Origin of the sequence: uncultured Microbacterium sp. (assembly GCF_947489255.1) — a bacterium.
Taxonomy (GTDB): Bacteria; Actinomycetota; Actinomycetes; order Actinomycetales; family Microbacteriaceae; genus Microbacterium; species Microbacterium phycohabitans.
Genome location: NZ_CANLCY010000002.1, coordinates 55,599 through 170,941, shown reverse-complemented (window position 1 = coordinate 170,941; position 115,343 = coordinate 55,599). Strand labels below are relative to the sequence as shown.

Annotated in this window: 100 protein-coding genes, 1 tRNA gene and 1 riboswitch (1 of these 102 only partly in view); of the genes, 45 read left to right on the top strand and 56 right to left on the bottom strand. The window is 70.8% G+C overall.

The window, feature by feature from the left end:
• On the top strand, positions 1 to 167 hold the final stretch of the coding sequence (locus Q0818_RS04720; RefSeq protein ID WP_298872070.1) for a hypothetical protein. It extends 787 nt beyond the left edge of the window; the window shows 167 of its 954 coding nt (coding positions 788–954); the start codon falls outside the window, past its left edge; the stop codon is at positions 165 to 167.
• A 120-nt stretch (positions 168 to 287) separates the two neighbouring features.
• Entirely contained in the window at positions 288 to 1,640 is a 1,353-nt protein-coding gene (locus Q0818_RS04715; protein ID WP_298872067.1) for an aminoglycoside phosphotransferase, read from the top strand.
• Positions 1,641 to 1,729: 89 nt separating this feature from the next.
• On the opposite strand, the gene Q0818_RS04710 is transcribed toward Q0818_RS04715, so the two are convergent.
• Positions 1,730 to 2,959 carry a CDP-glycerol glycerophosphotransferase family protein gene (locus Q0818_RS04710; RefSeq protein WP_298872065.1) on the bottom strand — a complete coding sequence of 410 codons (1,230 nt, stop codon included), beginning with the start codon at positions 2,957 to 2,959 and terminating at the stop codon, positions 1,730 to 1,732.
• Positions 2,960 to 3,001: 42 nt separating this feature from the next.
• Here Q0818_RS04710 and Q0818_RS04705 point away from each other — a divergent pair, with 42 nt between their 5' ends.
• The gene (locus Q0818_RS04705; protein ID WP_298872063.1) at positions 3,002 to 4,084 is read left to right on the top strand and encodes a glycosyltransferase family 2 protein; all 1,083 of its coding nucleotides are present in this window, start codon (positions 3,002 to 3,004) and stop codon (positions 4,082 to 4,084) included.
• A gap of 177 nt (positions 4,085 to 4,261) precedes the next feature.
• The gene (locus Q0818_RS04700) at positions 4,262 to 4,612 is read left to right on the top strand and encodes a hypothetical protein (protein WP_298872061.1); all 351 of its coding nucleotides are present in this window, start codon (positions 4,262 to 4,264) and stop codon (positions 4,610 to 4,612) included.
• A 6-nt stretch (positions 4,613 to 4,618) separates the two neighbouring features.
• Here the strand turns inward: Q0818_RS04700 and Q0818_RS04695 are convergent, their stop codons facing one another.
• Positions 4,619 to 5,128 (bottom strand): MarR family transcriptional regulator, encoded by a 510-nt coding sequence (locus tag Q0818_RS04695; protein WP_298872058.1) that lies wholly within the window; start codon positions 5,126 to 5,128, stop codon positions 4,619 to 4,621.
• Positions 5,129 to 5,277: 149 nt separating this feature from the next.
• Between Q0818_RS04695 and Q0818_RS04690 the strand changes: the two genes are divergently transcribed.
• Positions 5,278 to 5,445: a hypothetical protein gene (locus Q0818_RS04690; protein ID WP_298872053.1), complete on the top strand. Its 168-nt coding sequence runs from the start codon at positions 5,278 to 5,280 to the stop codon at positions 5,443 to 5,445.
• A gap of 25 nt (positions 5,446 to 5,470) precedes the next feature.
• On the top strand, positions 5,471 to 5,812 hold the full coding sequence (locus Q0818_RS04685; protein ID WP_298872051.1) for a hypothetical protein: 342 nt from the start codon (positions 5,471 to 5,473) through the stop codon (positions 5,810 to 5,812).
• A gap of 16 nt (positions 5,813 to 5,828) precedes the next feature.
• On the opposite strand, the gene Q0818_RS04680 is transcribed toward Q0818_RS04685, so the two are convergent.
• From Q0818_RS04680 to Q0818_RS04670, 3 genes are read right to left on the bottom strand one after another with little or no spacing between them, the layout of a single operon-like run.
• Positions 5,829 to 7,289, bottom strand: a complete 1,461-nt coding sequence (locus tag Q0818_RS04680; protein ID WP_298872050.1) for a CDP-glycerol glycerophosphotransferase family protein — start codon at positions 7,287 to 7,289, stop codon at positions 5,829 to 5,831.
• Positions 7,286 to 8,731: a CDP-glycerol glycerophosphotransferase family protein gene (locus Q0818_RS04675; RefSeq protein WP_298872048.1), complete on the bottom strand. Its 1,446-nt coding sequence runs from the start codon at positions 8,729 to 8,731 to the stop codon at positions 7,286 to 7,288. Before Q0818_RS04675 ends, Q0818_RS04680 begins: the two co-directional genes overlap by 4 nt.
• A gap of 50 nt (positions 8,732 to 8,781) precedes the next feature.
• Positions 8,782 to 10,395, bottom strand: coding sequence for a trypsin-like peptidase domain-containing protein (locus Q0818_RS04670; protein WP_298872046.1), 1,614 nt, complete (start codon positions 10,393 to 10,395; stop codon positions 8,782 to 8,784).
• Between the two features lie 201 nt (positions 10,396 to 10,596).
• Between Q0818_RS04670 and Q0818_RS04665 the strand changes: the two genes are divergently transcribed.
• Entirely contained in the window at positions 10,597 to 11,802 is a 1,206-nt protein-coding gene (locus Q0818_RS04665; protein WP_298872044.1) for an aminotransferase class I/II-fold pyridoxal phosphate-dependent enzyme, read from the top strand.
• A gap of 6 nt (positions 11,803 to 11,808) precedes the next feature.
• Here Q0818_RS04665 and Q0818_RS04660 read toward each other — a convergent pair whose 3' ends face one another.
• The 3 genes from Q0818_RS04660 to Q0818_RS04650 all read right to left on the bottom strand — a co-directional run bounded on the left by Q0818_RS04660 (position 11,809) and on the right by Q0818_RS04650 (position 13,636).
• On the bottom strand, positions 11,809 to 12,231 hold the full coding sequence (locus Q0818_RS04660) for a nuclear transport factor 2 family protein (RefSeq protein ID WP_298872042.1): 423 nt from the start codon (positions 12,229 to 12,231) through the stop codon (positions 11,809 to 11,811).
• 104 nt (positions 12,232 to 12,335) lie between these two features.
• Positions 12,336 to 13,142 (bottom strand): carbon-nitrogen hydrolase family protein, encoded by an 807-nt coding sequence (locus Q0818_RS04655; protein WP_298872040.1) that lies wholly within the window; start codon positions 13,140 to 13,142, stop codon positions 12,336 to 12,338.
• The gene (locus Q0818_RS04650) at positions 13,139 to 13,636 is read right to left on the bottom strand and encodes a DUF6328 family protein (RefSeq protein WP_298872038.1); all 498 of its coding nucleotides are present in this window, start codon (positions 13,634 to 13,636) and stop codon (positions 13,139 to 13,141) included. The genes Q0818_RS04655 and Q0818_RS04650 overlap by 4 nt, the downstream gene beginning before the upstream one ends.
• A gap of 83 nt (positions 13,637 to 13,719) precedes the next feature.
• Between Q0818_RS04650 and Q0818_RS04645 the strand changes: the two genes are divergently transcribed.
• The 5 genes from Q0818_RS04645 (at position 13,720) to Q0818_RS04625 (ending at position 16,560) form a co-directional block, all read left to right on the top strand.
• Positions 13,720 to 13,793 (top strand) — tRNA-Met (locus Q0818_RS04645).
• A 229-nt stretch (positions 13,794 to 14,022) separates the two neighbouring features.
• On the top strand, positions 14,023 to 14,379 hold the full coding sequence (locus Q0818_RS04640; protein WP_298872035.1) for a hypothetical protein: 357 nt from the start codon (positions 14,023 to 14,025) through the stop codon (positions 14,377 to 14,379).
• Between the two features lie 65 nt (positions 14,380 to 14,444).
• Complete coding sequence (locus Q0818_RS04635; RefSeq protein WP_298872032.1) at positions 14,445 to 14,933, top strand: hypothetical protein; 489 nt, start codon at positions 14,445 to 14,447, stop codon at positions 14,931 to 14,933.
• Positions 14,934 to 14,983: 50 nt separating this feature from the next.
• The gene (locus tag Q0818_RS04630) at positions 14,984 to 15,904 is read left to right on the top strand and encodes an SMP-30/gluconolactonase/LRE family protein (protein ID WP_298872029.1); all 921 of its coding nucleotides are present in this window, start codon (positions 14,984 to 14,986) and stop codon (positions 15,902 to 15,904) included.
• Positions 15,901 to 16,560 carry an SUMF1/EgtB/PvdO family nonheme iron enzyme gene (locus Q0818_RS04625; RefSeq protein ID WP_298872025.1) on the top strand — a complete coding sequence of 220 codons (660 nt, stop codon included), beginning with the start codon at positions 15,901 to 15,903 and terminating at the stop codon, positions 16,558 to 16,560. The genes Q0818_RS04630 and Q0818_RS04625 overlap by 4 nt, the downstream gene beginning before the upstream one ends.
• 227 nt (positions 16,561 to 16,787) lie before the next feature.
• Here the strand turns inward: Q0818_RS04625 and Q0818_RS04620 are convergent, their stop codons facing one another.
• Positions 16,788 to 17,267 carry a MarR family transcriptional regulator gene (locus Q0818_RS04620; RefSeq protein ID WP_366943110.1) on the bottom strand — a complete coding sequence of 160 codons (480 nt, stop codon included), beginning with the start codon at positions 17,265 to 17,267 and terminating at the stop codon, positions 16,788 to 16,790.
• A 63-nt stretch (positions 17,268 to 17,330) separates the two neighbouring features.
• On the opposite strand from Q0818_RS04620, the gene idi reads away from it, so the two are divergent.
• From idi to Q0818_RS04585, 7 genes are read left to right on the top strand one after another with little or no spacing between them, the layout of a single operon-like run.
• Entirely contained in the window at positions 17,331 to 17,882 is a 552-nt protein-coding gene (idi, locus tag Q0818_RS04615) for an isopentenyl-diphosphate Delta-isomerase (protein WP_298872022.1), read from the top strand.
• The gene (locus Q0818_RS04610) at positions 17,879 to 18,946 is read left to right on the top strand and encodes a polyprenyl synthetase family protein (RefSeq protein WP_298872020.1); all 1,068 of its coding nucleotides are present in this window, start codon (positions 17,879 to 17,881) and stop codon (positions 18,944 to 18,946) included. The genes idi and Q0818_RS04610 overlap by 4 nt, the downstream gene beginning before the upstream one ends.
• On the top strand, positions 18,943 to 19,812 hold the full coding sequence (locus tag Q0818_RS04605; protein WP_298872017.1) for a squalene/phytoene synthase family protein: 870 nt from the start codon (positions 18,943 to 18,945) through the stop codon (positions 19,810 to 19,812). The genes Q0818_RS04610 and Q0818_RS04605 overlap by 4 nt, the downstream gene beginning before the upstream one ends.
• Positions 19,809 to 21,365, top strand: coding sequence for a phytoene desaturase family protein (gene crtI / locus Q0818_RS04600; protein WP_298872015.1), 1,557 nt, complete (start codon positions 19,809 to 19,811; stop codon positions 21,363 to 21,365). The genes Q0818_RS04605 and crtI overlap by 4 nt, the downstream gene beginning before the upstream one ends.
• Position 21,366: 1 nt before the next feature.
• The gene (locus tag Q0818_RS04595) at positions 21,367 to 21,738 is read left to right on the top strand and encodes a lycopene cyclase domain-containing protein (RefSeq protein WP_298872011.1); all 372 of its coding nucleotides are present in this window, start codon (positions 21,367 to 21,369) and stop codon (positions 21,736 to 21,738) included.
• On the top strand, positions 21,735 to 22,070 hold the full coding sequence (locus Q0818_RS04590; RefSeq protein WP_298872008.1) for a lycopene cyclase domain-containing protein: 336 nt from the start codon (positions 21,735 to 21,737) through the stop codon (positions 22,068 to 22,070). Before Q0818_RS04595 ends, Q0818_RS04590 begins: the two co-directional genes overlap by 4 nt.
• Positions 22,067 to 22,957, top strand: a complete 891-nt coding sequence (locus Q0818_RS04585; RefSeq protein ID WP_298872005.1) for a prenyltransferase — start codon at positions 22,067 to 22,069, stop codon at positions 22,955 to 22,957. The genes Q0818_RS04590 and Q0818_RS04585 overlap by 4 nt, the downstream gene beginning before the upstream one ends.
• Positions 22,958 to 23,151: 194 nt before the next feature.
• Here Q0818_RS04585 and Q0818_RS04580 read toward each other — a convergent pair whose 3' ends face one another.
• Together Q0818_RS04580 and Q0818_RS04575 are read right to left on the bottom strand one after the other, a co-directional pair.
• Positions 23,152 to 26,103, bottom strand: a complete 2,952-nt coding sequence (locus tag Q0818_RS04580) for a UPF0182 family protein (RefSeq protein WP_298872003.1) — start codon at positions 26,101 to 26,103, stop codon at positions 23,152 to 23,154.
• 43 nt (positions 26,104 to 26,146) lie between these two features.
• The gene (locus tag Q0818_RS04575) at positions 26,147 to 27,274 is read right to left on the bottom strand and encodes a S16 family serine protease (RefSeq protein WP_298872000.1); all 1,128 of its coding nucleotides are present in this window, start codon (positions 27,272 to 27,274) and stop codon (positions 26,147 to 26,149) included.
• 128 nt (positions 27,275 to 27,402) lie between these two features.
• On the opposite strand from Q0818_RS04575, the gene Q0818_RS04570 reads away from it, so the two are divergent.
• Positions 27,403 to 28,866, top strand: coding sequence for a zinc-dependent metalloprotease (locus Q0818_RS04570; RefSeq protein WP_298871998.1), 1,464 nt, complete (start codon positions 27,403 to 27,405; stop codon positions 28,864 to 28,866).
• A gap of 991 nt (positions 28,867 to 29,857) precedes the next feature.
• Here Q0818_RS04570 and Q0818_RS04565 read toward each other — a convergent pair.
• Together Q0818_RS04565 and nudC are read right to left on the bottom strand one after the other, a co-directional pair.
• Positions 29,858 to 31,609 (bottom strand): ATP-dependent helicase, encoded by a 1,752-nt coding sequence (locus tag Q0818_RS04565; RefSeq protein WP_298871995.1) that lies wholly within the window; start codon positions 31,607 to 31,609, stop codon positions 29,858 to 29,860.
• A complete protein-coding gene (gene nudC / locus Q0818_RS04560; protein ID WP_298871992.1) occupies positions 31,606 to 32,529 on the bottom strand; it encodes an NAD(+) diphosphatase in 924 nt (307 codons plus the stop codon). Before nudC ends, Q0818_RS04565 begins: the two co-directional genes overlap by 4 nt.
• A gap of 109 nt (positions 32,530 to 32,638) precedes the next feature.
• Between nudC and Q0818_RS04555 the strand changes: the two genes are divergently transcribed.
• Complete coding sequence (locus Q0818_RS04555; protein ID WP_298871990.1) at positions 32,639 to 34,213, top strand: phosphotransferase; 1,575 nt, start codon at positions 32,639 to 32,641, stop codon at positions 34,211 to 34,213.
• A gap of 370 nt (positions 34,214 to 34,583) precedes the next feature.
• Here Q0818_RS04555 and Q0818_RS04550 read toward each other — a convergent pair whose 3' ends face one another.
• Positions 34,584 to 37,871, bottom strand: a complete 3,288-nt coding sequence (locus tag Q0818_RS04550) for an ATP-dependent DNA helicase (protein ID WP_298871987.1) — start codon at positions 37,869 to 37,871, stop codon at positions 34,584 to 34,586.
• On the bottom strand, positions 37,868 to 41,011 hold the full coding sequence (locus tag Q0818_RS04545) for an ATP-dependent DNA helicase (protein WP_298871985.1): 3,144 nt from the start codon (positions 41,009 to 41,011) through the stop codon (positions 37,868 to 37,870). Before Q0818_RS04545 ends, Q0818_RS04550 begins: the two co-directional genes overlap by 4 nt.
• Positions 41,012 to 41,223: 212 nt before the next feature.
• Here Q0818_RS04545 and Q0818_RS04540 point away from each other — a divergent pair, with 212 nt between their 5' ends.
• Complete coding sequence (locus Q0818_RS04540; protein ID WP_298871982.1) at positions 41,224 to 41,448, top strand: DUF3107 domain-containing protein; 225 nt, start codon at positions 41,224 to 41,226, stop codon at positions 41,446 to 41,448.
• Positions 41,449 to 41,457: 9 nt separating this feature from the next.
• The gene (locus Q0818_RS04535) at positions 41,458 to 41,742 is read left to right on the top strand and encodes a hypothetical protein (RefSeq protein ID WP_298871980.1); all 285 of its coding nucleotides are present in this window, start codon (positions 41,458 to 41,460) and stop codon (positions 41,740 to 41,742) included.
• Between the two features lie 81 nt (positions 41,743 to 41,823).
• Here the strand turns inward: Q0818_RS04535 and Q0818_RS04530 are convergent, their stop codons facing one another.
• Positions 41,824 to 42,540 (bottom strand): ferritin-like fold-containing protein, encoded by a 717-nt coding sequence (locus Q0818_RS04530; protein ID WP_298871977.1) that lies wholly within the window; start codon positions 42,538 to 42,540, stop codon positions 41,824 to 41,826.
• A gap of 149 nt (positions 42,541 to 42,689) precedes the next feature.
• Here Q0818_RS04530 and Q0818_RS04525 point away from each other — a divergent pair, with 149 nt between their 5' ends.
• Entirely contained in the window at positions 42,690 to 44,144 is a 1,455-nt protein-coding gene (locus Q0818_RS04525) for a DEAD/DEAH box helicase (RefSeq protein WP_298871975.1), read from the top strand.
• Positions 44,145 to 44,218: 74 nt separating this feature from the next.
• Here the strand turns inward: Q0818_RS04525 and Q0818_RS04520 are convergent, their stop codons facing one another.
• Positions 44,219 to 45,079: a PHP domain-containing protein gene (locus Q0818_RS04520; protein WP_298871973.1), complete on the bottom strand. Its 861-nt coding sequence runs from the start codon at positions 45,077 to 45,079 to the stop codon at positions 44,219 to 44,221.
• Positions 45,080 to 45,220: 141 nt separating this feature from the next.
• Here Q0818_RS04520 and Q0818_RS04515 point away from each other — a divergent pair, with 141 nt between their 5' ends.
• From Q0818_RS04515 to Q0818_RS04505, 3 genes are all read left to right on the top strand, one after another.
• Positions 45,221 to 46,252, top strand: coding sequence for an endonuclease/exonuclease/phosphatase family protein (locus Q0818_RS04515; RefSeq protein WP_298871971.1), 1,032 nt, complete (start codon positions 45,221 to 45,223; stop codon positions 46,250 to 46,252).
• An 82-nt stretch (positions 46,253 to 46,334) separates the two neighbouring features.
• Entirely contained in the window at positions 46,335 to 47,780 is a 1,446-nt protein-coding gene (locus Q0818_RS04510) for an aminopeptidase P family protein (protein WP_298871970.1), read from the top strand.
• Entirely contained in the window at positions 47,777 to 49,558 is a 1,782-nt protein-coding gene (locus Q0818_RS04505; protein WP_298871967.1) for a gamma-glutamyltransferase, read from the top strand. Before Q0818_RS04510 ends, Q0818_RS04505 begins: the two co-directional genes overlap by 4 nt.
• 123 nt (positions 49,559 to 49,681) lie before the next feature.
• Here the strand turns inward: Q0818_RS04505 and Q0818_RS04500 are convergent, their stop codons facing one another.
• Positions 49,682 to 50,287: an alpha/beta family hydrolase gene (locus tag Q0818_RS04500; protein WP_298873128.1), complete on the bottom strand. Its 606-nt coding sequence runs from the start codon at positions 50,285 to 50,287 to the stop codon at positions 49,682 to 49,684.
• A 77-nt stretch (positions 50,288 to 50,364) separates the two neighbouring features.
• Positions 50,365 to 51,147 carry a general stress protein gene (locus Q0818_RS04495; RefSeq protein WP_298871965.1) on the bottom strand — a complete coding sequence of 261 codons (783 nt, stop codon included), beginning with the start codon at positions 51,145 to 51,147 and terminating at the stop codon, positions 50,365 to 50,367.
• A 71-nt stretch (positions 51,148 to 51,218) separates the two neighbouring features.
• On the opposite strand from Q0818_RS04495, the gene Q0818_RS04490 reads away from it, so the two are divergent.
• From Q0818_RS04490 to Q0818_RS04480, 3 genes are read left to right on the top strand one after another with little or no spacing between them, the layout of a single operon-like run.
• A complete protein-coding gene (locus Q0818_RS04490; RefSeq protein ID WP_298871962.1) occupies positions 51,219 to 52,538 on the top strand; it encodes a CBS domain-containing protein in 1,320 nt (439 codons plus the stop codon).
• Positions 52,538 to 53,083, top strand: a complete 546-nt coding sequence (locus tag Q0818_RS04485) for a DUF1003 domain-containing protein (RefSeq protein WP_298871959.1) — start codon at positions 52,538 to 52,540, stop codon at positions 53,081 to 53,083. Before Q0818_RS04490 ends, Q0818_RS04485 begins: the two co-directional genes overlap by 1 nt.
• Positions 53,080 to 54,228 (top strand): Mrp/NBP35 family ATP-binding protein, encoded by a 1,149-nt coding sequence (locus tag Q0818_RS04480; RefSeq protein ID WP_298871956.1) that lies wholly within the window; start codon positions 53,080 to 53,082, stop codon positions 54,226 to 54,228. Before Q0818_RS04485 ends, Q0818_RS04480 begins: the two co-directional genes overlap by 4 nt.
• Before the next feature lie 184 nt (positions 54,229 to 54,412).
• Here the strand turns inward: Q0818_RS04480 and Q0818_RS04475 are convergent, their stop codons facing one another.
• Positions 54,413 to 54,784 (bottom strand): Sec-independent protein translocase TatB, encoded by a 372-nt coding sequence (locus Q0818_RS04475; protein ID WP_298871954.1) that lies wholly within the window; start codon positions 54,782 to 54,784, stop codon positions 54,413 to 54,415.
• A 72-nt stretch (positions 54,785 to 54,856) separates the two neighbouring features.
• On the opposite strand from Q0818_RS04475, the gene Q0818_RS04470 reads away from it, so the two are divergent.
• Positions 54,857 to 55,495, top strand: a complete 639-nt coding sequence (locus Q0818_RS04470) for a class I SAM-dependent methyltransferase (RefSeq protein WP_298871952.1) — start codon at positions 54,857 to 54,859, stop codon at positions 55,493 to 55,495.
• Between the two features lie 160 nt (positions 55,496 to 55,655).
• On the opposite strand, the gene Q0818_RS04465 is transcribed toward Q0818_RS04470, so the two are convergent.
• A complete protein-coding gene (locus Q0818_RS04465; RefSeq protein ID WP_076490128.1) occupies positions 55,656 to 55,829 on the bottom strand; it encodes a DUF3117 domain-containing protein in 174 nt (57 codons plus the stop codon).
• A gap of 792 nt (positions 55,830 to 56,621) precedes the next feature.
• Here Q0818_RS04465 and Q0818_RS04460 point away from each other — a divergent pair.
• Positions 56,622 to 56,750 (top strand): hypothetical protein, encoded by a 129-nt coding sequence (locus tag Q0818_RS04460; RefSeq protein ID WP_261742770.1) that lies wholly within the window; start codon positions 56,622 to 56,624, stop codon positions 56,748 to 56,750.
• A gap of 80 nt (positions 56,751 to 56,830) precedes the next feature.
• Here the strand turns inward: Q0818_RS04460 and Q0818_RS04455 are convergent, their stop codons facing one another.
• Entirely contained in the window at positions 56,831 to 57,661 is an 831-nt protein-coding gene (locus Q0818_RS04455; protein WP_298871943.1) for a hypothetical protein, read from the bottom strand.
• Positions 57,658 to 59,076, bottom strand: coding sequence for a hypothetical protein (locus tag Q0818_RS04450; protein ID WP_298871941.1), 1,419 nt, complete (start codon positions 59,074 to 59,076; stop codon positions 57,658 to 57,660). The genes Q0818_RS04455 and Q0818_RS04450 overlap by 4 nt, the downstream gene beginning before the upstream one ends.
• A 509-nt stretch (positions 59,077 to 59,585) precedes the next feature.
• Here Q0818_RS04450 and Q0818_RS04445 point away from each other — a divergent pair.
• The gene (locus tag Q0818_RS04445) at positions 59,586 to 60,449 is read left to right on the top strand and encodes an AbiJ-NTD4 domain-containing protein (RefSeq protein ID WP_298871939.1); all 864 of its coding nucleotides are present in this window, start codon (positions 59,586 to 59,588) and stop codon (positions 60,447 to 60,449) included.
• 141 nt (positions 60,450 to 60,590) lie between these two features.
• Here Q0818_RS04445 and Q0818_RS04440 read toward each other — a convergent pair whose 3' ends face one another.
• Positions 60,591 to 61,814 carry a hypothetical protein gene (locus Q0818_RS04440; protein WP_298871936.1) on the bottom strand — a complete coding sequence of 408 codons (1,224 nt, stop codon included), beginning with the start codon at positions 61,812 to 61,814 and terminating at the stop codon, positions 60,591 to 60,593.
• On the bottom strand, positions 61,811 to 62,887 hold the full coding sequence (gene dapE, locus Q0818_RS04435; RefSeq protein ID WP_298871933.1) for a succinyl-diaminopimelate desuccinylase: 1,077 nt from the start codon (positions 62,885 to 62,887) through the stop codon (positions 61,811 to 61,813). Before dapE ends, Q0818_RS04440 begins: the two co-directional genes overlap by 4 nt.
• A 44-nt stretch (positions 62,888 to 62,931) precedes the next feature.
• Between dapE and dapD the strand changes: the two genes are divergently transcribed.
• Entirely contained in the window at positions 62,932 to 63,852 is a 921-nt protein-coding gene (gene dapD / locus Q0818_RS04430) for a 2,3,4,5-tetrahydropyridine-2,6-dicarboxylate N-succinyltransferase (RefSeq protein WP_298871931.1), read from the top strand.
• 361 nt (positions 63,853 to 64,213) lie between these two features.
• Here dapD and Q0818_RS04425 read toward each other — a convergent pair whose 3' ends face one another.
• The 6 genes from Q0818_RS04425 to Q0818_RS04400 all read right to left on the bottom strand — a co-directional run bounded on the left by Q0818_RS04425 (position 64,214) and on the right by Q0818_RS04400 (position 68,816).
• Positions 64,214 to 65,509, bottom strand: a complete 1,296-nt coding sequence (locus tag Q0818_RS04425) for a citrate synthase (protein WP_298871930.1) — start codon at positions 65,507 to 65,509, stop codon at positions 64,214 to 64,216.
• A gap of 350 nt (positions 65,510 to 65,859) precedes the next feature.
• Positions 65,860 to 66,963: a succinyldiaminopimelate transaminase gene (dapC, locus tag Q0818_RS04420; protein ID WP_298871927.1), complete on the bottom strand. Its 1,104-nt coding sequence runs from the start codon at positions 66,961 to 66,963 to the stop codon at positions 65,860 to 65,862.
• Between the two features lie 3 nt (positions 66,964 to 66,966).
• Positions 66,967 to 67,287: a ferredoxin gene (gene fdxA, locus Q0818_RS04415; protein ID WP_134127594.1), complete on the bottom strand. Its 321-nt coding sequence runs from the start codon at positions 67,285 to 67,287 to the stop codon at positions 66,967 to 66,969.
• A gap of 52 nt (positions 67,288 to 67,339) precedes the next feature.
• On the bottom strand, positions 67,340 to 67,738 hold the full coding sequence (locus Q0818_RS04410) for a DUF6113 family protein (protein WP_298871924.1): 399 nt from the start codon (positions 67,736 to 67,738) through the stop codon (positions 67,340 to 67,342).
• Between the two features lie 35 nt (positions 67,739 to 67,773).
• A complete protein-coding gene (locus tag Q0818_RS04405) occupies positions 67,774 to 68,088 on the bottom strand; it encodes an AzlD domain-containing protein (protein ID WP_298871922.1) in 315 nt (104 codons plus the stop codon).
• Entirely contained in the window at positions 68,085 to 68,816 is a 732-nt protein-coding gene (locus tag Q0818_RS04400; RefSeq protein ID WP_298871920.1) for an AzlC family ABC transporter permease, read from the bottom strand. Before Q0818_RS04400 ends, Q0818_RS04405 begins: the two co-directional genes overlap by 4 nt.
• Positions 68,817 to 68,881: 65 nt before the next feature.
• Between Q0818_RS04400 and Q0818_RS04395 the strand changes: the two genes are divergently transcribed.
• On the top strand, positions 68,882 to 69,433 hold the full coding sequence (locus Q0818_RS04395; protein ID WP_298871918.1) for a helix-turn-helix domain-containing protein: 552 nt from the start codon (positions 68,882 to 68,884) through the stop codon (positions 69,431 to 69,433).
• 43 nt (positions 69,434 to 69,476) lie between these two features.
• On the opposite strand, the gene Q0818_RS04390 is transcribed toward Q0818_RS04395, so the two are convergent.
• From Q0818_RS04390 to Q0818_RS04370, 5 genes are read right to left on the bottom strand one after another with little or no spacing between them, the layout of a single operon-like run.
• The gene (locus Q0818_RS04390; RefSeq protein WP_298871916.1) at positions 69,477 to 70,685 is read right to left on the bottom strand and encodes an amidohydrolase family protein; all 1,209 of its coding nucleotides are present in this window, start codon (positions 70,683 to 70,685) and stop codon (positions 69,477 to 69,479) included.
• Positions 70,682 to 71,956, bottom strand: coding sequence for an ABC transporter permease (locus Q0818_RS04385; protein ID WP_298871914.1), 1,275 nt, complete (start codon positions 71,954 to 71,956; stop codon positions 70,682 to 70,684). Before Q0818_RS04385 ends, Q0818_RS04390 begins: the two co-directional genes overlap by 4 nt.
• Entirely contained in the window at positions 71,953 to 73,041 is a 1,089-nt protein-coding gene (locus tag Q0818_RS04380) for an ABC transporter permease (RefSeq protein ID WP_298871912.1), read from the bottom strand. Before Q0818_RS04380 ends, Q0818_RS04385 begins: the two co-directional genes overlap by 4 nt.
• Complete coding sequence (locus tag Q0818_RS04375; protein ID WP_298871910.1) at positions 73,038 to 74,570, bottom strand: ABC transporter ATP-binding protein; 1,533 nt, start codon at positions 74,568 to 74,570, stop codon at positions 73,038 to 73,040. Before Q0818_RS04375 ends, Q0818_RS04380 begins: the two co-directional genes overlap by 4 nt.
• Positions 74,570 to 75,616, bottom strand: a complete 1,047-nt coding sequence (locus tag Q0818_RS04370; protein WP_298871907.1) for a BMP family ABC transporter substrate-binding protein — start codon at positions 75,614 to 75,616, stop codon at positions 74,570 to 74,572. The genes Q0818_RS04375 and Q0818_RS04370 overlap by 1 nt, the downstream gene beginning before the upstream one ends.
• Before the next feature lie 181 nt (positions 75,617 to 75,797).
• On the opposite strand from Q0818_RS04370, the gene Q0818_RS04365 reads away from it, so the two are divergent.
• Positions 75,798 to 76,826, top strand: a complete 1,029-nt coding sequence (locus Q0818_RS04365) for a LacI family DNA-binding transcriptional regulator (RefSeq protein ID WP_298871904.1) — start codon at positions 75,798 to 75,800, stop codon at positions 76,824 to 76,826.
• Entirely contained in the window at positions 76,823 to 78,226 is a 1,404-nt protein-coding gene (locus Q0818_RS04360; RefSeq protein ID WP_298871902.1) for an amidohydrolase, read from the top strand. Before Q0818_RS04365 ends, Q0818_RS04360 begins: the two co-directional genes overlap by 4 nt.
• Positions 78,227 to 78,239: 13 nt before the next feature.
• Here Q0818_RS04360 and Q0818_RS04355 read toward each other — a convergent pair whose 3' ends face one another.
• From Q0818_RS04355 to Q0818_RS04305, 11 genes are all read right to left on the bottom strand, one after another.
• Positions 78,240 to 78,965 carry a creatininase family protein gene (locus tag Q0818_RS04355; RefSeq protein WP_298871900.1) on the bottom strand — a complete coding sequence of 242 codons (726 nt, stop codon included), beginning with the start codon at positions 78,963 to 78,965 and terminating at the stop codon, positions 78,240 to 78,242.
• A complete protein-coding gene (typA, locus tag Q0818_RS04350) occupies positions 78,965 to 80,878 on the bottom strand; it encodes a translational GTPase TypA (RefSeq protein ID WP_298871898.1) in 1,914 nt (637 codons plus the stop codon). The genes Q0818_RS04355 and typA overlap by 1 nt, the downstream gene beginning before the upstream one ends.
• Before the next feature lie 160 nt (positions 80,879 to 81,038).
• The gene (locus tag Q0818_RS04345; RefSeq protein ID WP_298871895.1) at positions 81,039 to 82,718 is read right to left on the bottom strand and encodes an ABC transporter family substrate-binding protein; all 1,680 of its coding nucleotides are present in this window, start codon (positions 82,716 to 82,718) and stop codon (positions 81,039 to 81,041) included.
• Positions 82,719 to 82,722: 4 nt separating this feature from the next.
• On the bottom strand, positions 82,723 to 84,915 hold the full coding sequence (locus Q0818_RS04340) for a dipeptide ABC transporter ATP-binding protein (RefSeq protein WP_298871891.1): 2,193 nt from the start codon (positions 84,913 to 84,915) through the stop codon (positions 82,723 to 82,725).
• Complete coding sequence (locus Q0818_RS04335) at positions 84,908 to 85,831, bottom strand: ABC transporter permease (RefSeq protein WP_298871888.1); 924 nt, start codon at positions 85,829 to 85,831, stop codon at positions 84,908 to 84,910. Before Q0818_RS04335 ends, Q0818_RS04340 begins: the two co-directional genes overlap by 8 nt.
• A gap of 1 nt (position 85,832) precedes the next feature.
• Positions 85,833 to 86,813 carry an ABC transporter permease gene (locus Q0818_RS04330; RefSeq protein WP_298871886.1) on the bottom strand — a complete coding sequence of 327 codons (981 nt, stop codon included), beginning with the start codon at positions 86,811 to 86,813 and terminating at the stop codon, positions 85,833 to 85,835.
• Between the two features lie 221 nt (positions 86,814 to 87,034).
• Positions 87,035 to 87,625: a PH domain-containing protein gene (locus Q0818_RS04325; RefSeq protein ID WP_298871884.1), complete on the bottom strand. Its 591-nt coding sequence runs from the start codon at positions 87,623 to 87,625 to the stop codon at positions 87,035 to 87,037.
• On the bottom strand, positions 87,622 to 89,286 hold the full coding sequence (locus tag Q0818_RS04320; protein ID WP_298871883.1) for an ABC transporter ATP-binding protein: 1,665 nt from the start codon (positions 89,284 to 89,286) through the stop codon (positions 87,622 to 87,624). Before Q0818_RS04320 ends, Q0818_RS04325 begins: the two co-directional genes overlap by 4 nt.
• Positions 89,283 to 90,230 (bottom strand): ABC transporter permease, encoded by a 948-nt coding sequence (locus Q0818_RS04315; protein ID WP_298871880.1) that lies wholly within the window; start codon positions 90,228 to 90,230, stop codon positions 89,283 to 89,285. The genes Q0818_RS04320 and Q0818_RS04315 overlap by 4 nt, the downstream gene beginning before the upstream one ends.
• Positions 90,220 to 91,149, bottom strand: coding sequence for an ABC transporter permease (locus Q0818_RS04310; protein ID WP_298871878.1), 930 nt, complete (start codon positions 91,147 to 91,149; stop codon positions 90,220 to 90,222). The genes Q0818_RS04315 and Q0818_RS04310 overlap by 11 nt, the downstream gene beginning before the upstream one ends.
• Before the next feature lie 163 nt (positions 91,150 to 91,312).
• The gene (locus Q0818_RS04305) at positions 91,313 to 92,932 is read right to left on the bottom strand and encodes an ABC transporter substrate-binding protein (protein WP_298871876.1); all 1,620 of its coding nucleotides are present in this window, start codon (positions 92,930 to 92,932) and stop codon (positions 91,313 to 91,315) included.
• A 164-nt stretch (positions 92,933 to 93,096) separates the two neighbouring features.
• On the opposite strand from Q0818_RS04305, the gene Q0818_RS04300 reads away from it, so the two are divergent.
• Positions 93,097 to 93,972, top strand: coding sequence for a CPBP family intramembrane glutamic endopeptidase (locus Q0818_RS04300; RefSeq protein ID WP_298873126.1), 876 nt, complete (start codon positions 93,097 to 93,099; stop codon positions 93,970 to 93,972).
• Positions 93,973 to 94,030: 58 nt separating this feature from the next.
• On the opposite strand, the gene Q0818_RS04295 is transcribed toward Q0818_RS04300, so the two are convergent.
• From Q0818_RS04295 to Q0818_RS04260, 8 genes are all read right to left on the bottom strand, one after another.
• The gene (locus Q0818_RS04295; RefSeq protein WP_298871874.1) at positions 94,031 to 95,803 is read right to left on the bottom strand and encodes an ABC transporter substrate-binding protein; all 1,773 of its coding nucleotides are present in this window, start codon (positions 95,801 to 95,803) and stop codon (positions 94,031 to 94,033) included.
• Positions 95,804 to 95,939: 136 nt separating this feature from the next.
• The gene (gene gcvP, locus Q0818_RS04290; protein WP_298871872.1) at positions 95,940 to 98,819 is read right to left on the bottom strand and encodes an aminomethyl-transferring glycine dehydrogenase; all 2,880 of its coding nucleotides are present in this window, start codon (positions 98,817 to 98,819) and stop codon (positions 95,940 to 95,942) included.
• Complete coding sequence (gene gcvH / locus Q0818_RS04285; RefSeq protein WP_298871868.1) at positions 98,816 to 99,190, bottom strand: glycine cleavage system protein GcvH; 375 nt, start codon at positions 99,188 to 99,190, stop codon at positions 98,816 to 98,818. The genes gcvP and gcvH overlap by 4 nt, the downstream gene beginning before the upstream one ends.
• Positions 99,187 to 100,473 (bottom strand): glycine cleavage system aminomethyltransferase GcvT, encoded by a 1,287-nt coding sequence (locus Q0818_RS04280; protein ID WP_298871866.1) that lies wholly within the window; start codon positions 100,471 to 100,473, stop codon positions 99,187 to 99,189. The genes gcvH and Q0818_RS04280 overlap by 4 nt, the downstream gene beginning before the upstream one ends.
• A 157-nt stretch (positions 100,474 to 100,630) precedes the next feature.
• Positions 100,631 to 100,725, bottom strand: a riboswitch (glycine riboswitch).
• Positions 100,726 to 100,785: 60 nt separating this feature from the next.
• A complete protein-coding gene (locus tag Q0818_RS04275) occupies positions 100,786 to 101,175 on the bottom strand; it encodes a hypothetical protein (RefSeq protein WP_298871864.1) in 390 nt (129 codons plus the stop codon).
• 88 nt (positions 101,176 to 101,263) lie between these two features.
• Entirely contained in the window at positions 101,264 to 103,081 is a 1,818-nt protein-coding gene (locus tag Q0818_RS04270) for an alpha/beta hydrolase (RefSeq protein WP_298871862.1), read from the bottom strand.
• Positions 103,078 to 103,374: a hypothetical protein gene (locus Q0818_RS04265; protein WP_298871859.1), complete on the bottom strand. Its 297-nt coding sequence runs from the start codon at positions 103,372 to 103,374 to the stop codon at positions 103,078 to 103,080. Before Q0818_RS04265 ends, Q0818_RS04270 begins: the two co-directional genes overlap by 4 nt.
• Before the next feature lie 153 nt (positions 103,375 to 103,527).
• Entirely contained in the window at positions 103,528 to 104,703 is a 1,176-nt protein-coding gene (locus Q0818_RS04260) for a MarP family serine protease (protein WP_298871856.1), read from the bottom strand.
• Positions 104,704 to 104,923: 220 nt separating this feature from the next.
• Here Q0818_RS04260 and Q0818_RS04255 point away from each other — a divergent pair, with 220 nt between their 5' ends.
• The 6 genes from Q0818_RS04255 to Q0818_RS04230 are packed head-to-tail and all read left to right on the top strand — an operon-like array spanning position 104,924 to position 111,363.
• Entirely contained in the window at positions 104,924 to 105,658 is a 735-nt protein-coding gene (locus Q0818_RS04255) for an NUDIX domain-containing protein (RefSeq protein ID WP_298871853.1), read from the top strand.
• Between the two features lie 12 nt (positions 105,659 to 105,670).
• Complete coding sequence (gene nadA / locus Q0818_RS04250; RefSeq protein WP_298871850.1) at positions 105,671 to 107,002, top strand: quinolinate synthase NadA; 1,332 nt, start codon at positions 105,671 to 105,673, stop codon at positions 107,000 to 107,002.
• Positions 106,999 to 108,492, top strand: coding sequence for an L-aspartate oxidase (gene nadB, locus Q0818_RS04245; RefSeq protein WP_298871848.1), 1,494 nt, complete (start codon positions 106,999 to 107,001; stop codon positions 108,490 to 108,492). The genes nadA and nadB overlap by 4 nt, the downstream gene beginning before the upstream one ends.
• A complete protein-coding gene (gene nadC / locus Q0818_RS04240; RefSeq protein ID WP_298871845.1) occupies positions 108,486 to 109,343 on the top strand; it encodes a carboxylating nicotinate-nucleotide diphosphorylase in 858 nt (285 codons plus the stop codon). The genes nadB and nadC overlap by 7 nt, the downstream gene beginning before the upstream one ends.
• Positions 109,340 to 110,470 (top strand): cysteine desulfurase family protein, encoded by a 1,131-nt coding sequence (locus tag Q0818_RS04235; RefSeq protein WP_298871844.1) that lies wholly within the window; start codon positions 109,340 to 109,342, stop codon positions 110,468 to 110,470. Before nadC ends, Q0818_RS04235 begins: the two co-directional genes overlap by 4 nt.
• A complete protein-coding gene (locus Q0818_RS04230; RefSeq protein WP_298871843.1) occupies positions 110,467 to 111,363 on the top strand; it encodes a glycosyltransferase family 2 protein in 897 nt (298 codons plus the stop codon). Before Q0818_RS04235 ends, Q0818_RS04230 begins: the two co-directional genes overlap by 4 nt.
• A gap of 334 nt (positions 111,364 to 111,697) precedes the next feature.
• Here Q0818_RS04230 and Q0818_RS04225 read toward each other — a convergent pair whose 3' ends face one another.
• The gene (locus Q0818_RS04225; protein ID WP_298871842.1) at positions 111,698 to 113,641 is read right to left on the bottom strand and encodes an ABC transporter ATP-binding protein; all 1,944 of its coding nucleotides are present in this window, start codon (positions 113,639 to 113,641) and stop codon (positions 111,698 to 111,700) included.
• 195 nt (positions 113,642 to 113,836) lie between these two features.
• Between Q0818_RS04225 and Q0818_RS04220 the strand changes: the two genes are divergently transcribed.
• A complete protein-coding gene (locus Q0818_RS04220) occupies positions 113,837 to 115,321 on the top strand; it encodes an MDR family MFS transporter (RefSeq protein WP_298871840.1) in 1,485 nt (494 codons plus the stop codon).
• Positions 115,322 to 115,343 lie beyond the last annotated feature (22 nt).

The window sequence follows — 115,343 nt, the reverse complement described above, 5'->3', positions numbered from 1 at the left end:
CGGTCGGCGGGGTCCGCCGTGCGGGCGACTCGGTTGCCGCCGCGGTCGGTGCCGCCGGACGCCGGACCGCGTCCGTCGCGCGCAAGGCGCTCCCCCGGCGCCGCAAGGACACCGACGCCGACCCCGAGGCCGACGCCGACCTCGACCCCTACGCGGTTCGCGACTGAGAGCGCCTGCGCACTCGCGGTCGCTGTCGCGCCGACTTCCGGGTCGACGTCCCTTCTCATCGACACCCGTACCGGCGCAAGGCCCGCGTGTCGCGCAGCCGGGCGCGTTAGCCTCACCGCATGGGCGACCTCCTCGATCTCCTCGCGGTCTGGATGCCGCGGCAGCGCTGGTACGGCACGAAGGGCCGCGACCCACGCCTCACCGTGGTCGCCGACTGGACCCTCGACGCCGGCGCACGACTCCTCCTGGTCCGCGACGAGGCCGTCCAGCCCGCCATCGTCTATCAGGTGCCCATCGCGCGTCGTCCCGAGGGATCGGTGCCGCCGGGCAGCCTCATCGGCCCCGCTTCCGACGACGAGGTCTGGGCGGATGCCACGACCGACCCCGGCTTCACCGCCCAGCTGTACTCGTGGGTCACGGTCGGCGGCGAGGTCGGAACGCCCGAGAACGGGTTCCTCGGCATCGCTCTCGCTTCCCCCGGTGGCCGGACCCCCGCTTCGACGGCGACGGCCAAGGTGCTCAGCGGCGAGCAGTCGAACACGTCGCTCATCTTCCGTCCCGACGCCGCCGACGATGCGCAGGATGCCGGCATCCCGGTCATCTGCAAGCTCTTCCGCCAGGTGAACCCCGGCATCAACCCCGATGTCGAGTTGCAGTCGGCGCTCGCCGCCGGCGGGGCGGCGTTCGTGCCCGCCGCGATCGGAGAGGTGCGCGGGTCGTGGGTGACGCCCGAGGGCGTGCCCGTCAGCGGGTCGCTGGCGTTCGCGCAGGAGTTCTTCGCGGGGGTCGAGGACGCGTGGCGCGTGGCACTGGACGCCGCCGCGGCCGATGAGGACTTCGCCGCGCGGGCGCACGCGCTCGGCGCGAGCGTCGCCGGGATGCACGTTGCCCTCGCGGCGCAGTTCCCCACGCGCGAGCCCGATGAGAGCGACCGCGCCGCGGTGGCCGGAGCCTGGGAGCGGCGCCTGTCGATCGCCCTCGCCGAGGTGCCCGCGCTGGCCCCGTACGCCGACCGCATCCGCGAGGTCTACGCGACCGCTGCCGCCGCCCCGTGGCCCGCGCTGCAGCGCGTGCACGGCGATCTGCACCTCGGGCAGGTGCTCGACACGGCGGCGAACGGATGGGTGCTGCTCGACTTCGAGGGCGAGCCGTTGCGGCCGATCGCCGAGCGTCTGCAGCCCGATGTCGCCGTCCGCGACGTGGCGGGCATGCTGCGCTCGTTCGACTACGTGTCGGGAGCGGTCGCCGACGACGACGGCGCCGCGGTACGCGCATGGGTCATCGCCGCCCAGCAGGCGTTCCTCGCCGGATACGCCGAGACCGCGGGAGCCGATCGTCTGGTCGACGACAAGCTGCTCGACGCGTTCGAACTCGACAAGGCCGTGTACGAGGCGATCTACGAAACGCGCAACCGCCCCGACTGGGTCGGCATCCCCCTCGCCGCGATCAGCCGGTTGGCTCCCCTGGCCTGAGGGTCACGCCAGGTGGCTGAGCCCGTCGAAGCCACCGGGATCCGCGCAAGACCCCGGGCCGCACGCTCGGCGACCTCGGCGCGGCGCGGTCAGCTCGCCGAGTCGGCGTTCCACCGCTCCCAGCGCTGCATCAGCTCGCCGATCGCGGCCTCGAAGCGCGCGGTGGCGGCACCGGGAGCGGTGTCGCCGAAGTACCGCTGCACCCAGTGCTCGAGTCGCCCGACCGCGTCGGGATCGCCCAGCACCCGGTCGGCTTCGGCCACGATCGCCCCGGATGCCGTGGCATCCAGCCACTCGCAGGCCGACAGGTATCCGCTGTCGTCGACGAGGGCCTCGGGGTCGACGGGCCGCGTGATCATGAGGGGCTTGCCGACGGCGAGACGGTCGTAGACCATCGCCGAGATGTCGACGATCGCCAGGTCGGCCGCGGCGAGCTGCCACCCCAGGTCGGGGCCGGTGTCGTGCACGTGGTGGGCGGCGGGGTCGGCCGCGTTGGCCGCCGCGATCGCCGCGACGATCCGCGCGTTCGCCGCGCCGTAGGCGGCATCCACCACCCCCGAGCGCGGGTGCGGGCGGTAGATGACGCGGTGGCGTCCCGTGGCGAGCAGCGCCTTCACGAGGGTCTCGCCGTGCGTGACGATCGAGCCGTAGTGGGCGGAGGGGCGGTCGCCCTCCCATGTGGGCGCGTACAGCACGACGGTGCGCTCGTCGGGCTCGTACGGCAGATCGCCGGAGTAGTGATCGGCCTGCGGGCGACCGATCGAGAACGTGCGGCGGTCGAGGTCGTAGTCCCAGAGCACGCGCGAGAGGCGGGCGCGAGCCGCCTCGCCGGCGACGAGGGCGTAGTCGTACGCCTTGAACTGGTTCGTCGACATGTACATCTTGTCGCTCTCACCGTGGTTGATGAACACGTGCCACCGGTGCCCGTAGCGGAACATCTGGAAGTTTCGCGTGTTCTGGTTGACGTACAGGACGATGCGGATGTCCTGCTCGGCGAGCACCTGCTCGACGGCCGCGATCGTCGGAGCGTAGGCGATCGGGAGCGCATCGTCTTTGAGCAGTGCGTCGGCGCCGCGGATCGCGCGGGAGATGACCACGACGGGCCAGGTCTTCGCCAGCTCTTGCAGCGGGGCGTACCACTGCCGCATCTGGTACATGTTGACCGCACCGTCGGCGAAGTACACCGCGATCCGGAACGTCCCGGTGGGCAGCGGCCCCCGCGCCTCGAGGGCGCGGTGCAGGTCACGGCGGGCGGTGCGGGTGGCGAGGGCTTTGCGCAGCAGGCCCACGGCGAGCTGGACGTCGCGGGCGAGAGGCATCGTTCCAGGGTACCGGCCAGGCTCGCGTGGAAAGATCGAGGGATGCCCCTCCCGACCCCCGGCGGAAGAGACGCGCCCGTTCCCCCCGACGACGCCGGCGTGAGCTTCGTCATGCCCGTGCTGAACGAGCACCGGTATCTGCGCCGGGCCGTCGCATCCACCCTCTCCCAAGACGTCCCGGGGCCGGTGGAGCTCGTGCTCGCCCTCGGCCCCTCGAGCGATGGCACCGACGCGATCGCGCGCGAGCTGGCGGATGCCGATGAGCGCATCGTCCTGGTGGCGAACCCGGCCGCCGACATCCCGGTGGGGCTCAACCTCGCCATCCGCGCGAGCCGGTATCCGACGATCGTGCGGGTCGATGCGCATTCCGAGCTGTCTCCCGGATACACCCGTCGCGCCCTGGACACCCTGCGCCGCGTGCGCGCCGCCAACGTCGGCGGAGTCATGCGCGCCGACGGCCGGTCACCGTTCCAGCGGGCGGTCGCGCGCGCCTACAACTCCCGCGTGGGGCTCGGCGGAGGGGCGTACCACGGCGGCGGCACCGAGGGTCCGGCCGAGTCGGCGTACCTCGGCGTCATGCGCCGAAGCGTGCTCGAGGAGGTCGGGCTCTTCGACGAGAGCATCCGCCGCGGCGAGGACTGGGAGCTGAACCTCCGCATCCGGCGCGCGGGCTATCGCGTGTGGTTCGATCCGGGGCTGTCGGTCGTGTACTGGCCGCGGGAGAGCTGGACCCGACTCGTCCGGCAGTTCCGCGCGACCGGCGCCTGGCGCGGCGAGCTCGTGCGGCGTTACCCGCGGGGCACGCCGCTGCGCTTCTTCGCTCCCCCGGCGCTGCTGGTGTCGGCGGCTGTCTCGCTGGCGGTGGCGGCGGGCCAGGTCACCCGCCGTCGCGGAGGGCTGGTGTCGGTGCTGCACCTTCCGCTGGCGGCGTACGCGACGCTCGTCGCCATCGGCGCCCTCGGTCGGGGCGGGGGCCGGGGCTGGCGCGACAAGGCGTGGACCGCGGCCGTACTGCCGTCGATGCACGTGTCCTGGGGCGCGGGCTTCCTGTGGGCGCTCGTGCGCGGCGCCCGCGACACGGTCGACACCTCGCGCCTCGACGGACGCAACACCCCGCTGCCCTGACGCACGGGAGGACGGCACCGAAGATGCCCGCGCGCCTCGCGCGGGCACGGGGCGCCGCCCGACGGTATTGAGGATGCCGGGCGCACCTCGCGTGGCACCGAATTGTTGGACTCGGGCCAGCGTGACGTAATATCAGGCGACGGCGAGTGTCCGTCGCGAAGAGTCGGAGGTCGCGCGGTGCCGTTCCGCAGCAAGGAGGTGCTCGACGCCTGGCTCGACGAGTACGCGTCGAGCGGGTCCGGAGGCGCGGGCGTCGCGTATGTTGCCGACCAGGAGACCGTGGACGGGCTCGACGGCGGACTCGTGATCTACCCGCTCGCCAATGCGACGACATCGGTGTACCTGCAGCCGATCGCCGTGGGGGCGCCGGACTGGCGCGTGACGTTCGAGGCGCAGCCCGAGGTGACGGAGCTGTCACCCGAGGGTGTCTACGACCTGTGCCGGGAGCTCACGAACGCGGCCGACCTGTGCGCTTTCCTGCAGCGCAAATCCGTCGCGCACGTCGCCGGCCTCACCGACGACGGCTGAGCGGACTCAGGCCGCAGCCGACGCTTTCGCCGCCGCGACGTCGGCACGCGCGACCTGTTCGGTGGCCGCCGCCGTCGTCTTCGCGAGGAAGTCGGCCAGGTCGGCCTCGATCCGCGGGTCGAGGCTGCCGATGATGCGTCGGCACGCGTCGTCGAACCGCGCGAGCTGAGACCACGGCTCCTTCTCGAGGTCTATCGCGAGGTGGATGTGGTTCACACGGCGGTCGCTGTCGTCCGCCTCGCGGCGGAGGATCCCCCGCCGCACGAGGCGTTCGACCATCGTGGTGATTCCAGCCGACGTGACGCCGAGGGTGGTGGCGAGCTCCGACGGTCGCATACCGGGATTCACCCCGACGATCGCAAGGGCCTTGGCATCGAGCTCGTTCACGCCGAGCTGCTTGCGAGCCTTGGCCGCGGCCGCTTCACGCTCGCGGGAGTACTGGGTGAGCGCCTCCATCAGGGGTGAGGAATCGTCCGATAGCGGTGTCATCGACTCCCCCTCCTGCACGCGGCGCATCCCGCCACTATAGCCAACACGGGAAGATTCCTCGCCTGACTGTCATTTTTGATGAATGTTCGGCGTCATGATGTTTAACACGCTTAATTAGCTGCTAGGCTACTGATCACCGGGGTTGACCACCCCACCCCCACGAAGAAGGGAACGCCATGATGACCACGACCGCCCTCGCCTCCGCCGCTCCGCTGCGCCACCGTTCCACCTTCGTGCCCGCCGCGAGCGCCCTGTCGACCGCACGGCTGACGACCATCGTGGTGTGGGCGAGCATCGCGACCTCCGGTCTCGGTGCCGCCGTCGTCCTCTCGCTCTTCCTCTGACGAACCCCTCCACGGAAGCTTTCCCATGGGCACGCTCTTCTACAGCGCCGACACGCAGCCGATCCAGATCGACGACCGCCTGCTCCAGTACCTGCAGGTCGTCCTCTCGACCAAACTGCGTCGCGGCGAATCCTTCACCATCACGTGGACCGACACCGCAGCCGGTCACGCACGCACCACCCTCTGGATCCAGCCCTCGATCTCGATGCGCTTCCAGTTCGCGACAGCCGAGTCCGCCCGCCTCTCGGGTGGCTACCTCCGGCAGCTCGCCGACCAGGCGTCGATGTCGTCGGGTCTGCTCCTGAACGCCGACACGTGGCAGCAGCAGGAAGACGCGCACCGGGTGCAGCTGCTCGCGGCCGCCTGACGCAGCGGCGCGCCCGTCACCCGCGGTCGACGAACCCCTGGTCGAGGATCCGCGCCACGACGCGCTCGGCGGCACGGCCGTCGTCGCGGGGCACGAACAGGTGCCGCCACCGGTCGTACCGCTCCGCGAAGATCGACGGATCCACCTCGGCCAGCGCGCGCTCGAGTTCGTGCTGGGTACGGACGACGGGTCCGGGAGCGAGATCGAGCAGATCGAAGTAGAACCCCCGCATCTCGCCCCGGTACCGCTCGAGGTCGGGCACGAGGAAGTACATCGGCTTGCCCGTGATGGCGAAATCGAACATCACCGATGAGTAGTCCGTGATGAGGGCGTCCGCGGCGGCGAGCAGACGCGACGTGTCGGGATAGCCCGTCACATCGATCACCCGCGGACCGTCGAGGTCGGAGCCGGGGTGCAGCGTGCGTGTGTGACCGCGCACGAGCACGACCGCATCGGCCGAGCGCGCGAGAGCAGACGCATCGACGAAGTCGACGATCTGCTCGCGATCGTCGCGCCAGGTCGGGGCGTACAGCAGCACGCGTTCGTCGGGCTGGATGCCGAGGCGTCGCCGCGTCTCGCGCCCATCGTCGTCGCGCAGTCCGTCGTCGCGGGGATAGCCCTCCACCCACACGGGCCGGCGCAGGAACGCGTAGGCCTTGCCCAGCACGCGCGCGGCGTACGGGCTCTGCGCGAGCAGCACGTCCCACCGCCGACTCTCGCGCACCACGGCGAGCGCGCGACGCGGATCGAAACCCGGGCGATGCAGTGCCAGGCGCTTGAGCGGTGTTCCGTGCCAGGTCTGCAGCACCCGCTGCCCGCGGCGGCGCACGAACCGCCTGCGGAGCCAGTCGTTGACCACGAGCAGACGCGCGACGCCGCGGGCCCGCCACCATTCGGGGCTGCCCTCGACGACGGCGACCGCCCCGTCGGGCACCTCGACCGACAGATCGACGACGCTCCAGTACCGGGTCACCCCCGGTGCGACTCGGGCGAGCTCGCGGTCGATCGCGAGCGGGTTGCACCCGGCGGTCCGGCCGTAGAAGCTCTCGAAGAACACGGCGTTCTCGAGGGGTTCGCGCTGCCCGGTGGCGTAACGGCGTTCGATCGCGGCGCGACCCTCGCCCGAGCGGTAGACCGGGTCGACGGGGGCGGTGATCGTCACCGTCGCGCCGTCGAGCGCGGCGCGCAGGCCTGTGAGGGCGGTCTCGATCACCGCGAGCGCCGCGGGGTCGGCATCCGTCGCCTCACCGGCGTCGATGCGGAGTCGGTAGCGCCCGGAGGGCAGCGGCAGATCGACACCGCCCCACCGTGCGGCGTGCAGGGGGACGACGGCGCGCCAGGTGCGTCCGCGACCGTGCAGGCGGGCGTGCGAGCGGGCTCGCGCCCCTTCGAGCACGACGGATGCCGGGCGGGCGCCCTCTCCGCTGATCTCGAGCGCGGGCATCCCGGCGTCGTCGAACAGGCGAGCGTCGGTCATGGGCGTTCGTCCTTCTGTGAGAGGTCGTCCGGCGCGGGCGGAGGCGCGTCACCCCGTCGGGGCCCCTGGCCCCACCGAGGTCCCTGACCCCACCGAGGTCCCTGACCCCACCGAGGTCCCTGGCCCCACCGGGGCCCCTGACCCCACCGAGGCCCCTGACCCCGCCGAGGTCCCTGAGCCTGTCGAAGGGACCGGGACTCCTCCCGACGCCGCGGCCCCCGCCGCTCGAGCCGCGACCGCACCGCCGCGTACACCCGCTCCGCGTTGCGTCCGTCGCGGTGGGCGTGCACGCGTGCGCTGCGGTCGCGCGAGGCGGCGAGCGCGGCAGCCGGTTCGGCGAGCACCGCGCCGAGCTGTGCGAGGGCGTCCTCCCACGACCGGGCCGGGTCCGCACCAGCCACGTCGGCGTAGCGACCGTACAGGCCGCGTCGCGCGGCGTAGGCCTCGAGGTCGGGGGCGAAGAACACCACCGGCAGGGGGACGAGCGAGGCGTCGAACGCGAGAGACGAGTAGTCGGTGATCAGGGCGTCGAGGCCGGGCAGCAGGGGGGTGACGTCGGCGACGAGGTCGCTGCCGAGGACGGCGACGCGGTCCGTGCCGTGAGGAGGGTGGTAGTCGCCCGCGCCGAGGGGGTGCGAGCGCACGAGCAGCACGGCGTCGGCCGCATCGAGCGCCGCGGCGATGCGTTCCCACTCCCCCGCGTCGGGGATCGCCGGGTCGGGCTCCCCGTCGCGCCAGGTCGGCGCGTAGAGCACGACGCGGCGATCGTTCAGCGGCATCCCGAGCGCGCTCTCGAGCCCGTCGCGAGCCGTCGCGCGCCGCGAGGCGGCGTCGCCGGACGACAGCACGTCGACGCGGGGCTCACCCGTCACCGGCACCCGCTCATCGGTGAGCGAGAAGGCGCTCTCGAGGCGTCCGCGCACGAGGTGCGAGGCCGCCGGCAGCAGGGAGATGCGTCGGGTGGTGCGCCGGTACAGCATCCGGAGCACCGGGGAGAGCACCCTCGGCAGCACGGGGCTGCGCGTGGTCTCGGCGGAGTCGAGCCCGATGCGCTTGAGCGGGATCCCGTGCCACAGCTGCACGATCACCGCCCCGGTCGTCGCGTAGCGCTGCACGTCGCCGAAGCCGTGCGTCACCACGATCACGCGGGCCCGCGCCGTGCGCCAGAACCCCGCCGCGCTGTCGCGCCGCACCCACCGGATGCCGAGACGTTCGGCATCCCGGGCCTGATCGGCGTCGGCGACGAGCCAGGTGGTGCGCTCGTCGTGCGCCGCCGCCACGGTGTGCAGGGCGAGGGCACCGTCGGCGACGCCGACGGCACATCCGAAGACCCACTCGTCGCGCGAGCGCGGCACGAGCGTCGTCACCAGGCGACCCGCGAGATACAGCGGGATGCGGCGGAGTTTGCTCGCGTTTCCCGCACCGAACGAGAAAGACGCCACCCCGCGAGCCTATCGCGGGGTGGCGTCCTGTTCTCGGCGGAGCCGGGGGCTCAGCCCTGGCTCATCGCGCCGAGGGTGACCTCGGCGGTCTTCTCCTGCCCGCCGCGCAGGTAGGTGACCTCGGCCTTCGCGCCCGCGGCCAACGCGCGCACCTGGGCGGTGAGGTCGATCGAGTTCGTCACGGGGATGCCGTTGAACGAGGTGATCACGTCGCCCTTCTGCAGGCCGGCGGCCTGGGCCGCTCCGCCGCTGACGGCTTCTGCCACGTAGGCGCCGGTGGTGGTCGCCCCCTGCTGCGACGCGGCGTCCTGGACCGAGGCGCCGAGCAGACCGTGGGTGGCCGAGCCGTTCTCGATGATCTCCGACGAGATGCGCTTGGCGATGTCGGAGGGGATCGAGAAGCCCACGCCGATGTTGCCTGACTGGGCGCCCGACGACGACGAGCCGCCCGCGCTCGCGATGGCGACGTTGATGCCGATGAGCTTGCCCTCGTCGTCGACCAGCGCGCCGCCCGAGTTGCCGGGGTTGATGGCCGCGTCGGTCTGGATGACGGCGATCTTGATCGTCTCCGTCGCCGTCTGCGACTGCTGCCCCTGGCCGAAGTCGAAGCGGAACGGGCTCTCCTGGTTGGGGTCGGTCTGCTCGGATTCCGATCCGTCGGACGGCGCGGCCGACGAGGCGACCTGGATCGAGCGGTTCAAGGCGCTGACGATGCCGGTGGTCACCGTGTTCGGCAGATCGAGCGGTGCTCCGACGGCGACGGTGGCGTCGCCGACGTTGAGCTTCGAGGAGTCGCCGAACTCGATGGGCGTGAGGCCCGAGGCGTTCGTGAGCTTGATGACCGCGAGATCGTACGTGGGGTCGGTGCCCACGACGGTCGCGGCGTACACCTTGCCGTCGGAGGTGGTCACCGAGATCGTGGCGTTGCCCGTCTGTCCGTCGAGGGTGACGACGTGCGTGTTGGTCAGCACGTACCCGTCGGCGCTCAGGATGACGCCCGAGCCGGTGCCGCCCGCCGAGGTGCCGGTCGCACTGATCGTGACGACACTGGGCACGACCTTGGTCGCGACGGCGGCGGTGGCGTTGACGTCCTGCGGGTCGTTGACCGTGATCGCGGTGGGGCCCGAAGCGGCCGAGGTGTTCGAACCGCCCCACAGGCTGAGCCCCGCGTAGGTACCGCCCAGGCCCGCGCCACCACCGACGAGGGCGGCCGCGACCAGCAGGGCCGCGATCCGCGGCGCCGCGCTCTTCTTGCGGGGCTTCTCGGATGCCGGGTCGGGCAGGGTCAGCGTCGGGTGGGCGCCCGTGGCGGCGGGACCGAAGGCCTGACCGGTCGGCGCCGTGGCGCCCGAGGGAGCCGAGGCCCAGCCGGGGTGGCCCGGGGCGCCGGAGGGCGCGTGGGCGCCGGGCTGGGCGGGGATGCCGGGCTGGGCGCTGCCGGCGGCGGGCGGCGGCCACGAGGCGGCCGCGGCGGCGGGCGAGCGCGTCGGGACCGGGGGGACGTCGGCGCGGGGCGCGACGTTCGCGTCGGCGGCGGGCGCGGCCGGGGTGTGCGCGGCGTCGGTGCCGGCGGAGGTCGGGGTGTGGTGCTGCGACGACGTGGGCGCCTCAGCGTTGTGGCTGTTGTCGTTACCCTCGGGACGGTTGTCCGTGGTGTCGCTCATGGGATGCTCCTTCTACCAGGTGCTTCTACGATGACCGCGGATCCTGTGGGTCACCTATGACGAGCGTGAGTCGCCTCTATGGGTCTCGCAGCAGGCCGCCGCGAGCGGTCGGAGGAGCGGAACGCCCCCTCCTGAGATGTAGCACGTCGCCCCGTGACGGCATTCCCACTTGCGCCGCGCGCGGTGCGGCATCCTGGATGCATGCAGCACATTCCCGGCGCCTGGCAGCGTACGGCCCGCGGCGCGGGACTCCTCGCCGCCGACGGCTCCTCGGTCCCCACGATCTTCGCCGAGATGAGCGCGCTCGCCGCGACCACCGGAGCGCTCAACCTCGGCCAGGGTTTCCCCGACGAAGACGGCCCCGAGGCCGTGCTCGAGGCCGCTCGCCGCGCGATCGCCGACGGGGTCAACCAGTACGCCCCCGGGCGCGGCTTCCCCGACCTGCTCGCCGCCGTCGCCGAGCATCAGCGCCGCTTCTACGGGATCGAGCTCGATCCCGCACGCGAGGTGCTGGTGACCGTGGGAGCCACCGAGGCGCTGTCGGCGACCCTGCTCGCCCTCATCGACGGGCCCGACGACGAGGTCGTCGTGTTCGAGCCCTACTACGACTCCTACGCCGCGTGCGTGGCCCTCTCCGGCGCCACGCTGGTGCCGGTGCCCCTGCGGTGGCCCGACTTCCAGCCCGACCTCGAGCAGCTGGCATCCGCCGTGTCCGACCGCACGCGCGTGATCCTCGTCAACGACCCGCACAACCCCACCGGCACGGTGTTCACGCGCGAGGTGCTCGACGAGGTGGTGCGCCTGGCGCACCGGCACGACGCGATCATCGTCACCGACGAGGTGTACGAGCACCTCGTCTTCGACGGCCACCACGTGCCCCTGTCCACCCTCCCCGGAGCCGCCGAGCGCACGGTGTCGATCTCGTCGGCCGGCAAGACCTTCTCGCTCACCGGGTGGAAAACCGGCTGGGTCACCGGACCCGCAGAGCTCGTGTCGGCCGTGCTCGCTGTGAAGCAGTTCCTCACGTACGTGGGCGGCTCGCCCTTCCAGCCGGCGATCGCGGTGGGCCTGCGCCTGCCCGACGCGTTCTTCGCCTCGGTCGCCTCCGAGATGGCCGCCAAAGCCGCACTGCTGGGCACGGGCCTGCGTGCCGCCGGGTTCGAGGTGTCCGCCCCGGGCGGGTCGTACTTCACGGTGGTGGATGCCGCCCCGCTCGGCGCCACCGACGCCGACACGTTCTGCCGCGAGCTGCCCGCCCGGGCCGGGGTGGTCGGCATCCCCCTGACCGCCTTCGTCTCGCCCGCGCACCGCGATCGGTACGCCACGCTCGTTCGATTCGCGGCGTGCAAGCGGGTGGAGGTCCTCGCCGAGGCCGCGGAACGACTGGCCGGTATGCGGCGCGACTGACGCCCGTCAGACGCGGGCGACGGGTCGGCCCGCGCCCTCCTCCTCGCTCGACGTCGCCCGCAGCAGCGTGATCCGTCCGTCGACGACCTCGTAGACGCCGAGGCTCGACGAGTGCACGCGCTCGCCGTCGAACCCCCGCATCGACCACGCGGTCCGCACGACCAGCGATTCACCCTCGAGATGGTCCTCGACGATGTCCACCGAGACCTCGCGCGAGATGACCTCGGCCAGCCACCGCCGGATGTCGGCGCGCCCCACCGCGAGGCTCTGGCCGCCGGCGGCTCGGCCGTCGACGTAGCGCACCCGCATGACGCGCGCCCCGTCGGCGAACGCCTGAACGGCCGTCTCGAGATCGCCGTCGGTGATCGCCGTCAGCAGACGCCGCACCGGGGCCATCGGGGACGAGGGGGTCTCGCTGTGGTCGGTCATACCGCACATGCTAGGGAGCCCCCGTGCACCGTCGCATAGCGATTGGACGGCGTCGATCGGGTGAACGCCGAGGGCCGGCGTCGGTGGACGGGGCGACCGTCAGGTCAGCGCGCCGTGACGCGGAACCGACGGAGCGCCAACGCGGGGTTGACGCGCCGGACGCGGGCGATGGCTTCCGGATCGATGTGGGCGACCGCGACGTCGGTCGCCGTGCCGATCTGGGCCATCGTGACCCCCTGCGGGTCGACGACCATCGAGTGACCGACCCCGAGCGGTGGCGAGTGGTCGGCGGCGGCGACGAAGAACGTGTTCTCGATCGCCCGGGCCTGCACGAGGGTGCGCCAGTGGTGCTCCTTGAGCGGTCCGCGCACCCACTCGGCGGGGATCAGGGCCACGTCGACCGCGGCATCGGCGAGCGTGCGGGCCACCTCGGGGAAGCGCAGGTCGTAGCAGGTCATGAGCCCGAACCGCAGCCCCGCGGTCTCGAAGGTCTGCGGCGGGGCGATCTCGCCGGGCTCGACCCAGTCGGACTCGCGCTGGCCGAAGGCGTCGTACAGGTGGAGCTTGCGATAGACCGCCCGGATGCCGTCGCCCGCCACCGCCACGACGGTGTTGCGCACGCGGCGGCCGTCGTCGGCCCGCTCGAGCAGTCCCGCGACGACCACGACGTCGAGCTCGCCCGCGAGGAAGGTGAGGGCCTGGACGAACGGTCCGTCGAGATCCTCGGCGTTCTCGGCCAGAGAGGCGTCGAAGGGATCGACGAAGTAACTGGAGTACTCGGGGAACACCACCACGCGGGCCCCGCGCGCGGCGGCCGTGCGGGTGGCATCCGCGATGTCGGCGAGGTTCGCCTCGCGCGACGCCGCGGGCGCGAACTGCGCCACGGCTATGCCGACGGTGTCGTGGCTCATGACGCGGTTCCCCTCCCCCGGCGCCGGACCGAGACCGGCACCACGACCCACAGTACGAGGATCACGAGCCCGAGCACGACCCCGGCCGTCACCGCCGCGGCCAGGCTCACGACGACGTCGAAGACGAACACGACCACGCCCACCAGCAGCAGCGAGACCAGCGCCAGAGCGCCTCGGAGGGCGTTGTGCCCGACACGGACGAGCGACGGCTTGACCTGCAGGTGGAACACCGCGCGGTGCAGGGCGACGGGTGCGAGGGCGACCACGGCGCTGAGGGCGGCGAGACAGATCAGCACCAGGTAGAACGTGCGCTGGGTCGGTGACAGGTCGGCGAACGACGCCTGGAAGGCGAGGGCGAGGAGGAAGCCGGTGAGGAGCTGCGTGCCCGTCTGCAGCACGCGGAGCTCCTGCAGGATCTCGTTCCAGTTGCGGTCGGCGCGCTGCGCGGGGCTCTCGGGGCGCCCATCGGCGACATCGTCGAAAGTGTTGCTCACCAGCCCATCTTGCCGCGACACTCCCGGGCAGTCGGTCCGGATTTGCCATGTCGTTCATCTCGGCGTAATGTTTTCTCTTGTGCCGCGGGGTGGAGCAGCTCGGTAGCTCGCTGGGCTCATAACCCAGAGGTCGCAGGTTCAAATCCTGTCCCCGCAACAAAAAGAAGGCCCCGGATCGCGAGATCCGGGGCCTTCTGCCTTTCCCCCGGAGTGCGCGTCGATCCCTTCGAGCCACGCGCCTCGCGGCGTCGGTCGCGGCGCTGTGCGTTGTGCATCGCGTCCACCCGGGAGATACTGGGGGAAGTGATTGATTTCGCTCAACGATGTGTGAAGCCACAGGTCACCGCGCACCCCCCGGTCGCGGACTCCCTCGAAAGAAGGCACTCGTGAGACGTCTGTTCACGCACGGTGCGGTGTCGCTGGCGCTCGCGACCCTCTTCGCGGTGGGTGCTTCGGCCGGCGCCTCCGCCGCCGCCACCTCGACGGGTGCGCACGCCGCCGTGACGGCATCCGCGTTCGAGGCCGCGTCGTCGCAGTCGGGCGTCGAGACGCTGCCGCTCACCACCGACGGGTCGGGCATCGCCCCCACCTCGGCGGCGCACGCTCTGCGCCCGTCGGGCGTCGATGCGTCGACGCTGCTCGGATTCTGGGTGGGCGGCGGCGCGCTGGCCCTCGCGACGGCGGCGGTGCTCGTCTCGGTCAAGGTGCGGCGCACGCGCAAAGAGACGGACTCGGCGAAGTAGCACGTCACCCCCTGCCGACGTCAAGAGCGAACGCCGCGCGCCCCCGGCGCAGTTGACTCGGTCCCATGCACACCACCACGACCGCGCCGCTCGACAACGACGGTCGCGACGCCTCCACTCCCCCGACCCTGCCCTTCGTGCACATGTGGACCGACGTCGACGGCACGAGCCGCCTCGACGAGTCCACGCTGCGCGGCTTCGGACTGCAGAGCGTGGGCGGAGGTGCCGACCCGCAGTGGATGCGGCCGTTCCCCGGGGAGGTCTCGGCCGTGCTCTTCGCCGCACTGCCGGTCGGATGGGTGGGTCAGTGGCATCCTTCGCCCCATCCGCAGTGGGTGATCCCCCTGCGCGGGCGCTGGTTCCTCGAGACGCAGGACGGCTCGCGCGTGGAGATGGGCCCCGGCGACGTCCACTTCGGGCAGGACACCGACACGGCCGAGATCGACGGGAAGACGGGTCACCTCTCCGGCACCGTCGGCGACGAGCCGTGCCTGCAGGTGCTGATCCAGTTCGCCGCCTCGCCCGCCGCCCCCACGCCCCACCCCTTCGGCTGAGCCCCGTCAACCCGCCCCGGCGCGACCTGTGCACGGGGTTGACTGTCGGCATGCCCCAGATCCCCATCGACGGACGTGTCCTGCAACCGCCCCGCGAGCCCCGCGTCGTCGACGTCGCACGCCCGCGAGTGTGGGACGAACGTCTCGCCGCCGTGCTTCCGGCATCCTCTCGTCTGCTCTCGCTCTACGACGACGCGACCTGGGCCGAGGGGCCGGTGTGGTGGCCGGCCGAGAACGCGGTCGTCTTCAGCGACGTGATCGGTCGTCGCACGCTCGCCCGCCGGGAGGACGGCAGCATCGTCACGGTGCGCGACCGCAGCGACTTCGCCAACGGCAACGCCTTCGACGACCAGGGACGCCTCGTGCAGGCCGAGCACGGCCGACGGGGCGTGAGCCGCACCGACTCCGAAGGAACGCGCCTGCTCGTCGACGCCTTCGAGGGTGCGCCGCTGAACTCGCCGAACGATCTCGTCGTGGCCTCCGACGGGGCGATCTGGTTCACCGACCCCACCTACGGCATCTCCGATCCGCGGGAGGGCTACCCCGCCGAGCCCGCCCTCCCCCATCAGAGCGTGTACCGGTGGCACGACGACACGGGCCTCGCCCGCATGATCGACCTCGACCAGCCCAACGGTCTCGCCTTCAGCCGTGACGAGCGCACCCTCTACGTCGCCGAGTCGAACGCCACCGCGCTCCCCCGCGTGGTCGCGTGCAGCTGGGACGGAGAGACGCTCGGCGCTCCGCGCACCTTCGCGACGGTGGATGCCGGCATCCCCGACGGATTCGCCGTCGACAGCCGCGACTGGCTCTGGATCTCGAGCGAAGCGGGTGTCGTCATCGTCGACGACCACGGGCAGCGCCTCGGCGTGATCCCCACCCCGCACGTCGTCAGCAACTGCACCTTCGACGCCGACGAGAAGCGCCTGTTCATCACGGGCGACAGCGATCTGTGGATGGTGGAACTCGCGTGAGCGATGTGGAGATGGCGCGGATCCCCGCCGGACACGTGCTGCGCGGCGACCAGCGGGGCGCCGAACGTCGCGACATCGAGGTGGCCTCCTTCGAGATCGGCGTCTACCCCGTCACCGAGGAACAGCTCGCCGAACTGCTCGGCATCCCCTCTCGGCATCCGCGTCGTCCGGCCACCGAGCTCAGCTGGCTGCGGGCCATCCGCCTCTGCAACGCCCTGAGCGAGTGGGAGGGGCTCGACCCCCTCTACTCCTTCGACGGTGAGGTGGTGACCCCGGATCCCGACGCCGACGGGTTCCGCCTCCCCACCGAGGACGAATGGGAGTACGCGTGCCGTGCCGGCTCGACCGGCACCGCCTACGGGCCCGTGCGCGAGGTCGCGTGGACCGCGGGCGACGGGCTCAGCGGTCCGGTCGATGTCGGAGCCCGGATGCCGAACCTGCACGGCCTCTTCGACACGCTCGGCAACGTGTGGGAGTGGTGCAGCGACCTGTACGACCCCGAGGGCGAGAGCGACGCGCGGGTGTCCCGCGGCGGGGGCTGGTCAGACGCACCGGCGCTCGTGCGAGCCGCAGCGCGGCGCGGAGGGCGGCCTCGCGACGCGTTCGACGACGTCGGGGTGCGCGTGGCGCGGGGTCCGCTGCCGTCACGGAGCTGAGGCGCGGGGTCCCGGACCCTTCGACGAGCTCAGGGTCCTCTGTCGTGCGACCGGGCCCCGCGGCGCAGGTGGCTGAGCCCCGCGGCGCAGGTCGTTGAGCCCCGCGGCACGGGTCGTTGAGCCCCGCGGCGCAGGTGGCTGAGCCTGTCGAAGCCACCGGGCCCATCCGCGAGCTCCGCGTCCTCCGCCGGCCGACCACCCCGGCCCAGGTCACCTGCCGGGTGAGGTCAGTCCTCGGTCGAGATCGCCTCGGTCAGCTGGTCCATGAACGACGCCACTGTCTCGAGCTGCGCGTCGTCGAAGTGCGCGGCCATGTCGCGCATCGCGCCGAGGTGGGTGCCGAAGTGCTGGAAGAACTCGCGCCGCGACTTGTCGGTGAGCACGACGACGCGGGCCCGACCGTCGGAGGGATGCGGTCGCCGCTCGAGATGACCCGACGCGACGAGGCGGTCGATGAGTTTCGTCGTCGACGCCGTCGAGATGCGCAGATGTGTGGCGACGTCGTGCGGGCTGACCATCTGCCCGCGGCTCTCGCGGATGGTGAGCATGCGCAGCGTCGCGAGGTCGCTGGCGTTCATCGCCATGTCGCCCTTCATGCCGCTGTGCATGCGATCGAGGGCGTCGCTGAGGGTCTGCACCGCGCGAAGCGTCTGCGCGACGGCGGGCCTTGTACCAGAGGTCGACACGGCCTTGTCCACAGTGGACACCCCCTTTCGCGCTGGGTATAGTCGGGCTCACATCGCTAGCTAAACTAGCAAACGGGAGGCACGATGAGCGAGACCGAATATGTCGTCCTCCTGGACGACTTCGGAAACGAGATCGGCACGGCGCCCAAGGCGAGCGTGCACGGCACCGACACGCAGTTGCACCTCGCGTTCTCGTGCCATGTGATGAACAGCCGGGGCGAAGTGCTCGTCACGCGCCGCGCCCTGCACAAGAAGACGTGGCCCGGCGTCTGGACCAATTCCTTCTGCGGTCACCCCGCTGCCGCGGAGCCCGTGCTCTCGGCCGTGCACCGGCGCGCGGACTTCGAGGTGGGCCTCGCGGTGCGCGATGTCGAGCTCGCGCTCCCGCTCTTCCGCTATCGCGCCGTCGACGCCACCGGCATCGTCGAGCACGAGATCTGCCCCGTCTACGTCGCGCACACCGACGACGAGCCGCAGCCCAACCCCGACGAGGTGGCCGAGTACCGCTGGGTCGACCCGCTCGACCTCGCGGCATCCCTCGAGGCGACGCCGTGGGCGTTCAGCCCCTGGCTCGTGCTCCAGGCGCAGCAGCTTCACCTCTTCGAGATGCCGCCCGCGGTCAGGCGCGCATCATGATCACCCTCGACTCCACCCCCCTCGCTCGACAGGGCATCGACGCCGCCGTCGACTTCGCCCTGGAACGCCTCGATCGACGCGTGGCCCCCCTTGGCGACGGCGCGCGCGCCCTGGCAGCCTCGATCCGTCGTGCGGCGAGCGGCGGCAAGCGCTTCCGACCCCTCCTCGTCGTCGCCGCGTTCGAGACGTTGCATGGCCCGGCGATCGCGCGCCCCGCCCTGTACGAGGTCGCCGCGGCCTTCGAGCTGCTGCACACCGCCTTCGTGGTGCACGACGACGTCATCGACCACGACGTCGAGCGCCGCGGGGTCCCCAACATCGGTGGCGAATTCCGCCGACGCGGACTCGACAGGGGCGCGGATGCCGGCGGCGCGGCGCTTCTCGGAGACGCGGCCGCGATCCTCGCCGGAGACCTGCTGCTGCACGAGGCCGGACGCATGATCGCGGTCGCCGAGATCCCGGCATCCCTCCGCGAACAGCTGCTGCAGCTCGTCGACGACGCCGTGCTCGTCTCGGCCGCCGGAGAGCTCGCCGACGTCGAGAACGCCGTCTCCCCCGGTGACGTCGATCCAGACACCGTGCTGCGCACCACGCACGACAAGACCGCCGTGTATTCGTTCTCCGCTCCCCTGCAGGCGGGGGCCGTGATGGCCGGAGCCGAGCGGTCCACGCAGTGGGCGCTCGAGCGCTTCGGCGAGCGGCTCGGCCTGGCCTACCAGCTCGTCGACGACCTCATCGGCGCGTTCGGCACGGCCGCGGCATCCGGTAAGGACGAGGGATGCGACCTGCGCGAGGCGAAGAAGACGCATCTCATCTCCCTCGCGCGCGAGAGCGCCGATTGGCCCGAGGTGAGCGCCGCCCTCGCCCAGGCTCACACCGGCCCCGTCGCCGTGCGCGCGGCGCAGACGGCGCTGGCGAAGTCGGGAGCCCGCTCGCGCCTCGAGGTGCTCGTGTGCGAGACGCTCGACGAGGCCGTCGCGATCGTGGAGGCCTCGACGCTGCCCACCGAGTGCCGCCTCATGCTCATCGAGCTCGTCGAGGCCGTGCAGGAGCGCATTCCGTGAGCAACGCCCCCACGGGTCTCGAGCTGTATTCGCAGACGGCCGACGACGTCGCCGCCGCCGTCATCTCCCGGTACTCCACCTCCTTCGGCATCGCCGCGCGACTGCTCGGGCCGCGCCCGCGACCGCACGTGCGCAACATCTACGCCCTCGTGCGGGTGGCCGACGAGATCGTCGACGGACCCGCGCACGATGCCGGCCTCGACCCCGAACGCGAACGCGCGGTGCTCGACGGCCTCGAGGCCGAGGTGGCGGAGGCGATCGCGAGCGGCTTCAGCGCCAACCTCGTCGTACACGCCTTCGCGCGTACGGCCCGCGCGTGCGGGATCGGCGACGACCTCATCGCCCCGTTCTTCGCCTCGATGCGCACCGACCTCGACACCACCGCCCACGACGACATGTCGCACGACGCCTACGTGTACGGCTCGGCCGAGGTCGTCGGGCTCATGTGCCTGCAGGTGTTCCTGAACGCCGGGATGTCGGCCCCCGCGAAGCCCGCCGCCGACCTCGTCGACGGCGCCCGGCGGCTCGGGGCGGCCTTCCAAGACGTGAACTTCCTGCGCGACCTCTCCGACGACGCCGACCGCCTCGGGCGCGACTACCTCGACGGCGCGGCCGACGACGAGCGGCGCACCGCGGTGCTCGACCGCATCGACGCCGACCTCGCGGCGGCGGCAGCCGTCATCCCGCACCTCCCGCCGGACTGCCGTGCAGCCGTCACGTGCGCTCACGACCTGTTCGCCGAGCTGTCCCGGCGTCTGCGTCTCTCCCCCGCCGGCGCACCCCGCGTCCGCGTCCCCGACGGTGTCAAAGCCACCCTCGCCGCCCGCGCCCTCCTCGGGCGTCCCCCGAAAGGTTCCCGCTCATGAGCGCCCAGCGCATCGTCGTCGTCGGTGGCGGCATCGCCGGTCTCGGCACCGCCGCCCTTCTGGCCGACCGCGGCCACGACGTCCAGCTCTTCGAGGCGCGCGACGCGCTCGGGGGTCGGGCCGGATCGTGGGAGAGCGACGGCTTCCGCTTCGACACCGGTCCGAGCTGGTACCTCATGCCGGAGGTCTTCGACCACTTCTTCCGCCTGCTCGGCACGAGCGCCGACGAGCAGCTCGACCTCGTACGGCTCGACCCCGCGTATCGCGTCTACGGCCCTCCCGGGAAGGGCGACCCGATCGACATCGTCTCGGGCCGCGAGGCCGTGCGGGCCCTGTTCGAGGAGCACGAGCCCGGCTCCGGACCGAACCTCGAGGCGTACCTCGACTCCGCGAAAGACGCCTACGAGCTGTCGACGTCGAAGTTCCTCTACGATCCGTACTCCTCGACGAAGGGCCTGCGCGACCCCGCGCTCATCAAGCGTCTGCCCACGCTCATCCCGCTGCTCACCCGCACGCTGTGGAAGCGCGTGACGACGGACTTCTCGAACAAGCGCCTGCAGCAGATCCTCGCCTACCCCGCGGTGTTCCTGGGCGGCTCCCCGTTCGAGGTGCCGAGCCTGTACCACCTGATGAGCCACCTCGACCTGGGCGACGGCGTGCTGTACCCCAAGGGTGGCATGACCGAGATCATCACGGCGATCGAGAAGCTCGCGCGCGAGCGCGGGGTGCGCATCGAGACGTCGTCTCCCGTGGATGCCATCATCACCGAGTCGGGTACCGCCCGCGGCGTGCGCCTGGCCGACGGACGGGTCATCTCGGCGGATGCCGTGGTCTCGGGCGCCGACCTGCACCACACCGAAAACGACCTGCTCGAGGAGAAGGACCGCCAGTACCCCGAGAAGTGGTGGAAGGACAAAGTGCCCAGCCCCGGTGCCCTCCTGCTGCTGCTCGGCGTGAAAGGAGAGCTGCCGCAGCTCACCCACCACACGCTGCTGTTCACCGACGACTGGCACACGAACTTCGACGCGATCTTCGGTGAGGACAAGCGCATCCCCGATCCGGCATCCATCTACGTGTGCCGCCCGAGCGCTTCCGACGACTCCGTCGCCCCCGAGGGCCACGAGAACCTGTTCGTGCTCGTCCCGGTGCCGGCCGACCCCGTCAGCGGACGCGGAGGCGTCGATCGCGCGGGCGACGAGCGCATCGAAGCGGCCGCCGACCGCGTCATCGCGCAGATCGGCGAATGGGCCGGCATCCCCGACTTCGCCGACCGCATCGTCGTGCGCAAGACCATCGCCCCCGAGGATTTCGCCCACGACCTCAAGGCCTGGCACGGCAACTCGCTGGGGCTGGCGCACACCCTGAACCAGAGCGCGATCTTCCGTCCGAAGAACCGCTCGCGCAAGGTGGACAACCTCTACTACGCGGGCACCTCGGTGCTCCCCGGCATCGGTCTTCCCATGTGCCTGATCTCGGCCGAGCTCGTGGTCAAGCGCATGACCGGCGACACGACCCCCGGCCCCCTGGCAGAACCCACGCGCGCGGCGGTCTGACGTGCCGGGGATCTACCTGGGCGCCATCCTCTTCTCGCTGGTGGGCATGATGCTCATCGACCTGAAGTACTCTCTGGCGCTGCGGGTCGCCCCGGTGCGCACGACGCTGACGGTGCTGATCTCCACGTCGTTCTTCCTCGCGTGGGACCTCGTCGGCATCGCCACGGGCGTGTTCGTGAAGGGCGACAGTCCGCTGTTCGTGGGGGTGACCCTCGCCCCGCACCTGCCGCTGGAGGAGGTCTTCTTCCTGCTGTTCCTGAGCTACCTCGCGGTCGTGATGTTCGCGGTGTTCGAGCGCCGGGCCGCCGCCCGACGCCGGCACGGTGGAGGTCGGAGCGCGACCCGCCGGGCCCCGCTCGAGGAGTCGGCGTGACCTATCCGCTGATCGTCGTCCCCTTCGTGGTCGTCACGGTGCTCGTGACGCTCGCGACGCGTCGGCGTCCGCGATTCGCCGAGCGCATGGCATCCTCCGCACTCACGGCCCTCGTGCTGGTGGGCCTCACCCTCGTCTTCGACAATCTGATGATCGCCGTCGATTTGTTCTCGTACCCCGAGCAGCACCTCAGCGGACTCAAGCTCGGTCTCGCCCCGATCGAGGACTTCGCCTACCCGTTGTGCGCGGCGTTCCTCGTGCCGGCTCTCTTCACGCTCCTCGCGCCCACGGCATCCCGTTCCGCTCTTCCCGCCCAGAAGGACACCGCATGACCACGCCCGCCCTGACCCCCGGGCGCATCGTCCGCGAACTGTTCGTCTCGTCGCGCCCGGTGAGCTGGATCAACACCGCCTTCCCCTTCGCCGCGGCCTACCTGCTCACCACGCGGCAGATCGACGTGACGCTCATCGTGGGCATCGTGTTCTTCCTCGTGCCTTACAACCTCGCGATGTACGGCGTGAACGACGTGTTCGACTACGAGTCCGATCTGCGCAATCCGCGCAAGGGCGGCACCCACGGCGCCGTGCTCGCGAAGCGCATGCACCCGATCACGCTGTGGGCCTCGGCGCTGTCGTGCGTGCCGTTCGTGGTCTACCTCGTGATCGTCGGCTCGCCGCTGTCGTGGCTCGTGCTGGCGCTCAGCCTGTTCTTCGTCGTGTTCTACTCGGCACCCCCGCTGCGACTGAAGGAACGCCCGTTCCTCGACTCGATGACCAGCAGCATCCACTTCTTCTCCCCCGCGGTCTACGGCCTCGTGCTCGCGGGCGCGGTGTGGACCTGGCAGCTCGTCTTCGTGTTCGTGGCCTTCGCGCTGTGGGGTGTGGCCTCGCACGCCTTCGGCGCCGTGCAGGACGTCGAGGCCGACCGCGCCGCCGACATCTCGTCGATCGCCACCGCCCGCGGGGCGCGATGGACCGTGCGCTTCGCCCTGGCCGCCTACGCGCTGGCGGGGGTCGCGATGCTCTTCACCGCGTGGCCGGGGCCGCTGGCCGCCGTGCTCGTCGTGCCGTACCTCGTGGTGTGCTGGCCGTACCGCAACGTGACGGATGCCGAGAGCGACCGCGCCACCGCCGGCTGGAACCGTTTCCTGTGGCTCAACCAGATCGCGGGCTTCGGCACGACGATGCTGCTGATCTGGTGGTGGTTCCTGAGCGCGTGACGCGCTGCGTAGGGCTGGAGCCGCACCGGAGGTCCCTGAGGACCCGCGACGCAGGTCCCTGAGCCTGTCGAAGGGACCGATCCCGTGGCGACCCGGTGGCTTCGACAAGCTCAGCCACCTCGCGCGGAGCGCCGGAACGACGATGCCGGCGCCCCGCGCGGTGCGGGACGCCGGCGTCGACGTGAGGGCTGCGCTCAGCCCGCGGGCGTGGCCTCCGGGGTCGGGGTGGGGGTCGGCGACAGCGTCGCCGTGCCGCCCTGGCCCTGGCTCTCGAGGTCGAGCAGACGCTGCACGGCCGCGGTGAGGCGGGCGTCCTGCGTGGCGAACCCGGCGAGGTCGCCGCTCGTCAACGCCGCCTGGCGTGCGCTCAGCGCGTCACGCGCCTCCTGCAGCGCGGCCGCGTAGTCACCCGCCGGAACCGACGGGTTCGTCGTCGTTCCGTCGCCCGCGTTCTGATCGGTCGGGGTCACCGTCGAGTCGCCGGTACTCGCTCCGGAGTCGCCGCCGAAGAGCGTGTCGAGGGCCTCGCTGAGGGTGTTCTCGAACGCGATCTTGTTGCCGAAGGCGACCAGCACCCGTCGCAGCTGCGGGAGCTTGGTGTCGCCCGACGACTGCACGAACACCGGCTGCACGTAGAGCAGACCGCCGCCGACGGGGAGCGTGAGCAGGTTGCCCGGGAGCACCTGCGACTGCCCCTGCTGGAGGATGTTGATCTGCGACGACACGTTCGTATCGGAGTCGAAGGTGTTCTGCACCTGACCCGGTCCGGGCACCGTGGTCGCCGAGTCGATCACGAGCATGCGCAATCGCCCGTAGTCCTCCCGTTTCGTGCCCTTCACGTCGCCGGCGTTCGCGTCGACCGCCAGGTAGCCGGTGAGCACGTTGCGCGCCTGACCACCCTGGGATGCCGGGATGAAGCTGGTGAACATCGAGAACGTCGGCTCGTCCTGGCTCGGCATCTTCATCGTCAGGTAGTACGGCGGCTGGAACGTCGCCGGGTCCTGCGGGTCGTTCGGCGTGGTCCACCGGTTGTCCTGGCGGTAGAACGACGTCGCGTCGTCGACGTGGTAGACGCCGAGCATCGAGCGCTGCACCTTCATGAGGTCGGTCGGGTAGCGCACGTGGCTCATGAGGTCGGCCGACATCTCGCTCCACGGCTTGAGCGACGAGGGGTAGATGTTCTGCCACGCCTGGAGCAGCGGGTCCTGGTCGTCCCAGGCGTAGAGGTCGACCGAGCCGTCATAGGCGTCGACCGTGGCCTTGACCGAGTTGCGGATGTAGTTGATGTCATCCAGTGCGTAGGTCGGGGCCGGGTTGTTCGAGTCGGCGATGGCGCGCGAGAGCGAGACGCCCGTGGAGTACGGGTAGTTCGAGCTCGTGGTGTAGCCGTCGATGACCCACTTGATGCGACCGTCGACGACCGTGGGGTACGGGTCGCTGTCGAGGGTGAGGTAGGGCGCGACCTTCTGCACGCGCTCCTTCGGGTCGCGGTCGTAGAGGATCTGCGATTCGGCGTTGACGCTGTCGGAGAAGAGGATCTGCTCCGACTGGAACTTCAGCGCGTAGATGAGGCGGTTGAACACGTTGCCCACGCTCGGTCCGCCGTCACCGCTGAACGTCGTGCGGGTCTCGGTGCCGCCGTCCGCTCCCAGCGGGTAGTCGAGCTCGACGGGGTCGGTGCCCTCGGGCGCGCCGACGATCGAGTACGGGGGCGAGCTCTCGCCGAAGTAGACGCGCGGCTCGTAGTTCAGGTCGGTGAGGAAGCCCGTGCCCGGGATCGCCTGCTCCAGGAACACCGGATCGCCGTCGGCGGTGCGCTCGTTGCCGGCGGCCGCGACCATGCCGTACCCGTGGGTGTAGACGAGCGTCGTGTTCTGCCACGACGCGGCGTCGCCCAGCTGGCCGATGTTCAGCTCGCGCAGCGACACCACGGTGTCCTGCGTCTTGCCGTCGATCGTGTAGCGGTCGACGTCGAGCGGGTTGGTGAACTGGTAGTAGGCCCGATACTGCTCGAGCTGGCGGACCGTGGGACCGATGATCGCCGGGTCCATGATGCGCAGCTGCGCGGTCGACTCGGCGTCGTTGCGCAGCTGGCCGGCCTCGGCCTCGGTCGTGGCCTGGAAGTTCTCCTTCTCGACGTTGTCGATGCCGTAGGCGGCCTTCGTGCCGTCGAGGTTGCGCTGGTAGTACTGGCTCTCGAGCGTGAGCTCGTTGGGGCGCACCTGGAACGTGGTCACCGCCCACGGGATGGCCGCCCCCACCACGATCGCCGAGACCACCAGCAGGGCGGTTCCGATGAGCGGGTAGCGCCAGCGTCCGATGAACGCCGTGACGAAGAACGCCAGGGCCACGATGACCGCCGCGATCGCGAGGATCGTCTGACCGGGGATGACGGCATTCGCGCCGACGTAGCCGGGACCGGTGATGCGCTCCGACGGCTCCACGAGCTGGCGGAAGCGGTCGAGCCACAGGCTCGCCCCCTGCAGGAGCAGGTAGAGGCCGGCGAGCACCGCGAGCTGGATGCGCGCGGCCTTGGAGATGCGCAGCTCGCGCTGACCGATGCGCACCGAACCGTAGAGGTACGACACGACGCCGGTCAGCAGCAGGCACACCAGCACGACCGCCGACGCGAATCCGAGGGCGGCGGCGTAGAACGGCATCCCGAACAGGTAGAAGCCCGTGTCGAGGCCGAACTGGGGGTCGGTCGTCGAGGTCGCGACGCCGTTGGCCCAGAGCCACGTGGTCTCCCACTGCGCGGAGGCCGCGAAGCCGGCGAAGAAGCCGAAGAAGATCGGGATGCCCCACATCGCGAGGCGGCGAAGAGGCTCGACGACCTCCTGGTAGCGGTCGAGCTGCGAGCTCAGACGCGCGTAGACGGGGCGGAGGCGATAGGCCAGCTGGATGACGCCCCAGACCGGAATCGCCATGGCGAGGAAGCCGACGACGAACATCACGGTCCGTGCGATCCACTGGGTGGTCAGCACGCCCGTGAATCCCAGCTGCGAGAACCACAGCCAATCGGAGTACAGGTTCGCGAAGACGAAGAACCCCACGACCAGCGCTGCGATCACCGCCAGGGTGATCGAGATGATCCGTCGAGAGCGGTTCGGGGGCGTGGCCTGGTTCGGCGCTGAGGTCGTGGTCACCTCTTCATCCTAGGCGCGGCCTTCCGGGGGTTCGCCGTGAATGCTACGTTCCCGAACCACACGTCGGCAGCGCGTCGAGATCGCCGCCCTCCCGGATCGTGCGCAGCACCGTCATCGACTGCTCGAGCGTCGAGGTCGAGAACACCCGGATGCCGTCGGGCACGTGGCCGACGACCTCGTTGCAGTTCGCCTCCGGGGCGAGGAACACCGTCGCCCCGGCATCCCGCGCTCCGTAGAGCTTCTGGCGGATGCCGCCGATCGGGCCCACGTTGCCGTCGGCGTCGATCGTGCCGGTGCCGGCGATGTGCTGGCCGCCGGTGAGGTCGCCTTCGCTCATCTTGTCGATGATGCCGAGGGCGAACATCATGCCGGCGCTCGGTCCGCCGACGTCGTTGAGCTGGATCTTGACGTCGACCGGCAGGTCGAAGGACTCCTGCAGCCCGATGCCGAGCAGCCACTGCCGCTGACCGTCCACCTCCGTCTGCTTCGGCGTGACCGTGACCGTGCCCGGGGCGTCGTCGCGGGTGTAGGCGATGGTGACCGGAGCGCCCGCGGCGGCCTGCACCGCGGCGCGGACCGCGTCGACGTTGGCCGCGGCGACCGCGTCGACCGAGGTGATGACATCGCCCACCTGCAGCGCGCCCGCGGCGGCTCCGGCGTCGTCGACCGTTCCGACGGCGATCTCGCCGGGCACGTCGTACCCGAGCTCGCGCAGGGCAGCGGCGCTGGCCTCGAGCTGCGAGTCGCTCATCAGGGCGGCGTTCTCGGTGTTGCGCTGCTCGGTCGTCTGACCGGCCGGGAAGATGCGGTCGATCGGCACCACGGCTCGGGAGCGGTCGAACCACGCCTGCGCCAGCTCGAACCACGAGGGCGTGCGCTCGCGGTTGCCGCTGACCTGCACCGTGAGCAGGTCGAGCTGACCGGTCGTCGTGGTGTCCTTCTCCTCGGGCACGGTGATGAGGGGCACCTCCTGACCGTCGGCGGTCGTGGTGCTGCCGAGGGTGTTGAAGACGGGCCCGGGCTGCTGGATCACGTAGGCCGACGGCAGCAGCGACATCACCAACAGGATGACGAACGCCACCGCGAGCGACCACATGCCGACGACGGAGCCGCGCCACCAGCGCTGTCGGGGCGCGGGCGCGTGGGAGACGTTCTCATCGAACAGCGTCACAGTGGGGAGTCCTTCGTCGTGGTCGTTCGCGCGCGGCGTAAGCGGCGAGGGGCCGGGCCGACTGTTGCGGGGAAACGTGCGACTAGCGTAGATCTCGTTCCCCCAGACCTGGCTGAAAGGCGGCTGAAGTGGCAGACGACGACGACCGGAGCCCCGAGGACGAGTTCCAGGAGCTCATGCGTCGCCTCATGTCGGGCGACATCAGTGGCATCGACCCCGAGCAGCTCTCGCGCCTGTCGGGCATGCAGATCGACCCCGCGATGCTGCAGCAGGTCATGAACCAGCTCCAGGGCGCGTTCGCCGGCACGCAGGAGGGCGTCGACTGGAGCCTCGCCGAGCGGCAGGCCCTGCACATCGCCAATCAGGACGGCCTCGGGGTGACCACGGGCCAGCGCACCGATCTGGATCAGGCCTTCACCCTCGCCGGGCTCTGGCTGGGCGAGGCGACCACGATCAGCGACCTCCCGCGCCCGCCGCGCGCCGTCACGCGCGGCGCCTGGGTGAGCGCGACCCTGCCGGTGTGGCAGGAGCTCGCCGAGCCGGTGGCCACGAGCATCGCTGACGCGCTGACCGCCGCTCTCGGGCAGCAGGCACCGGAAGACATGCAGGACATGATCGCGGGCGCGGGCCGACTCATGCGCACCGTCGGCGGGTCCCTCTTCGCCACGCAGCTGGGCCACGTGGTCGGGCGTCTGTCGACCGAGGTCGTGGGCGGCGGCGACGTCGGCATCCCGCTCATGCCCGACGGCGACGCCGCGATCCTGCCGCAGAACTTCGCGGACTTCGGCCGCGACCTCGAGATCCCCGACGACCAGCTCGCCCTCTACCTCGCCACGCGCGAGCTCGCTCACGCGCGCCTCTTCCGGCACGCGCGCTGGCTGCGTCTGCACGTCATCTCGCAGGTGCGCGACTTCGCGCACGGCATCCGCGTCGACACCGACGCTCTGGAGGAGCTCGCCTCGCGCTTCGACCCGTCGCAGCCCGACGAGCTCCGCGGTGCACTCGAGAGCGGCGCGCTGCTGCCCGAGCGCTCCGAGGAGCAGACGGCGGCGCTAACGCGCCTCGAGAACCTGCTCGCCACGATCGAGGGCTGGGTCGACGTCGTGACGGAGGACGCCACCTCGCGCCTGCCCTCGGCCGCCCGCATCGCCGAGGCCGTGCGGCGTCGCCGCGCGGTGGGCGGTCCCGCCGAGCAGGCCCTCGGCTCGCTCGTCGGGCTCGAGCTGCGTCCTCGCCGCATGCGCGAGGCCGCGGCCATGTGGCGGGCCGTGACCGCGGCCGTCGGCGTCGAGGGGCGCGACGCGCTGTGGGACTACCCCGACCTCATGCCTTCGTCGGACGACATCGACGACCCGGCCGCGCTGATCGCGCGTGTCACCGCGACCTCCCGCGGCGAGGCCGCCCCCTCCGACGCCATGGACGACGCACTCGCCCAGCTGCTGGCCGAGGAAGCCGGCGGCGGACGAGCGGATGCCGGTTCCGAGGCGCCCTCCGCCGACGCGGACGGACACGCACCGACGGATGCCGACGGCTCGGGCCCCGAGGCGGACCCCGACGACGACGCCGCGCCGGGAGACCAGCGACCGGTGTGACGACGGTGATCGTGGCGAGGGGCGGAGGCTCCTCGCCACGATTTTTCGTGCACGGGGCGGAGGCCCGTTGTCGCGATTGCGCGCCCGGGGCGGAGGCCACACGGTGTTGCGTGTCCGGGGTGGAGGCCCTTGTCGCGATTACTCCCGGGGCGGAGGCCACGCGGCGTCGCGTGTCCGGGGTGGGAGCCCGTCGTCACGGTCTCTCACCTGGGCTGATCGGTCGCCGGGGCTGCTGCCGGCCGTGCGGAGGACGCCTCCTCCCCACCCCGTCTCCGCGGACGGGTGCGTGTGGACAACGGCATCCGCGGACGGTTGACGCGCGATGATCGGGCCATGATCCGCCTCTCCCCCTCCGCCGTCCCTCTCTGGCGCGACGACGGTCGCGTGCAGTTCGGTGCTCCGGCCCTCGCCGTCACGCCTTTCGCCGCCGAGTGGGTGGACGTCGTCGTGAGCGCTCTCGTCGAGGGCACCACGCGCGCGGCCGTGCGCAGCCTGGCGCGCCTGCACGGGGCGCCCGCAGGCGCGGCCGACGAGCTGCTCGCGGAGATCGCCCCGGCGCTCCGCGCCCGCCGGCGGCATCCGCCGATCGTGCTTCAGACCGCCGACGACCTGCCGCCGCGCGTCGTCCGCGCCGTCCAGGCCGCTCTTCCCGCGCGCAGCCGCGTCCTTCCGTGGGCCGGACCGGCGGCGGAGACGGCTCCACCGGGCGCCGCGGTGGTGATGCTCGGCGCGTTCCGCGTCGACCCGCGCCGAGCGGCGACGTACATGCGCGACGACGTCACGCACCTGCCGCTCACGCTCGACGGAGGGCGGGCGCGGATCGGGCCCGTGGTGCGGCCGGGCCGCACGGCGTGCTTGGCGTGCCTCGACGCCGACCGCCGTCGCGACGATCCGCACTGGCCGGTGGTGGCCGCGCAGCTGGTCGGACGCCCCCGACCCGACGTCGACGTCGCCCTCGCCGCAGAGGCGGGGCGCGCCGCGCGTTTCCTGCTCAGCGCGCCGAGCGGGGCGACGACGCGGTCGCTGCGCCTCGACGTCGATTCGTTCCCGCGGGTCTGGGAGCTGCATCGACCGAGTGCAGACTGCCACTGCCGATCTCCCGCAGGAAGCGCGACGGCGACCGCTCCATGCGCCCGAAGCCGCGAGCCCAGCTGACCGACAGCGTCCGCGCCGCGCGCGTGACCCCGACGTAGGCGAGACGACGTTCCTCGTCGACCGCCTCGAACGTCTTTGCGTACGAGATGGGCAGCAGCCCCTCGCTGACACCGATGAGGTAGACGTGGTCCCATTCGAGACCCTTCGCGGCGTGCAGCGTCGCCAGAGTGACCGTGCGGGTCGTCGGCTCGTGCTGGTCGCGCGCGCGTGCCTGCAGGTCGTCGGTGAAGCCGCGCAGGTCGGTGCCCTCCGGCGCCTCCTCGGCCAGGCGCAGCAGCGCCGCGCGCGCCTCCCAGGCCTCGCGCAGGGCACCGCCCGCCTCCGGCGGATCATCGGTGAGCCCCACGCTGCGCAGCACGTCTCGCACCGTCGGGAGGAACCCGGTCTGCATCGGAGCCACCGAGGCGGCCCGCAACGCCATGAGGGCCTGACGCACCTCCGGCAGGTCGAAGAACTTGCGTCCCCCCAGCACGGAGGCCGCGATCCCCACCGCGGCGAGGGCCGTCAGCACCGCGGCGGACTGCGCGTGCGAGCGGTAGAGCACCGCGACGTCGTGCGGATCGACACCGCGGGCCAGAGCCTCCGCGATCGAGCGCGCGACGGCCTGGGCCTCGGCCTCGTCGTCGTCGAACGCGCGCACCGTCGGCACGGGCGCTTCGTCGGCGCGGGCCGCGACCAGCTCGAGGGCACCCGCGCGGCCCCGCATGAGGTCGTTGGCGACGGCCAGCACGGGCGCGGCGGAGCGGTAATTGCGCTCGAGGCGCACCACCCGCGCGTCGTCGTGGGTGCGTTCGAACTCGAGCAGGTAGCGCGCGTCGGCTCCGGTGAAGGAATAGACCGTCTGACTCGCGTCGCCGACGACGCACAGGTCGCGCCGATCGCCGAGCCACAGCTCGAGCAGACGGTTCTGCAGGGGCGAGACGTCCTGGTACTCGTCGACCGTGAAATGCCGGTACTGCTCGCGCACCGCCGCCGCGACCCGCGGCTCCGCCTCGATCATGCCCGCGCACGTGAGCAGGACGTCTTCGAAGTCCATCTGCCGACGCTCGTCCTTGAGCTTCTCGTAGGCGCGCTGCAACGCGACCACCTGGTCGACACCGAGTCGGCCGACGCCCTCGGGACGATCGGCCGCGTACTGTTCGATCGAGCGCAGCGTGACCTTGCGCCACTCGATCGACGCCGCCACGTCGCGCAGGGTCGAGGTGTCGGGCGCGAGTCCCACCCCATCGGCGGCGTGCGCGAGCATCCGCACCTTGTTGTCGATGATCGAGGGGGCCTGGTCGCCCGCGAGCGTCGGCCAGAAGAAGTTGACCTGGGCCAGGGCTGCGGCGTGGAACGTGCGCGCCGACACCCCCGACACGCCGAGAGCGCGCAGTCGGCCGCGCATCTCGCCCGCCGCTTTCGCGGTGAAGGTCACCGCCATCACTCGCTGCGGCGAATAGGCGCCCGTGTCGACGCCGTGCGCGATGCGCCGCGTGATCACGCGGGTCTTGCCCGTGCCGGCTCCCGCGAGCACGCAGACGGGCCCCCGCAGGGCGCGCGCCGCCTCGAGCTGGTGCTCGTCGAGTCCGTCGAGGGGCCCGGTCATACGACGCCCCGGAACCAGTCGTCGATCAACCTGCGGGCGATGGATGCCGGCCCGGGCAGCTGCACCGGCCCCTCGCCACGCAGCGACGCGCCGATCTCGTCGCGGTCGAACCAGCGCACCTCGACGATCTCCTCGCCGTCGGCGCGGGCCTCGTCGTCGGCGACGACGCGCGCGCGGAAGCCGAGCATCAGCGAACGCGGGTACGGCCACGCCTGCGAACCGCGGTACGAGATGCCGTCGAGCCGCACACCGGCTTCTTCGCCGACCTCGCGACGCACCGCGTCTTCGAGCGATTCCCCGGCTTCGGCGAATCCCGCGAAGCAGGAGTACCGATCGCCGCCCCACGCGGCATTCGCCCCCAGAAGGATGCGATCGTCCGATCCCGCCGACTGCACCAGCACGATCACCGCCGGGTCGGTGCGAGGGAAGTGCTCGCGACCGCACGACGGGCAATGCCGTGACCATCCCGCGTGCCGGAGGTCGGTGCGCGAGCCGCATGCCGGGCAGAACGGCGCGTCACGCAGCCAACCCGCGAGAGCGACGGCGGTGGTGAAGACCTCCGCCTCCGATTCGGGCAGATCGCCCCCGGCCGCACGCAGTGCGGCCCACTCGGCATCCGGAACGAGGTCGTCGGGTGCGTCGTCGGGCACCACCGCGAGCAGGATCGCCGCGCCGTCGGCGCTTCGACCGAGGAACGCCCATTCGCGGACGGCCGGCCAACCGGATGCCAGGTGCCCCACGTCGACGAGCACGAGGCGACCCGCGCGAACCGGTGCGGCGTCGCGACGCACGACCAGGACACGGGTCGAGGCGTCGGCGCGCACGCGCTCGACGAGGAGATCATCGTCGCGCTCCGCGCCGGAGCGGTCGAGGCGCAACGGGAGCGGGGGTTCGACCGGGGCGGGCGCGGAATGCGGCATCTGACACCTCTCTGACGGGCGGACGCGGACGGACGGATCAACGGCCCGACCTCACCGCAGAAGGGCGTGGCGCGGGCGGACGGGTGAAAGCCCGACCTACCCTGGGGGCATGGCACGCTCGCCCCTCATTTTAGCCGCGTCGGCGACGGCGGCCCTGCCGCGCACCGCCATCACCAACGTCAGCGTGCTGACGGAGAACACCGGTGGACGCTTCGATTCCGCCCTCGCTCGAACCGACGACGGACGCGAGGTCGTCGTGCGCATGCCGGCGAGTGAGGAAGCCTCGGCCGATCTCGCCGCCGAGGCCCGAGCGCTCCACGCGCTCACCGCGGGTGTGCGGGCCCTGCTGCCCTTCGCGGTGCCGGAGGTGCTCGGCGAGGCCGGTTCCGGCATCCAACGCGTCCTCGTCGTCGATCACATCGACGGGTACCGCATCGACCCCGCGCACCTGCCCAAGGGCCCGGGCTACGCCCCCGCGATCGGTGCGGCGCTGGCCGCGGTGCACGCGCTCCCCGTATCGATCGTGCGCACCGACGGTCTCCCCGTACGCTCCTCCGAGCAGGTGCGCGACGACGTCACGCGCCTCCTCGACCGCGCCGACGCCACCGGCCGGGTCGGCGACGATCTCATGATGCGCTGGCGGCGTGCGGTCGAGGTCGACGACCTCTGGCGTTTCGAGTCCGCCGTCATCCTCGGCGGGGCGACGAGCTCCTCCGTCGTGCTCGCGGACGACGAGCACAGCGTGCCGCACGTGATCGGCATCCTGGAATGGGCGGGGCTCAGCGTCGGCGACCCCGCCGTCGACCTCCGCTGGCTGGCCTCGGCGCCGCTGGCGGCCGACGACGTTCACGCGGGGTACGCCGCCGCCGGCGAACGCTCCCCCGACCCGCTGCTGCGCGAACGCGCCCGCCTGTACGCGGAGCTCGAATTCGCCCGCTGGCTCGTCCACGGTCACGACGCCGGTGAGAGCGAGGTCGTCGCCGACGCGGTCGCCCTTCTCGACGCCCTGGCGGACGGCGTGCGCGGCGACCACATCGTGCCCGACTCGCGCAGCGACATCGACGACGCCCTGGCCCTCGTCGAATCCGTCCCGCCCGTCGTCGCCCCCGCCGTCGTCGACACGTCGATGCAGACCGACGCCTACGACCCCGAGGCCCTGTCGCTCTACCTCTCCGCGGAGCGCGATCGCGTGGCTGCGGCCGAAGCACTCGCGGAGGCGCTCGAATCCCCCGGACCGGATGCCGAGACCGGCGCCATCCACGTCGACGACCTGCCCGCGCGCGACGACGTCGACCCCGAGGAGACCGCGCCGATCGACCTCGACGGGTGGGATGACGACGTCGCCCGCGCTCCGCAGTCGCGCGGCGAGACGGAGACGGACGCGTCGTGGGGCTCGTCCGACGCGGAGCCCGTGAATCGCGAGCGCTCGGAACCGTCCGGCGCGCAGGGCCCGTCGTTCGGCGGATCGTCCTTCCGCGACTCGCCGGTCCGCGACTCGCCGGTCCGCGACTCGCCGGTGAGCGGCGCACCGGTCAGCGGCGCGCCGGTCCACGGGTCGTCGATCGGCGACTCGCCGCAAGGCGACTCGGCGCACGGCGACTCGGCGGTCGACGACGAGGAAGACGCCGCGCGCGCGAGCCGCGCGGCGCTGCGCCGTTGGGGCGTGGCGGGCGACAACGCCTGAGGCGGAAGCCGAACCTCACCCCGGCGGTTCGAGGCGCGGATCTCGCCCTGGGACGCCTATAACTCCTCAAGGCGCGCACCTCACCTCGAGGCGCGCATCTCATCACCCGGGGGCGCGCGGCTCACCTCGGGGGCGCAGCTCACCGGCGGGCGCGCAGCCTACCGGCGCACGCGCAGCTCACCGGCGTACGCGCAGCTCACCGGCGGGCGCGCAGCTCACCGGCGTGCGCGGATCTCGTTTCGGGGCGCGTATCTCCCCTTGGGGCGCAAGACATACGCCCCGAAGAGAGAATCAGGCCCCGAACCGGTCGCGCGCACGTCCTGCCGCACCCACGCCGACATCCGCGACCCGTCCACGCGGCGACCTCGAGTCAGCCGCGCAGCACCAGCTCGTCACCGACGTAGAAGAGCGCGACATCGATGCGGTCGAGGTCGATGCCGTGCTTCGCGTGGTACGCCTCCCGGTACAGCTCCAGCTGCACCATGCGCGCGCGGCGCTCGGCCTCGCTCGTGGGAGGGCGGCCCGTCTTCCAGTCGACGATCTCGTACCGGTCGCCGCGTCGGTACACGGCATCCAGCTTGCAGATGACGACGTGATCGCGCCCGTCGAGCCGTCGGGTGACGAAATCGATCTCGGTTTCGACCTCGAGCGGCCGCAGCGGCGCCCATTCCGATCGCTCGAAGCAGTCGCGCAGGCGCTGCAGCTCCGCGGCGTCGGCGGTCGACGCGCCCGCCTCATCGTCGTCCCAGAGCGCGTCGTCGTCGAGACCGATCCCCGATCCGACGAGTCCCGAGCGCTGTTCGACCCACGCGTGGAACAGCGTGCCGAGGCGTGTCTGACGATAGGGACGCTCCGGCATCGGGCGACGCAGGTCTTCGACGGCGCCCCCGTAATCGGCGATGAAGTCCTTGAACTTCGATGCCGGGATGCGCGTGGGGGCCGGCGCGTGCGCCGGGCGCAGCCGATCGGCCCGCTCGGCCAGCAGCAGCTCGAGGTCGGGGTCCGCGTCGGCCGCAGGCTGCGCCCTGGCCGCCTGCGCCTGCGTCACGGCGGCCGCGACCGCCGTGCGGCGTGAGCCCAGCGGATCGAGCGGCCAGTGCAGCAGCCGCCGTTCGCCGTCGTAGGGATCGTCGCCCGGCTCATCGATCACCAGGTCGATGCCGAGAGCCTCAACGGCCTCGTCGAGGAAGACGCTCGGACGTCGGGGCCGCTTCGTTCCCGACCAGCTCGACCCCGACAGCAGCAGATGGTCGCGAGCCCGGGTGAACGCGACATACGCCAGGCGACGGTCCTCGTCGAGCTGGCGCGCGCGATTGTCGGCGACGAAGGCGTCGATCGCGGCCTTCAGGTCCTGCTGCGTCTCGGCGCCGCGCCACGCGAACACCGGCAGCCAGGCGGAGTCGCCACGGAACTCCGAGGGCAGGATGCCGAAACCCAGCCACCCCTTGGTGTCGCGCGCGAGAGAGGGCAGCTCGTCGGTCACGAGGCGCACCACGGCCACGGCATCCCACTCGAGGCCCTTCGACCCGTGGATCGTGAGCAGCTGCACGACGTCGTCTTCGGGCGGCTCGGTCCGCGGAGCGAACTCGTCGGCCTGCTCGGCGTGGTCGAGCCAGGCGAGCAGGCTGGACACCGATCCGGACTCGTCGGCGGCCAGGAACCCGCGGATCTCGTCAACGAAGGCCCGCAGCTGCGCCGAGGCGATGCGCGCGGGACCGCGTGCCTCGTTCGCCGCGAGCTCGATGTCGAGCCGAAGCTCCGTCTCGATCAAGCGGATGAGCTCGGGCACCGGAGCGCCCACGCTGCGGCGCAGCCCCGCGAACACCGCCCCCGCCTCGCGCAGCCGAGCGCGGCCGTCGGGGGTGATGTCGGCCAGCCACTTGTGAGTGTCGCTCTGTCGCGTGACGAAATCGAGCGCATCGACGAGCGAGGCGCGGTCGGCGCCCGGCGTCGACCGCAGTCGATCGACGACGTCGGGGGCCAACGGCTGCAGAGCCACGTCGTGCGTGGCCAGTCGCCGGGCCACCTGGGCCAGCGCACGGAGATCGGCGAGACCCACCGCCCATCGCGGGCCGGAGAGCAAGCGGATCAGCGCCGAGCCCGCTTCGGGGTCGCTGATCACCCGGAGGACGGACACCACGTCGACCACCTCGGGCGTGGTGAGGAGGCCGCCGAGTCCGAGGATGCGGTGCGGGATCCCGCGTCGTCCGAGGGCGTCACCGAAACGCACCATGTGCTTCTTGCTGCGGAAGAGCAGCGCCCCGGTCGTGGAGCGCCCGTGAGCGGCACGGGCGGCACGGACGCCGACGAACCACGCCGCCACCCGGTCGGCCTCCGCGTCGAGGTCGTTCTCGAAGACCGTCTCGACGAGTCCCTCCGGCGCTCCCGGCCGGGAACGCAGCTCCTCGACCGCCACCGCCGCCCGGGGCGCCAGAGGGGCGAGTACCGCGTTCGCCGCGGTGAGCACCTGCGCGCTGTTGCGCCAGCTCGTCAGCAGAGCGAAGCGCTGACACTCGGCGCCGGGCGCGAACGCCTCGGGAAATCCGCCCAGGTTGCCCGCGCTCGCTCCGCGCCACGCGTAGATGGCCTGGTGGGGATCGCCCACCGCCATCACGCCCGTGCCGCCGAACAGCGTCGCCAGCAGGTCGGTCTGCACGACGGAGGTGTCCTGGTACTCGTCGAGCAGCACCACGCGGTAGCGGGCGCGCAGCTCGGCGACGACGGCCGGATGCTCCCGCGCGATGCGCAGGGCACCGGCCACCTGGTCGGCGAAGTCCATCACCCCGAGGCGGGCCTTCTCGCGGTCGTAGGCGGCGGCGAGCGTCGCCAGCAGCGACAGCGCCGAGACCTTCGCCGCGGCCTCGCCGACCTCTTTGTAGACGCTCACCCGTGCGGACGTCGAGGGCCGCTCCACGATGCGTCCGAACTGCTCGGGGAATGCGGCGAGCTCGTCAAGATCGACGAGGTTGTCGACGCCATCGCGTGCGATGCGCAACGCGGCGTCGATCAGCGTGCGGGGCGACTCCTGACGCTCCTCGAGGCGCGGATCGTCGGAGGCGAACACCACGCGCCGCATGAGCAGCCACGCGGCCGACTCCGACAGCACCGCGGCCTCGGCATCCCGACCGATCCGCAGGCCGTGCTCGCGCACGATCGAGTCGGCGAAGCTGTTGTACGTCGACACCGTCGGTCGGTGCAGGAGCTGGTCGTCGTCGCGCGTACCCGGCACCTCGGCGCCGGTCTCCGCCACCAGCGCATCGAGCGCCTCGCGGCGTGCCGCGTCGCCTCGCGCGCCCTCGACACCGGCGAGTTCCGCGAAGACCGCGAGGCGACCGGCCGCGTGCAGACGCGGCAGGAAGGGCAGGAGCCCGCGCGCCTCGAACTCCGACAGGCGCTGCAGTCGGCGCTGGATGCGCTCGGCCAACTCCCCCGCGGCTTTGCGCGTGAAGGTGAGGCCCAGCACCTCGTCGCGGCGCACCAGGGCGTTCGCGACGAGCCACACCACCCGACCGGCCATCGTCTCGGTCTTGCCGCTGCCGGCGCCCGCGACGACGAGGGCGGGCGCGAGCGGCGCCTCGATGACGGCGGTCTGTTCGGCGGTGGGAGGGAACTGCCCGAGGGCGGCGGCGATGGTCGCCGCAGACAGCATCTCGCTCATGACGCGCTCACCGCCGACACCGTGTGAATGCGGCACAGGCCGTACGAGAACTCGTCACGGCAGTGCACCTCGTAGGGGGCGGCGAACGACGTGCCGCGCATGATGTCGACCGCTCCCCGCACCCGCGCGACGAAGGCCGCGCGCTGCTCGTCGTCGAAGGGCTTCTGCGTCGGCTCGGCGTAGTCCTTCGTCGCGGCGGTCGGACGCAGCACGAGCAGTTTCGCCCCGCCGGATGCCAGCCCCGCCACCTGCTCGATCGCGCCCGACGAGAACGCCAGCTGGTACGCCGCCAGCTGCGGGTTGTCGGCGACCTTGGCGTCGGTCTGCGGTTCGCTCTTGCCCGTCTTCAGGTCGACGATGACGACCTCGCCGGACGGCGTCAGCTCCACCCGATCGATGTCACCGCTGAGCACGGCGCCGTGCTCGCCGGCATCCGGGATCGGGATGGGCACCTCGAAGTGCCGCTCCGCGCCGATGAGTCGGCCGCCGGCGTCGTCGAAGCGTCGCAGGTACGCGGCGAGCCGCCGCACGAGGTCGCGGGCCCGCGTCCGCTCCGCGCGGTCGCGCCAGGGCGCGTCGAACACGAGTTCCCCCCACCTCTCGTCGACCACGGCCCACAGATCGTCTTCGGACGAGGATGCCGCGGTCTCGAGCGCCGCGTGGATGATGGTCCCGATGCCGGCCGTCGTGCCGCCGCGATCGCCGCCGAGGTCGGCGATCACCCAGTCGAGCTGGCACTCCTCGAGCGCGTGCAGGCGCGACGGCGAGACGCGCACGTCTTCGCGGTCGAGGTCGCGCAGCGGCGCCGTGGAACTCGGCGGTGCGACGCCGTACCACTCCTCGACGGCGGCACCGGCGACTCCGGCGCCCGCGAGGATCGCGAGTTGGGCGGCGGCGTGCGCACGCTCACCCGCGGGGACGCGCGCAGCGGTGAGGGAGCGGCGGTGCCGGGCGACGAGCCCGCGCAGCGACAGCGGATGCTCGGGGATGGCCGCGGCGGGTTCGGGAGTGGGGAGCATCTCGAACAGCACGCTGGGCCCGGTGTCGTCGTCGTCGACGGCCGTCACGATGAGCAGGGCGTCGGCGCGACTGATCGCGCGCACGAACAACCGCAGCTCGTCGTGCATCGCGGCGCGGCGACGGTCGAGCATGCCGGCGGCGGGGAGGTCGGGGTTCTGCACGGCATCGGCCAGGCGCCATGTCTCGAGGAGACCCCCGCGCAGCCGCGTGTTCGGCCACACCCCGTCTTGCACTCCCGCGATCACGACGGTGTCGAAGGCCGTCCCGGCGGCGGCGGCCGGGGTGAGCACCCGCACGGTGTCGACGACGGCGGGCTGCTCGATGCGGTCTTCGGCGACGTCGCTGTCGAGCACCGACCGCAGGAACACCGACGCTTCTCCGTCGGGTTCGCGCTCGGTGAATCGCTTCGCCGCCTGGAACAGCGCCACGACCGCGTCGAGGTCTCGGTCGGCCTGTTCAGCGACCGCGCCGTGTCCGCGCGCCGCCTCGCGCCAGGTGCGCGCGAGGGCGCTGCGCTCCCACGCCGTCCACAGCAGCTCGTGCGCGGTGGCCTGCCGCAGGGCCTGGCTGCGCAGAGCGCCCAGCGTCTCGCCGAGGCGGATCGCGCGGCGCGCCTCGCGGGAGTCGATCGCGGCGAGCTCGAGGGGGAAGCGCACGCCCGACACCAGCAGGTCGGTCGCGGCGCGCGTCCCCCCGGCCGCGACCTCGTCGTGACGCAGCGCCGTGCGCAGTCGCCGCAACTCGATGGCATCGAACCCGCCGAAGGTGCCGCGCAGCGCGTCGATCACGTCGTCGGCCACCCACTCGTCGGGATCCTTCGCACCCAGCTCGACGAGGCGCACGAGGTCGCGCACCGGGCGCTGCACCCCCAGCGCCAGTCCGGGGCCGCTCGCGCGGGCCGGCACCTCGCGCGCCGCCAACTCGGCCTCCAACGTCGCGACCTGCCGGGAGTCGTGCGCGATGACGGCGCAGGAGCTCCAGGGAACGCCGTCGAGCACATGGCGTTCGCGCAGCAGACGAGCGATCGCGTCGGCCTCCTCCGCGGGCGAGCGCAGCAGGTACGTGCGCACCGACCCCTGCGCGGGCGCCCCCTCGGGCGCGCGCCGGTGCGCGACGACACCGGCGGCCCCGATCCGGGATGCCACCTGCCGCACCAGGTCGATCTGCTCGGGCGTGCCGCGATGCGGCGTGCCGAGCGCCGCGGTCGCGCCGAGCTCTCGGGCGAGACGCGCGAAGTTCTCGGGGGTGGCGCCGCGGAAGGCTCCCGATCCGACGTCGGGATCGCCGAAGGCGACGACCCCGATCCCCAGGCCGCGGCAGGCCCGCAGCAGATCGATGCCGCCCGCGGTCAGTTCCTGCGCGTCGTCGACGAGGATGCACCGCAGCGACGAGAACCGCCCGAGCAGGTCGCGCTCGGAGCGCGCGGCGTCGAGCACCGAAACGGCCTCGCGCGCGAGATCGGCCGCGTCGCGGTGGGCACCGCGCATGGCGGCGCGCACCGCGCGGTACTCGTCGGCGAACGACGCGAGCGATGCCCACACCGGGAGGTCGTGACGTTCGGCGAGGCGGGTGAGGTCGCTCGAGGCGACGCCGAGCTCGGTGCACTCGGCGAGGAAGGCGCGGAGGTCGCCGCGGAAGCCGCGCGTGGCGCGGATCGTCGGCCCCAGCCAGTCGGGCCAGCGCGACGCGCCCTCGAGCTCGTCGAGCGCATCGCCCTCGAGCAGATCACGGATGATCTGATCCTCGTCGCCGCCGGTCAGCAGCTGCGGCGGCTCGGCACCCCGGCGCACCTCCGCCCCGCGCACCAGGTGGAACGCGAACGACGCCACCGAGCGCGCCAGGGCGCCCGAGGTGGCGCGGTCGACCGCGAGGGCGAGGGGGTCGCGCAAGGCCGTCGCCGCGGGTCGAGTCGGGGTGAGCACCAGCAGGTCGTCCGGATCGACACCGGATGCCACGAGCTCGCGCACACGAGAGAGCAGTGTCGTCGTCTTCCCCGACCCCGGGGCGCCGACCACCACACCGCTCGCGTCGGCGGGCCAGGCCACGACGACGCGCTGATCGGCGTCGAGACCCCCGCGCTCCCGCACGGCACCGGGGGCGGCGGCATCCGTCGATTGCATGTGCTCCACGCTAATCGCGACCTCCGACATCGGCCGGGCGCCACGGGCGGGTCGTCGAGGTCGCGTGCGGGCCGGGGCCGGTGCGACGGCCCGTGCGGCGCCGCGTTCGCCGTGCGCGAAGCCGCCCGTGCGACGGGCTGTCGTGTCGGAAGCCTGCCCTAGAGTCGAAACACGCGCCGGGCCGACCGCGGCCCGCGGGGAAAGGACGCATCGTGGAGATCCGCATCGGCATCATCAACACCGGCCGTGAGCTGAACTTCGAGACGAACGAGAGCTCCGACGTCGTCAAGTCGACCATCGCCTCGGCCCTCGACAGCTCTGCCAGCCACGTCACCTTCACCGACGTCAAGGGCAACTCCTACCTCATCCCGACCGCCAACCTCGCCTTCGTCGAGCTGGGCACCGAAGAGTCGCGCCGCGTCGGCTTCGTCGCCTGACCCCTCGCCGTGCAGATCCTGCTCGGTCTCGTCATCGGTGCGGTGATCGGGCTGGCGGCGCATTTCGCGCTCCCGGGCCGGCACCTGCGCGGTGCCGCGCTGGCTCCCCTCGCGGGGGCGGCGGCAGCAGCCGTGGTGTGGACCGCGCTCACCTGGGCGGGTTTGGGTGAGTCCCCGCTGGTCTGGGTGCTCGCCGTGATCGCCCCGGTGGCCACGACAGTGCTGCTGGTCGTCCTCGTCACTCGCGCGCGCCTGTCGCGCGACGAGGTCGACCGCTCGCGGTTGCCCGTCTGAGCCCGCGCACCCGGCATCACCTCTGCCGCTTTCGCGCGATCATCGGCGCCGCGAGCTCCCGGCACGTCGGATGCCGTCGACTCAGGCGGCGAGCCCCATGGCATCCATCCGACGGGCGTGCGCACCCATCAGTTCGCTGAAGACGGGTTCGACCTTTGCCTCCTCGGCGCGGTCGAGGTGCCCGTGGCGCAGCGCCGCCCGAGCGACGAGCAGCGTGTCGCCGACGAGTCGGCGGCCCCACAGCGCGAGCAGCCAGCGCCACTCCTCATCGCTGTCGATGGTGGCTCCGAGGATGTCGACGATCGCCTGCCGGTCGTCATCGGCCCGCAGGATGCGGGCGACGCGGCGCCCCGTGTCGCCGTAGCTCGACGACAGCGCGAGATAGAAGTCGTCGAGGAGCCCCGCCGTGATGTGCACGGTGAGCATGGTCTCCTGCGGACGGACGCCGTGGGTGTTGCGGCGGAACGCGTCGAGCGACTCGCGGAACGGCAGCATGAGCTGCGTCGGGTCGCCACCGCGCTCGCGGATGACCGCGACGAGCTCCTGGTGCTTGATCAGCGCCGCCCCGGCCGCCCGCGAGAGGGACTCCTTCTCAGCGAGCTCGGGGGTGAGAGCGATCAACTCGCTCAGGGTCTCGAAGAAGCCCAGCTGCAGATAGGCCGCCTGGCCGAGGAAGGTGTCGATGTCGGGAGCGAGCTCCGCGAAGTCCACGCGCATGGCCTCGCCGAGGTCTCCCCTCGAGCGCAGCTGCAGCGTGCGGCCGACCGGGCGCTGACGACGACGAAACCACTCGAACACGCCCCCAGCCTAGGCGTCCGGGGCCCGCGGAGACACGCCGGGTAGAGTGGACGGGTCCCGGCGATGGATCGGGACCCCGCGCCTGTGGACGAGTGAGGCGTGGATACGACTCCCCCAGGCGGTCTCTCGCCGCCGGAACAGGCACGCACATGACGACATTCGCCGAGCTCGGCATCGATCAGGACATCGTCGATGCCCTCGCATCCAAGGGCATCGTCGATGCCTTTCCCATCCAGGAGCAGACGATCCCCCTGGGCCTTCCCGGACAGGACATCATCGGCCAGGCCAAGACGGGTACCGGAAAGACGTTCGGCTTCGGCATCCCCGTCGTCCAGCGCCTCGGTCTCGACCCCGAGCCCGGGGTGAAGGCCCTCATCGTCGTCCCCACGCGCGAGCTCGCGGTGCAGGTCTACGAAGACATGGACATGCTCACCAGCAACCGTTCGACCAGCGTCGTCGCGATCTACGGCGGCAAGGCGTACGAGGGCCAGATCGACCAGCTCAAAGCCGGCGCGCAGATCGTGGTCGGCACGCCCGGTCGCCTGATCGACCTCGCCAACCAGCGCCTGCTCGACCTGTCGCACGCGACCGAGGTCGTGCTCGACGAGGCCGACAAGATGCTCGACCTCGGTTTCCTCGCCGACATCGAGAAGATCTTCTCGAAGGTCCCGCCCGTGCGTCACACGCAGCTGTTCTCGGCGACCATGCCCGGGCCCATCGTCGCCCTCGCGCGACGCTTCATGTCGAACCCGATCCACATGCGCGCCAACGACCCCGACGAGGGACTCACGCAGGCGAACATCAAGCACCTCGTCTACCGCGCGCACTCGCTCGACAAAGACGAGGTCATCGCCCGCATCCTGCAGTCCGAGGGTCGCGAGAAGGCCGTCATCTTCACGCGCACCAAGCGCGCCGCCCAGAAGCTGATGGACGAGCTGGGCGACCGCGGATTCAACGCCGCCGCCGTGCACGGCGACATGAGCCAGGAGGCCCGCGAGCGCTCGATGGCCGCCTTCAAGGCGGGTAAGAAAGACGTGCTCATCGCCACCGACGTCGCCGCCCGCGGCATCGACGTCAACGATGTGACCCACGTGATCAACCACACGATCCCCGACGACGAGAAGACGTACCTGCACCGGGCCGGCCGCACCGGCCGCGCCGGCAAGACCGGCATCGCGGTGACCTTCGTCGACTGGGACGACGTGCACAAGTGGGCGCTCATCAACCGCGCGCTCGAGTTCGGCCAGCCCGAGCCGACCGAGACCTACTCCTCGAGCCCCCACCTCTACACCGACCTCAACATCCCCGAGGGCACCAAGGGCCGCCTGGTGACGGCGCCGAAGGCCGTCGCGCCCAAGCAGGTCGAGAAGAAGACCGAGGGCCAGGATGCCGAGGGCGACCGCGCCCCGCGTCGTCGCCGTCGTCGCGGCGGATCGTCCACGGGCGACTCGGCCGCCGAGAGCACCCCGCGCACCGAGGGCGGCGCCGGCACGCACGACGGAGCGGGCAAGGAGCACCACGACGGCAACGCGGCCCCGCGCCGCCGTCGCCGCCGCCGCAGCGGTGGGGGCAGCTCGGGCGCCCCGACGGCCCCCGTGGCCTGACCGCAGACGCCGAGACGGCGCCGCTCCCCTCGGGGGCGGCGCCGTTCGTCGTTTCGACGCGTCCGGTCCGAGGATCAGGGAAAGACCGGAGCCGAGCCGCGGCCGCGAGCGAACAAGCGCGCGACCATGTCGTCGGCGGTCGTGTTCTCGCCGGGCACGTTCGGCTTGCCGAGGCCGTGATAGTCGCTCGAACCGGTCACGATGAGGTCGCGCTCGGCGGCGAGGTCCGCCAGGAGGGCGGTCGGCTCGGGCAGGTTCTCGCGATGGGCGAGTTCGAAGCCCGCGAGTCCCGCCTCCAGCATCGCCTGCAGCACGCCGTCGGGCAGCAGCGCCCGCCCCGCCGGGTGGGCGATGATCGGCACGCCCCCGGCGCCCACGACGAGTTCGACCGCGGTCACGGGATCGGGGGCGTACAGGGCGACGTAGTAGTCGCCGGAAGGATGCAGGATGCCGGCGAACGCCTCCGTGCGGTCGGCCACGATCCCGCGCGCGACGAGCGCGTCGGCGATGTGGGGGCGCCCCACGGTGGCCCCGTCGGTCGTCTGGGCGACGATGTCGTCCCAGGCGATGTCGTAGTCGTGCGAGATGCGCTCCGCCATGATCTGCGCGCGGTCCAATCGGGACGACCGGATGCGATCGGTCATCGCCCGCAGGGCCGCGTCGTCGGGGTCGACGAGGTAGGCCAGCAGGTGCACGCTGCGCCAGCGGTGCCGGGCAGACAGCTCCATACCCGGGACGAACGTCATCCCGAGCGACGTGGCGGCCTCGGCGGCCTCGGCCCAGCCCGACGTCGTGTCGTGATCGGTGAGAGCGGCGGTCCGCACGCCGTGACGGTGCGCGGCGGCCATGACCTCGGCGGGCGGCTCGGTGCCGTCGGAGTGGGACGAGTGCAGGTGCAGATCGGCCGGTCCGAGGAATCGACGATCGCGTGGCACCCGTCGAGCGTAGCGCTCCGGCTCCCGCCCGAGCGCGGCGTCGCACTCCTCGCCGCGAGCGACCCCCGCCACCCGAGACGCTCGGGCGCCGCCCTGCCGGCATCCGTCGATCTCACAGACGGCTCGCCTAAGGTCGGGCAGGTGCGTCGACTGCTCGGATTCCTCGTCGCGCTCGTCTTCGCGGCGAGCGCTGCGGTGCTGACGTGGCCGTCGGCCTTCGGTCTCGAGCGGACGTTCCCGCTCGCGCAGATCATCTCGTTCCGGGCCGCGCTCGCGGCGGTTCTCGTGGCGGCGACGCTGCTGATGCTGTTGTTCGCGCTCGTCCGGCCGATCCGTGCGCTCGCTCTGGTGCTGGCGCTGATTCTGGGGGTCGCGGGCGGGGTCAACGTCGCGTTGCTGTCCCAGCGCGGACTCGGCACCGAGGGGCTGCCGGCGAAGACCGACACGAGCCTGCGCGTGATGACGTGGAACACCGCCGGATCGGCCACTTCGGCGGAGTCGATCGCCCAGTTCGCCGTGGGCATGCAGGCCGACGTCGTCACCCTTCCCGAGACGACCATCGACACCGGTGCCGAGGTCGCCGAACTCATGCGCGCCATGGGGCAGCCCATGTGGGCCCATCACGCCGAGTACGGCGAGTACGGCATCACGGGGTGGGATGCCACCTCGACCACCGTGCTCATCCGACCCGAGCTGGGCGACTACTCCGTCATCCAGTCCTCCCTCGACGGCTCCAGCAACACCTCCACCGTGCCCAGCGCTGTGGCGATGCCCGTGTCGGGTGACGGTCCGATCATCGTCGCGGCCCACGCCGTCGCGCCGCGCCAGGAGTACATGCCGCAGTGGCGCAGCGACCTGCAGTGGCTCGCCGACCAGTGCGCGAGCGACAACGTCATCCTCGCCGGCGACTTCAACGCGACCCTCGACCACATGACCGGGATGGGCGTCGAGGGCGGCACCCTCGGCCGGTGCCACGATGCGGCGTCCGACAGCGGCAACGGCGGAGTGGGCACCTGGCCCACCGATGCCCCCGCGCTCCTGGGCGCGCCGATCGACCACGTCATGGCCACGCCCGACTGGACCGTCTCGGGGTCGGTCGTGATGCGCTCCCTCGACGGCTCGGGCAGCGATCACCGCCCGATCGTGGTGCAGTTGGAGCGCACCGGGGGCTGAGCGGCTCCTCCCCAGCCCTCGTGCGCGCACCGGTCCTGCGGGCAGCCGTGCACGACGCGGCGACGGGTGCAAGACTGGAACGATGGACGCCCCCTCCACCAGCGACACGACCGCACCCGCCGAGCCCACGACCGCCGAGCCGCAGACCGACGAGGTCGCCCTCGACGCGCCGAGCAATCGCAAGGCGCCGTTCCCCCGCGGATTCCTCGACACCATCTCGACGGGGTGGGCGGAGCATCCGGCCGTTCTGCCCGAACCGCGGGAGCAGGCCGCCTGGGCCGCTCGTCGTCGTGCGCGCGTGTCGCGCGCCTTCCCCGGTCAGCGCGTCGTCGTCCCCGCCGGCGGCCTCAAGCAGCGCAGCAACGACTGCGACTACCCGTTCCGCGCCCACTCCGCCTTCTCGCACCTCACCGGCTGGGGCAGCGACTCCGAGCCCGACTCCGTGCTCGTCTTCGAGCCGCGCGACGAGGGTCATGAGGCGGTTCTCTACTTCCGCGAGCGTGCCGATCGCACGACCGCGGAGTTCTATTCGGATGCCACCATCGGCGAGTTCTGGATCGGCCCCCGCCCCGCCCTCGACGGCGTCGCCGCCGACCTGGGTCTGGCCACCGCCCACCTCGACGACTTCGCCCCGGGTGAGGACGACCGCACGGTCGGCACCGACGACGAGCTCACGCGCTTCGTGTCGGAGCTGCGCCTGGTGAAAGACGAATACGAGCTCGCGCAGATGGCCCTCGCCGTCGAGGTCACCGGCCGCGGCTTCGACGACATCGTCGCCGAGCTCCCGCGCATCATCGAGCACCCGCGCGGAGAGCGCGTGGTCGAGGGCGTGTTCCACCAGCGCGCGCGGTCCGACGGCAACAGCGTCGGCTACGACACCATCGCCGCGTCGGGCCCCCACGCCTGCTACCTGCACTGGACGCGCAACGACGGCGCCGTGAAGCCGGGAGACCTCATCCTGGTCGACGCGGGCGTCGAGGTCGACAGCCTCTACACGGCCGACATCACGCGCACGCTCCCGGTCTCGGGCACGTTCACCGACATCCAGCGCCGCATCTACGAGACGGTGCGCGAGGCCGCCGACGCGTCCTTCGCCGCGGCCGAGGTGGGTGTGCCCTTCCGCCGCCTGCACGAGGCGGCGATGGAGGTCATCGCCGCGCGCGTGGCCGAGTGGGGTTTGATCCCCGTCACGGCCGAGGAGGCCCTCGACGCCGATGCCGGCGGGCAGCACCGCCGCTACATGGTGCACGGGACGAGCCACCACCTCGGCATCGACGTCCACGACTGCGCGCAGGCGCGTCGCGACATGTACTACGACGGTCTGCTCGAGCCCGGCATGGTCTTCACGATCGAGCCCGGCCTGTACTTCCAGATCGACGACCTCACCGTTCCCGAGGAGTACCGCGGCATCGGTGCGCGCATCGAAGACGACATCGTCATGACCGAAGACGGCCCGGTCAACCTGTCGGCGGGCATCCCCCGCACCGCCGACGAGATCGAGGAGTGGATCGCCCGGCAGTCGCGATGACCTTCACGCCCCCGGCATCCTTCACCACCCGGCCGACCCTGCGGGGCACGTTCGGCATGTCGGCGTCCACGCACTGGACGGCGACCGCGACGGCTCAGTCCGTGCTCGAGCGCGGCGGCAACGCGTTCGACGCGGCCGTCGCCGGGGCGTTCGTGCTGCACGTGGTCGAGCCGCACCTGAACGGTCCCGGCGGTGACCTCGTCGCGCTCGTGCGGCCGGCCGGGGCATCCGTCCCCGTCGTGCTGATGGGGCAGGGCCCCGCGCCGGCCGGAGCCACGCTCGAGCACTTCCGGGAGCGGGGCCTGGATCTCGTGCCGGGAGCCGGCGGGCTCGCCGCCGCGGTGCCCGGCGCGGTCGACGCGTGGCTGCTGCTGCTGCGCGACCACGGCACGTGGGAGCTCGGCGACGTCCTCGCCTACGCCGTCGGCTACGCCCGCGGGGGTCACCCCCTGGTGGCGGGGGCCGCCACGACGATCGCGCGGGTCGCCGACCTGTTCCACGCGCACTGGCCCAGCTCCGCCGAGAGGTGGATGCCGACCGGCGGCCCGCCCGCACCCGGCACCGTCGTGACCAACCCGGAGTGGGCCGACGTCCTCGACGCGCTCGTGGCCGTCGGCGCCGCCCTCCCCGACCGAGCCGCTCGCATCGACGCGGCCCGCGAGCGCTGGATGGGCGAGGTGCTCCCGGAGGCGGCGGCGTTCCTCCGACAGCCCCACCGGCACGCCGACGGCGCCGACCACCCCGGCATCCTCGACACGTCCGATCTCCGATCGTGGCGCGCCGGCTACGAGCCCGCGGTCACCGCGCGCTTCCGCGGGTGGGACGTCTTCAAGGCCGGCGCCTGGACGCAGGGACCCGCGCTCCTGCACACGCTGCGGCTGCTCGACGACGTCGACGACGCCGGACTCGACCCGGCGACCGTCGAGGGAGCGCACCTCCTGCTCGAGGCGCAGAAGCTCTCGTACGCCGACCGCGACGCCTGGTTCGGCGACGCCGACGGCGCCATCGACGTCGATGCTCTCCTGGCCGAGGAGTACGTGGCCGCTCGCCGCGCTCTCATCGGCCCCGAGGCGTCCGCCGAGTGGCGGCCGGGTTCGCCCGACGGGCGTCCGCCGGTGTCTCCACCGCTGCGCACCGAGCACGCGTCCGGAGACGGGTCGACGGGCGAGCCCACCGTCGATCGATCGGGCCAGACCCGCGGCGACACGTGCCACATCGACGTGATCGACCGATGGGGCAACGTCGTGTCGGCCACGCCGTCCGGCGGATGGCTGCAGTCCTCGCCCACCGTGCCGTCGCTGGGCTTCTGCCTGGGCACGCGGCTGCAGGCGACGTGGCTGGTCCCGGGGCACCCGGCATCCCTCACCCCCGGACGCCGCCCGCGGACGACGCTCACCCCGACCCTGCTGTCGCGGGCCGACGAGGTCATCGCCGTGGGCTCCCCCGGCGGCGACCAGCAGGATCAGTGGCAGCTCACCGTCCTGCTGCGCATGCTGGTCGGCGGATACAGTCCGCAGCAGGCCATCGACGCGCCGAACCTCCACACGACGGCGCTCGTCGACTCGTTCTGGCCGCGCACGTGGGCGCCCGCCGGCGCGGCGGTCGAAGACCGCCTCGGCGCTGAGGTGATCGAGGGCCTGGAGCAGCGAGGTCATCGCGTGCGCCGCATGGGCGATTGGTCGCTCGGACGCGTCACCGCCGTCGGACGCGGCAGCGACGGCACGCTATGGGCCGCCGCCAATCCCCGCGGCGCGCAGGGGTACGCGGCGGGCCGCTGACCACGCGTCCCGTGGAATCGCAGAGCTCTCCCGCGCTGCACGTGTCCGCGCAGCGATGCCGCCCGCGGATCATCGCGACGCGCGATCTGCGCGGTCGATGCCCACCAGACGCCGCCACGCCCGTCAGAGCGACCGCACGAACCCCGCGACCACCGGCGCCAGTCCCGCCCCGATCTCGTCGGCCGGTCGGCGCGCGCCCTTCACCTCGAAGGAGTGGTTGCCCCCGACGATCCATTGCACCCGCGCGTCCTGGCACGACGCCACGACCTCGTCGAACTGCGCACGCGGATCGATGAAGGGGTCGTTCTCCCCCTCGACGAACAGTTGCGGCATCCCGATAGCCGGCAGGTGCGCGGCGCGCGGCTTGTCGGCCCTCCCCGGCGCGTGCAACGGGTACCCCAGGTAGACCAGCCCGGCGGGAGCGATGACCCCCTCGGCCGCGGCGACGGATGCCATGCGCCCGCCGTACGACTTGCCCACGGCCGCATACGGCCCCGGAGCCGCCCCCGCGAGCCACGTCTGCACGCCCGCCCACGTCGCCACGGCGTGCGCGGCGGGTCCCGGCATCCGTCGTCCGGCTTCGACGTAGGGGAAGACGAACCGCAGGACGGACACCCCGCTCGCCACGAGGGCCTCGGCGAGGCCCGCGAGGAAGGGATGCTCCATCCCCGCACCCGCCCCGTGCGCGAGCGCGACGGTCAAAACGGATCCGGATGCCGGCGACCACAACCCCGAGACATCCGTCGCACCCGCCGGGAGCTCGACGGCGATGCGGACGGACTCGACGGAGGGAACCGCTTCGGCGCTCACCGCTCGGTCGGTCGGGAGCCGTCGTCGGCGTCGGTGGCGTCGTCAGGGCGCACGTGGGGAGTCGACTCGCCCGTGGTTCCCGCGTCATCGCGCGCACCGCCGTCCGCCGACGCGTCACCCCGCGGCTCCGGCGCCTTCGGCGCGATGCGTTCGCCGTAGCGCGGCGGCTCGTCGTCCGACGGCGCGACGGTCGGCGCGGGCGGCCGCGGCGGAGCGGCGGGCAGGGTCGAGCCGGGGGCCACGCGTTCGCCGTACCGCGGCGGGTCGGACGGCGAGGCGGTCGGACGCGACACGACCGTGCGCGCGGCTCCGGACGGCCCGACGATCCCCCGCGCCTTGTGCACGCTGGTGGCGGCGACGCAGACGTCGTAGTGATCGGCGGCGACCTGCATCACCGAGGCGAAGTCGCGTCGGCGACGCACGATCGAGTAGGTGCCGAGACTGAGGAGCATGCCGAGGGCCATGCCGACGAGCAGGACTCCCACGAACAGCGAGATCTGCAGGGTGGGCTGGCCGAGCACGAAGATGAACGCGAACAGCAGGCCGAGCATGAGCCCGTTCAGCGCGCCCGAGCGGGCCGCCGTGGCGTAACCGAGTCGCCCCGTCACGCGTTCGATCGACCGGAGGCCCGAGCCGACGATCGCGATGTCGCGGGCGGGCACCTCTCCCGCGATCAGCGACGAGACGGCCTTCTGGGCCTGCTCGTACGTCGGGAACGAGGCGACCTTCTCGCCGACCTCGTCTCGACCGGCACCCGGACGCTGCGCGAACATACTCATTTCACCATCCTGTCACGCGCGCCTGGAGCGTTCCGAGGTGTTGCGCATGAGGCGCGGACTACGCTGGACCGGTGAGCACGCAGAGGGTTTTCGTCGCCCGCTTGGCGGGCTGCACGGTGTTCGACCCGGCGGGAGACCGTCTGGGCAAGGTGCGCGACGTCGTGGTGATCTACCGCGCGTCGGCGGCGCCGCGCGTCGTGGGCCTCGTCGTCGAGATCCCCGGGCGCCGACATGTGTTCGTGTCCATCGGGCGCGTCACCTCCATTCAGGCCGGCCAGGTCATCACCACCGGCCTCATCAACGTGCGCCGCTTCCAGCAGCGCGGCGGCGAGGTGCGGGTGATGGCCGAGATGCTCGGGCGTCGCGTGAGCCTCGTCGACGGCTCCGGGAGCGCCGTGATCGAAGACGTCGCGATCGAACGCAACCGCCTCGGCGAATGGGACGTGGGGCAGCTGTTCCTCCGTCGCCCCCGCACGAGCGCGTCGCCCTTCGCCAAGGGCGCGACGACCTTCGCCGCGTGGGGCGAGGTCCGCGAGAACCAGACGCCCGGCGAGGCGCAGTCCGCCGAACAGCTCGTGGCGACCTACTCCGAGCTCAAGCCCGCCGACCTCGCCAACACCCTGCTCGACCTGCCCGAGGAGCGCCTGATCGAGGTCGCCGAGGAGCTCAGCGACGACCGCCTCGCCGACGCCCTCGAAGAGATGCCCGAAGACGAGCAGGTGCACATCCTCGAGCAGCTCGGCGACGAGCGCGCCGCCGACATCCTGGATGCCATGGAGCCCGACGACGCGGCCGACCTCCTCGGTCAGCTGCCCGAGTCGCGCTCGGAGCAGCTGCTCGAGCTCATGGAGCCCGAGGAAGCCGACGACGTCCGCGCCCTCCTCCAGTACGGCCCCGACACCGCCGGTGGCCTCATGACGCCCGAGCCGATCGTGCTGTCGGCGGATGCCACGGTCGCGGAGGCCCTGGCCCTCATCCGCCGCCACGAGCTGCACCCGGCCCTCGCGGCATCCGTGTTCATCACCCTCCCGCCCTACGAGACGCCCACCGGGCGCCTGCTGGGCACGGTGCACTTCCAGCGGATGCTGCGCTACCCTCCGCACGAGCGCCTCGGCGCGATCATCGACGACACGCTCGAGCCCGTGCCCGCCGACGCGACCGCGGCCGAGGTGGCGCGCCTGCTGGCGAGCTACAACCTCGTGTCGCTGCCCGTCGTCGATCAGGCCCACCGCCTCGTCGGCTGCGTCAGCGTCGACGACGTGCTCGACTACCTGCTGCCCGACGACTGGCGCACGCACGACAGCGACGATCCGAAACCCCCGACCCCGGTCAGACCGCTGAAGACGCAGAGCATCCCCACCCAGATCCCGCAGACCCCGAGGAGGCGCTGATGGCACGTAACAACAAGACGCCCGCCCTCGATGCGCCCCGCGGGCGCACGGGCGTGCTCGCGCCTCGCACGCCGCAGCCCTCGCGCGATCGGTTCGGCCGTTTCACCGAATGGGTCGCGCGGGCGATGGGGACCCCGACGTTCCTGCTGTCGCTGACGATGTTCTGCGTGCTGTGGATGGGGTGGAACTCCATCGCGCCCGACGACTGGCGCTTCGACTCGGCCGCGATCGGCTTCACGGCGCTCACCCTGGTGCTGTCGCTGCAGGCGTCGTACGCGGCTCCCCTCATCCTGCTGGCGCAGAACCGGCAAGACGACCGCGACCGCGTGCAGATCGAGCAGGACCGCCAGCGCGCCGAACGCAACCTCGCCGACACCGAATACCTCGCGCGCGAGATCGTCGCGCTGCGCATGGCGGTGAAAGACCTGACCGACGAGGTCATCACGAAAGACACGCTGCGCACCGAGCTCAAGGCGCTGCTTGAGCGCCTCGACGACCAGCCCGACGCGGGAGCACGTCCGAGCTCATCGCGGGCGACCCCGTGACGGCGGAGTTGACCGCCCGCGTCCGCGACGCGGTCGCCGGCGTCACCGATCCGGAGTTGCGCCGCCCCCTCGGCGAGCTCGACATGCTGCGCGAGATCGCCGTGCGCGACGGCGTGGCGGAGGTGGGCATCGCCCTGACGATCGTCGGGTGCCCCGCCGCCGACCGCATCGAGCGCGACGTGCGGGAGGCCGCGGCCTCGGTCGCGGGGATCGACGCCGTCGACGTGCGCGTCGGCGTCATGTCGCCCGACGAGCGCAAGGCCCTGACCGAGAAGCTGCGCGGGGGGCGGGCGAAACGCGAGATGCCGTTCGGCCCCGACTCCCTCACGCGCGTCATCGCCGTCACCAGCGGCAAGGGCGGTGTCGGCAAGTCGACCGTCACGGCGAACCTCGCCGTCGCGCTCGCGGCCCGGGGGCTGCGGGTGGGCCTCGTCGACGCCGACGTGCACGGATTCTCGATCCCGGGTCTGCTCGGCCTCGTCGACACCGACGGCCTGCCGCCCGCGCCCACCCGCCTCGACGACCTCATCCTGCCGCCCGTCGCCTACGGGGTGAAGGTGATCTCGATCGGCATGTTCCTGCGTCGACCCGGAGAGGATGCCGCGGGCGCGGTCGCGTGGCGCGGGCCGATGCTGCACCGCACCGTGCAGCAGTTCCTCACCGACGTGTTCTTCGGCGACCTCGACGTCCTGCTGCTGGACATGCCGCCCGGCACGGGCGACGTCGCGATCTCGGTGGGCCAGCTGCTCCCCCACGCCGACGTGCTCGTGGTGACCACTCCGCAGGCGGCCGCCGCCGAGGTGGCCGTGCGCTCGGGTCTCGTGGCGCGCCAGACCGGTCAGCGCCCGATCGGCGTCATCGAGAACATGGCCGCGATGACCCTCCCCGACGGCACCGTGCTCGACCTCTTCGGAGCCGGTGGCGGCGAGGAGGTGGCCCGTGCCCTGTCGACCGATGAGGCGACGGTGCCGTTGCTGGCATCCGTGCCCCTCAGCCCGGCGCTGCGCACGGGGGGCGACGACGGCCGACCCGTGGTGCTCTCGAACCCCGACGACCCCGCCGCGCGGGCGATCGACGCGGCCGCCGCGGCCCTCGCGATCCGCCCCCGCGGCCTTGCGGGCAAGCCCCTGCGCGTGAGCGTCTGACGACGCCGCACCCCCGGCTGCCGGGCCCGTCGAAGCCCGAGACCCGCACACGCGCACTGCTAGGTGGCTGAGCCTGTCGAAGCCACCGGGTCCCGCGCACGCACCGGTCCCTTCGCCGAGCTCAGGAACCTACCCGGGTCGGGAACACTTCGCGCTCACCGGCCCCGGCGCCGGCGCGTGGGCCTCAGGTCGCTTCGTCGTCGAACGGGGGACGCTCGCCGGGCGAGAACGGCGGCACCGTCGGCTTCGGCTTGGCCGCGAGGGCCGCGGCGCCCGCCGCCCGCATGGTCGCCGTCGGGGTGTCGTCGAGGAGCGCCTCGCGGATGATGCGCCGCGGGTCGTACTGGCGCGGGTCGAGCTTCTTCCAGTCGACGTCGTCGAACTCGGGGCCCATCTCGTCGCGCATGCGTGTCCGGGCACCTTGCAGCGTCTCTTTCGCGCGCTTGGTGAACTTGGCGAGCGTCTCCGCGTAACGCGGGAGCCGCTCGGGACCGACGAGCACCGCGGCGATCACGCCGATCAGCAGCAGCTTCTCGATCGTGAGGCCGAAGAACATGGCATTAGATTACCGGCCGCGCCTGGGGGGCGCGCACCCTTCGGCCGTCTAGCCTGAGTCGAGGAGGTCCACGTGAGCGGTCAACAGGCGAACGAACGGTTCGTGCAGGAGTCGACGGTCGAGCCCGAGCACATCGCTCGCGCTCGGGCGCACGCGCTCGAACTCGGCGCTGCGCCCGTGAGCCCCGCGGTCGGTGCACAGGCGGCCGTGATCTCGGCGGCATCGCGCGCGCTCAACATCGTCGAGGTCGGAACCGGCGGTGGCGTCTCGGGACTCTGGCTACTGCACGGCTCGCCGCGCGCGACGATCACGACCATCGACAGCGAGCCCGAGCACCTCGGCGCTGCTCGTCAGGCCTTCCTCGACGCGCGCGTCCCCGCGGCTCGCGCCCGCTTCATCACGGGCCGCGCCTCCGACGTGCTCCCGCGCATGAACGAGGCGTCGTACGACATCGTCTTCATCGACGCCGACCCCGAGGGCGTCATCGAATACGTCGAGCACGGCCTGCGCCTCGTCCGCGCCGGCGGAACCGTGCTCATCCCGCGCGTGCTGGCGGGCGGAGCGGTCGCCGATCCCGTTCGCCGCGACGCCGTGACGACCGCGTACCGCTCCCTCATCCAAGAGGTCCAGGCCTCCCCCGCCGTCATCGGCGCCCTCTCCACGACCGGCGAGGGCCTGCTGCAGCTCACGACGCGCCCCATCGACGCCTGAAGACCGAACGACTCCGGATGCCGCGCTCCGCGGCAACGTTCCGGGACGTCCAGGCGGTGGAAGGCCCGACGTCCCGCGCCCGAGACCACGACGCTCACCGTCCCACCGATACGACGAAGGCCGGCCCCCGCGGGGACCGGCCTTCGTGCGGAGATGATCGTCAGGCAGCGCCGACGACACCACCGAGCACGTCGTAGAGTTCCTTCGCCTCGGCGTCGTTCACCGAGACGACGAGACGCCCGCCGCCCTCGAGCGGCACGCGCACGATGATCAACCGGCCCTCCTTCACGGCCTCCATCGGTCCGTCGCCGGTACGCGGCTTCATGGCTGCCATCGCGGCCCCCTTTTCCTCGTTGGTCTGTGAAGTAGTTTACTGTGTCAGCGCGCGCGCTCGTCGTATCGCCGTCCCCGTCCGTCATCTGCCGGACTGTGCGACCCGTTCAGGGGATCTGCCAGCGCCCCTGAACGCCAATTGGCAACTTGGGACAAGTGAGCCGGCTGGCGCTGGTGTTGACGACGCAGCGGTGTCAGACCCTACGGTCAGAGTGGGGCTTTTTTGCGCTCAGGGGCACCTTGGCCGCACGAGCTTGACAGCAGAGTATTGACACCCCTTAGCGTCGGAGTTGAGACATCAGACACGACACGAATTGCCCTTACTCGCGTGTCGAGCTTGGCCAGCGAGTACTTGCCGCCCCTAGCGTCAGGGTTGCGACTAAGTGCACCCGGTAGACACTCCTTCGCGTGTCGAGCTTGACCCGCGAACGTCGGACCCCCCTAGAGTCAAATTGAGCGCGTGTCGCGCCAGCAGGGGCGGCGCAAACGCGTTAGTTTGTCACTGCGCGATATTCGTGTGCCCAGCCCGGTCTTGAACCGGGCTTTGTCGTTCCTAGCGCGGCGTTTCGTCTTCGCGGCGAGCGTTTGCCACCCCTAGGGTCAGAGTGTCCGCACTGCTGCGCGCAATCGCTCCCGTAGCATGGACCTTGCCCGGGACAGTTATGCCCGAACCCAGCCCGTTCCTCGAACGGGCTTTTTCTATGCCCCCGGGCATCCCGAAGCTCCGCAGTCGCTTCACACTGCGGTCCTCGCTCGCCCCATTGGCGAGCACCACCCTGAGGGGAGGTCGCTGATGACGTTGCTGAACGACATCACGGCGTTCCTCGCTTCGCTGACCGGCCTGGTTCTCGTCCTGAACCAGACCATCGACCGCTTCCGCAAGCCGCGAGGCAAGCGCAAGCGCCACGGTCGGCGTCGCTAGGAGCTTCGAAAAAAGCGCCAAATCGCCAATGGTGAAGGAGGACTCTGCCCAAAATCAGGCTCTGCGGGCGTGAAGGGGCTTCAGCTGGATTTCTGTGGGGCTATGACGCCGTTGCGCACCCACTGAACTACGGTCACGGCGAGGTGCACTACCCCGCTCGCTTCATCTTCTTCGGGGGCGCGGCCTTGTCCACCGCCATGCCGGTCAGGATTCGGCCACGCGAGGCGGGTCATGGCCCCCAGAGTCTCGACCGGCCCCAGAGCGAAGGCGACAAACTTAACGCCCTTCTCCAGCTCCGCGGTGACTGTTCCGAGTGTTGCGCGGGGATTATTTGGAGCAACGACGGGGACGAGAACCGCCTCCATTGCTTTAATGGCGTGGTCCCAGGCGTCCGAGTAATTAGGAGAAGTGCCGTACATGGCGACCCACGCTTCGGACAGTTCTGTGCTGGCCGGGTCATCGACGCCTACGGCGTCACCGTAGGCAACCTCCGCTGCACGTCCGACGCGCCGAACCAGCGAGCGCCCGTCCTCGGTCACAGTCCAGACTGACGCGGCATCACGGAGAAGCCCGTGCAAAGTCTTATGCGAGTGGATGACGCTCTTCGCGAGAGTGGCGTCGAGCACATCGAGCATCAACTCGTCATCTTCAGCAGCGGGGTTGAGCAACTGCTCTAACAGACTCACTTCCCAGGTTTGTTCCGGGTCCAACTCAATGTCGCAGACGAGGGCCACCGAAAAAATCAAACCGTCGAAGTCGAAGCCTCTCCCTGCGGTCCTGTATCCCAACTCACCCTCAAGCCAGTGCACCAGGCCGCGCGTAGCCGCAGGACTAAAGCCCTCCGAGAGGGTGGCAGGCTTGCGCCGCCCGTCGCGCACTGAGAGTCGCTGCCAGTCGTCCAGGTTGCTCAAATCAACTCCCGGAATCGCATGATGAGGTAGTCGAACATTTCGGGGCCGTCTGCTTTCCGTGCTTCGACCAGGATTGAGAGGTCATCGTCATCCAGGGCAATGATGAAGCCACGGTCGTCCAGGGCCGCGTCGCGACAACGCTGGGTCACGGCTACCTTCTCGCCCGCCGCACCTCGGTAGCAGAGGAAACCAAACTTGCCCCTGTTGGGTGAGAACCGCCCCGTTAGCTGGTCAAATTCCTCGTTCTTCAAAGGCTGGGTGTAGTTCTTGCACTCGATGACTACCTGACCGGCTGGGACGCCGCCCGCCGTGTGCAGCCACTGGAAAAAGCCGTGCTGCGCCTGATTCACGTAAACAATGTCGATGCGCTTGCGACCGCCATGAATTTTCAACTCGCGCTTCGGCAGGTCCAGCCAGGGGTAGAACAGCGCATTGAGCAAGTGCTGAACCGCGCGGTGATAGTCGTCTGCGTGCTCGCGTCCAGCGGGAACGGCAAGCACATGAGCGAGAAGCGCATCCCAGTTGGGGAGGGGCGTCCCAAGGGCAGAGGCGACCTCTTCGTGACCAGGCGGCTCGGTTGCCCGCTCCTTCGCGTTGCGATAATCCTCAAGAAGCTCCGGCTTCTCGTCTGTAGCCTCGTTGTTCCAGCGCTTGCGCGGCTTCGGGTCGCGTTCAAGGATGGACTTCTTGGTAACGTATCGCTCGCCTTTTAACCGCTTCGACCGGCGCGTGCGGACGAGAGTCGAACCGGCGCTACCAAGCTCGACATCTTGCAAGTACGGCAACACGAAGTGCGACAGGTAGTCGCCGGGGTCGAACGTTGGGGACTTCCGCACAACGGACAACGGGACCAGCAACAGCTTGCCGTTCGGCATCGGTAGTTCAACGTGTTCTGTCACCCAGGTCTGCGTGCGGCGGTCCCACATCCACCCCGAGTCCACTTGCGGCACCATCGGGATGCCGTAGTACTTGCAGACCTCCTGGGTGAACTTAATCAACTGACGGCGAATGATGTTGATGGTCATGTCTGACACTCGGTCGTGCCCGATACCCTCCACAAACAGCACCGTCTCCTGGACCTCGCTCAGGATTCCCGAGATGACCGCCGTGCTCATGCCCAGCGCGTTGTAAATGTCGCTTGCCAGGCCAATGGCCACGCCGCTACCGCGGGCCTGGGCGCTGGAAAGGCCCAGGTGTGCTTCGTTCGACTCGCCGAGCCGCCCAAGCAGGTACATCCCGCGCCGCTCGTCGCTCGCTCTCACCGCTGCCAGCACTTCGCCGTAGAAGTCCTGAAGCAAGCTGACACACTCACGTGCCCAGTCGCTTTCCATCGTCGTGAAGGCGTGTGGGTCAACGAACACCTTTGTGTCACCCGTCACTTCTACGTCCACGAACTCAAGCGACGGCTGTGTCACTCCAAGCCCGTAATGTTCCGATACCCGCACTTATTGGCCCCCCGGTCGATTGCGGTCGTAGCTTTCATCATGGACCAAGAAATTGGCTCAGGCTGGATGCGACGGTCGGGGGCGTGTCCCGCAAACGTTACAGGCCGATGTGCTGCGGGAACTCCGACGGTTCGAGCCAGAATCGACGCACCACGTCTACTCGTTCCTCGAAATCCGTGTTGCCCTCAAGCCGGTGCTCCTGACCCGTGTCGGGGTGGAGGACGTAAGCAAAATAGAAGAGGTTTCGTGCGCCGCGCAGGTGCTTTGTCTCGACACGGCCAATGACTTTCCCGTCTAGTCTCACGGCGTACCGGGGAAGCTCAGTACGGCGTCTCGGGTTTGCGCGCGGAAGAAGCTTCACAGTGATTCCGGGGGCGTGCATAGCGTGGGTGCTACGCCTAGGGTCCGACATCACATCCAGCAGAAGCTGCGGGCCAACCCCCGGAGCTCGAACCGTCCCGGCCCAGTAACCTGTCGCCATGAGTTCGTTCTCGCAGCGCATGGGCTACAACCCAACTCGGTCCCTCGTGCAGCAGGAAGACCTCGACGCCGAGACGCGCGTTGCCATGTGGAATTTGCTCGTCATCTTCCGCGAGATTCTGGAAGACCGAATTTACCTCCAGTATCAAAACGACGGTTACCTTCAGCAGGTATTGCTCGCTATGTGGACCTACACGTTCAAGGAAGCGCGCGACGAGTACCCGGGCGACGCGAAGGTCTGGCAACGCATGAAGGCCGGGGTACTCGATTTCTCTTGGTTCGACGCGCTCGACGTGCTGGAAAATTTCGCCAAGGACATCAAACGTCTTCAGCCGGAGTCTGAGTCTTATCAGTTCTGGGAGGGTTTCGCGGAGGCCGCTAACGACCGGTTTGAGCAGTACCTGGTCGGCTACCGGTTCATCGAGACAGAAATCACCCCAGTTGGTTCTACCGAGGAGTCCGAAGCCGTACAGGAAGCGCTTGACGCCGTCGGTGGCCTGAAGGGAGCGCGTCATGCACTCACCCGGGCCGTTGACCTCCTTGCGAACAGGCAGAACCCGGACTACCCAAACTCAATGAAGGAGTCCATCTCCGCCGTCGAGTCTGTCATTCGCATGGTCTCTGGCGAAACTGACCTAGCCGCCGGACTGAAGAAGCTGGAATCTGCCGGTCTGACCATTCATCCCGCCTTGAAGCAGGCCTGGATGAAGATGTACGGCTACACCTCCGACGAAAGCGGGGTGCGACATGGGGCAATCGAGGCGGCGACCGTGGACCAGGCGCTGGCAAAGTACATGCTCGTTACGTGCTCGGGGTTCGTCAGCTACCTAATCGAGGAAGGCCGAAAGGCCGGACTGCTATGAGACCTGGTCCATCGTCCGCGTGGACGGACTGTGCGACGACCCACCGCGCAATGCTCGTGCCAACTCCTTGCCAACTCGGCTAGCCTAGAGCCGCCTGAGAGGTCGGGCAGTTTCTAGAAAATAGAACGAAGAGACGCCAAGTCAGGGAATCTGCCAGAAGGTGTTCCCCAGCGCGTACATGTTGTAGATCCACCACCACTGACCGAGCAGGGCCGCGGCGAGCACGCCCAGACGCCACGCGCGAGAGCGCGGGACCGCGAGCGCTCCCCACAGCGGCGACACGGGCACCAGCAGACGGAAGATGCTCGACTGCGGGAAGAAGACCAGTAGCAGGTAGATCAGATAGCTCGCCGACCAGAGGCGCATCTCCACGCCGAGCGTGCGCACCTGCGGCAGCATCACGAGCGCGGCGGTCGCACCGCCGACGAGCAGCACCAGGGCGATCACCCCCGCGAGGGGCCCGAGCCCCCACTGCGTGAACCAGAACTGCGCGCCCTGCACCCATCCCTCGACGGGGACGAAGGCACCGCTCGCATCCGCGATCCAGTTGCGACGCCAGGCCAGCTCGGTCGCGAGGTACGCGCCCGGCTGCCCGGTCACCACCGCCGCGATGCCCTGCCACGCGAACCCCACCACGCTCGACAGCACGCCCACCGCGACGATGTGCACGATCTCCGAGACCGGCAGCGGATCGGTGCGCCGGCGCAGGAAGCGATGGATGCCGTAGAGCCCCAGGAAGAGCGCGAAAGCCAGGGCGCCGGGCCGGGTGAACCCCATGACGGGCACGAGCACGTAGAGCCACCCCCACCGTCGCTGCTGGACGCACCACAGTGCGACGAAGAGCAGGAAGAGGAACATCGACTCCGCGTAGCCGACCTGGAACAGCGCCGCGAGCGGCCCGCTCGCGAAGAAGACGACGGCCCACATCGCCGCGGACCCGCCGATGCGCTCGCGCAGGAGCGCGTAGAGCATGACACTCGCCCCGTATCCCGACGCGAGCGAGATCGCGACCGCCCCCGCTCCCCAGGAGCCGAGGAGCGACCCGAGGCCGGCGGACAGGAACGCGTAGAGCGGCATGAAGGCCCACGCGTTCTCGGCCACGTCGCCCGTCGCGGTGATCGGCAGGTGCGCGGGATAACCCGACACCGCGGCGAACCAGTACCACTGCGCATCCCACCCGAGGGCCAGCTCCCCCAGCGACGGCGAGATGCCGTACCGCGACCCGGGACCCGACAGACTCGACGCCAACAGGAAGAAGCCCGTGGTCACCAGCCGCGCCGCGACGTAGATCACCGCGATGCGGGCGGCCACGGGCAGTGCCCGCCACGCGCGCACGGGCGCGGGGATCGTGGCCGCGGTCGTCACGACCCGCTCAGCCAGGCCCGCAGGCCCCGCTCCACGGCGTCGATCTGCGTCACCGGCACGCGCTCCTCGTCGTGGTGAGCCAGGTGCGGGTCACCGGGGCCGTAGTTGACGGCCGGGATGCCGAGGGCCGAGAAGCGCGCCACGTCGGTCCAGCCGTACTTGGGTTTGGGTGTGGCGCCCACGGCATCCACGAATTCTTTCGCGAGCTCGGCGTCGAGACCGGGACGCGCGCCCTCGGCGATGTCGACGATCTCGACCTCGAAGCCCGTGAAGACGTCGTTCACGACGCGGGCGGCGGCCGCCGCATCGCGGCTGGGGGCGAAGCGGTAGTTGACCTCGACCTCGCACGCGTCGGGGATGACGTTTCCGGCGACCCCTCCCGTGATGCGGACGGCGTTCAGTCCCTCGCGGTAGACCAGGCCCTCGACCTCGATCTCGCGCGCCCGGTACTCGGCGAGGCGGGCGAGGATGGGCGCCGCCTTGTGGATCGCGTTCTCGCCGATCCACGAGCGGGCGCTGTGGGCGCGAACGCCCGCGGTGCGCACGAGCGCGCGCAGCGTGCCGTTGCATCCGCCCTCGACCTCGCCGTTGCTCGGTTCGCCGAGGATCGCGAAGTCGCCCTCGAACAGATCGGGGCGGTTGCGCGAGAGGCGGCCGAGTCCGTTCAGTGAGGAGTCGACCTCCTCATGGTCGTACCACATCCAGGTGATGTCGACCCCGGGCTCGGTCAGCTCGGCGGCCAGCTTCAGCTGCACCGCGACTCCGGCCTTCATGTCGACGGTCCCGCGGCCCCACAGGAACGCTTCGCCGTCGATCTCACGATCCTCGACGGGGAGATTGCGATTGATGGGGACGGTGTCGATGTGTCCCGCGATCACGACGCGACGCGCGCGGCCGAGGTTCGTGCGCGCCACGATCGTGTCGCCGTCGCGGATGACCTCGAGGTGGTCGTACGCCGACACGGCGGACGCGATGGCGTCGGCCAGCGTGGTCTCGTCGCCGGACTCGCTGTGGATGTCGCAGATGGCCCGCGTGAGGTCGACGGAGGACGAGGTGAGCTCGAGCGCGGTCATGCCACCGATCCTTTCACACGAGGTCGCGCCGGTAGCCTGGGCCTGTGAGTAATGAACGACGCATCAGCGCTGCCGGCCTCTCGACACGGACCACCGACGGAACGGTGCTCGACGCCTGGTTCCCGAAGCCCGTCCTCGGAGTCTCCGACGACCTGGATGCCGCCGCTGCGGCGCTCGAATCCTCGGCCGGCGCCGACGAACGGCGCGACGTCGTCGTCGAGACCGTGACGCTCACCATCGACGCGGATGCCGCACCCGCCTCCACGGTCGACGCCTATCTCCGCCTGCATGCGCTGTCGCACCTGCTCGTCCGCCCCAACGAGATCAACCTCGACGGCATCTTCGGCCACCTGCCGAACGTCGCCTGGACGAACGCCGGTCCGATGCACCCCGACACCGCGGCGCGCACCCTCGCGCTGCTGAAGCGTCACGGCATCCAGCTGCAGGGGCTCGACAAGTTCCCGCGCCTCACCGACTACGTGCTCCCGGCAGGCGTGCGCATCGCCGACGCCTCCCGCGTGCGCCTCGGCGCGCACCTCTCCCCCGGCACGACCGTCATGCACGAGGGCTTCGTCAACTTCAACGCCGGCACGTTCGGCTCCTCGATGATCGAGGGACGCGTCTCGCAGGGCGTCGTCATCGGCGACGGCACCGACATCGGCGGCGGCGCCTCGATCATGGGGACGCTCTCCGGCGGCGGAACGCACCGCGTCTCGATCGGCGCACGCACACTCCTCGGCGCGAACGCCGGCATCGGCATCTCGCTCGGCGACGACTGCGTCGTGGAGGCCGGTCTCTACGTCACGGCCGGAACCAAGGTGCGCGTCGGCGACGAGACGGTCAAGGCCGGCGAGCTGTCGGGCCGCAACGGCATCCTGTTCCGCCGCAACTCCCTCACCGGCGCCGTCGAGGCCTCGGCCCGTGCCGGTGTCGGCGTGACGCTGAACGAGGCCCTGCACGCCTGAGGCCCCGCCCCCACCGATAAACGCCGTTCCTGTCGAGACTCGCGCCCCCACCGCGTGTCTCGGCACGCACGGCGTTTTTCGCGCGCGCCCGGTCGACCCGCGCCGGGCCCCGCACCCGCCCCGCGGCCGCCCGGCCCCGCCCCGCGCGGTCGCAGGTCCCGGCCCCTTCTCCACCGATAAACGCCGTCCATGGCGAGAAACGGCGCGACGCCGCGTGTCTCGGCACAGGCGGCGTTTATCGAGGGATCCACGCGCGACCGCGCGCACCACTCCCCGCACAGCGCCCCGCACAACGCAACGCCCCGCACAGCGAACGCCCCGCCCCTCGCGAGAGGGACGGGGCGTTCGACGTCGCGCCGGGTCAGACCCCGGGGTAGTTGCGCTCCGCGGCCCCCGTGTACAACTGCTGCGGGCGGCCGATCTTGGTCTGCGGGTCGGTGATCGCCTCGCGCCACTGCGCCAGCCAGCCGGGAAGGCGACCGATCGCGAAGAGCACCGTGAACATGCGCGTCGGGAAGCCCATCGCCTTGTAGATGACGCCGGTGTAGAAATCGACGTTGGGGTACAGGCGACGCTCCTTGAAGTAGTCGTCCTGCAGCGCGATCTGCTCGAGCTCCTTCGCGAGGTCGAGCAGCGGGTCGCTGACGCCGAGCGCCTCGAGCACCTCGTCGGCCGCTTCCTTGACGAGCTTGGCGCGCGGGTCATAGTTCTTGTAGACCCGGTGGCCGAAGCCCATGAGCTTGACGCCCTCTTCCTTGTTCTTGACCCGCTCGACGAAGCGCTCGACGCTCTCGCCGGAGTCGCGGATGCGGCCGAGCATCTGCAGCACGGCCTCGTTCGCCCCGCCGTGCAGCGGGCCCGAGAGGGCCTGGATGCCGGCCGAGATCGACGCGAACTGGTTGGCCCCGGTCGAGCCCACCAGGCGCACCGTCGAGGTCGACGCGTTCTGCTCGTGGTCGGCGTGCAGCATCAGCAGCAGGTCGAGAGCCTTGGTCATGACGGGGTTGACCTGGTAGATCTCGCTCAACACGCCGAAGTTCAGCTTGAGGAAGTTGTCGACGAAGCTCAGCGAGTTGTCGGGGTACAGGAAGGCCTGTCCGATGCTCTTCTTGTGCGCGTACGCCGCGATCACGGGCAGCTTCGCCAGCATCCGCACGGTGTTGAGCTCGACGTGCTCGGGGTTGTGCGGGTCGGACTCGGACTCGTAGTACGTCGAGAGCGCAGCCGTCGCGGCCGACAGCACCGACATGGGGTGCGCGGTCGGCGGCAGCGACGAGAAGAAGCGCTTGAGGTCTTCGTGCAGCAGCGTGTGGCGACGGATGCGCTCGTCGAACGACGCCAGCTCGGATGCCGAGGGCAGCTCGCCGTAGATGAGCAGCCAGGCGACCTCGAGGTACGTGCTGTTCTTCGCCAGCTGCTCGATCGGGTAGCCGCGGTAGCGCAGGATGCCCTGGTCGCCGTCGATGAAGGTGATGTTCGACTTCGTCGACGCGGTGTTGACGAAGCCGTAGTCGAGGGTGGTGTGCCCCGTCTGCTTGGTCAGCGACGCGATGTCGATGCTCGGGACGCCGTCGGTGCCTCGCAGGACCGGGAATTCGGCGGTGGTGCCCCCTACCGTGAGAGTGGCCTTGTCCTGCTGCGTTCCCGCGTCGCTCACCGCGCCTCCTTGCGATTTCTGGTCGCCCATTCGGTCGATCACGGGAGCGGCGGCACCCGCGGTCTTCTCGACCGGTGGATGCCACGGGTATGGCATCCGGGTCGGCACGCACGCGGAAGGTGACCCGAGCACAGTGCTTTTACAGCCTAGTAGGCACGCCGACGTACAGACGACATCGCCAAAGGATGCTCCCATCGAATGGAGGGATCCTCCTGATCAGCGGGCCGGATGCCGTTCGCCCGCGCTCGACGCCCCGGGCGGGTCGCTGCGAGGGCGAGGAGCGAGGCGACGTCGCCACCGGCCCCGCGAGCGGGTCGTCCCCCTCAGCGGGCCGCGCGGCCCGACGCCCGTCAGTCCGCGAGGCGCTCCGCCGCCGCCGCGATCCGCTCGTCGGTGGCAGTCAGCGAGAACCGCACGTGCTGCGGGAAGTGCGTGCCGTAGAAATGCCCCGGACCCACCAGGATGCCGAGATCGGCCAGGCGCCCCACGCTCTCCCACGCGTCGCGTCCCTCGGTCGCCCAGAGGTACAAGCCGCCCTCGCTGTGGTCGATCGTGAAGCCCGCCGCCTCGACCGCGGGCTTGAGCACGGCGCGACGACGGGCGTACCGCTCGCGCTGCTCCTCGACGTGGGCGTCGTCGCCGAGCGCGACGGTCATCGCGCGCTGCACGGGTGCGGGGGGCATGAGGCCGAGATGCTTGCGGCCGGTCAGCAGACGCGCGACGAGAGCCGGGTCGCCGGCGAGGAACGCCGCGCGGTATCCGGCGAGGTTTGACTGCTTGGAGAGCGAGTACACCGAGAGGACGCCGGTGTACTCGTCCGCCACGACATCGGGGTCGAGCACGCTGGGCACGCGCCGGGCGTCCCACGGCGACTCCCAGCCCAGCTCGGCGTAGCACTCGTCGGAGGCGAGGACGGCTCCGAGCTCGCGCGCACGGCGCACGGCATCCCGGAGCTCGGCGGTGGAGAGCACACGACCGTCGGGGTTTCCTGGGGAGTTGATCCAGACGAGCCGGGTGTTCGCCGGCCACTCCGTTGGATCGTCGGAGGCGACGGCCTCCGCGCCGACGAGTCGAGCGCCGACCTCGTACGTGGGGTACGCCGCACGCGGGTGCACGACGACGTCTCCCGGACCCAGATCGAGCAGCAGCGGCAGAAGAGCCACCAGCTCCTTCGATCCGACCGTCGGCAGCACGTGAGCGGCGGTGAGTGCAGGCACCCCCCGGCGACGGTGGTACCACTCGGCGATCGCTTCGCGCAGGGCGGGAGTCCCCGCGGTCTGCGGGTAGGCGTGGGCGTCGGTCGCGTCGGCGAGGGCCGCGGCGACGACGGCGGGCGTCGGGTCGACGGGCGAGCCGATCGACAGGTCGACGATCCCGTCGGGATGACGTCGCGCGCGCTCCGCGTAGGGGGCGACGGCGTCCCAGGGGTAGTCGGCGAGGTCGGCGACGCCCACGGCTCAGTGGCTCTGCGGAGGAAGCGCCGACACGACGGGGTGATCCTTGGCGATCACGCCGACCTTGGCGGCACCGCCGGGCGAGCCGATGTCGTCGAAGAACTCGACGTTGGCCTTGTAGTAGTCGGACCACTCTTCGGGCAGGTCGTCTTCGTAGTAGATCGCCTCGACGGGGCAGACCGGCTCGCACGCACCGCAGTCGACGCACTCGTCGGGGTGGATGTAGAGCGATCGTTCACCCTCGTAGATGCAGTCGACCGGACACTCGTCGATGCAGGCGCGGTCTTTGACATCGACACACGGGAGGGCGATCACGTAAGTCACCCGCTCAGTCTAATCGCGTCGAGGCGACCGGCCCCGCCGACGGGCCGCGGGCCTAAGATTCGGCCGGTCGCGCAGGCGCCGGCAGCCTCGAGAAGTCGGGCCACAGGGCGACGAGCACCATGAGCGCGGGCCCCACCACGGTCCACACCAGCGGCACCCACTCGGTCCCCGCCGTCGGGGCGGCGACGATGGCCGACCCGCCGGGGCCGACCTGAGAGAACACGTAGGTCGCGAGCGTGATGCCGAGACCGCCCGCCAGGGCGTTCACGCGGTCGCCCGTGAGAGTGCGCAGCGCGATGAGGAGAGCTGCGCTGCCGACCGTCGCGAGCAGCAGACCCGCGGGAAAGGGGCCGACGAGGAACGCCTGCGTCACCGTGCCGGCCGTGCCGTAGAACGCGCCGACGAGCAGGGCGACGACCCAGCCGACCACGCGCAGAATCCTGGACTTCATCCGCCTGATCCTAGGCGCAGACTCTATGCGCCGGCTCAGGTCGCGAGCCCCCACAGACGCAGCAGAGCGGCCGTGACCGCCGCCCCCGCGACGACGACGAGGAACGGCGCCCGCGCCCACAGCAGCAGCGCGGCGACGGCCACGGCCGGCAGGCGCGCGTCGACGACGATCGCCGACCCGGCCCCCAGTGTCTGCACCATCACCAGCGCCGCCAGCAGCGCCACCGTGAGCAGGTCGGCGATCCGCGCGGGGCGCGGGGCGTCGAGCCAGTGCGCGGGCAGGAGGTACCCGGTGGCCTTGAGGGCGAGGCAGACGAGGGATGCCGCGAGCACGGCGGTCCACAGGGTCACGGCATCCCCTTCTCTTCCGCCGTCGTCGCCCCGGACGCGGGCGACGCGGGCCGGGGGTCGGCCAGCCCCACCGCCACGGCCACGCCGGCCGCGGCGATCACCGGGATGCCGGGCATGAGCCACGGGGTGAGCAGGGCGGCGACGACCGCGGCGCCCGCCGCGACCGCGAGGGGCTGACGCCCCCGCAGGCGGGGCCACAGCAGCGCGAGGAAAGCCGCCGCGGCGGCGGCGTCGAGGCCATAGGCGCGGGGGTCGCCGAGCACGTCGCCCAGCAGGGCACCGAGAAGGGTCGACAGGTTCCAGCCGATCCAGATCGCGACGCCGGTCACCCAGAAGCCGGCCCGACGCGCACGCGCAGTCTCGTGGGCGAGGGCGACGGCGACCGATTCGTCGATCGTGAAGGGCGTCGCGAGCGCCTTGCGCGCGAGTCCTCCCCCCACGACCGGCGCCATGCGCATCGCGTAGGCGGCGTTGCGCACCCCGAGAAGCGCCGCCGACGCGATCGCGGCCGGGGCAGCGGCCAGGCCCCCGGCCGCGATCACGCCGACGAAGGCGAACTGCGAGCCCCCGGTGAACATCAGCAGGCTGAGCACGCAGGTCTGCCACACGTCGAGACCGGATGCCACCGACAGGGCGCCGAACGACACGCCGTAGGCGCTGGTGGCGAGCGCGACGGCAAGACCCTGTCGGGTCGCCACCCCCTCGGGTGTTCGGTAGAACGAACGCATAGACATCATCGTGAACGCACCGCGCTCGTTCGTCAAGTCGAACGATCGGCGAGCATAATGAACGGATGACAGATCTCGGCGATCGCATCGCGACCACGCTCCGCCGCGAACGCGAGCGACGCGACCTCAGCGTTTCGGAGCTCGCCCGCCGCGCCGGTGTGGCCAAGGCAACGGTCTCGCAGCTGGAGAACGGCGGCGGCAATCCCAGCGTCGAGACGCTCTGGGCCCTCGCCTCGGCCCTGGAGGTGCCGTTCGCGGTCTTCGTCGACGAGGGCGCCCACTCCCCCACCCTGATCCGCGCGGGCGAAGCGGGCACGGCGGTGGCGTCGTCGGCATCCGCTTATGTCGCCGTCCTGCTCTCGGCGAGCCCGCCCCACGCCCGCCGCGACATCTACCTGCTCAGCGCCGAACCGGGCTCCCCGCGCCTCTCCGACCCGCACCCGCGCGGCACGGTCGAGCACCTCGTGCTGGTCTCGGGTCGCGGCCGGGTCGGTCCCGCCGACGACCCGTTCGAGCTGTCCCCCGGCGACTACCTGTCCTACCCCGGAGACGCCCCGCACGTGTTCGAGGCGCTGACGCCGGGCATGAGCGCGGTGTGCGTGGTCGAGTCGCGCTGACGGCGAGGGGTCGCCCCTTCCCGCGGGATGACGCCGGCCGCGGTCAGCCCGGCAGGGCCCCGGCGACGACGCGGCCGCGGCGCACGACCGCGACGATCGACTCGGGACGCAGGGCCTCGGGGTCTTCCCACACGCGTCCGCGGACCACGACGAGGTCGGGCGCGTACCCCACGGCCACCCGGCCGAGATCTCCCGCGCGGCCGATCGCGGCGGCCGCGCGAGAGGTCGCCGCCTGCAGGGTGCGCCCGGCATCCCAGGCGAACACGCGCGCCATGGCGCGCAGTTCCTCCCACTGGTCGGCGAAGCCCACGTGGAAGCCGTTCGCGTCGGTGCCGAGGACGAACTCGACCCCGGCCGCCGCGGCGGCCCGGAACACCGGGTCGCGCCCCGAGACCAGCTCCTGCGCGATCTCGCGCTGACCCGGAGCCACCGGCACCGAGCCGTCGGCGATGCGGTCGTTGATCAGCAGCGTGGGCGCGACGGTCGTCCCGGCCGCGACCATCTGCTGCGCCAGCGCATCGGTGAGCTTGGTCGCGTGCTCGATCGAGTCGACGCCGTGGGCGAGCGCCCGACGGATGCCGTCCTCGGTGTGGGCGTGCGCGGCCACGCGCATCCCCAGCGCGTGCGCCTCGTCGACGATCGCCGCGATCTCGGCATCCGTGTAGTTGCGCCACGACGCTTTGTCGCCGACCGAGAGCACGCCTCCGCTGACGGGCACCTTGATGCCGTCGGCCCCCGACCGCGCCCAGCGGCGCACGAGGGCGCGGCACGCGTCGGGTCCGTCGGCGACGGGTTTGCGCTCGACGACCGCGGGCGGGGTGAAGAGGTCGCCGTGCCCGCCGGTCATGTTGACCAGGCCGTGCGCGAGGACCCTCGGGCCCTCGACGACGCCCGCCTCGAGGGCGCGGGCGAGGGAGAACTGCACGTCGTCCGCCGCCAGGTCGCGCACCGTGGTGACGCCGACCGCAAGGGCCCGGCGGGCGTGGGCCAGGCCGTGAAGCACCTGCTCCTCGGGGCGCGTGGTGAGCGGCCATGACAGGAAGTCGGCCGGAGTGTCGGACGCATTGCCGATCAGGTGCACGTGCGTGTCGATGAGGCCGGGGAGCACCGTCAGCTCGGCTTCCCCCTCGGCGGCCTCGACGTCGACGCGCTCGATGCGGTCGGCGCTCCAGGCCACGGCGCCGACGCCGAGATGCGCGGTCCCGTCCCAGACGTGGACACGGGTCAATTCATGGACGCTCACGCGGGTCACCTCGAGGAGTTTCGACGGGGGAAGAACTTTCCGAGGGCGCGCGGCGGGCGCATGCGCGTTCCCGCGACCACGAGCACCGCGAGGGTGACGAGGTACGGGGCCGCCGTGGCGAGCGCACTCGGAAGGGGGAGGAACAGGGCGGCCACCAGCAGCACCGCACCCAGGAGCAGCGACGGGACGGCGGCGCGCGCACCCAGCGCCCGGCGCAGGCGCATCGCGCCCAGCACGAGGAACACGGCGCCGAGCACGAACAGCATCCCCCGGAAGGTCTCGGGGCGACCGAGGCCCACCGCGTCGCTGAATCCGAACAGCGCCGAGCCGGCGAACACCCCTCCCGGCATCCAGTTTCCGAAGATGAGCGTCGCGAGGCCGATGAAGCCGCGACCGGCGACCTGGTTCTCGACGTAGCCCTGGGAGATCAGCACGAGGTATCCCCCGGCGAACCCGGCCATGCCGCTGCCGACCAGCACCGCCAGGTAGCGCGTGCGGTGCACGTGCCCGCCCAGCGCCTGCAGTGCCGCCGGCTCCTCGCCCGAGGCCCGCATCCGCAGGCCGAAGCGCGTGCGCCACAGGACGAAGGCGGTCAGCGGGATGAGCGCGAGCCCGATCACCGCGGCAAGCGACACGTCGCGGGTGAGACCGCCGACGATCCCGGCGAGGGGCGAGAGCACGGGGATGCCGGTGGCCTCGAGGTCGCGGAGCGGATCGGGGGTGCCGAAGCCGCCAGAGAGGAACGGCAGGCTCACGCGCGGCACGTTGCCCTCGATGCGGGGGGAACGCGCCACGCTCCCCCCGTCGAGACCGCTGAAGACGATGTCGGAGAGGAAGCGCGCCAGAGCGGCGGCGAGCACGTTGATCGCGACACCGACGACGAGTTGATTCAGCCCCAGCTCCAGACACAGCACGGCCATGAGCAGTCCGAAGACGAGACCGCCGACCACGCCGCCGACGAGGGCGAGCCAGGGTCCGCCGAACCAGCCGAACAGTCCCGCGCCCCACGTGCCGCCGATCATCATGCCCTCGAGGCCGACGTTGATGACCCCCGCGCGCTCGGAGTACAGCGCGCCGACGGCGACGACGGCGATCGGGACGGTCAGGCGCAGGGCCGAGCCCCACGTCGAGGAGGACGACAGCCCGGGGGCGTCGCACACCCACTGGGCGATGAGCAGCAGCCCGAAGCCCAGCAGCACCCACGACAGCACCGTGCGCGCGCGATGGCGCCCGGAGGTCGACGCGGCCGCCGAGGAGGGGGCGGTGGTCAGTGCGGTCATCTCGTCGACGCCTCCTTCGCGCGGCCGGCGCGAGCGCGCCGGACGGCAGCCACGAGCGCCAGACGACGCTCGCCGTTCTCCACGACCCAGTACCCCAGGGCCGAGCTGAGCAGGACGACCGCCAGGAACAGCGTGCCGACCTCGGTGGGCAGCTTGACCAGCCCGAGCACCTGCGCGCTGCGCTCGACGAACGCGAGCACGAGGGCTCCCAGCGCCGTGCCGATCGGGTGCGACCGGCCGAGAAGGGCGGCGGCCAGCCCCGTGAACATGAGGTCGGTGGGGAGGGTGCCGTCCAGCCGGTGTGCGGTGCCGAGCACGTGGGGCAGTCCGACGAGCCCCGCGATGGCGCCCGAGGCCAGCAACGAGGTGACGATGCGGCGCCGCACCGAGATGCCGGCGGACTCCGCGGCATCCGGAGACAGGTTCGCCACGGTCACGGTGTAGCCCCACACGGTCCGTTCGTGCAGCAGGAAGAACCCGATCCCGAGCACCACGGCGAGCGGGAGGAAGCCCGAGATCTGCACGCGCCCGCCGAGATCGATGAGGGCGGGCATCGACCCGTTGTCGCCGATCGGCGCCGAGCCGGTGTTCTGTCCCCCGCCCGAACGGAAGACGTCGGCCAGCAGCACCGCGACGACCGTGGTGGCGATCGCGTTCATGAGGATCGAGGTGATGACCTCGTTGACGCCGCGGTACACCTTCAGCAGGGCCGGGACCAGGGCCCAGGCCGCTCCGGCAGCGGCGCTCGCCAGCAGCGTCAGCGGCAGGGTGACCCACAGCGGGAACGGCAGCGAGGCGGCGACCACCGCGCCCACGAGGGCGGCGACGCGGTACTGGCCGTCGACGCCGATGTTGAACAACCCCATCCGCAGCGAGAAGGCCGCCGCGATCCCGGCGAAGTACAGCGGGATGGCGTTGTTGACGGTGGATGCCAACGACTCCGGCGTCGTGCCGTAGTTCCACATCACCTCGAAGGCGGAGGCCGCGGAGTAGCCCGACACGGTGAGGAAGAGGGCGGTGACGACCAGGGCGAGCACGATCGCGATGACCGGGCCGGCGACGGTGCGCAGGATGCGGGCGATCACGCGGCCGCCTCCCCGCCGCGCGCGCCGGTCATGTACTCCCCCACGGTGCCCGCGTCGACGCCGTGGGCGTCGAGCTCGACGACGACGTGTCCGCGGTGGAGCACGAGGATGCGATCCGACAGCGCGAGGATCTCGTCGAGGTCGGCCGAGACGAGCAGTGTGGCCAGCCCCCGGTCGCGGGCCGCGGTCAGCTCGCTCCAGATCGCCGCCTGCGCGCCGATGTCGACGCCGCGCGTGGGGTGCGCGGCCAGGAGCAGGCGCGGGGAGCGCAGCAGCTCCCGGCCCACGATGAACTTCTGCTGATTGCCGCCCGACAGCGTCGCGGCGCGGGTCGCGGGATCGCCGCCGCGGACGTCGAACGCCGAGATGATCTCCGCTGCCGCGCGCGTGGCCGCGGTCCGCGAGAACCAGGGTCCCCGGCGCACCGGGGGCAGCTGCTGGTAGCCGAGGACGGCGTTCTCGCGCAGGGCCAGCGGAAGCACGATGCCGTCGCGGTGACGGTCTTCGGAGATGTATCCCATTCCGCGGGCGCGGCGCTCGACGGTCGTCGCGGTGCTGACGTCGTCGCCGTCCAGCAACACGGTGCCGGTGGCATCCGCTCGGCCGATGAGGGCGGCGAGCAGCTCGGACTGCCCGTTGCCCTCGACGCCGGCGACCCCGACGATCTCTCCCGCGTGCACGCGCAGCGCGACGTCCGACAGGGGCGGCACGGCGTCGCTGCCCGCGACGGTCAGTCCCCGCGTCTCGAGGACGACCTGAGCGGAGACCGGCGTCTCGCGCGGGGTGACGACGGGCATCTCGGATGCCACCATCAGGCGCGCCAGCTGCGACGCCGTCGTTTCGGCGGGTACCGCCGTGCCCACCACGCGACCGGCGCGGATGACGGTGATGTCGTCGGCGAAGGAGAGCACCTCGTCGAGCTTGTGGGAGATGAAGATGACCGCCGCGCCGGCGCGGGTGAAGTCGCGCATCGCCGCGAAGAGCGCTTCCGCCTCGGCGGGCACGAGGACGGCCGTCGGCTCGTCGAGGATGATGATGCGCGCGTCGCGGTAGAGCACCTTGAGGATCTCGACGCGCTGGCGCATGCCGACCCCGAGGTCGGCCGTCTCGGCGTCGACGGGAACGGGGAAGCCGGTGCGTTCGGCCAGTTCGCCGACCTCGCGCCGGGCGCGCGCGGCGTCGATGAGCACCGGCGGGCCGGGCTCGTCGGCCAGGACCACGTTCTCCCACACCCGCAGGGCGGGAGCGAGCAGGAAGTGCTGATGCACGATGCCGATGCCGGCCGTCTGCGCGTCGCGCGGCGAACGGAACGACAAGGGATGCCCGTCGATCTCGATCGTGCCCTCGTCGGGGCTCTCCTCGCCCGAGAGGATCTTCATGAGCGTCGACTTGCCCGCGCCGTTCTCACCCACTATGGCGTGCACGCTCCCCGCGCGGACCGTGAGGTCGATCCGGTCGTTCGCGGTGAACGTCCCGAATCTCTTCACGATGCCGCTCAGGCGCACCAGCACCTCCTGCTCCTCGGTCATCAGAGGGCCGTCGGAACCGTGATCTTGCCGTCGACGATGTCCTTCTCGATCGCTGCGAGCTGGTCGGCGTAGGCGTCGAGGAAGCCGCCCGACGTCGAGTAGCCGACGCCGTCGTTCGAGAGGTCGTAGCGCACCTCACCGGGCTCGAGCGTGCCGTCCAGGAACTCGGAGATCGAGGTCTTCACCGCGACGTCGACGTTCTTGATCGCCGAGGTCAGGATGAACGGCTTGATCGAGTCGGAGACGGTCTGGTACACGTCGGCGTCGACCCCGATCGCCCAGTTCTTCTTGGCATCCGTCGAGCTGGCGGCCGCCTCCTCGTACACTCCCTGGCCCGATCCGCCGGCGGCCGCGTAGACGACGTCGGCTCCGCCGGCGTACATGGATGCCGCGGCCTCCTTGCCCTTGGTCGGGTCGGAGAACCCGGTGAAGTCGCCCAGCGGCGCGAGGTAGGTCTTGTCGACGACGATCGAGGGGTCGATCGACTTCGCACCGGCCTCGAAGCCGGTGAAGAAGTTCTGGATGCTGGGCTGGTCGACACCGCCGACGAATCCGACGTGCTTCGACGTGGAGGCCAGCGCCGCCGCAACGCCGACGAGGTAGGAGGACTGCTCGGCGGCGAACGAGATGGTGGTGACGTCGTCGATGGCCGTTCCCGTGTCGGCGTCGACCTGCACGAACGCGGTGTCGGGGTGCGCCGTCTCGGACATGGGCTGCTGCCACTGGAACCCGATGCCGATGGCGAGGGCCGCGTTCTGCGAGAGGGCGAGGTCGACGCGGTCCTGGTAGTCGTCGGTGTTCGGGCTGGAGAGCTCGAGGGGGGTGAAGGATTCGTCCTGCTCAGCCTCGGTGAAGCCCTTGTAGGCACTGTCCATGAAGGAGAAGTCGCCCGTGGTGCCGTACAGGAGCGCGATCGTCGGGCCGTCGGAGGCCGCGGTCGCCGAACCGGTGTCCGCGGTCTTGCCGCCGCAGCCGGTGAGGGCGAGGGCGGCGACGGTGAGCACGCCGCCCATCGTCAGCAGGGATCGGGTGAGGGGACGAGGCATGGGGACTCCTTCGGTTCGGGTGGGGCGCAGGAAATGTAATCGATTGCACACTGGTCGGACGAATGAGGGGGATGCGACCGAAAGCCACCCTAGTCAGATCTCCGGGAGAGGCCGGTTTCTGCCGTGTGACGGTTTCATTTCGTGACCCGGGTTCACGCAATCGTTTGCGTACGATGGGCGAGTGATCGACCCCGCAGTCCCCGACGAGCTCGCCACCCTCGCCGACGTGGCGACCGAGGCCGGGGTGTCCACCGCCACGGTGTCGCGTGCGCTGTCGGGGTCGCGCCCCGTCTCCCCCGAGACGCTGAAGCGGGTGCGAGCCGCCGCCGCCCGGCTCGGCTACCGGCACAACGCCGTCGCGAGCGCGCTGCGCTCGAGTCGCACGCAGAGCGTGGGCATCGTCCTCCCCCGCTACGCCACGGTCTTCCTCTCGGCATTGATCGAGTCGGTGACCGAGAGCCTCGACGCGCAGGGCATCGGCGCCCTGCTGCGCTACGTCGCGCCCGACGGCGCCGACCACGACGAACGCGTCGCCGACCTGCTCGACCGCCGGGTCGACGGACTCATCGTGTGCCCCCCGACGATCGAGGCCTCCGGCCATGCCCAGCGGATGTCGCACGGACTTCCTCTCGTGCAGGTGGGGCGCTTCCTCGACCCCGACACCCCGAGCGCCGTGAGCCTCGACGAGACGGCATCCGCGGGCCTGCTCGCCGCTCACCTCGCCCGCACCGGCACCGAGCGGGTGACCGTGATCGGCCTCGATCCCGACGTACCCGCCGACGCCACGCGCATCCGCTCGGTGGAGCTCGCGTGCCACGCCCGTGGCATCGCCCTCACAGACGTCGTCCACCGCGGGAGCGACCTGCTCGCCGGGGTGACCGCGGCGGAAGAGCTGTGGAGCGTCGTCGGGCCCGGCCAGACGCTCGTGTGCGCGAACGACGACGTCGCCACCGGGGTCCTCACCGTCCTGCGGGCCCGCGGAACGCGCGTCCCCGACGACGTGCAGATCGCCAGCCTGCTGCAGCTGTACCCCGACGCCCAGGGCACTCCGCTGACCTCGCTTCGTCATCCGTGGCGCCAGATGGGCGCCGAAGCCGTCGACATGCTCGAGCACGCCCGCCGCTCGCGCCTGGCGGCACGCCGTCGCACCACGCTGAGCGCCGACCTGATCGTGGGCGCCAGCACCCGCATCCCCCTGGAGGAGTCATGACCGCACCCGTGGACCTCGTCATCCGTCATGCCCGCGTCGCAGCAGAGACGACGCGCCCCGCTCCGGGCTATCCCGACCTCCCGCGCACCGACACCGCCGCTCGCGGTGCGCTGCGCGACCTCCCCGGCCACAGCATCGGCGTGAGCGGCGGGCGCATCGCGTGGATCCTCCCCGATGACGAGGTCGATCCGGCCGCTCTCGGCGATGCGGAGGTGATCGACGCGACCGGTCTCGTGGCCCTGCCGGGGCTGATCAACAGCCACACGCACACCCCGATGGTGATGTTCCGCGGGGCGGCGTCCGACGTGCCCACCGCCGAGTGGTTCAACGACCACGTGTGGCCGATGGAGGTCAACCTCACCGACCGCGACATCCGTCTCGGAGCGCGCATCGCGATCGGCGAACTGCTCCTCGGCGGCGTCACCACCTTCGCCGACCACTACTTCGGCATGCCCACCATCGCCGAAGAGGTCGAGACCGCCGGCATCCGCGCTCTGCTGGCCTCGACGTTCTTCTCCTCCGAGGGGTCCGCCGGACGCGAGCGCAGCGTCGCCTTCGCGCGCGACGCCGCCGGCTCCGCGGGCGGTCGCATCACCGCGGCCCTCGGTCCGCACGCGCCGTACACGGTCGATGACGATGATCTCCGCGCGACGGCACGGGATGCCGAGCGCCTCGGCGTGCGCATCCACATCCACGCCGCCGAGAACCTCACGCAGACGGCCTCCAGCCGCGCGCGTCGCGGGCGCACCCCCATCGGCGTCCTGCACGAGACGGGCGTGCTCGAGGCGGGGGCGCTCATCGCGCACGGGGCGGGGATCGTCGCCGACGACGTCGAGCTGCTCGCCCCCTTCGCCGACCGCGTGGGCGTCGCCTCGTGCACGAAGACCTACCTGCTCCACGCCCAGGAGGGCACGACCCCGCTGCGGCTCCTGCACGACGCCGGGATCAGCGTCGGCGTGGGCACCGACGGGGCGGCCGGCAGCATGACCCTCGACGTGTGGGAGAACATGCGCCTGCTCGGCATGATCGAGAAGTACTCCTCCGGTGACGCCACGTGGGCGACCTCGGCCCACCTGCTCGATCTCGCGACGCGGCAGAACGCCGAGGTCCTGGGGCTCTCCGACGAGATCGGAGCCCTCCGCCCCGGACTGCGGGCCGACATCGTGCTCGTCGACCTGCGCACCCCGCACCTGCAGCCCGTGCACGACCTCGCGCACACGCTCGCGCTGAGCGCCCACCAGGGCGACGTGTCGACAGTGATCGTCGACGGCCGGGTCGTCGTGCGGGATCGCCGGCTGCTCACGATCGACCTGGATGCCGCGGTCGAGGAGCTGGGCGAACGCCTACCGGCGCTCACCGATCGCTCGCACGGTCGCCGCGTGCAGGACTACGCGCCCTGAACCCGCGCGGAGCTCATCCGAGCAGGAAGCGCTCCACCTGCGGGAGGGCGGCGTCGATCACCGCGGCGAACAGGCGCTCGCCCTTGTCGGCGGAGGCCGATCGCGGGTCGCCGAACACCGCGCTCGCGCCGATCTCGTGCAGGCGCACGGGGCGCAGCCCGAAGTCGACCGGGAACACGGGGTAATCCGGTTCAGCGCGGTCCATGCGCACGAGATCGGGGGCGGATGCCAGCACCATCGACGTCTCGATCTCTTCGGCGTGGTTCATCCCGGGGGCAGCGGGCGTGCTCTCGCGCACCGCGCCGGCGGCCTCGGCGAGACCGGGGTGATCGAGCACGAGCACGCGCAGGCCGTCGGCGGCGAGATCGCGGGCGGCGGCAGCGAGCGGGAGCCGGTTGCCGAAGTCGCCGTTGACGATCACGACGCGATCCAGACCCGATGCGGCGGCGCCCCGCACGATGTCGATCGCGAGGGCGCGCACCGTGTCGGGCGACAGCGAGATCGTTCCGGGGTAGCCCGACGTCGCCCACGTCTCGCCGTACGCGATCGAGGGGAGCAGCGCCCCGCCGCAGCGTTCGGCGAGGGTGCGCGCGATGCGCTCCGCGACGATCGTGTCGGTGCTCAATGGCAGGTGCGGGCCGTGCGCCTCGAGGGCGCCCACGGCCAGCACGGCCAGGCGCCCGCCCGCCGCAACGTACTCGCGTACGTCAGCGGACGAGGCGCCGGCCAGCTCGAGCATCAGGCGTTGGCGTCCTGGCGCTTCAGGCGCGAGGCCGCGCGGCCGCGCTCGGTCGCGTCGAGCACGACCTTGCGGATGCGCACCTTCTCGGGCGTGACCTCGACGCATTCGTCGTCGCGGGCGAACTCGAGCGACTCCTCCAGCGTGAGCACGCGCGGGGGCGTCATCGACTCGAAGGAGTCGGAGGTCGACGAACGCATGTTCGTGAGCTTCTTCTCCTTGGTGATGTTGACGTCCATGTCGTCGGCGCGCGAGTTCTCGCCGATGACCATGCCCTCGTAGACCTCTTCGGTGGGCTGCACGAAGAAGCTCATGCGCTCCTGCAGGGCGATCATGGCGAAGGGGGTCACGACGCCCATGCGGTCGGCGACGATCGAGCCGTTCTGACGGGTGGTGATCGAGCCCGCCCAGTCGTCGTAGCCGTGCGAGATGGCGTTGGCGATGCCGGTGCCGCGCGTGATCGTGAGGAACTCGCTGCGGAAACCGATCAGGCCGCGAGACGGCACCACGAACTCCATGCGCACCCAGCCGGTGCCGTGGTTGGTCATGTTGTCCATGCGCCCCTTGCGGGCCGCCATGAGCTGCGTGATCGCGCCGAGGTGCTCCTCGGGGGCGTCGATTGTGAGGTGCTCGAAGGGCTCCTTGAGCTTGCCGTCCTCGCCGCGCTTGGTGACCACCTGGGGCTTGCCGACGGTGAGCTCGAAGCCCTCGCGACGCATGTTCTCGACGAGGATCGCCAGGGCGAGCTCTCCGCGGCCCTGGACCTCCCACGCGTCGGGGCGTCCGATGTCGACGACCTTGAGCGAGACGTTACCGATGAGCTCGCGGTCGAGGCGGTCCTTCACCATGCGGGCGGTGAGCTTGTGGCCCTTCACCTTGCCCATGAGGGGCGAGGTGTTCGTACCGATGGTCATCGAGATGGCCGGGTCGTCGACGGTGATCGCCTTGAGCGGGCGCACGTCCTCGGGGTCAGCGATGGTCTCGCCGATCGTGATGTCGGGGAAACCGGCGATGGCGACGATGTCGCCGGGGCCGGCGTCTTCTGCCGGGTAGCGCTCGAGCGCGCGGGTCTTCAGCAGCTCGGTGACGCGGGCGTTGCTGGTGGTGCCGTCGGCGCGCACCCAGGCCACGGTCTGGCCCTTCTTCAGCGTGCCGTTGAACACGCGCAGCAGCGCGAGGCGACCGAGGAACGGGCTCGAGTCGAGGTTCGTGACCCACGCCTGCAGCGGAGCCTCGTCGTCGTACGACGGCGCGGGCACGTGCTGGAGGATCGCCTCGAAGAGCGGCTCGAGGTCGTCGTTGTCGGGCAGGGCGCCGTTGTCGGGGCGGTTGAGCGACGCGGCTCCCGCGCGGCCGGAGGCGTAGACCACGGGAACGTCGAGCAGGGCGTCGACGTCGAGGTCGGGCACGTCGTCGACGAGGTCGGAGGCGAGGCCCAGCAGAAGGTCGTGCGCCTCCTCCTCGACCTCGGCGATGCGCGCGTCGGGACGGTCGGTCTTGTTGACCAGCAGGATGACGGGGAGCTTGGCCTCGAGGGCCTTGCGCAGCACGAAGCGGGTCTGGGGCAGCGGGCCCTCGGACGCGTCGACGAGCAGCACGACGCCGTCGACCATCGACAGGCCGCGCTCGACCTCGCCGCCGAAGTCGGCGTGGCCGGGGGTGTCGATGACGTTGATCGTCACCGGCACGTCGGTGTGGGCACCGTTGTACGTGATCGCCGTGTTCTTGGCGAGGATCGTGATGCCCTTCTCGCGCTCGAGGTCGTTCGAGTCCATCGCGCGCTCTTCGACGTGCGCGTGCTCGCCGAAGGAGCCGGTCTGGCGGAGCATGGCGTCGACGAGGGTCGTCTTGCCGTGGTCGACGTGCGCGACGATCGCGACGTTGCGGAGGTCAGGACGAAGGGCGTGCGCCATGGAGGGTCTCCAGGAAATTTAGGGGTGACGCCCGGAATCGGGCCCACCCAGTCTACCGGGCGTCCGCGACACTCCCGGCAGGCGACGTTCAGGAACCGTCGGAGCACGGCGAAGGGGCGGGATCCCACAGGACCCCGCCCCTCCACGACCGGTGTCGGACTCAGCTGTTCTGGAAGCCGACGATCGTCCAGTCGATGGTCTCGAACTGGGTCGCGCCCCAGTTCACGAGGCCCTGCTTCACGGCCCAGACGTTGGGCAGCGGCGCGATCGGAATGATCGGCACCGACTCCCAGAGGACCTTGTCGATCTCCTGGGCGGTCTCGAGGCGCGCGGCCGGGTCGAGCTCGTTGTTCGCCTGCTCCCACAGCGGGCCGAGGCGGTCATCGGCGATGCCGGTGAAGTTCTGCTCCGAGTCCACGGGGGTGAACAGCGAACGGGTCGACGAGATCGGGTAGGCCGTGCCGACCCACGAGAACGTCACCATCTCGAAGTCGCCCGGGATGATGTAGTCGCTGAAGTAGCCGCCCACGGGCACCGAGTTCAGCTCGACGGGGATGCCGAACTCGCTGAGGTCGGCCTGGATCTGCTCGGCGCGCTGGATGTTCGTCGCGGTGTCGGCGGGTACCGTCACCGAGAAGGTCAGGGGCGTGCCGTCCTTGACCCAGGAGTCGCCGTCCTTGGTGTAGCCGGCGTCTTCGAGGTACTTCGCACCGGCGTCGGTGTCGTAGGGCAGCGCCTCGTCGGTGTAGCCGTCCTGGCCGGGCATAAAGATGTAGCTGCCCTGCGTGATCGCGGGCACGCCGACGGGAGAGTTCGCCGTGTTGGCGATCTGCTCGCGGTTGACGATGGATGCCACGGCCTTGCGGACGTTGACGTCCGCGAGCGGTCCGTCGGAGGCGCGCATGGTGATGTGCGTCCAGGTCAGGCCATTCGAGGCCTGGATCTGCGCACCCTGGACGTTCTGGGCGGTCTGGTAGAGGTCGGCGTTGGCCGAGATCTCGACGGCGTCGATCTCACCGTTGCTGAACGACGAACCCTGCTGGTCCTGGCTCACCGCACGGTAGACGATGGTCTCGAGCTTGGGCGTCTCGCCCCACCAGTTGGGGTTGCGCTCGAGCGTGGCGATACCGGCGGTCGCGTCGATCGAGCTCACCTTGAACGGTCCCGACGACGGCACGGCCTGCGTGGTGTAGCCGGTGTTGAAGGTGGTCGGGTCGGCCGTGACGCTGGCCTTGAGCACCGGGCTCAGCAGCGACTGCCAGTCGGCGAAGACCGAGGAGAAGGTGATCTTGAGGTCGAACTCGTCCTCGCCCTGCTCGACCGAGGAGACCTGGTCCCAGCCGGTCGTCGAGGTGACGATGTACTCGGGGTTGGAGCCGTTGTTGGCCTTCCACATCCCCTGGTAGTCGGCGACGGTCATGGGCGTGCCGTCCTCCCAGACGGCATCCGGGTTCAGTTTGACCTCGACGACCTGGGGGTCCTCGCTGACGAGCTCGGCCGAGGAGGCGTAGTTCTCGTCGACGACGGGCTCACCCGACTCGTTGATCTTGATCGGGCCGCCGCTCATCGTCGAGTAGATGTCGTTGGTGTCGCGCTCGTTGCCGTCGATCTGGTAGATGTTCCAGTTCACGGGGAGCGACGACACCGCGAGGGTCAGCGTGCCGCCGTCCTGCACGCTCGAGGCGTCGGCGCGCACCCACGCGGTCGAGGGCAGCGCGTTCTGGTCGTCGGGGTTCGCCGACGGAGCCGCGGTGTTGCCGGGCGCGCACCCGGCGATCGCCAGGGCGGCGGCGCTCAGCAGCGCGAGCGCGCCGAGCCCCTTCGCTTTGCGGATCTGCATGTGATCAATCCTCTCGTTGGTGATCAGGGAGGGCCTTCGACGACGTGGTGCCGTCGACCGAAGACGTTCGGGGGGAACCGGCCGCCGCCGTCTCGAGGACGAGGTCGGACCGTTCGGCGTAGTGGCACGCCACCTCGGAGTGCGCCGAGGGGCGCAGACCGGGGTCGTCGGAATCGCACCGGCGCCGGTCGGCGTCGGGCAGCAGGCGGTACAGCGGGCACCGCGTGCGGAAACGGCATCCCGAGATCTCCTGCGTGGGGCTCGGCAGATCGCCGTCGAGCAGGATGCGGGTGCGCGAGCGCTCGATGCGCGGGTCCGGGATGGGCGCCGCCGAGATCAAGGCCTTCGTATAAGGATGCCGAGGATCGTCGAACACCTCGTCGACCGGGCCCTGCTCCACGATGCGTCCGAGGTACATGACCGAGACGTCGTCGGCGATCTGGCGCACCACCGCGAGGTCGTGCGCGACGAAGAGGAACGACAGGCCGAGGCGTTCCTTCAGGTCCTCGAGCAGGTTGATCACACCCGCCTGGATCGAGACGTCGAGCGCCGAGACCGGCTCGTCGAGCACGACGACGGCGGGATCGGTCGCCAATGCGCGGGCGATGCCGATGCGCTGGCGCTGACCGCCCGAGAACTCGTGCGGGTAGCGGTCCGACATGTTCGGATCGAGGCCCACGAGCTCGAGCAGCTCGGTCATCTTGCGGTCGCGCTCGGCGCGCGGCACGCCCTGCACCAGCAGCGGCTCGGTGATGACCTCGCCGACCGGCAGACGCGGGTCGATCGCACCCATCGGGTCCTGGAACACGATCTGGATGCCCTTGCGCAGGGTCGCCTTGTCCTTGCGGCTCACCGTGGCGACGTCCGTGCCGTTGATGTGGATGCTGCCGCTCTGGGGGGCGACCATCTCCATGATCTCGAGGATCGTCGTGGTCTTGCCGCAGCCGGACTCCCCCACCAGGCCCATGGTGCGACCGGGCTGGATCGAGAACGAGATGCCGTCGACGGCGCGCACGGTGCCGATCCGGCGCGGGAAGACCGCTCCCTTCATCAGCGGGAAATGCTTCGTGAGGTCCTTCACCTCGACCGCCGGGGTCACGTCGGGGCGCAGCGGCGGGATCTCCCCCAGTGCTTCCGGGCGCGGGAAGATGTCGGGCCGCGACAGCGCACCGGAGGCGATCTCGTCGGCGCGGATGCACGCGGCGACGTGGTCGGCGGTCGCACCGTGGGTCACGAGCTCGGGTTCGACCTCACGGCACGCGTCGATCGCGATGGGACAGCGGGCGGCGAACGGGCAGCCGGTCGGAAGGTTCGCGAGGGACGGCGGGCGCCCCTCGAGAGGGACGAGTCGCTGCGAGCCGGCGGTCTGCATGTTCGGCACCGAGCGCAGCAGTCCCACGGTGTAGGGCATGTGCGGGTCGTGGAAGATCTCGTCGACGGATCCCCGCTCGACGAGCGCGCCGGCGTACATCACGGCCACGCGGTCGGCGTGACCGGCGACGACGCCGAGGTCGTGCGTGATGAGCACGACGGCGGCCCCCGTGACCTCGCGCGCCTTCTGCAGCACCTCGAGGATCTGGGCCTGGATCGTGACGTCGAGGGCCGTGGTCGGCTCGTCGGCGATGATCACGCGCGGATCGTTCGCGATCGCCATGGCGATCATCGCGCGCTGGCGCATTCCGCCCGAGAACTCGTGCGGGTACGCGCGGGCCCGGCGCTCGGCATCCGGGATGCCGACGAGCTTGAGCAGTTCGACGCTGCGTGCGTGGGCGGCCTGGGCCGACAGGGCGCGATCGTGCAGACGCAGCCCCTCGGAGATCTGGTCACCCACCGTGTAGACCGGGGTGAGCGCCGACAGCGGGTCCTGGAAGACCATCGCGAGCTCGGCGCCGCGGATCTTCGACAGCTGCGCGTCGTTCATCGACAGCAGCGAGCGGCCGTCGTAGAGGATGTCGCCCTCCACCTTCGCGTTCGAGGGCAACAGGCCCATCACCGCGAGCGAGGAGACGCTCTTGCCGGAACCGGACTCGCCGACGATGCCGAGGAACTCACCCTCGTGCACGTCGTACGAGATGCCGCGCACGGCGCGCACGGCGTTGCCCTCGCGCTGGGGGAAGGTCACGCTGAGGTCGCGCACCGACAGCAGCGGCGACCGGCCGGTCGACGACAGCAGGGTGGCGGAACGGGTGTCAGTCACGGTTCGCTCCCGAGGTGGGGTCGATGGCGTCGCGCAGCGCGTCGCCGATGAGGCTGATGGCCAGGAGCAGCACGATCAGCACGCCGGCGGGGTACACGAACAGCCACGGACGGGTGACGGCGGCCGAGGTCCCGGCCGACAGCAGCGTGCCGAGCGAGACGTCGGGCGCCTGCACGCCGAAGCCGAAGTAGCTGAGCGAGGTCTCGGCCATGATGGCCGCGACGACGCCGAGGGTCGCGTCGATGATGAGCAGCGACGCGATGTTGGGGATGATGTGGCGCCCGAGGATCTGGCGGGTCGGCATGCCCATGTACCGCGCGGCGCGCACGAAGTCGCGATTGCGCAGGGACCGGGTCTGGTTGCGCACCACCTGGGCGAGGATCATCCAGCTGAACACCGCCAGGAAGAAGGTCAGCGCCAGCCACGACAGGCCGCGCGTCAGCGGGCTCAGCAGCACGAGGATGAAGAACGACGGGATCACCAGCAGCAGGTGGATCAGCCACCCGATCACCGCGTCGATCTTGCCGCCGAGGTACCCCGCGATCGAGCCGACCGCCGCGGCGATGAGGGTCGCGCCGATACCGGCCAGGGCGCCGATGATGAGCGACTTCTGCAGCCCCACGAGGGTCTGGGCGTAGATGTCCTGACCGATGCCGTTGGTGCCGAACCAGTGCAGCTGCGTCGGGCCGAGACCGACGTTGAGGAAGTCGCGCTCGCTCGCGTCGTAGGGGTAGAGGAGCGGTCCGATGAAGGCCCAGAGCACGATGAACACGAGGATGCTCGCGCCCACCCAGAAACGGGGCATCTTGCGCAGCCGGGCGCGCACGAGGGCGCCGCGCGAGAGCGGCTTCCGCTCGCGGGTGACCGGGCTGGTGGCGACGAGCGTGCCGTCGACGGCCTCTTCCTGCATCGTCATCTCAGCTCCTCACTCTCGGGTCGAGGGCTGCGTAGAGCACTTCGGACAGGGTGGACGACAGCAGCACCAGGACCGCGACGAACAGGGTCGATCCGGCCACCGCATTGATGTCCTGCTGGGTGACGGCGTTGAGCTGGAACTGGCCCATCCCCCGCCACGAGAAGACGATCTCGAGCATCGTCGAGCCGGCGATCAGGGTGCCGAAGCTGTAGGCGAAGAACGTCGACATCGGGATGAGCGCGATGCGCACGCCGTGACGGAAGAGCGCCTGCGTCCGCGGGAGCCCCTTGGCGCGGGCCGTGCGGATGTAGTCGGCGCCCAGCACGTCCAGCATCATGCTGCGCTGGTAGCGCGAGTATGACGCGGCGCTGATGAGCACGAGCGCGATCGTGGGCAGCAGGAGATGCACGGCGCGATCGGCGACGACCGGCCAGAAGCCCTCGATGCCGGCGGTGTACTCACCGGTGAAGCGGATGACCTGCGTGCCGAGGGCGTTGTTGAATCCGGTGGCCGCGATCATCAGCAGGACGCCGATGACGAACGTCGGCGTCGCGAACACCAGGTACGAGGCGTACGTGGTCACCTGGTCGCTCGCGCGGTACTGGCGAACGGCCCCCCACACGCCGATGAGGACGCCCACAACGGCCCCGATGAGCGAGCCGATGAGCAGCAGGCGCAGGCTCGTGCCGGCGCGGGCCGAGATCTCGGCCACGACGTCCTGACCGCCGATGGTCGACCCGAGCGAGAACTTCGTGAACAGGTTCACGAGCCAGTTCCACAGGCGCACGAGGATCGGCACGTCGGGGTTGGCGCCGAGGGCGTTCAGGCTCGCGATAATCGAGTCCTCCGGCGGACGCGGGTTCATGCCGTAGAAGCGGTCCTGGGGTCGCAGGAGCGCACTGCCCAGCACGTAGGCCAAGCAGGTCGCCAGCAGGCTCAGGACGGCGTAGTTCAGGAACCGTCGCAGAACGTACAGCGTCATGACGAGCGCGAACCCGTCCGGAACGTGTCGGTGGTCTGCATGATGGTGGTCCTCTCGCCGTCGAGATCCCCGCCTATTCGTTCGCCTGGCTAAGGATCTTCAGAGACCCTACGTCGGCTTCTTCGCGGAACGTGTGCCGGGGGAACACACTTTTCACGACCGTAACAAAGCCCTTACATGGCGGTTTGTCACGAGCGGTGGAGTCGAGCGCAGCACTGCGCTCAGCGGACACCGCCGGAAATGAACAAAGCGATAATAACCCAGGCGATGAGAACTGCCAGGGAAATCGCCGAGGGAATGTCCCAGAAACGACGGACCACTCCGTCGGACGCTGCGCCCGGGCGCGCGGACTCCCACGCGTCCTGGATCACCTGCAGATCACGGATGGCCGGGGGCTCGCGGCGACCGCGATCGTCGTCGCGGCGCAGCGGAGGCCGCCCCGGGCGACCCGCCACCGGGCCGCCGAACGCCTTCACGACTCGCGGCTCGTCGGTGGTCACCTCGAGCTGCCAGCGCATGTCGATGTCGCTCACCCGCGCCCAGGCGATCTCGGTGATGCGCAGCGGATTGTGGATCCGGATGCCGCGGGCGTCGATGCGCACGTGCGGGGCGAACAGCAGGGCGTAGACGCCCCAGAACGCCAACAGCACCCACGGTGCGAGCAGCAGCATCTCTCCGACGCCGGCGCGCAGCGCGGCATCCCCGAGGAGGACGACCGCGAGCACGGCCCCGAGCACCAGCCCGAAGACCGACGACGGGGCGCGGAACACCCGTGGGTGCTCCGCGCCCCGGAAGCGCTCGTCGCGCGTCACGCGCCGCCCAGCTGGAGGGAGGCGCCGGGGATGGCGTCGAGCAGACGCTGCGTGTACTCCTGCGACGGCTGCGCGAAGATCTCGTCGACGGTCCCCTGTTCGACGAGCTTGCCGCGCTCCATGACGCACACCAGGTCGGCGGCGACACGGACGACGGCGAGGTCGTGCGTGATGAACAGGTACGTCAGGCCGAGCTCGGACTGCAGTTCCGCGAGCAGCTGCAGGATCTGCGCCTGCACCAGCACGTCGAGGGCCGAGACGGCCTCGTCGAGCACGAGGATGTCGGGCTTGAGCGCGAGCGCGCGCGCGATCGCGACACGCTGGCGCTGACCACCGGACAGCTCGTTCGGGTAGCGCGAGGCCAGCTCCTGCGGCAGGGCGACCTGCTCGAGCAGCTCCTCCACACGGGCGCGCCGCGACGCGTTGTCGCCCACCTTGTGGATGTTCAGCGGCTCGGCGATGAGGTTGCCGATGCTGCGCAGCGGGTCGAGCGAGCCGTACGGGTCCTGGAAGACGGGCTGCATGCGGCGACGCAGGGCGAAGGTGTCCTTCGCGCTGAGCTTGCCGGTGTTGACGCCGTCGACCTCGATGGAACCCGAGGTGGGCTCCTCGAGCTTGAGCACCATCTTGGCGATGGTGGACTTGCCCGAGCCCGACTCCCCCACGAGCGCCAGCGTCTTGCCGCGCGGGATCTGGAACGAGACCCCGTCGACCGCGCGGAACTGCTCGCTGCGGAACCCGCCCTGGCGGATCTTGTACTCCTTGACCAGATCGGTCACCTTCACGGTGGCCGGGGCGTCGAGGTCGGCTTCGTGCAGGATGCCGCGGTCCTCGACCTTCGCCTGGATGCGCTGCGACGCGATGCTCGGCGCCGCGGCGACGAGCCGCTGGGTGTACGGGTGCTGCGGGTTCTCGAGGATCTCGCGGCTCGGACCGGACTCGACGATCTCGCCCTGGTTCATCACGACGATGGTGTCGGCGCGCTCGGCGGCCAGCCCCAGGTCGTGCGTGATGAGCAGCACCGAGGTGCCGCGCTCCCGGGTGAGGGATGCCATGTGGTCGAGGATGACGCGCTGCACCGTGACGTCGAGAGCCGAGGTCGGCTCGTCGGCGATGAGGAGCTTCGGGTCGGCGGCGAGGCCGATGCCGATGAGCGCGCGCTGGCGCATGCCGCCCGAGAACTGGTGCGGGTACTGGTGCAGTCGGCGCTCGGCGTCGGCGAGGCCGGCCTGCTTGAGCACCTCGATCGCGCGCTTCTCGACCTCCTTGCGGCCGCTGGCGATCCCGTTCGCGCGGATCGCCTCCTTGACCTGGAAGCCGATGCTCCACACCGGGTTGAGGTTGGACATCGGGTCCTGCGGGACGTAGCCGATGTCCTTGCCGCGCACCGACTCGAACTGCGTCGGGGTCAGGTCGGTCAGCTCGCGCCCGTCGAGCGTGATGCTGCCGCCGGTCACGTGGCCGGTCCCGGGCAGCAGCCCGATCACCGCCGAGGCGGTGGTGGACTTGCCCGAGCCGGACTCGCCCACGATGGCCACCGTCTGACCGGGGTACACGTCGAGGCTGACGCCGTGCAGGACCTGGCGGGAGCCGCCCTGGCCCTCGAAGGCGACCTTGAGGTCGCGCACGGACAGCAGAGGCGTCATGGTGGCGTCGCTCATCGGCGGGCCCTCGCTCTCGGGTCGATGGCGTCTCGGATGAGCTCGCCCAGCATGATGAACGCCAGCACCGTCACGGTCAGCGCCAGCGACGGCCAGATCAGCGCGGCCGGCGCGACGCGCAGCGACTGCTGCGCCTGGCTGATGTCGTTACCCCACGACATCGTGTCGCCACCGAGACCGACACCGAGGAACGACAGGGTCGCCTCGGCCACGATCGCCGCCGCGAGGCTGATGGTCGTGACGACCAGCAGAGGGGCGATGGCGTTGGGGATGACGTGGGTCAGCAGCGTCTTGAAGCGCGACTGCCCGAGGGCCTGGGAGGCTGCCACGTAGTCGGCTTGACGCACGCGAAGCACCTCGGCACGCACGACGCGCGCCGTGGAGGCCCACGCGAACCCGCCGATCGCGAACGCCAGGGTGAGGACGTTGCGGTACTGCGAGAACACGCTCATGACGACGATCGCCGCGAGGATGTAGGGGATCGAGAAGAAGATGTCGCCGACGCGCGAGATCACCGCGTCGAGCCACCCGCCGTAGAAGCCCGACAGCGCGCCCATGATGAGGCCGATGATGGTTCCGATGGCGGTGGCGAGCAGACCCACCGACAGCGAGGTGCGGGCGCCCCAGACGATGCGGGAGAACGTATCGCACCCCTGGAAGGTGAACCCGAGGATGTGACCGGCCGTCGAGCCGCCGTTGCTGTTCGAGAGCTGGCAGTCGTTGTTCGGCGGCACCTGCGTGAACAGGGTCGGGAACGCGGCCATGAGAATCACGACGGCCATGACGGCCAGGGCGATCCAGAACGTCGGGCGACGACGCAGGTCGCGCCACGCGTCGAGCCACAGGTTGCTCTTGCGCGCGGCGACGCGGACGGCGTCGACCGAGATGGTCTCGGTCTTGATGGGGGCGACGTAGTGCGGCGCCGGGAATCGATTACTTGACATAGCGGATCCTCGGGTCAAGGAGACCGTACAGAAGGTCGACGACGAGGTTGACCAGCACGTAGATGATGACGAAGACGGTCACGAACGAGACGACCGTGGGGCCCTCGCCGCGGATCGTCGCCTGGTAGAGCGTGTTGCCGACGCCGGGGATGTTGAAGATGCCCTCGGTCACGGTGGCACCGACCAGCAGCACGCCGAAGTTGGTGGCGGAGTTGGTGATGACCGGGATGAGCGAGTTGCGCAGCACGTGCACGGGGATCACGCGACGACGCGAGAGGCCCTTGCTGTACGCGGTGCGCACCCAGTCCTGGTTGAGCGTGTCGATGACCGACCCGCGCATCAGGCGCATGCTCGTGGCGAAGAGACTGAATCCGAGCACGATGGCCGGCAGGATCAGATCGCCCCAGTCGTTCTGCGCGCCCACGGTCGGTCGGAACCACCCCAGCTGGACGGCGAGGAAGTACTGCGCGAGGAAGCAGGCCACGAAGATGGGCAGGGCGACGAACAGCAGCGCGACGACGAGCGCGACGTTGTCGAACAGCTTGCCCTTGCGAATGGCGGAGATCGTGCCGATGACGATCGCGAGGACGAACTCGATGGCGAGGGCCATCACGGCCAGGCGCGCGGTGACGGGCAGCGTGCGCGCGAGAACCTCGTTGACGGACTGACCCGAGAAGGTCGTGCCCAGGTCGCCCTGGAAGATGCCGCCGAGGTACAGGAGGTACTGGACGATGAAGGGCTGGTCGAGGTGGTACTGCGCCCGCAGGGCTTCGACGACCTGCGGGGCGGGGGTCTTGTCACCGAAGAGACCGAGGATCGGGTCTCCGGGCATGGCGAAGACCATGAAGTAGATCAGCAGCGTGGCCCCGAAGAACACGGGGAGCACCTGCAGCAGACGTCTGAGGATGTAGCCGAGCATCCGCTCTCTTTTCGAACGTGGGAAACGCCTCACCGGACGTTACGTGGGGGGCAGGGCTCAGAAGAGCCCGTGCCGTTCTACCACACGTCGTGATGAGGCCTGGCTGGCAGACCGCGAGGCGGTGACGAATCCGTCACCGCCTCGCGGCCAGAGATCGGAAGGGTTACTTCGTGATCTCGTAGTACAGCGGAACCGAGTTCCACCCGAACTTGACGTTGTTCACGCCGTCGGCGAAACCGCCGGTGACGTTGGAGTACCAGAGCGGGATGGCGGGCAGGTCCTGGAGCAGGATCTCCTGCGCCTTCTGGAAGTCGGCGTTCTGCGCGTCGACCTCGGTCTCGGCGATGCCGGCGGAGAGCAGGCTGTCGAACTCGGGGTTCGAGTAGTCACCGTCGTTCGACGAGGCGTCGGTCGCGTAGAGCGGTCCGAGGAAGTTGTACAGACCGGGGTAGTCGGCCTGCCAACCGGTGCGGAAGGCGGTCTGGATGCTGCGGTCGGTGATGGCCGAACGGGCTTCCTTGAACGTCGGGTAGGGAGCGCCCGACGCGTCGATGCCGAGGGTGTTCTTGATCGAGTTGGTCACCGCGTCGACCCAGGTCTGGTGTCCACCGTCGGCGTTGTACGCGATCTGGAAGGTACCGGTCCACGGCGAGATGGCGTCGGCCTGGGCCCACAGCTCCTTCGCCTTGGCCTCGTCGTACTTCAGCACGTCGGCGCCGGCGAGCGAGTCGGACCAGCCGTCGATGACCGGCGAGGTGAAGTCGCTGGCCGGGGTGCGGGTGCCCTGGAAGATCGTGCTGGTGATCTCTTCGCGGTTGATGGCCATCGACAGCGCCTGACGACGCAGCTTGCCCTCTTCGCCGCTGAAGTGCGCGAGGCGCTCCGGGATGGTGAAGGACTGGAACACCGCGGCCGGCTGGTTGACCGCACGGTCGCCCAGGTCGGACTCGAAGGTGGCCTGCGACGCGGACGGGATGGCGTCGATCACGTCGACGTTGCCGCCGAGGAGGTCGGCGTAGGCGGCATCCTGCGACGCGTAGAAGACGACCGTGAGGCCGCCGTTCGCGACCGTGCGGCCACCCTGGTAGTCGTCGTTCTTGACGAGGTCGATCTGCACGTTGTGCTGCCACGCGCCGTCGCTGGCGAGCTTGTAGGGGCCGTTGCCGACCGGGTTCTCACCGAACGCGGTCATGTCGTCGAACGCGGAGTCCGGCAGCGGGAAGAACGCCGAGTAGCCCAGGCGCAGCGCGAAGTCGGCCGCGGGCTTGGACAGCGCGATCGTGAAGGTGTAGTCGTCGACCTTCTGCAGACCCGTCAGCTCCGAGTCCTCGTCGTAGCTGAAGCCGACGATGTCCTCGAAGAAGTAGCTGTTGAGCTGGTTGTTCGACAGCAGCGCGCCGTAGTTCCACGCCTTGATGAAGTTGTCGGCCTTGACCTCGGTGCCGTCCGTGAACTTCTGACCCTTCTTCAGGGTCACGGTGAGGTTCTGCGCGTCGTTGGTGACGATGGACTCGGCCATGTCGTTCACCGGAGCGCCGTCGGCGTCGTAGTAGACCAGACCGGCGAAGATCGAGTCGAGGATCTTTCCGCCGCCGACCTCGTTGGTGTTGGTCGGGATCAGCGGGTTCTGCGGCTCGGAGCCGTTCGTCCGGATGATGGCCGAGGCGTCGCCGCCCGATGCCGAGCCGCTGCCGCCGTTGTCTCCGCCCGAGCAGCCGGCGAGCATGAGCCCGACAGCTCCCAGCAGGGCGAGACTGGACAGGGCAATCTTGTTGCGCTTCACAGTTCCTCCAGGGAAGGGATGATCGTCGCCCGGGCAGGGTTTTCACGCAGCACAAGATGCGGGGAAATCCGTTCGGGCAGGATGAGAACACATTAGGCACGTTTACCCAGGTGCCCCAAACTTCTTCGATAAACGTTACAGAGGATTTACTCGAGAGGCCCATGATGTGGCAATTTGACAAGTCGTCGCGCTCCAGGGGCCCCGCGGACTGGACATATCCTCCGACTTTGGCGGCCTCAGACCGCTACCGGCGGACGCGTCTGGCCTGGGAAATCGTTCTGGTGCTCTTGGTCAGCGTGGGCCAGTCCGCGATCTATTCGGTGGTGTCGTTCGTGAGGGCGGCGACCCGGGCGCCGATCTCGCAGCAGCAGACGCAGCTGAACCCTTCGCGCAGCGCCGAACCGCTGTGGGACGCGATCTACCAGTTCCTTGACATCTTCTTCTCGCTCGCTCTGGTCGCGCTCGCGCTCTATCTGCTGTGGGAACCGGCGAACAACGCCCTGCGCCGGATCGGCTTGGACTTCCGGCGCTTCGGCTCCGACCTCGCGCGCGGGCTGCTGCTGGTCGCGCTCATCGGCGCTCCGGGCATCGGCGTGTACGCGATCGGCCGTGCGATCGGTCAGAGCATCGCGGTGGTCCCGGCCCCGCTGGACTCCTCGTGGTGGGTCGTCGCCCTGCTCGTGCTGGCGGCTCTGCGGGCCGGCTTGACCGAGGAGGTCATCTTCCTCGGCTATCTCTTCGACCGTCTGCGCCGGCTCGGGTGGTCGTGGACGGGGATCATCGTCTCGACCGCGCTGCTGCGCGGCAGCTATCACCTCTATCAGGGCTGGCCCTCCGCGCTCGGCAACGTGGTGATGGGTCTCGTGTTCGGATGGTGCTACAAGCGCTGGGGCCGGGTCATGCCCCTCGTCGTGGCGCACACGGTGATCGACATCGTCGCCTTCGTCGGGTATCCGCTGGCTGCGGCCTGGTGGCCGGGGATCTTCGCCCCGCCCGCGTCCACCCCGACGCCCACGGCGACGCCGTCGCCGACGGCCTGAGGCCCCGCACCGGAAGGTCGGTCGCGCACCGTCCGCGGACGGCATCCGTGCTCCGACGTCAGCGCTGGGGCGGGGACCAGGTCCAGAACGCCGGGGGCACTCCATCGGGCTCGGAGGTGTAGGCCACTCCCCCGACGCCCTCGGCGGCCACGACCGCGCCCGTGCGCTCGAGCAGCGGCACTCCCGCGTAGGCGGCGAACAGCGACCGGTCGATCTCCTTCGCCTCGGCCAGCACGTCGACCGGATCGGTGTGGACGGTCAGCTCGTCGAAGAGCTCGTTCGTGTTCGCCCCCTCGATCCCCTCGGCGATGCGGTCGCGCGCCGAGCGGTAGAGGCTCTCGTCCTCGCCCACCCAGGCCAGAGTGGCATCCGCCTCCTCCGGCGTGGTCGCGAGACGGACGGCGATTCCGGCACGCGCACCCATAGACACCAAGCGGGGGAAGACCTGCGCGGAAACGTCGTCGGTGGTGTCGTAAGCCACCCGGAGCACCGCTGCTCGGTCGCCCAGGGCGCTGCGCGCTCCGTCGACGTCGCTCCCGGTGCCGGGGGCGCCGTTGCCGGAGACGAGGTCGGCGTACAGCGAACCCGCCGCGGGCGACGACAGGAAGGACTGCAACGGCTGCGCATCCGGGCGCACCGCGCCCAGGACGTCCTGCACGAGGGAGGAGCGGTCGATCGCCAGCGTCATTGCCTGACGGAGATCGGATGCCGTCCCCTCGGCGAAACGCAGGTGCAGCGTCTGGGTGGTCGGGCCGACCTGCACCTGATAACCGGCATCCGTCAGGGTCTTGTTCTCCGCCACGTCGATGTCGCCGACGTTGGCCACGTCGACCTGGCCCGCCTCCACCGCGGACAGCTGGGCTGCGCGGTCGGCGAAGAAGCGCACGGTCAGCTGCTCGAGCCCCGGGAAGTGCGCACCCTGGTACGAATCGCGGCGCGCGAGCTCGACCGTGTCGGCGGTGATCTCGGTCACGGTCCAGGGCCCTGCCGACACCACGCTCGCGGGATCGGGGGTGGAGCCGGGGGCGACGTCGAACCCGGTGTTCCAGGTCTGCGCCGCGGCGAGCAGCACGGGATTCGGCGTGCGCGGCTGCTCCGGATCGCCGGCGGGGGTGGTCAGGATCGCGGTGAGCAGATCCTTCACGCTGACGCCCGCGCGCTGCGCGACGACGTGGACGGGCCGGTCGAGCAGCCACTGACGGTTCCAGTCGGCGAACGGCTGCTCGTACGTGAGGGTCAGGGTGTCGTCGGAGCGGTTGATGCTCGGACGGGTGGTACGCGCGTTCGGGTCCGCCGGCGCGGCCGTGTCGAAGTACCGCGTACCCGAGACGACCTGCCCGTTCGCGTCATACGTGGCGTCGTCGAAGTAGTGCGAGGTGACGGCCCACCCGAAGAGCAGGTCGTCGAGGGTGACCGGGGTCCCGTCCGACCACACGCGGTCGGAGAAGAGCTCGTAGCTCACCTTGAGCGGGTCGCCCTGCACGCGGGTGATGCGACCGAGGCCGTCGTTGGGCACCACCTGCAGGTCGCCGTCGAGAGAACCGAGCCGTTCGTCCAGGAGAGCGGAGAGCGCACGGTTGGCCGCCGTGTCGCCGGTCGAACTCGCCGCGTTGAAGCTCGTGAGCGAGCCGACGACACCGAGCGTGAGGCTCGTGGGCGCCTGTTCGACGGGAGCCGGGGCGGGCTCGGGAGCGGAGCAGCCGGCCAGCACGACGCCCGCGGCCGCGAGGAGGGCGAGCAGGCGCCCCGCGCCGCGCCGCGCCGCTGCGGGGCGAGATGCTGAGGGTCGTCGCCGAGTCGGTCGAGGAACGTCGTTCAGCCCGTGGTGCACAGGGGCACTTTACTAAACGCCTCCTGTGGGATCCCCGGGCCGCACGACGCGCTCGCCCCCTCGGCATCCCGCGCCATGACGGCGCGACGCCCCCGGCGGATCCGGATGCCGGACCCACCGGGGGCGTCGCGTGGTGTCAGGCGAAGGCCTCCGGCGGAGGGCACGAGCACACCAGGTTGCGGTCGCCGTACGCCTGGTCGATGCGGCGCACCGGGGGCCAGTACTTGCCGCGGATGAGCGAGCGCACCGGGTACACCGCGGTCTCGCGCGAGTACGGGTGCTCCCACTCCCCCACGACCACCGTCTCGGCGGTGTGCGGGGCGTTCACGAGCGGGTTGTCGTCGGCGGGCCACTCCCCCGCGGCGACCGCGAGGGCCTCGTGCTTGATGGCGATCATGGCATCCACGAACCGGTCGAGCTCGGCGAGATCCTCGCTCTCGGTCGGCTCGACCATGAGCGTGCCCGCGACCGGGAACGACATCGTCGGCGCGTGGAAGCCGTAGTCGATCAGACGCTTGGCCACGTCGTCGACGGTGACCCCGGTCTGCTCCTTGAGCGGACGCAGGTCGAGGATGCACTCGTGCGCCACCAGGCCGCCCTCACCGGCGTAGAGCACCGGGTAGTGCTCGCGCAGGCGCGCCGCGATGTAGTTCGCCGACAGCACGGCGGCGGCCGTGGCCTGACGCAGTCCCTCGGCCCCCATCATGCGCACGTACGCCCACGAGATCGGCAGGATGCCGGCGGAGCCGTGCGGGGCGGCCGACACCGGGCCGCCGTCGAAAACACCACCCGCGTGCTCGGCGCGCTGCGAGAACGGGTGCGACGGCAGGAACGGCGCGAGATGCGCCTTGGCCGCGACCGGTCCGACGCCCGGGCCTCCCCCGCCGTGCGGGATGGCGAACGTCTTGTGCAGGTTGAGGTGCGACACGTCGCCGCCGAGGTCGCCGAAGCGGGCGAAGCCGAGCAGGGCGTTGAGGTTCGCGCCGTCGACGTACACCTGTCCGCCGGCGTCGTGCACGGCCTGCGTGATCTCGAGCACGTCGTGCTCGTACACGCCGTGGGTCGAGGGGTAGGTGATCATCAGCGCCGACAGCTCCGCGGCGTGCTGCGCGATCTTCGCGCGCAGGTCGCCGAGGTCGACGTTGCCGGCCTCGTCGCACGCGACGACGACGACCTTCATACCCGCGAGGATCGCGGAGGCGGCGTTCGTGCCGTGCGCGGACGACGGAATGAGGCACACCGTGCGCTCGGCGTCGCCGTTGGCGAGGTGGTAGCCGCGGATCGCGAGCAGGCCCGCGAGCTCGCCCTGTGAGCCGGCGTTGGGCTGCAGCGACACCGCGTCGTACCCGGTGACCTCGGCGAGCCAGCGCTCGAGCTGCTCGATCATCTCGAGGTAGCCGCGCACGTCGGCCTCGGGGGCGAACGGGTGCACGCGCGAGAACTCCGGCCACGACACCGCCGCCATCTCGGTCGCCGCGTTGAGCTTCATCGTGCACGAGCCCAGCGGGATCATGCCGCGATCGAGCGCGTAGTCGCGGTCGGCGAGCGACTTGAGGTACCGCATCATCGCCGTCTCGCTGCGGTGCGCGTGGAAGACGGGGTGCGTGAGGTACTTGTCGTCGCGGTGCAGCGCGTCGTCGATACCGCGCAGCGCCTCCCCGGCGGGCAGGTCCTCGCTCGCGAGACCGAACGCCTCGAGCACGGCGAGGAGGTCGGCATCCGTCGTCGTCTCGTCGACCGAGACGCCCACGGTCGCGTCGTCGACCCACAGCAGCTGGTACCCGCGATCGCGGGCGCGGTCGACGACGTCCTGCGCGCGACCGGGCACGTGCACGCGCACGGTGTCGAAGAACGCGTCGCTTGCGAGGTTCAGCTCGGAGGAGCGCAGAGCGGATGCCAGGGCATCGGCCTTCTGCGCGACCCGCGTCGCGATCGCGCGGAGCCCGTCGGGCCCGTGGTAGACCGCGTACATCGCGGCCATGACGGCCAGCAGCACCTGGGCGGTGCAGATGTTCGACGTGGCCTTCTCGCGGCGGATGTGCTGTTCGCGCGTCTGCAGCGACAGGCGGTAGGCGGGGGCGCCGACGGCATCCTGCGACACGCCCACGAGGCGACCGGGCAACTGACGCTCGAGTCCCGCCCGCACGGCCATGTAGCCGGCGTGAGGTCCACCGAAGCCGAGGGGGACGCCGAAGCGCTGCGTCGTGCCCACGGCCACATCGGCGCCGAGAGCACCCGGCGACCGCAGCAGCGTCAGCGCGAGGAGGTCGGCCGCGGCGACGACGAGACCGCCGTGGGCGTGAACGGCGTCCGCGACGGCCGAGAAGTCCCAGATGCGTCCGGTCGCGCCGGGGTACTGCACGAAAGCGCCGAATGCTTCGGGCAGCTCGTCCTCGAAGGCGGTCTCGACGATGCGGATGCCGACCGCCGCGGCGCGATGGTGCAGCAGCGCCTTGGTCTGGGGCAGCGCGTCGACGTCGACGAGGAAGACGTCGGTCTTCGCCTTCGACGCACGACGGGCGACGAGCATGCCCTCGACGACCGCGGTGGACTCGTCGAGCATCGACGCGTTGGCGGTGGCGAGGCCGGTGAGGTCGGTGACCATCGTCTGGAAGTTGATCAGCGCCTCGAGCCGGCCCTGCGAGATCTCGGGCTGGTACGGCGTGTAGGCGGTGTACCACGAGGGGTTCTCGAGCACGTTGCGCGAGATCACCGACGGCGTGAGCGTGTCGTAGTAGCCCAGGCCGATCATGGGCCGCGCGCTGCGGTTGGCCGTGGCCAGCTCGCGCAGCTCGGCCAGCGCCTCGGCCTCGCTCGCAGCGACCGGGATCTCGCTCGACGCGCGCGGCTGCACGTGAATGGATGCCGGAACGGCGGTCTCGACGAGCGCCTCGACGCTGTCGTAGCCGACGACATCGAGCATGTGCGCCTGAGCGTCGGGACCGATGCCGATGTGGCGATCGGTGAACGCGGCCGGCGACCCGGCCTGCGTGCGGGGAGGGAGAAGGGTGCTCATGCGGTGAGGTCCTCGTAGGCGGCGCGGTCGAGCAGGTCGGCCGGAAGGTCGCCCTCGACGCGGATCTTGATGAGCCAGCCGCCGGCGAACGGCTCTGCGTTCACGAGCGAGGGGTCGTCGACCACGGCGTCGTTGACCTCGACGACGGTGCCGGTGAGGGGCGCGTAGAGCTCGCCGACCGACTTGGTCGATTCGATCTCGCCGCAGACGTCGCCGGCCGAGACCGACGAGTCCGCGCCGGGCAGCTCGACGAAGACGACGTCGCCGAGCTTGTCGGCGGCGAAATCGGTGATGCCGACGGTGGCGACGTCACCGTCGATCGAGATCCACTCGTGCTCGGACGTGTAGCTGAGGGCGGTGAGGTCGGTCATGCGTTTCTCCGATAGAAGGGAAGGGCGGTGACGGTCGCGGGGATGCGGGTTCCGCGCACGTCGATGGTCAGTTCGGTTCCGAGTCCGGATGCCGCGGGCGCGACGAACGCCATCGCGACGGGGTGGCCGAGGGTGGGGCTGAGGGCGCCGCTGGTGATCTCGCCGACGACCTCGTCACCGTGCAGCACGGCGTATCCGGCTCGACCGGCACGGCGGCCCGCCGAGACGAGGCCGACGAGCACGGGGGCGTCTGCGGGACCCGACGAGAGGCCGTCCTTGCCGACGAACGCCGTCTTGTCGACGGCCACCACGCGACCGAGACCGGCCTGGGCGGGCACGATGTCGCGGGAGAGCTCGTGGCCGTACAGCGGCATCCCGGCCTCGAGGCGCAGCGTGTCGCGCGCGGCGAGTCCGCACGGGACGAGTCCTCGGTCGGACCCCGCGGCGAGCGCGGCGTCCCACAGCGCGCCGGCCTGCGCGGTCGGGATCATCAATTCGTACCCGTCCTCGCCGGTGTAGCCCGTGCGGGCGACGAACAGCGGCGCCCCCTGGAAGGTCCCCTCGGTCCAGGCGTAGTAGCCGAGCTCATCGAGGGCGGTACCGGTGATCTCGACACCCGGGGTGGAGCTCAGGATGCCGCGGGCCTCGGGTCCCTGGAGGGCGATGAGGGCGTACTGGTCGGTGTCGTCGGTGACCGTGAGTGTTCCGGTCCCTTCGTCAGGCTCAGGGACCTCGGTTGCTGCGTCGGGAAAGTCGATTGCGGCGCTGCGGATCTCGATGGTGCGAGCGTCGGTCGCTGAGCCTGTCGAAGCGTCCGACGCGGGGGCTCCGGGCCCATCGACAGGCGCAGGGACCTCGGCCGACGCGGGGACCCACGTGCGCTGAGCCAGGTCGAACGCCGCCGCCACGGCATCCCGATTTCCGGCGTTCGAGATGACGAGGAAGCTCTCGTCCCCCGTGCGGTAGACGATGACATCGTCGACGATGCCGCCGCTTTCGGCGAGCACGAGCGAGTACTTCGCCTTGCCGATCTTCATGGTCGACAGGCGTCCGGCGAGCACGAAATCGAGGAAGGCCGCGGCGCGGGCACCCTCGACGCGGAACTCGGCCATGTGCGAGATGTCGAACAGTCCCGCGGCCTCGCGCACCGCGCGGTGCTCGGCGAGGTCGGAGGTGTAGCGCACGGGCATGTTCCAGCCGCCGAAGTCGGTGAACGAGGCACCGAGGGCCTCGTGCCGATCGTGCAGCGGCGACGTGCGCGGTGGAGCGGGGGTTTCGGTCATGAGTTCTGCCGTTCGCGATGACGGACAGACGCCGGTCGGCGCCTGGAGAACTCCCCCTCTGTCATGGGCCTGAGAGTTTCACTGCCGCGTTGCGGACGCGCAGCTTTCACCGTCGGCGGATCCGGCGCGGTGCACCCGGATCACTTTCCAGAGTGGCCCGATCGACGCGGTACGCGTACCTGAGAGATTGGCGGGGAGGCTTGCTCCTTCGGTGCCCGGCTGCGTTCGCCGGAGCTCTCCCGCATCGATCATGGGGCCGGTGTGGACTTGTGGGGTCAGCCTAGCGGAGCTTCGGTCGGCCTCGTGAGATGTTCAGCCGTTGTCCTGTTTGCGGATCTCGTCCGCGTCGCCGGGGACGCAGAGGGAGGTGCCGGATATGTAGTAATCGCCGGGGGCGGTGGAGAAGGACAGGCCCTGAACCGGGCCGCCCGTCGCGTAGACGACATATGCCGGGCTTTCTACGACGCGAACTTGCATGCCGAGCGACCGCCAATAGTCGGCGATGATCAGCGCATCGGCGGCGCGATCATTGTCGGGGGCAGGCGCGCCGTAACCGTACATGTAGTTGACGCGCTCGCCTCGGTGGGAGCCGCAGTTTCCCACCTCTGCTGCAGAATCGCGGTTCCATCCAACGGCATCGATTTTTGAGGCGCTGTTCTCGATAGTCCTGACGAGCGCATCGCGCGCCTGATCGGTGGTCATCACTACCTCCTGCGGCGCGACACACGCTGTCGCCAGAAACAAGGTGCAGGCCATCAAGATTGCGCCGCCAGCCATTACGCTAAGGCGTCTAGTACGACGCGCCATGCGACATCCCCTCAAACAAAGCCCGTTGGAACGGTGTCGGATCCGGCGCGATGTACGGCGAGATAAGTTCCGCGTGGCCGGTCGTAGCCAAGGCGACATTCCTGAGCGATTCCGTACTCTGGTCAAAATATCCTGTCCCTCCATCCGTCAGGACCCCGTGGTCGGTCACCGGTTGAAGCCCTCCCGACCCCGCCACGCTGAACGCGTGTCCTCCAAAACCCGGACTCATGGGATTCGTCGGGTGCTGTGGCGATATGCGCCCCGTCCACGCCCATTGATCGCCACCAGCCGGGTCTATCGCCCACACGTCCTGCGCCTGGCCGGAGAAGACGGCCGCGGCATGAATCGTCGACGCCTTGTCGACGGTCTCGGGGAGCCCGGCTGAGCCAAGGGTGACGAAGGAATCAACATTCACTTCACCATTTATCAACGCAAATGCCGCCGTGGTCGTGCCATACGAATGTGCGACGACGTTCACCCTCGCCCCGGGTCTCACGCAATCAACGGCAGCAAGATCGTGAGCCAGATTTGACCCGCCTCGCTGCGCAAGGTCGTTCCGCATGACGTCTAAGCCCCCTTCCTCAATCGGGACGGGTGGCGTCTCATATCCAATCCAAGCGACGACGGCCTGAGATCGCGTCGGATCCGCACGATTCTGTTGATCGAAGAGGTTTTTTGACGCGCGGGACCAATCGTCCATGTCCTCGGCGGTGGTACCCATGCCAGGAACGGCGTACGTGATGTTGTCAGCGGTATCGAGGTCGCCAAGAGCGATCGCGGCCAGCGGTGGGGAGTCAGAGGTCAGGGAGACGAGATGGCGGTCAACCGAATCATCGGGCACCACCAACGCAGCCTCGATCCCCTCCAACCCCGCCACCCGCGCCCGGGCGCGCTCGAGACGCTCGGCCACGGCCGACGCGGTGGCGTATCCCCCGACGAGTTCCCAATACGACGGAGTCTTCTCCGCCTCGGCGAGTGCGGCCCGCGCGTCGGCCAGCTGGGTGCGGAGCCACAGGCGGTTGGCTCGATCACGAGCGGCGTAGGCCACGCCGCCGAGGTTGCCGATGACCGCGGGCGCGGCGGAGATGAGAGCGTTCTGCTGCGCTGCCGACAGGGCGGCCCACCAGGGGGCGACCGCGGCGGGTTCGGCCTGCGCCAGGACGTCGGCGAGGGCGGGTTTCGCCCGCAGAACGGCCCGGAGGCTGGGGCCGTCGGCGCCCGCGAGCGCGTCGAGGATCTGCGAGGCCGAGGCGGTGTCGGCGAGGAGGGCCAGCCACTCCTCCGCCTGCAAGCCGGGCAGGGCGAGGGCTCGTCTCAGGGCCGCGGCCGCCGTCTGCGCCGCCTGGTCGAGCGCCCTGCGCGCATCGTCGAGGATCGCGCGGGCCTCAGCCCGGGGTTCGAGGCTGCGCAGCGGCTGCCGGTCTGCGGCGGGGAACCCGGGCGTCGCCGGCGCCGGGGCGGCGTCCATCGCCTCGGCGACGTCCCAGAGGTCGACGGCGTCACCGGCTCGTGCCCGCGCGGCCTCGAGCGCGGCGGCGTACTCCTCCAGGGCGAGCAGCCCCGCGCGGAACGCAGAGGCCATGGCATCCCACGGCGAAGCGGCGGCCGTGACGCGCCGCTCGTAGGCGTCGGCGGCTTCTCCGGCCCACTCCGGCACGGCGCGCAGCTGACGCAGTGCGGCCCCGGACTCCTCCGCGTCGGCGGCTCGGGAGCGCCAGAGGGCGATCGTGCGGTGCAGGCCCGCGAGGTCTCCGGGGATCAGGCGGACGGGGTCGCGGGACTGTCCGAGTTCCGCTCTCACCGGATGCTCCAATCGAGCGAGGAACCGAGAGCGCGGATCTCGTCGAGGGCGCCGCTCTCGTGGCTCTCGAAGAGGTCGGCGACCTCGCGCAGCCCCGCCGACAACGCGTCGAGCTCGCGCTCCCGTTCCGAGCGGCAGTCGTTCATGCAGGCGACGAACTCGGCCACGGCGAGCGAGAGATCGGGCTGGTCCGCGATGCTCACCAGCGGGAGCGGGCTCAGCCCCGCGGAGACCTCTTTGACCTTCGTCGCGGCTCGCCGCATCTCGTCGACGGAGACGGAGATGAGCGGCATGGCAGCGATCGTAGGGAGCCGGAGCGCTCCGCCCGGTCACCCTGTGGACAACTTCACCCGCGCGGGCGCGTGCCCTCGCGAACCTCACCGATCCGGCGGCCTGAACGCCGCGAGCCGCCGGCGTGCGGCCGACGCAGTTGCCGTCGTCGCGCGTCAGCCGCGCGTGCAGCTCCCGGATGCCACGGGCGTCGACAGGGCGTCGATCTGCGCCATGACGGGGAGCAATTCCGCGGGAGTCATGGCGTAGCCGACGTTGTCGTCGGTGTCGGAGCGGGCGAAGACGATCCCCGCGACCTCTCCCGTCGTCGTCAGCAGCGGACCGCCGGAGTTGCCGGGCCGCACGACACCGGCGATCGCGTAGATGTCACGGGGTGTGGAGGAGCCGTCGTAGATGTCGGGGACGGGGACGGTGCCCTCCGAGAGGATCTGCGCGCTGCCCGAGGTGAACGGACCGCCGCCCGGGTACCCCTGCACGACGGCAGCCGATCCCACGGCGAGGGTCGGCACGATCGGCAGGGCGGCGGCATCCAACCCGTCGACGGACACCACGGCGATGTCGTCGATCGGGTCGAAGTAGGTGACGCGACCCTCCCGCGCGGGCTGGCCCGGGAGTTCGACGAGCGGGGCGTCGACGCCCGCGACGACGTGCGCGTTGGTGACGATGCGGTCGTCGGCGACGACGAAGCCCGATCCGCTCGAGGTGATTCCGCACGCGTATGCGGTGCCCGAGATGCGGGCCACCGATTGCGCCGCCTGGGTCAGGGCCGGGTCGTCGAGGGCGATCGCCGGCGTGCTGGGCACGGGACCGATCTGGATGAGCGAGCCGAAGCTCGGGATGCCGCCGGCGAAGACCGTTCCGCGCAGGTCGGCGAGCGCGCCGCGCACGGGGGGCGGGGTGAGGTCGTCGATCGTGCGCACGACCGCGGAGGAGCCGAGGGCGGCCGACACGACCGGGAGTCCGACGGGGGTGAGGGATCCGGCGACGAACGAGATCGTGAGCGCCGCGGCGGCGACGTTGACGACGCCGCCGAGCAGCCGCTCCGGCACGCGCAGGCGGATGCGGTCGGCACCGCGGCGGAAGAACCCACCGACGGCACTGCCGAGACCCGAGCCGATCATGAGCAGCACGACACCGGTGAGGATCATCGCGGGCCCGCGCCACGCCGGGGCGGTGACCCACTGTCCGACGAACGGCGTCACCCAGTACGCGGCGACGGCGCCCACGGCGAGTCCGGCGAAAAAGCCGATCGTGGCGAGGAATCCGCGCGACAGGCCCACGATGAGAGCGATCGCCAGAAGGGCGATCAGAACGATGTCGATGATCGGCATCCGACCTCCTGAGTCCTCTTCGAGGCTAGGCGGCGCGTCTGGGAGAACGCTTCCGACGCGCGGCGGGCCGCCGGTGGGTCCCGCCCCTGCCCTCGAGAAACGCCGTCCCCGACGAGACACGCGGTGTCCCGCGATGTCTCGCGAGAATCGGTGTTCATCGCGCGGATGTCGGCGGATTCGCCCTTCGGGTCGGAATGACACTAAGATCGATCCCGGAGATATGGTCAACATGACACGAACCCCGCAGCCCGAGTCCCGCGACGCCGACGTGCGCGTCGCGGTGTCGACCGTCATCTTCAGCGTGCGCAGGGACGCCGACGACGAGGCGGTGCTCTCGCTCCCCCTCGTGCGCCGCACCCGAGACCCTTTCGACGGGCGGTGGGCGCTGCCCGGCGGATGGCTGGACGCGACCGAGGAGCTCGACACCGCGGCATCCCGGACGCTCGCCGAGACGACCGGCCTCACCCCCAGCTATCTCGAGCAGCTCTACGCGTTCGGGGCCGTGGACCGCTCCCCCACGCGCGTCGTGTCGATCGTGTACTGGGCGCTGCTGCGCTCCGACGAGGTCGACGCGCAGGTCGCCGCGCACGCCCGCGAGGGCGATGCGCCCGAGAACGTCGAGTGGTTCGACGCGACCGATCTGCCGACCCTCGCCTTCGACCACAACGACATCGTCGAGTACACGCTCTGGCGCCTGCGCAACAAGGTCGGCTACAGCCGCATCGCGCACGGGCTGCTGCCCGACGAGTTCACCCTCGCCGATCTGCGCGAGGTCACCGAGACGATCCTCGGCAAACGCCTCGACCCGGCGAACTTCCGCCGCCAGGTCGACACGTCCGACACGCTCATCCCCACCGATCGCTTCCGCACCGGCAGCCATCGTCCCGCCCGCCTCTACCGCTACAACCGCGACGTGGAGCTCGCCGACCGCGGCCCGCTCCCGTCCCGTCACTGATCGGAAACGCCCATGTCCGCCACACCCCTCACCCTGCAGCCCCGCCCCGCGATCGACCCGAGCGTCGACCACGTCATCCAGGCGATCGTCACGGGCGCGTCGACCGACGCCACCTGCACCACCGACCTCGCCGTGGGACCGTGGGACTTCGACACGCGGCCCGGGTACGGTCCGGGCTCGTCGATGGGCGACGTGATCCCCACCGGCGCTCCTCGCCAGGGCGAGCTGCCCCAGGAGTACCGCGACGCCTCCGACGACGAGCTCGACGAGCGCATCCGCACGGCGAAGGCCGCTCTCGGCGACCGCGTGGTCGTGCTCGGGCACTTCTACCAGCGCGAGGAGGTCGTGCGCCACGCCGACTACGTGGGTGACTCGTTCCAGCTCGCCAACGCCGCTAAGGACCGCCCCGAAGCCGAAGCGATCGTCTTCTGCGGCGTGCACTTCATGGCCGAGACCGCTGACCTGCTTTCACGCCCCGACCAGGCCGTGATCCTGCCGAACCTCGCCGCCGGGTGCTCGATGGCCGACATGGCCGACATCGACCAGGTCGAGGAGTGCTGGGAGCAGCTCGAAGAGGTGCTGGGCGACCTCGAGACCCCGGATGCCGAGGGCCTGGTCCCCGTCATCCCGGTGACCTACATGAACTCCTCGGCCGCCATCAAGGGCTTCGTCGGGCGCCACGGCGGCATCGTCTGCACCTCCTCGAACGCGCGGACCGTGCTCGAGTGGGCGTTCGCCCGCGGGCGCCGCGTGCTGTTCTTCCCCGACCAGCACCTCGGCCGCAACACCGCGAAGGCGATGGGGGTGCCGCTGGAGCAGATGCCGATGTGGAACCCCCGCAAGCCGCTCGGTGGGTCGTCGCAGGCGCAGATCGCCGACAGCCGCGTCATCCTGTGGCACGGCTTCTGCTCCGTGCACCGTCGCTTCACCGTCGACCAGATCGACAAGGCCCGTGCCGAGCACCCCGGTGTGCGCGTGATCGTGCACCCCGAGTGCCCGATGGACGTGGTGGATGCCGCCGACGAGGCCGGGTCGACCGACATCATCCGCAAGGCCATCGCCGCGGCGACGGAGCCCACGACCTTCGCGATCGGCACCGAGATCAACCTCGTGCAGCGCCTGGCCGCGCAGTACCCGCAGCACGAGATCTTCTGCCTCGACCCGGTGGTGTGCCCCTGCTCGACGATGTACCGCATCCACCCGGGCTACCTCGCGTGGGTCCTCGAGTCGCTCGTCGCGGGAGAGGTCGTCAACCGCATCACCGTCCCCGCCGACGTCGCCGCCCCCGCGACCGTGGCCCTCGAGCGCATGCTCGCGGCCAAGCCGAACGGCGCCGTGAAATGACCACCGTCGTCGTGGTGGGCAGCGGCATCGCCGGTCTCACGGCGGCACTGCACGCGCACGAAGCCGGATGCCGCGTCACGGTCGTCACCAAGGGCGCCCTGGTCGACACCAACACGCGCTGGGCGCAGGGAGGCATCGCGGCCGTGACCGCCCCGGGTGACACCGTCGCCTCGCACGCGGCCGACACCCTCACCGCCGGCGCCGGCTTGAACGATCCGGATGCCGTGGACGTGCTCGTCGGCGAAGGCCCCGCGCGCATCGCCGAGCTCGTCGCGCGCGGCGTCGCCTTCGACCGGAACGCCGACGGCGACTTCTCGCGCGGCCTCGAAGCGGCCCACGCCGTCGCACGCGTGCTGCACGCCGGCGGCGACGCCACCGGAGCCGCGATCCAGGCCGCCCTCGGCGACGCGGTCGGCGCCGCCGGCATCCCCGTTCGCGAGAACGCGCTCTTGCGCGACCTCGTCGTCGATCGCGGCCGGATCTCGGGCGTCGACCTGGCCGACGGTGAGCGCCTCGCCGCCGACGCCGTGATCCTCGCCACGGGCGGGGCCGGTCAGCTGTACGCGCACACGACCAACCCGCTCGGCGCCACGGGCGACGGCATCGCCGCCGCGATCCGTGCCCGCGCTGCCGTCGCCGACCTCGAATTCGTCCAGTTCCACCCCACCGCCCTCGCCGTCGGTTCCCCCTTCCTGGTCTCCGAGGCCGTCCGGGGCGAGGGGGCCGTCCTGATCGACGACACCGGGCGCCGCTTCGCCTTCGACGCCCATCCCGACGGGGAGCTCGCGCCCCGCGACGTCGTGGCCCGCGCCAACGCGCGCGCCATGGCCGCGCAGGATGGCCACCCCGTGCGGCTGGACGCCACCTCCCTCGGCGGCGAGCGCCTGTCGCAGCGCTTCCCCACGATCGATGCGGCCGTGCGCGAGCGCGGCCTCGACTGGGGCCGCGACCCCATCCCCGTGACGCCCGCGGCGCACTACCTCATGGGAGGCGTCGTGACCGACCTCGACGGGCGCACGACGGTGCCGGGACTGTACGCGGTGGGCGAGACGGCCCGCACGGGGGTGCACGGCGCCAACCGACTGGCATCCAACTCCCTGCTCGAGGGGGCCGTCTTCGGCGCACGCGCCGGTGACGCCGTCTCCCGTGACCGCGCCTGGCCGGTCTCGCCGACGCCGCCCGCCCGGACTTCGCCCGTCGCCGTCGACCGCGACGCCCCCGCGTTCTCGCGCGCTGCGCTGCAGCGCCTGATGTGGGACGACGCGGGGCTCGTCCGCGACGCCGCGGGACTCGATCGCGCGGCGTCGACGCTCGCGGCCTGGCGCGCCGCGGGACGCCTCCCCTCCATCGAGGACGACAACCTCCTGCTCGTCGCCGCCCACGTCGTGGATGCCGCCCGTGCGCGCACGAACTCCGTGGGCGCGCACCACCGCTCCGACGCCGCCGACTCGGCATCCATCCCCGCATCCCCGGAGGTCCTCGCATGCTGACCCGCGCCGCCATCGACCGCGTCGTCTCCGCCGCCCTCGACGAGGACGCCCCGTGGGGCGACCTCACCAGCGAGACGCTCATCCCCGAGAACGCCACGGCTCGCGCCGAGCTCGTCGCCCGCGTCGACGGCGTCTTCAGCGGAGCGGCGGTCTTCGCGGCCGCCTTCACCCTCACCGACGCCTCGATCACGGTCGAACAGCGCGTCGCCGACGGGGCGCGCTTCTCCCCCGGGGACACGCTCGCGGTGGTGACCGGGCCGGCACGCGCGGTGCTCACGGCCGAGCGCATCGGCCTGAACTTCGTGCAGCGCATGTCGGGCATCGCGACCCTCACCAGCCGTTACGTCGCCGAAGTCGCCCACACCGGCGCGCGCATCGTCGACACCCGCAAGACCACCCCGGGACTCCGCGCCATCGAACGGCAGGCGGTGCGCGACGGGGGCGGTCACAACCACCGCTTCTCGCTCTCGGATGCCGTGATGGCGAAGGACAACCACCTCGCCGTACTCACCGCGAACGGCCTTTCCGTCACGCAAGCGCTCGAGAGCGCCATCGCACGGCTGCCGCACACCACGCACGTCGAGGTCGAGGTCGACCGTCTCGAGCAGATCGACGCAGTGCTCGCCGCCGGTGTCGGCACGATCATGCTCGACAACTTCTCGCTCGACGACCTGCGCACGGGCGTCGCCCGGATCGCCGGGGCCGCTCAGGTCGAGGCCTCGGGCGGCGTCACCCTCGACACCGTCCGCGCGATCGCCGAGACCGGCGTCGACGTCATCTCGGTCGGAGCGCTCACGCACTCGGCATCCGCTCTCGACCTCGGGCTCGACATCCGCATCGAGACGGCGTGAGCCTCTACCTCGACAACGCCGCCACGACCCCCGTGCGCCCCGAGGTGCTCGAGGCCATGTCCCCGTACCTCACGCGGTACTTCGGCAACCCGTCGAGTCATCACGAAGTGGGCGAGGCGGCGGCGTCCGCCCTCGACGACGCCCGGTCGCGCGTCGCCGCCGTGCTCGGCGTGCGCGCGGGGGACGTGACCTTCACCTCGGGCGGGACGGAGTCCAACAACGCGGCGATCAAGGGCCTGGTGCTGGGATCGGGGAAGAAACACCTCGTCACGACGGCGATCGAGCACGAGTCGGTGCTCGCGTCGGCCGATTACCTCACGCGTCTGCACGGGGTCGCGGTGACCCACGCACCGGTCGACGACACCGGCACCCTCTCCCCCGACGCCCTCGCCGCGAGCCTGCGCGACGACACCGCCCTGGTGAGCGTGGGGTACGCCAACAACGAAATCGGCACGGTGCAGGACGCCGCCGCCCTCGCCGCCGTCGCCCACGCACGCGGAGTGCCCCTGCACCTGGATGCCGTGCAGGCGGCCGGATGGCTCCCCCTCGCCGGCCTCGGGGCGGATGCCATGACCGTCGCCGGCCACAAGATCGGCGCGCCGAAGGGCACCGGCATCCTGGCCGTGCGTGGGCGGCTGCCGTTCGAGCCGCTGCTGCACGGCGGGGGTCAGGAGCGCGGCCGCCGGTCGGGGACGCCCGATGTCGCGGGAGCGGTCGCGATCGCCACCGCCCTCGCCCTCGCCGAGACCGAGCGCGCGGAGGAGGCCACCCGGGTGGCGGCCATCCGCGACGCCTTCATCGCCCGGGTGCTCGCGCTCGTACCCGGCGCCCGGGTCACCGGTCACCCGACGCATCGCCTGCCGGGCACCGCGAGCTTCGTCTTCCCCGGCACCAACGGCGAGACGGTCCTGCTCGAACTCGAGCGTCGGGGGGTCGTGTCCTCCAGCGGCTCCGCGTGCGCCGCGGGCAGCGACGAGGCATCGCACGTCCTGCTCGCGATCGGGCTCGAGCACGACCTGTCGCGCACCGCCGTGCGGTTCACGCTGCCGCACGGTCTGTCGGCATCGCTCGATCGTGTAGCGGATGCCGTCGCGGAGGCCGTGACCGCCGTAGGATCGCGCGGGTGAGCTCCACCCCCGTCACCGTCATCGTCCCCGGCTACGACGTCGCCGAATACGCGGTGGAGGCTCTCGACTCCCTGCGCGCGCAGACCCACCCGCGCTGGACGGCGATCCTCGTCGACGACGCCTCGACCGATGAGACGGCCCGCATCTTCGCCGACGCCGAAGCCGACGACCCGCGCTTCCGTCTGCTTCGCCACGACGAGCAGCGCGGCCTGGGCGCCGCCCGTAACTCCGGACTCGCCCTCGTCGACACCCCGTACACGGCGTTCCTCGACGCCGACGACGTGATGCGCCCCGACGCCCTCACGCGCCTGGCGGACACGCTGGACCGCACCGGCAGCGACTTCGTCGTCGGCGCCTACGTGCGCCTGCGACCGGATGCCGATGGCCCCGACTACACCGCCGGAGAGGTGCAGCCGTGGGTCGCGGCCGCCACCGACCCGGCCCGGTCTGCGACGACGCTCGCGCAGCACCCCGCGGCATCCGGGAACATCGTGGCGTGGTCCAAGCTCAGCCGCACCGCCTTCTGGCGAGCGCGGGGGCTCCGCTTCCCCGAGGGCCGCTACTACGAGGACCAGGTGCTCGCCCAGCGCATGTACACCTCGGCGGCGGCGTTCGACGTCATCCCCGACGTCGTCGTCGAGTGGCGCCAGCGCCGCGACGGCGGCTCGATCACCCAACGCCTGGGTGAGATCGATGTGCTGCGCGACTACCTCGAGGCCCTGGGCGAGGGCATCGCCGTGCTGCGGGCCGCCGGAGCCGACGCCGCCGTCGCGGAGCGCGGGCGATTGGTCCGCACGCTGGACCTGCCGCCGCTCCTGCGCATCGCCGAGACGCACCCCGACGCCGCATACCGCATCGCGCTCGAGGCGTTCGTGGAGTCGCTGCCGGACTGAGCGGGGCGGGCCCCGCGGCGGGCGGGGGTGGTGACGCGGCCGGAGACCGCGGCCTAACGTGCGCAACGGCGGGTCCGGCAGGCGACACGCCGTGACCGGACGCCACCGGCCGGCGTGTCGGCGAGAACCTCCGCCGTTGTGCCCGGCTACGGCACCCCGGCGCCGGCACCGACGGCCAGACCGACCCCGCGGCCTGACGTGCACAACGGCGGGCCGAGCAGACGGCACGCCGAGACCAGATACCACCGGCCGGCGTGTCGGCGAGAACCTCCGCCGTTGTGCCCGGCTGCGGCATACCGGCGCCGGCATAGACGGCCTGTGGGCCGGTGGCTCGCTAGGCGGGTGCCTCGTCGGCCCGGCGAGCGGGCAGGGCCGCACGGGCGAGGCCCGCCTCATCGAGCTGCTCCTCGGCGAGCACGAACGAGGCCGCCAACTGCTCGGCGGCGAGGCTGGCGTAGAGTCCGGCGCGCGCCAGCAGCTCGCTGTGCGTGCCGGATTCGACGATGCGCCCGGCATCCACCACGTGAATCCGATCGGCGCCGATCACCGTCGACAGCCGGTGGGCGATCGACAGGGTCGTGCGGCCGTGCGAGGCGGTCTCGAGAGCTTCTTGCACGATGCGCTCCGACACGGTGTCGAGCGCGCTCGTCGCCTCGTCGAGGAGCAGCACAGGCGGGTCTTTCAGCAGAACCCGCGCGATCGCGATGCGCTGCTTCTCTCCACCCGACAGGCGGTAGCCGCGCTCGCCGACCACGGTGTCGTAGCCGGCCTCGAAACCGGCGATGACGTGGTGGATGTTCGCCGCCCGGCAGGCCGCCTCGATCTCGTCGTCCGTGGCGTCGGGGCGCGCGTAGCGGAGGTTCTCGCGGACGGTGGCGTGGAAGAGGTAGGTCTCCTGAGAGACGATGCCGATCTCGTCGATGATCGAGGCGCGATCGAGTGTGCGCACGTCGGCTCCCGAGAACATGACCGCGCCGCCGGTGGCTTCGTACATGCGCGGAGTCAGGTAGAGGATGGTCGTCTTGCCCGCGCCGGAGGGCCCGACGAAGGCTACGTGCTGGCCGGGCTCGACGGTGAACGAGACGCCGTCGAGGGTGGGGCGGGTCTGTGCCGGAGCGTCCGGATAGCGGAACTCCACGTCACGGAACTCGATGCGCCCGAGCGGTCCGGGCGCGGCCGAGACCGGAAGGGCGTCGGGGACGTCGACGATGGCCGGGCGCAGATCGAGGTACTCGAAGATGCGGGCGAACAGCGCCGAGGAGGTCTGCACGTCGAGCGCCACGCGCATGAGGCCCATCAACGGCATGAGCAGCCGCGCCTGGACCGTGGTGAAGGCGACGATCGTGCCGGCGGTGATCGCCCCCGCGCCCCCGCCGATGAGGTAGCCCGAGACGAGGTAGATGACCGCGGGAACGCTCGACATGATCACCTGCACGACCGCGAAGAAGCCCTGACCGCTCATCGCACGCCGCACCTGCAGGCGCACCTGGTTGTCGTTCTCGGCGTCGAAGCGCGCGGACTCGGTGCGCTGGCGGTTGAACGACTTCGACAGCAGGATGCCTGAGACGCTCAGCGTCTCCTGCGTGATCGCCGACAGCTCCGACAGCGACTCCTGCGTCTCGCCGGCGATACGCGCCCGTACCTGCCCCACGCGACGCTGCACGAAGATGAGGAAGGGCATGAGGGCGACCGCGATCAGCGTCAGCCGCCAGTCGATGAGGATCATCGCCACCAACGAGGCGATCACCGTCACGGCGTTGCCGAGGATGCTCGTGACGGTGTTGGTGAGCACGCCCGACACACCGCCGACGTCGTTCTGCAGACGCGACTGGATGACACCGGTCTTCGTACGCGTGAAGAACCCGAGCTCCATGGCCTGGAGGTGATCGAACAGCCGCGTGCGGAGGTCACCGGTCACGCGGTTTCCGACCGTCGCGGTCAACCATGTCTGGCCGACGTTGAGCCCCGCCGACAGCAGGAAGAGCCCGATCATGATGCTCACGAGGGTCGCGAGCAGCCGAAGGTCGGGCGCGGAGCCGTCGACGGGGAACAGCGCGTCGTCGAAGATCCGCTGCACGAGCAGCGGAGGGATGACGGCCACCGCCGCCCCCACGACGACCAGAACCGCGGTGAGGGCGATACGCCACCGGTACGGGCGGAACAAGTCGACGACGCGGCGCCCGAGCTGCGCCACCTGCGGCGCCTGGGCGTTGCGCTTGCGCTGCATGTCGGCATCCACGCCGCGGAACATGCTCCCGCCACCTCCGTGCATGCTCATGCGGGCCAGCCTACGTCCGGCCACCGACATGGAGACTCGGAGCGGCGATGTCGGAACCCCTCGCTAGGGTCGATGACGGATCCCCGTCGATCCGATTGTCTCGATGTCGGAATACCTCGGGCCGCGCGCCCGTTGTGTCCGACGCAGTCGCCCTTCGTGGCGCCACGAAGCCCCCCGCGCGTAAAGGACCTCGTCATGGCCGCCACCGGCACCATCCCCGTCTCCCGACCGGACACCGCGTCGACCCCGGCGCATCGCCCCGGGCCGGTGATCGCCCTGCTCGTGGTCGCCGCGTTCGTCGTCATCTTGAACGAGACCACGATGTCGGTGGCCCTCCCGGCGATCATGGCCGACTTCGGCGTGAGCGCCGCCACCGGTCAGTGGCTGACCTCGGCGTTCCTGTTGACGATGGCCGTCATCATCCCCCTCACCGGGTTCCTGCTCGAGCGTTTCCCGATCCGCCACGTGTTCTTCAGCGCGATGGGCGTGTTCGCCCTCGGCACGCTCGTCGCCGCGATCGCACCGGCGTTCGGAGTCCTGCTCGCGGGCCGCATCATTCAGGCGATGGGCACGGGCGTGATGATGCCGCTGCTGTTCACCACCGTGCTGAACCTGGTGCCCGCGAACAAGCGCGGCCGCGTGATGGGCGTCGTGACCATCGTCATCGCCGTCGCGCCCGCGGTCGGCCCGACGGTGTCGGGGCTCATCCTGTCGGCCCTCACCTGGCACGCGATCTTCTGGCTCATCCTCCCCATCGCCCTGATCGCCATCGCTCTCGGCGCACGCTGGGTCCGCAACGTCACCCAGACCCGCCCCGACGCGCGATTCGACGTGATCTCCGTCGTGCTGTCGGCGATCGGCTTCGGAGGCCTCGTCTACGGCCTCAGCGCCATCGGGGAGTCGGCATCCGGCCACGCGTCCGTCCCGGTGTGGATCCCCCTCGCCGTCGGCGTGATCTTCGTGACCGTGTTCGTCGTCCGTCAGCTCGCTCTGCAGCGCTCGGATTCCGCCCTGCTCGACCTGCGCGTGTTCCAGAGCTCCTCGTTCCGGCTCGCGGTTCCCCTCGTCGCGATCGTGATGGCCGCGCTGTTCGGATCGCTCATCCTGCTGCCGATCTTCCTGCAGCAGGCGCTCGGCCTCAGCAGCCTCACGGTGGGTCTCATGCTGCTCCCGGGCGGCGTGCTCATGGGCGTCATGGCGCCGATCGTGGGCCGCCTCTTCGACCGTTTCGGACCGACCCCGCTCGTCATCCCCGGGATGCTGATCGCGGCGGGCGTGCTGTGGACGATGGCACTCACCTTCGGTCAGGACACTCCCATCTGGTGGATCGTGACGGTGTACCTCGGCCTGAACCTCGGGCTCGGCCTCGTGTTCACTCCGCTGATGACCTCCGCGCTCGGCTCGCTCCCCCGTCGCCTCTACTCGCACGGCAGCGCCGTCGTCGGCACCGCTCAGCAGGTCGCCGGAGCTGCGGGCACGGCCGGCTTCGTGGCGATCATGACGGTGTTCTCGAGCATCGCCCTCGCCGACGGCGCCGACCAGGCCGGCGCGGTCGCGTCGGGTGTGCACGCATCGTTCCTCGTCGGAGCGGTGATCGCCACGGCCGCCGTGGTCCTCGCGTGCTTCGTCCGCAAGCCGGCGGAGGCGGAAGAGACAGACGCGCCCGTCGTCGCGCACTGACCCGGGCTCGAGACGGGCGGGC

Bases quoted from the DNA above. Each gene is read 5' to 3' on its own strand.
- Q0818_RS04635 (WP_298872032.1), top strand. From the start codon at position 14,445: ATGCACACCACCACGACCGCGCCGCTCGACAACGACGGTCGCGACGCC.
- Q0818_RS04525 (WP_298871975.1), top strand. From the start codon at position 42,690: ATGACGACATTCGCCGAGCTCGGCATCGATCAGGACATCGTCGATGCC.
- Q0818_RS04255 (WP_298871853.1), top strand. From the start codon at position 104,924: ATGGTCAACATGACACGAACCCCGCAGCCCGAGTCCCGCGACGCCGAC.
- Q0818_RS04330 (WP_298871886.1), bottom strand. From the start codon at position 86,813: ATGACGCTGTACGTTCTGCGACGGTTCCTGAACTACGCCGTCCTGAGC.
- Q0818_RS04690 (WP_298872053.1), top strand. From the start codon at position 5,278: ATGATGACCACGACCGCCCTCGCCTCCGCCGCTCCGCTGCGCCACCGT.
- Q0818_RS04670 (WP_298872046.1), bottom strand. From the start codon at position 10,395: ATGAGCGACACCACGGACAACCGTCCCGAGGGTAACGACAACAGCCAC.
- Q0818_RS04545 (WP_298871985.1), bottom strand. From the start codon at position 41,011: ATGCAATCGACGGATGCCGCCGCCCCCGGTGCCGTGCGGGAGCGCGGG.
- Q0818_RS04485 (WP_298871959.1), top strand. From the start codon at position 52,538: ATGGCACGTAACAACAAGACGCCCGCCCTCGATGCGCCCCGCGGGCGC.
- nudC (WP_298871992.1), bottom strand. From the start codon at position 32,529: ATGCCGCATTCCGCGCCCGCCCCGGTCGAACCCCCGCTCCCGTTGCGC.
- Q0818_RS04370 (WP_298871907.1), bottom strand. From the start codon at position 75,616: ATGCCTCGTCCCCTCACCCGATCCCTGCTGACGATGGGCGGCGTGCTC.
- Q0818_RS04345 (WP_298871895.1), bottom strand. From the start codon at position 82,718: ATGCAGATCCGCAAAGCGAAGGGGCTCGGCGCGCTCGCGCTGCTGAGC.
- Q0818_RS04335 (WP_298871888.1), bottom strand. From the start codon at position 85,831: ATGACGATGCAGGAAGAGGCCGTCGACGGCACGCTCGTCGCCACCAGC.
- Q0818_RS04475 (WP_298871954.1), bottom strand. From the start codon at position 54,784: ATGTTCTTCGGCCTCACGATCGAGAAGCTGCTGCTGATCGGCGTGATC.
- Q0818_RS04510 (WP_298871970.1), top strand. From the start codon at position 46,335: ATGGACGCCCCCTCCACCAGCGACACGACCGCACCCGCCGAGCCCACG.
- typA (WP_298871898.1), bottom strand. From the start codon at position 80,878: ATGGCGCACGCCCTTCGTCCTGACCTCCGCAACGTCGCGATCGTCGCG.
- nadC (WP_298871845.1), top strand. From the start codon at position 108,486: ATGCTGACCCGCGCCGCCATCGACCGCGTCGTCTCCGCCGCCCTCGAC.
- Q0818_RS04465 (WP_076490128.1), bottom strand. From the start codon at position 55,829: ATGGCAGCCATGAAGCCGCGTACCGGCGACGGACCGATGGAGGCCGTG.
- Q0818_RS04655 (WP_298872040.1), bottom strand. From the start codon at position 13,142: ATGAGCCACGACACCGTCGGCATAGCCGTGGCGCAGTTCGCGCCCGCG.
- crtI (WP_298872015.1), top strand. From the start codon at position 19,809: ATGAGCGCCCAGCGCATCGTCGTCGTCGGTGGCGGCATCGCCGGTCTC.
- nadA (WP_298871850.1), top strand. From the start codon at position 105,671: ATGTCCGCCACACCCCTCACCCTGCAGCCCCGCCCCGCGATCGACCCG.
- Q0818_RS04585 (WP_298872005.1), top strand. From the start codon at position 22,067: ATGACCACGCCCGCCCTGACCCCCGGGCGCATCGTCCGCGAACTGTTC.
- Q0818_RS04705 (WP_298872063.1), top strand. From the start codon at position 3,002: ATGCCCCTCCCGACCCCCGGCGGAAGAGACGCGCCCGTTCCCCCCGAC.
- Q0818_RS04310 (WP_298871878.1), bottom strand. From the start codon at position 91,149: ATGCTCGGCTACATCCTCAGACGTCTGCTGCAGGTGCTCCCCGTGTTC.
- Q0818_RS04680 (WP_298872050.1), bottom strand. From the start codon at position 7,289: ATGACCGACGCTCGCCTGTTCGACGACGCCGGGATGCCCGCGCTCGAG.
- Q0818_RS04685 (WP_298872051.1), top strand. From the start codon at position 5,471: ATGGGCACGCTCTTCTACAGCGCCGACACGCAGCCGATCCAGATCGAC.
- gcvP (WP_298871872.1), bottom strand. From the start codon at position 98,819: ATGAGCACCCTTCTCCCTCCCCGCACGCAGGCCGGGTCGCCGGCCGCG.
- gcvH (WP_298871868.1), bottom strand. From the start codon at position 99,190: ATGACCGACCTCACCGCCCTCAGCTACACGTCCGAGCACGAGTGGATC.
- Q0818_RS04410 (WP_298871924.1), bottom strand. From the start codon at position 67,738: ATGAAGTCCAGGATTCTGCGCGTGGTCGGCTGGGTCGTCGCCCTGCTC.
- Q0818_RS04630 (WP_298872029.1), top strand. From the start codon at position 14,984: ATGCCCCAGATCCCCATCGACGGACGTGTCCTGCAACCGCCCCGCGAG.
- Q0818_RS04550 (WP_298871987.1), bottom strand. From the start codon at position 37,871: ATGAGCGAGATGCTGTCTGCGGCGACCATCGCCGCCGCCCTCGGGCAG.
- Q0818_RS04665 (WP_298872044.1), top strand. From the start codon at position 10,597: ATGCAGCACATTCCCGGCGCCTGGCAGCGTACGGCCCGCGGCGCGGGA.
- Q0818_RS04460 (WP_261742770.1), top strand. From the start codon at position 56,622: ATGACGTTGCTGAACGACATCACGGCGTTCCTCGCTTCGCTGACCGGC.
- Q0818_RS04710 (WP_298872065.1), bottom strand. From the start codon at position 2,959: ATGCCTCTCGCCCGCGACGTCCAGCTCGCCGTGGGCCTGCTGCGCAAA.
- Q0818_RS04220 (WP_298871840.1), top strand. From the start codon at position 113,837: ATGGCCGCCACCGGCACCATCCCCGTCTCCCGACCGGACACCGCGTCG.
- Q0818_RS04610 (WP_298872020.1), top strand. From the start codon at position 17,879: ATGATCACCCTCGACTCCACCCCCCTCGCTCGACAGGGCATCGACGCC.
- Q0818_RS04400 (WP_298871920.1), bottom strand. From the start codon at position 68,816: ATGCGTTCGTTCTACCGAACACCCGAGGGGGTGGCGACCCGACAGGGT.
- Q0818_RS04445 (WP_298871939.1), top strand. From the start codon at position 59,586: ATGAGTTCGTTCTCGCAGCGCATGGGCTACAACCCAACTCGGTCCCTC.
- Q0818_RS04395 (WP_298871918.1), top strand. From the start codon at position 68,882: ATGACAGATCTCGGCGATCGCATCGCGACCACGCTCCGCCGCGAACGC.
- Q0818_RS04265 (WP_298871859.1), bottom strand. From the start codon at position 103,374: ATGCCGCTCATCTCCGTCTCCGTCGACGAGATGCGGCGAGCCGCGACG.
- Q0818_RS04660 (WP_298872042.1), bottom strand. From the start codon at position 12,231: ATGACCGACCACAGCGAGACCCCCTCGTCCCCGATGGCCCCGGTGCGG.
- Q0818_RS04300 (WP_298873126.1), top strand. From the start codon at position 93,097: ATGTGGCAATTTGACAAGTCGTCGCGCTCCAGGGGCCCCGCGGACTGG.
- Q0818_RS04315 (WP_298871880.1), bottom strand. From the start codon at position 90,230: ATGTCAAGTAATCGATTCCCGGCGCCGCACTACGTCGCCCCCATCAAG.
- Q0818_RS04555 (WP_298871990.1), top strand. From the start codon at position 32,639: ATGGCACGCTCGCCCCTCATTTTAGCCGCGTCGGCGACGGCGGCCCTG.
- Q0818_RS04320 (WP_298871883.1), bottom strand. From the start codon at position 89,286: ATGAGCGACGCCACCATGACGCCTCTGCTGTCCGTGCGCGACCTCAAG.
- Q0818_RS04565 (WP_298871995.1), bottom strand. From the start codon at position 31,609: ATGACCGGGCCCCTCGACGGACTCGACGAGCACCAGCTCGAGGCGGCG.
- Q0818_RS04260 (WP_298871856.1), bottom strand. From the start codon at position 104,703: ATGCCGATCATCGACATCGTTCTGATCGCCCTTCTGGCGATCGCTCTC.
- Q0818_RS04385 (WP_298871914.1), bottom strand. From the start codon at position 71,956: ATGACCGCACTGACCACCGCCCCCTCCTCGGCGGCCGCGTCGACCTCC.
- Q0818_RS04505 (WP_298871967.1), top strand. From the start codon at position 47,777: ATGACCTTCACGCCCCCGGCATCCTTCACCACCCGGCCGACCCTGCGG.
- Q0818_RS04280 (WP_298871866.1), bottom strand. From the start codon at position 100,473: ATGACCGAAACCCCCGCTCCACCGCGCACGTCGCCGCTGCACGATCGG.
- Q0818_RS04495 (WP_298871965.1), bottom strand. From the start codon at position 51,147: ATGAGTATGTTCGCGCAGCGTCCGGGTGCCGGTCGAGACGAGGTCGGC.
- Q0818_RS04715 (WP_298872067.1), top strand. From the start codon at position 288: ATGGGCGACCTCCTCGATCTCCTCGCGGTCTGGATGCCGCGGCAGCGC.
- Q0818_RS04225 (WP_298871842.1), bottom strand. From the start codon at position 113,641: ATGAGCATGCACGGAGGTGGCGGGAGCATGTTCCGCGGCGTGGATGCC.
- Q0818_RS04695 (WP_298872058.1), bottom strand. From the start codon at position 5,128: ATGCGCCGCGTGCAGGAGGGGGAGTCGATGACACCGCTATCGGACGAT.
- Q0818_RS04375 (WP_298871910.1), bottom strand. From the start codon at position 74,570: ATGACCGAGGAGCAGGAGGTGCTGGTGCGCCTGAGCGGCATCGTGAAG.
- Q0818_RS04275 (WP_298871864.1), bottom strand. From the start codon at position 101,175: ATGACCACCGATCAGGCGCGCGATGCGCTCGTCAGGACTATCGAGAAC.
- Q0818_RS04360 (WP_298871902.1), top strand. From the start codon at position 76,823: ATGACCGCACCCGTGGACCTCGTCATCCGTCATGCCCGCGTCGCAGCA.
- nadB (WP_298871848.1), top strand. From the start codon at position 106,999: ATGACCACCGTCGTCGTGGTGGGCAGCGGCATCGCCGGTCTCACGGCG.
- dapE (WP_298871933.1), bottom strand. From the start codon at position 62,887: ATGACCGCGCTCGAGCTCACCTCGTCCTCCGTCGACCTCACGCGGGCC.
- idi (WP_298872022.1), top strand. From the start codon at position 17,331: ATGAGCGAGACCGAATATGTCGTCCTCCTGGACGACTTCGGAAACGAG.
- Q0818_RS04355 (WP_298871900.1), bottom strand. From the start codon at position 78,965: ATGCTCGAGCTGGCCGGCGCCTCGTCCGCTGACGTACGCGAGTACGTT.